Annotated in this window: 105 protein-coding genes, 1 other RNA gene and 3 pseudogenes (1 of these 109 running past the window's edge); 46 read left to right on the plus strand and 63 right to left on the minus strand. The window is 61.2% G+C overall.

The annotated features are described in order from the left end of the window. The 14 genes from tilS to ABSE61_RS06285 form a co-directional block, all read right to left on the minus strand. On the minus strand, window positions 1-284 hold the start of the coding sequence (gene tilS / locus ABSE61_RS06220; RefSeq protein WP_423870212.1) for a tRNA lysidine(34) synthetase TilS. It extends 784 nt beyond the left edge of the window; 284 of the gene's 1,068 nt are visible here — the first part of the coding sequence; the start codon lies at window positions 282-284; the stop codon falls past the left edge of the window. 66 nt (window positions 285-350) lie between these two features. Next, a complete protein-coding gene (gene ybgF, locus ABSE61_RS06225; RefSeq protein WP_423870213.1) occupies window positions 351-1,343 on the minus strand; it encodes a tol-pal system protein YbgF in 993 nt (330 codons plus the stop codon). A gap of 168 nt (window positions 1,344-1,511) precedes the next feature. Then, window positions 1,512-2,000: a peptidoglycan-associated lipoprotein Pal gene (pal, locus tag ABSE61_RS06230; protein ID WP_423870214.1), complete on the minus strand. Its 489-nt coding sequence runs from the start codon at window positions 1,998-2,000 to the stop codon at window positions 1,512-1,514. Between the two features lie 346 nt (window positions 2,001-2,346). Continuing rightward, window positions 2,347-3,090: an N-acyl amino acid synthase FeeM domain-containing protein gene (locus tag ABSE61_RS06235; RefSeq protein WP_423870215.1), complete on the minus strand. Its 744-nt coding sequence runs from the start codon at window positions 3,088-3,090 to the stop codon at window positions 2,347-2,349. Window positions 3,091-3,283: 193 nt separating this feature from the next. After that, window positions 3,284-5,611 carry a putative bifunctional diguanylate cyclase/phosphodiesterase gene (locus ABSE61_RS06240; protein ID WP_423870216.1) on the minus strand — a complete coding sequence of 776 codons (2,328 nt, stop codon included), beginning with the start codon at window positions 5,609-5,611 and terminating at the stop codon, window positions 3,284-3,286. Between the two features lie 193 nt (window positions 5,612-5,804). After that, the gene (tolB, locus tag ABSE61_RS06245; RefSeq protein WP_423870311.1) at window positions 5,805-7,097 is read right to left on the minus strand and encodes a Tol-Pal system beta propeller repeat protein TolB; all 1,293 of its coding nucleotides are present in this window, start codon (window positions 7,095-7,097) and stop codon (window positions 5,805-5,807) included. Window positions 7,098-7,159: 62 nt separating this feature from the next. Continuing rightward, complete coding sequence (locus ABSE61_RS06250) at window positions 7,160-8,107, minus strand: cell envelope integrity TolA family protein (protein WP_423870217.1); 948 nt, start codon at window positions 8,105-8,107, stop codon at window positions 7,160-7,162. 52 nt (window positions 8,108-8,159) lie between these two features. After that, on the minus strand, window positions 8,160-8,633 hold the full coding sequence (locus tag ABSE61_RS06255) for a biopolymer transporter ExbD (protein WP_423870218.1): 474 nt from the start codon (window positions 8,631-8,633) through the stop codon (window positions 8,160-8,162). A gap of 50 nt (window positions 8,634-8,683) precedes the next feature. Next, window positions 8,684-9,397 (minus strand): protein TolQ, encoded by a 714-nt coding sequence (tolQ, locus tag ABSE61_RS06260; protein WP_423870219.1) that lies wholly within the window; start codon window positions 9,395-9,397, stop codon window positions 8,684-8,686. 576 nt (window positions 9,398-9,973) lie between these two features. Continuing rightward, window positions 9,974-10,450 (minus strand): DUF2852 domain-containing protein, encoded by a 477-nt coding sequence (locus ABSE61_RS06265; RefSeq protein ID WP_423870220.1) that lies wholly within the window; start codon window positions 10,448-10,450, stop codon window positions 9,974-9,976. A 106-nt stretch (window positions 10,451-10,556) separates the two neighbouring features. After that, window positions 10,557-11,273: a TetR/AcrR family transcriptional regulator gene (locus ABSE61_RS06270; protein ID WP_423870221.1), complete on the minus strand. Its 717-nt coding sequence runs from the start codon at window positions 11,271-11,273 to the stop codon at window positions 10,557-10,559. Between the two features lie 101 nt (window positions 11,274-11,374). Continuing rightward, window positions 11,375-11,740 carry a hypothetical protein gene (locus ABSE61_RS06275; RefSeq protein WP_423870222.1) on the minus strand — a complete coding sequence of 122 codons (366 nt, stop codon included), beginning with the start codon at window positions 11,738-11,740 and terminating at the stop codon, window positions 11,375-11,377. Window positions 11,741-11,778: 38 nt separating this feature from the next. Then, window positions 11,779-12,189, minus strand: a complete 411-nt coding sequence (locus ABSE61_RS06280) for a YciI family protein (protein WP_423870223.1) — start codon at window positions 12,187-12,189, stop codon at window positions 11,779-11,781. Between the two features lie 138 nt (window positions 12,190-12,327). After that, window positions 12,328-13,527, minus strand: coding sequence for a serine hydrolase domain-containing protein (locus ABSE61_RS06285; RefSeq protein WP_423870224.1), 1,200 nt, complete (start codon window positions 13,525-13,527; stop codon window positions 12,328-12,330). 145 nt (window positions 13,528-13,672) lie between these two features. On the opposite strand from ABSE61_RS06285, the gene ABSE61_RS06290 reads away from it, so the two are divergent. The 3 genes and pseudogenes from ABSE61_RS06290 to ABSE61_RS06300 all read left to right on the plus strand — a co-directional run bounded on the left by ABSE61_RS06290 (window position 13,673) and on the right by ABSE61_RS06300 (window position 15,622). Further along, window positions 13,673-14,461, plus strand: a complete 789-nt coding sequence (locus ABSE61_RS06290) for an SDR family NAD(P)-dependent oxidoreductase (protein WP_423870225.1) — start codon at window positions 13,673-13,675, stop codon at window positions 14,459-14,461. A gap of 161 nt (window positions 14,462-14,622) precedes the next feature. Next, a pseudogene (locus tag ABSE61_RS06295) lies at window positions 14,623-14,912 on the plus strand (hypothetical protein). Window positions 14,913-15,217: 305 nt separating this feature from the next. Beyond that, on the plus strand, window positions 15,218-15,622 hold the full coding sequence (locus ABSE61_RS06300; RefSeq protein WP_423870312.1) for a hypothetical protein: 405 nt from the start codon (window positions 15,218-15,220) through the stop codon (window positions 15,620-15,622). Window positions 15,623-15,639: 17 nt separating this feature from the next. On the opposite strand, the gene ABSE61_RS06305 is transcribed toward ABSE61_RS06300, so the two are convergent. The 5 genes from ABSE61_RS06305 to ABSE61_RS06325 all read right to left on the minus strand — a co-directional run bounded on the left by ABSE61_RS06305 (window position 15,640) and on the right by ABSE61_RS06325 (window position 18,508). Then, the gene (locus tag ABSE61_RS06305; protein ID WP_423870226.1) at window positions 15,640-16,053 is read right to left on the minus strand and encodes a VOC family protein; all 414 of its coding nucleotides are present in this window, start codon (window positions 16,051-16,053) and stop codon (window positions 15,640-15,642) included. Between the two features lie 36 nt (window positions 16,054-16,089). Further along, on the minus strand, window positions 16,090-16,632 hold the full coding sequence (locus ABSE61_RS06310; protein WP_423870227.1) for an SRPBCC family protein: 543 nt from the start codon (window positions 16,630-16,632) through the stop codon (window positions 16,090-16,092). A 27-nt stretch (window positions 16,633-16,659) separates the two neighbouring features. Then, on the minus strand, window positions 16,660-16,791 hold the full coding sequence (locus tag ABSE61_RS06315; protein WP_423870228.1) for a hypothetical protein: 132 nt from the start codon (window positions 16,789-16,791) through the stop codon (window positions 16,660-16,662). A 77-nt stretch (window positions 16,792-16,868) separates the two neighbouring features. Continuing rightward, window positions 16,869-18,143, minus strand: a complete 1,275-nt coding sequence (locus ABSE61_RS06320) for an RNA polymerase sigma factor (RefSeq protein WP_423870229.1) — start codon at window positions 18,141-18,143, stop codon at window positions 16,869-16,871. Continuing rightward, window positions 18,140-18,508, minus strand: coding sequence for a YciI family protein (locus ABSE61_RS06325; protein ID WP_423870230.1), 369 nt, complete (start codon window positions 18,506-18,508; stop codon window positions 18,140-18,142). The genes ABSE61_RS06320 and ABSE61_RS06325 overlap by 4 nt, the downstream gene beginning before the upstream one ends. Window positions 18,509-18,651: 143 nt before the next feature. Between ABSE61_RS06325 and ABSE61_RS06330 the strand changes: the two genes are divergently transcribed. After that, window positions 18,652-19,617 carry a 2-hydroxyacid dehydrogenase gene (locus ABSE61_RS06330; protein ID WP_423870231.1) on the plus strand — a complete coding sequence of 322 codons (966 nt, stop codon included), beginning with the start codon at window positions 18,652-18,654 and terminating at the stop codon, window positions 19,615-19,617. A 20-nt stretch (window positions 19,618-19,637) separates the two neighbouring features. On the opposite strand, the gene ABSE61_RS06335 is transcribed toward ABSE61_RS06330, so the two are convergent. From ABSE61_RS06335 to ABSE61_RS06380, 10 genes are all read right to left on the minus strand, one after another. Further along, window positions 19,638-20,105, minus strand: coding sequence for a nuclear transport factor 2 family protein (locus ABSE61_RS06335; protein ID WP_423870232.1), 468 nt, complete (start codon window positions 20,103-20,105; stop codon window positions 19,638-19,640). A gap of 132 nt (window positions 20,106-20,237) precedes the next feature. Beyond that, window positions 20,238-20,711, minus strand: a complete 474-nt coding sequence (gene ybgC, locus ABSE61_RS06340) for a tol-pal system-associated acyl-CoA thioesterase (protein ID WP_423870233.1) — start codon at window positions 20,709-20,711, stop codon at window positions 20,238-20,240. A 58-nt stretch (window positions 20,712-20,769) separates the two neighbouring features. After that, window positions 20,770-21,681, minus strand: coding sequence for a metallophosphoesterase (locus tag ABSE61_RS06345; RefSeq protein ID WP_423870234.1), 912 nt, complete (start codon window positions 21,679-21,681; stop codon window positions 20,770-20,772). A gap of 86 nt (window positions 21,682-21,767) precedes the next feature. Continuing rightward, window positions 21,768-22,145 (minus strand): NUDIX hydrolase, encoded by a 378-nt coding sequence (locus tag ABSE61_RS06350; protein ID WP_423870235.1) that lies wholly within the window; start codon window positions 22,143-22,145, stop codon window positions 21,768-21,770. Window positions 22,146-22,168: 23 nt separating this feature from the next. After that, a complete protein-coding gene (gene ruvB, locus ABSE61_RS06355; RefSeq protein WP_423870236.1) occupies window positions 22,169-23,218 on the minus strand; it encodes a Holliday junction branch migration DNA helicase RuvB in 1,050 nt (349 codons plus the stop codon). Beyond that, window positions 23,215-23,634 (minus strand): cytidine deaminase, encoded by a 420-nt coding sequence (locus tag ABSE61_RS06360; protein ID WP_423870237.1) that lies wholly within the window; start codon window positions 23,632-23,634, stop codon window positions 23,215-23,217. Before ABSE61_RS06360 ends, ruvB begins: the two co-directional genes overlap by 4 nt. A gap of 18 nt (window positions 23,635-23,652) precedes the next feature. Further along, a complete protein-coding gene (locus ABSE61_RS06365) occupies window positions 23,653-24,081 on the minus strand; it encodes a hypothetical protein (RefSeq protein ID WP_423870238.1) in 429 nt (142 codons plus the stop codon). Beyond that, complete coding sequence (gene ruvA, locus ABSE61_RS06370) at window positions 24,078-24,695, minus strand: Holliday junction branch migration protein RuvA (protein WP_423870239.1); 618 nt, start codon at window positions 24,693-24,695, stop codon at window positions 24,078-24,080. The genes ABSE61_RS06365 and ruvA overlap by 4 nt, the downstream gene beginning before the upstream one ends. Next, window positions 24,692-25,219 (minus strand): crossover junction endodeoxyribonuclease RuvC, encoded by a 528-nt coding sequence (gene ruvC / locus ABSE61_RS06375; RefSeq protein ID WP_423870313.1) that lies wholly within the window; start codon window positions 25,217-25,219, stop codon window positions 24,692-24,694. Before ruvC ends, ruvA begins: the two co-directional genes overlap by 4 nt. Window positions 25,220-25,412: 193 nt before the next feature. Next, complete coding sequence (locus tag ABSE61_RS06380; protein WP_423870240.1) at window positions 25,413-26,159, minus strand: YebC/PmpR family DNA-binding transcriptional regulator; 747 nt, start codon at window positions 26,157-26,159, stop codon at window positions 25,413-25,415. Window positions 26,160-26,356: 197 nt separating this feature from the next. Here ABSE61_RS06380 and ABSE61_RS06385 point away from each other — a divergent pair, with 197 nt between their 5' ends. The 4 genes from ABSE61_RS06385 to ABSE61_RS06400 all read left to right on the plus strand — a co-directional run bounded on the left by ABSE61_RS06385 (window position 26,357) and on the right by ABSE61_RS06400 (window position 30,608). Then, window positions 26,357-28,114, plus strand: coding sequence for a methyl-accepting chemotaxis protein (locus ABSE61_RS06385; protein ID WP_423870241.1), 1,758 nt, complete (start codon window positions 26,357-26,359; stop codon window positions 28,112-28,114). A 12-nt stretch (window positions 28,115-28,126) separates the two neighbouring features. Then, window positions 28,127-29,554, plus strand: a complete 1,428-nt coding sequence (locus ABSE61_RS06390) for a methyl-accepting chemotaxis protein (RefSeq protein WP_423870242.1) — start codon at window positions 28,127-28,129, stop codon at window positions 29,552-29,554. 108 nt (window positions 29,555-29,662) lie between these two features. Next, window positions 29,663-30,232 carry an inner membrane-spanning protein YciB gene (locus ABSE61_RS06395; RefSeq protein WP_423870243.1) on the plus strand — a complete coding sequence of 190 codons (570 nt, stop codon included), beginning with the start codon at window positions 29,663-29,665 and terminating at the stop codon, window positions 30,230-30,232. A gap of 142 nt (window positions 30,233-30,374) precedes the next feature. Beyond that, a complete protein-coding gene (locus tag ABSE61_RS06400) occupies window positions 30,375-30,608 on the plus strand; it encodes a hypothetical protein (protein ID WP_423870244.1) in 234 nt (77 codons plus the stop codon). An 816-nt stretch (window positions 30,609-31,424) separates the two neighbouring features. Here the strand turns inward: ABSE61_RS06400 and ABSE61_RS06405 are convergent. From ABSE61_RS06405 to ABSE61_RS06430, 6 genes are all read right to left on the minus strand, one after another. Continuing rightward, a complete protein-coding gene (locus tag ABSE61_RS06405) occupies window positions 31,425-31,745 on the minus strand; it encodes a BrnA antitoxin family protein (protein WP_423870245.1) in 321 nt (106 codons plus the stop codon). Continuing rightward, window positions 31,673-31,993, minus strand: coding sequence for a BrnT family toxin (locus ABSE61_RS06410; protein ID WP_423870246.1), 321 nt, complete (start codon window positions 31,991-31,993; stop codon window positions 31,673-31,675). The genes ABSE61_RS06405 and ABSE61_RS06410 overlap by 73 nt, the downstream gene beginning before the upstream one ends. Window positions 31,994-32,055: 62 nt before the next feature. Continuing rightward, window positions 32,056-32,880, minus strand: coding sequence for a TIGR00282 family metallophosphoesterase (locus ABSE61_RS06415; protein ID WP_423870247.1), 825 nt, complete (start codon window positions 32,878-32,880; stop codon window positions 32,056-32,058). Next, a complete protein-coding gene (locus ABSE61_RS06420) occupies window positions 32,881-33,459 on the minus strand; it encodes a 5-formyltetrahydrofolate cyclo-ligase (RefSeq protein ID WP_423870248.1) in 579 nt (192 codons plus the stop codon). It abuts the gene before it with no gap. 78 nt (window positions 33,460-33,537) lie between these two features. Beyond that, window positions 33,538-33,698, minus strand: a non-coding RNA gene (ssrS, locus tag ABSE61_RS06425) — 6S RNA. Window positions 33,699-33,835: 137 nt separating this feature from the next. Continuing rightward, entirely contained in the window at window positions 33,836-34,855 is a 1,020-nt protein-coding gene (locus ABSE61_RS06430) for a 1-aminocyclopropane-1-carboxylate deaminase (RefSeq protein ID WP_423870249.1), read from the minus strand. Window positions 34,856-34,997: 142 nt separating this feature from the next. Here ABSE61_RS06430 and ABSE61_RS06435 point away from each other — a divergent pair, with 142 nt between their 5' ends. Next, window positions 34,998-35,477 (plus strand): Lrp/AsnC family transcriptional regulator, encoded by a 480-nt coding sequence (locus ABSE61_RS06435; RefSeq protein ID WP_423870250.1) that lies wholly within the window; start codon window positions 34,998-35,000, stop codon window positions 35,475-35,477. 67 nt (window positions 35,478-35,544) lie between these two features. On the opposite strand, the gene ABSE61_RS06440 is transcribed toward ABSE61_RS06435, so the two are convergent. Continuing rightward, window positions 35,545-36,174: a DUF1989 domain-containing protein gene (locus ABSE61_RS06440; protein WP_423870251.1), complete on the minus strand. Its 630-nt coding sequence runs from the start codon at window positions 36,172-36,174 to the stop codon at window positions 35,545-35,547. Window positions 36,175-36,284: 110 nt separating this feature from the next. Between ABSE61_RS06440 and ABSE61_RS06445 the strand changes: the two are divergent. Beyond that, window positions 36,285-37,255 (plus strand): annotated as a pseudogene (locus tag ABSE61_RS06445) (LysR family transcriptional regulator). Between the two features lie 31 nt (window positions 37,256-37,286). Here ABSE61_RS06445 and ABSE61_RS06450 read toward each other — a convergent pair. Both ABSE61_RS06450 and ABSE61_RS06455 read right to left on the minus strand, forming a co-directional pair. Further along, window positions 37,287-37,670, minus strand: coding sequence for a cell division protein ZapA (locus ABSE61_RS06450; protein ID WP_423870252.1), 384 nt, complete (start codon window positions 37,668-37,670; stop codon window positions 37,287-37,289). Next, the gene (locus ABSE61_RS06455) at window positions 37,667-37,987 is read right to left on the minus strand and encodes a DUF4164 domain-containing protein (protein ID WP_423870253.1); all 321 of its coding nucleotides are present in this window, start codon (window positions 37,985-37,987) and stop codon (window positions 37,667-37,669) included. Before ABSE61_RS06455 ends, ABSE61_RS06450 begins: the two co-directional genes overlap by 4 nt. Window positions 37,988-38,260: 273 nt before the next feature. Here ABSE61_RS06455 and tkt point away from each other — a divergent pair, with 273 nt between their 5' ends. From tkt to ABSE61_RS06505, 10 genes are all read left to right on the plus strand, one after another. Continuing rightward, window positions 38,261-40,246, plus strand: a complete 1,986-nt coding sequence (gene tkt, locus ABSE61_RS06460; RefSeq protein ID WP_423870254.1) for a transketolase — start codon at window positions 38,261-38,263, stop codon at window positions 40,244-40,246. A gap of 161 nt (window positions 40,247-40,407) precedes the next feature. Next, the gene (gene gap, locus ABSE61_RS06465) at window positions 40,408-41,415 is read left to right on the plus strand and encodes a type I glyceraldehyde-3-phosphate dehydrogenase (RefSeq protein WP_423870255.1); all 1,008 of its coding nucleotides are present in this window, start codon (window positions 40,408-40,410) and stop codon (window positions 41,413-41,415) included. A gap of 136 nt (window positions 41,416-41,551) precedes the next feature. After that, window positions 41,552-42,748 carry a phosphoglycerate kinase gene (locus ABSE61_RS06470; protein ID WP_423870256.1) on the plus strand — a complete coding sequence of 399 codons (1,197 nt, stop codon included), beginning with the start codon at window positions 41,552-41,554 and terminating at the stop codon, window positions 42,746-42,748. Between the two features lie 41 nt (window positions 42,749-42,789). After that, complete coding sequence (fba, locus tag ABSE61_RS06475) at window positions 42,790-43,857, plus strand: class II fructose-bisphosphate aldolase (protein ID WP_423870257.1); 1,068 nt, start codon at window positions 42,790-42,792, stop codon at window positions 43,855-43,857. A 483-nt stretch (window positions 43,858-44,340) separates the two neighbouring features. Further along, window positions 44,341-45,366: a class I fructose-bisphosphate aldolase gene (locus ABSE61_RS06480; protein ID WP_423870258.1), complete on the plus strand. Its 1,026-nt coding sequence runs from the start codon at window positions 44,341-44,343 to the stop codon at window positions 45,364-45,366. 39 nt (window positions 45,367-45,405) lie between these two features. After that, complete coding sequence (locus ABSE61_RS06485; RefSeq protein ID WP_423870259.1) at window positions 45,406-46,056, plus strand: thiamine phosphate synthase; 651 nt, start codon at window positions 45,406-45,408, stop codon at window positions 46,054-46,056. Between the two features lie 9 nt (window positions 46,057-46,065). After that, complete coding sequence (locus ABSE61_RS06490; protein ID WP_423870260.1) at window positions 46,066-47,139, plus strand: tetratricopeptide repeat protein; 1,074 nt, start codon at window positions 46,066-46,068, stop codon at window positions 47,137-47,139. Window positions 47,140-47,237: 98 nt separating this feature from the next. Further along, window positions 47,238-48,029, plus strand: a complete 792-nt coding sequence (locus tag ABSE61_RS06495) for an inositol monophosphatase family protein (RefSeq protein WP_423870261.1) — start codon at window positions 47,238-47,240, stop codon at window positions 48,027-48,029. Window positions 48,030-48,223: 194 nt separating this feature from the next. Beyond that, complete coding sequence (locus tag ABSE61_RS06500; RefSeq protein WP_423870262.1) at window positions 48,224-49,030, plus strand: FkbM family methyltransferase; 807 nt, start codon at window positions 48,224-48,226, stop codon at window positions 49,028-49,030. Window positions 49,031-49,132: 102 nt separating this feature from the next. Continuing rightward, window positions 49,133-49,909: a class I SAM-dependent methyltransferase gene (locus ABSE61_RS06505; protein ID WP_423870263.1), complete on the plus strand. Its 777-nt coding sequence runs from the start codon at window positions 49,133-49,135 to the stop codon at window positions 49,907-49,909. 76 nt (window positions 49,910-49,985) lie between these two features. On the opposite strand, the gene ABSE61_RS06510 is transcribed toward ABSE61_RS06505, so the two are convergent. After that, window positions 49,986-50,573: a septal ring lytic transglycosylase RlpA family protein gene (locus tag ABSE61_RS06510; RefSeq protein WP_423870314.1), complete on the minus strand. Its 588-nt coding sequence runs from the start codon at window positions 50,571-50,573 to the stop codon at window positions 49,986-49,988. A gap of 347 nt (window positions 50,574-50,920) precedes the next feature. On the opposite strand from ABSE61_RS06510, the gene ABSE61_RS06515 reads away from it, so the two are divergent. Both ABSE61_RS06515 and ABSE61_RS06520 read left to right on the plus strand, forming a co-directional pair. Then, the gene (locus tag ABSE61_RS06515; protein ID WP_423870264.1) at window positions 50,921-51,970 is read left to right on the plus strand and encodes a zinc-binding dehydrogenase; all 1,050 of its coding nucleotides are present in this window, start codon (window positions 50,921-50,923) and stop codon (window positions 51,968-51,970) included. 147 nt (window positions 51,971-52,117) lie between these two features. Further along, on the plus strand, window positions 52,118-52,498 hold the full coding sequence (locus ABSE61_RS06520) for a cupin domain-containing protein (protein ID WP_423870265.1): 381 nt from the start codon (window positions 52,118-52,120) through the stop codon (window positions 52,496-52,498). A 21-nt stretch (window positions 52,499-52,519) separates the two neighbouring features. Here ABSE61_RS06520 and ABSE61_RS06525 read toward each other — a convergent pair whose 3' ends face one another. Continuing rightward, a complete protein-coding gene (locus ABSE61_RS06525; RefSeq protein ID WP_423870266.1) occupies window positions 52,520-52,999 on the minus strand; it encodes a hypothetical protein in 480 nt (159 codons plus the stop codon). Window positions 53,000-53,352: 353 nt separating this feature from the next. Between ABSE61_RS06525 and ABSE61_RS06530 the strand changes: the two genes are divergently transcribed. Then, a complete protein-coding gene (locus ABSE61_RS06530; RefSeq protein ID WP_423870267.1) occupies window positions 53,353-53,811 on the plus strand; it encodes a cupin domain-containing protein in 459 nt (152 codons plus the stop codon). Between the two features lie 88 nt (window positions 53,812-53,899). Here the strand turns inward: ABSE61_RS06530 and ABSE61_RS06535 are convergent, their stop codons facing one another. Both ABSE61_RS06535 and ABSE61_RS06540 read right to left on the minus strand, forming a co-directional pair. Then, window positions 53,900-54,925, minus strand: coding sequence for an SAM-dependent methyltransferase (locus ABSE61_RS06535; RefSeq protein ID WP_423870268.1), 1,026 nt, complete (start codon window positions 54,923-54,925; stop codon window positions 53,900-53,902). 174 nt (window positions 54,926-55,099) lie between these two features. Further along, the gene (locus ABSE61_RS06540) at window positions 55,100-55,894 is read right to left on the minus strand and encodes a DUF1295 domain-containing protein (protein WP_423870269.1); all 795 of its coding nucleotides are present in this window, start codon (window positions 55,892-55,894) and stop codon (window positions 55,100-55,102) included. Between the two features lie 181 nt (window positions 55,895-56,075). Between ABSE61_RS06540 and ABSE61_RS06545 the strand changes: the two genes are divergently transcribed. The 4 genes from ABSE61_RS06545 to ABSE61_RS06560 all read left to right on the plus strand — a co-directional run bounded on the left by ABSE61_RS06545 (window position 56,076) and on the right by ABSE61_RS06560 (window position 59,051). Then, complete coding sequence (locus ABSE61_RS06545) at window positions 56,076-57,062, plus strand: flagellar motor protein MotA (protein WP_423870270.1); 987 nt, start codon at window positions 56,076-56,078, stop codon at window positions 57,060-57,062. A gap of 13 nt (window positions 57,063-57,075) precedes the next feature. After that, on the plus strand, window positions 57,076-57,444 hold the full coding sequence (locus ABSE61_RS06550; RefSeq protein ID WP_423870271.1) for a VOC family protein: 369 nt from the start codon (window positions 57,076-57,078) through the stop codon (window positions 57,442-57,444). A gap of 76 nt (window positions 57,445-57,520) precedes the next feature. Beyond that, the gene (locus tag ABSE61_RS06555; RefSeq protein WP_423870272.1) at window positions 57,521-58,552 is read left to right on the plus strand and encodes a peptidoglycan -binding protein; all 1,032 of its coding nucleotides are present in this window, start codon (window positions 57,521-57,523) and stop codon (window positions 58,550-58,552) included. Window positions 58,553-58,601: 49 nt separating this feature from the next. Continuing rightward, window positions 58,602-59,051 carry a GNAT family N-acetyltransferase gene (locus ABSE61_RS06560; protein WP_423870273.1) on the plus strand — a complete coding sequence of 150 codons (450 nt, stop codon included), beginning with the start codon at window positions 58,602-58,604 and terminating at the stop codon, window positions 59,049-59,051. A 102-nt stretch (window positions 59,052-59,153) separates the two neighbouring features. Here the strand turns inward: ABSE61_RS06560 and ABSE61_RS06565 are convergent, their stop codons facing one another. Further along, window positions 59,154-61,031 carry an ABC transporter ATP-binding protein/permease gene (locus tag ABSE61_RS06565; protein ID WP_423870274.1) on the minus strand — a complete coding sequence of 626 codons (1,878 nt, stop codon included), beginning with the start codon at window positions 61,029-61,031 and terminating at the stop codon, window positions 59,154-59,156. Between the two features lie 214 nt (window positions 61,032-61,245). On the opposite strand from ABSE61_RS06565, the gene rpmE reads away from it, so the two are divergent. Continuing rightward, a complete protein-coding gene (rpmE, locus tag ABSE61_RS06570) occupies window positions 61,246-61,473 on the plus strand; it encodes a 50S ribosomal protein L31 (RefSeq protein WP_325018311.1) in 228 nt (75 codons plus the stop codon). Window positions 61,474-61,564: 91 nt separating this feature from the next. Here the strand turns inward: rpmE and rcdA are convergent, their stop codons facing one another. Both rcdA and ABSE61_RS06580 read right to left on the minus strand, forming a co-directional pair. After that, window positions 61,565-62,077 (minus strand): protease adaptor protein RcdA, encoded by a 513-nt coding sequence (rcdA, locus tag ABSE61_RS06575; protein ID WP_423870275.1) that lies wholly within the window; start codon window positions 62,075-62,077, stop codon window positions 61,565-61,567. Window positions 62,078-62,706: 629 nt separating this feature from the next. Next, entirely contained in the window at window positions 62,707-62,898 is a 192-nt protein-coding gene (locus tag ABSE61_RS06580; protein WP_423870276.1) for a DUF1192 domain-containing protein, read from the minus strand. Window positions 62,899-63,157: 259 nt separating this feature from the next. On the opposite strand from ABSE61_RS06580, the gene ABSE61_RS06585 reads away from it, so the two are divergent. Both ABSE61_RS06585 and ABSE61_RS06590 read left to right on the plus strand, forming a co-directional pair. Continuing rightward, entirely contained in the window at window positions 63,158-64,156 is a 999-nt protein-coding gene (locus tag ABSE61_RS06585; RefSeq protein ID WP_423870277.1) for an NAD(P)H-quinone oxidoreductase, read from the plus strand. A 119-nt stretch (window positions 64,157-64,275) separates the two neighbouring features. Further along, window positions 64,276-67,149 (plus strand): EAL domain-containing protein, encoded by a 2,874-nt coding sequence (locus ABSE61_RS06590; protein WP_423870278.1) that lies wholly within the window; start codon window positions 64,276-64,278, stop codon window positions 67,147-67,149. Between the two features lie 49 nt (window positions 67,150-67,198). Here the strand turns inward: ABSE61_RS06590 and ABSE61_RS06595 are convergent, their stop codons facing one another. Further along, window positions 67,199-67,432: a UTRA domain-containing protein gene (locus ABSE61_RS06595; RefSeq protein WP_423870279.1), complete on the minus strand. Its 234-nt coding sequence runs from the start codon at window positions 67,430-67,432 to the stop codon at window positions 67,199-67,201. On the opposite strand from ABSE61_RS06595, the gene ABSE61_RS06600 reads away from it, so the two are divergent. Further along, a complete protein-coding gene (locus ABSE61_RS06600; RefSeq protein WP_423870280.1) occupies window positions 67,424-68,797 on the plus strand; it encodes a class-II fumarase/aspartase family protein in 1,374 nt (457 codons plus the stop codon). The two genes, ABSE61_RS06595 and ABSE61_RS06600, sit on opposite strands and share 9 nt — an antisense overlap. A gap of 98 nt (window positions 68,798-68,895) precedes the next feature. Here the strand turns inward: ABSE61_RS06600 and ABSE61_RS06605 are convergent, their stop codons facing one another. Further along, the gene (locus tag ABSE61_RS06605; RefSeq protein WP_423870281.1) at window positions 68,896-69,144 is read right to left on the minus strand and encodes a DUF7662 domain-containing protein; all 249 of its coding nucleotides are present in this window, start codon (window positions 69,142-69,144) and stop codon (window positions 68,896-68,898) included. Window positions 69,145-69,357: 213 nt separating this feature from the next. On the opposite strand from ABSE61_RS06605, the gene ABSE61_RS06610 reads away from it, so the two are divergent. Continuing rightward, window positions 69,358-70,854, plus strand: coding sequence for a sensor domain-containing diguanylate cyclase (locus tag ABSE61_RS06610; RefSeq protein WP_423870282.1), 1,497 nt, complete (start codon window positions 69,358-69,360; stop codon window positions 70,852-70,854). A 7-nt stretch (window positions 70,855-70,861) separates the two neighbouring features. Here ABSE61_RS06610 and galU read toward each other — a convergent pair whose 3' ends face one another. After that, the gene (gene galU / locus ABSE61_RS06615; protein ID WP_423870283.1) at window positions 70,862-71,737 is read right to left on the minus strand and encodes a UTP--glucose-1-phosphate uridylyltransferase GalU; all 876 of its coding nucleotides are present in this window, start codon (window positions 71,735-71,737) and stop codon (window positions 70,862-70,864) included. Window positions 71,738-72,100: 363 nt separating this feature from the next. Here galU and ABSE61_RS06620 point away from each other — a divergent pair, with 363 nt between their 5' ends. From ABSE61_RS06620 to ABSE61_RS06630, 3 genes are all read left to right on the plus strand, one after another. After that, on the plus strand, window positions 72,101-73,477 hold the full coding sequence (locus tag ABSE61_RS06620; protein WP_423870284.1) for a lytic murein transglycosylase: 1,377 nt from the start codon (window positions 72,101-72,103) through the stop codon (window positions 73,475-73,477). A gap of 222 nt (window positions 73,478-73,699) precedes the next feature. After that, window positions 73,700-75,418, plus strand: coding sequence for an SGNH/GDSL hydrolase family protein (locus tag ABSE61_RS06625; protein WP_423870285.1), 1,719 nt, complete (start codon window positions 73,700-73,702; stop codon window positions 75,416-75,418). A gap of 289 nt (window positions 75,419-75,707) precedes the next feature. Further along, entirely contained in the window at window positions 75,708-76,595 is an 888-nt protein-coding gene (locus tag ABSE61_RS06630; RefSeq protein ID WP_423870286.1) for a TauD/TfdA dioxygenase family protein, read from the plus strand. Window positions 76,596-76,652: 57 nt separating this feature from the next. On the opposite strand, the gene ABSE61_RS06635 is transcribed toward ABSE61_RS06630, so the two are convergent. Further along, window positions 76,653-77,300, minus strand: coding sequence for a YqgE/AlgH family protein (locus tag ABSE61_RS06635; RefSeq protein WP_423870287.1), 648 nt, complete (start codon window positions 77,298-77,300; stop codon window positions 76,653-76,655). A 296-nt stretch (window positions 77,301-77,596) separates the two neighbouring features. On the opposite strand from ABSE61_RS06635, the gene ABSE61_RS06640 reads away from it, so the two are divergent. Then, entirely contained in the window at window positions 77,597-78,481 is an 885-nt protein-coding gene (locus ABSE61_RS06640) for a protein-disulfide reductase DsbD domain-containing protein (protein WP_423870288.1), read from the plus strand. 79 nt (window positions 78,482-78,560) lie between these two features. Beyond that, window positions 78,561-79,940, plus strand: a complete 1,380-nt coding sequence (locus tag ABSE61_RS06645; RefSeq protein WP_423870289.1) for a lipopolysaccharide biosynthesis protein — start codon at window positions 78,561-78,563, stop codon at window positions 79,938-79,940. A 65-nt stretch (window positions 79,941-80,005) separates the two neighbouring features. Here the strand turns inward: ABSE61_RS06645 and ABSE61_RS06650 are convergent, their stop codons facing one another. The 8 genes from ABSE61_RS06650 to cysG all read right to left on the minus strand — a co-directional run bounded on the left by ABSE61_RS06650 (window position 80,006) and on the right by cysG (window position 87,485). Continuing rightward, window positions 80,006-80,794 (minus strand): 3-hydroxybutyrate dehydrogenase, encoded by a 789-nt coding sequence (locus ABSE61_RS06650; RefSeq protein WP_423870290.1) that lies wholly within the window; start codon window positions 80,792-80,794, stop codon window positions 80,006-80,008. Between the two features lie 5 nt (window positions 80,795-80,799). Continuing rightward, window positions 80,800-81,972, minus strand: coding sequence for a DUF3734 domain-containing protein (locus tag ABSE61_RS06655; RefSeq protein ID WP_423870315.1), 1,173 nt, complete (start codon window positions 81,970-81,972; stop codon window positions 80,800-80,802). 177 nt (window positions 81,973-82,149) lie between these two features. Next, complete coding sequence (locus tag ABSE61_RS06660; protein ID WP_423870291.1) at window positions 82,150-82,683, minus strand: CAP domain-containing protein; 534 nt, start codon at window positions 82,681-82,683, stop codon at window positions 82,150-82,152. A 165-nt stretch (window positions 82,684-82,848) separates the two neighbouring features. Beyond that, window positions 82,849-83,547 carry a phosphoadenylyl-sulfate reductase gene (locus ABSE61_RS06665; RefSeq protein ID WP_423870316.1) on the minus strand — a complete coding sequence of 233 codons (699 nt, stop codon included), beginning with the start codon at window positions 83,545-83,547 and terminating at the stop codon, window positions 82,849-82,851. A gap of 20 nt (window positions 83,548-83,567) precedes the next feature. Further along, window positions 83,568-84,080, minus strand: a complete 513-nt coding sequence (locus ABSE61_RS06670) for a DUF934 domain-containing protein (RefSeq protein WP_423870292.1) — start codon at window positions 84,078-84,080, stop codon at window positions 83,568-83,570. After that, window positions 84,067-85,722 (minus strand): nitrite/sulfite reductase, encoded by a 1,656-nt coding sequence (locus ABSE61_RS06675; RefSeq protein ID WP_423870293.1) that lies wholly within the window; start codon window positions 85,720-85,722, stop codon window positions 84,067-84,069. Before ABSE61_RS06675 ends, ABSE61_RS06670 begins: the two co-directional genes overlap by 14 nt. A gap of 12 nt (window positions 85,723-85,734) precedes the next feature. Next, window positions 85,735-86,052 carry a DUF2849 domain-containing protein gene (locus ABSE61_RS06680; protein ID WP_423870294.1) on the minus strand — a complete coding sequence of 106 codons (318 nt, stop codon included), beginning with the start codon at window positions 86,050-86,052 and terminating at the stop codon, window positions 85,735-85,737. After that, a complete protein-coding gene (gene cysG / locus ABSE61_RS06685) occupies window positions 86,049-87,485 on the minus strand; it encodes a siroheme synthase CysG (protein WP_423870295.1) in 1,437 nt (478 codons plus the stop codon). The genes ABSE61_RS06680 and cysG overlap by 4 nt, the downstream gene beginning before the upstream one ends. 254 nt (window positions 87,486-87,739) lie before the next feature. On the opposite strand from cysG, the gene cysD reads away from it, so the two are divergent. The 5 genes and pseudogenes from cysD to ABSE61_RS06710 all read left to right on the plus strand — a co-directional run bounded on the left by cysD (window position 87,740) and on the right by ABSE61_RS06710 (window position 93,259). Next, window positions 87,740-88,534: a sulfate adenylyltransferase subunit CysD gene (gene cysD, locus ABSE61_RS06690; protein ID WP_423870317.1), complete on the plus strand. Its 795-nt coding sequence runs from the start codon at window positions 87,740-87,742 to the stop codon at window positions 88,532-88,534. A 23-nt stretch (window positions 88,535-88,557) separates the two neighbouring features. After that, the gene (cysC, locus tag ABSE61_RS06695; RefSeq protein WP_423870296.1) at window positions 88,558-90,474 is read left to right on the plus strand and encodes an adenylyl-sulfate kinase; all 1,917 of its coding nucleotides are present in this window, start codon (window positions 88,558-88,560) and stop codon (window positions 90,472-90,474) included. Between the two features lie 161 nt (window positions 90,475-90,635). Continuing rightward, the gene (locus ABSE61_RS06700; protein WP_423870297.1) at window positions 90,636-92,798 is read left to right on the plus strand and encodes a malate synthase G; all 2,163 of its coding nucleotides are present in this window, start codon (window positions 90,636-90,638) and stop codon (window positions 92,796-92,798) included. A 96-nt stretch (window positions 92,799-92,894) separates the two neighbouring features. Further along, window positions 92,895-93,050: pseudogene (locus ABSE61_RS06705) on the plus strand (CsbD family protein); the annotation flags it as partial. Window positions 93,051-93,121: 71 nt separating this feature from the next. Beyond that, the gene (locus ABSE61_RS06710; protein WP_423870298.1) at window positions 93,122-93,259 is read left to right on the plus strand and encodes a hypothetical protein; all 138 of its coding nucleotides are present in this window, start codon (window positions 93,122-93,124) and stop codon (window positions 93,257-93,259) included. A 101-nt stretch (window positions 93,260-93,360) separates the two neighbouring features. Here ABSE61_RS06710 and ABSE61_RS06715 read toward each other — a convergent pair whose 3' ends face one another. Further along, complete coding sequence (locus tag ABSE61_RS06715; protein ID WP_423870299.1) at window positions 93,361-93,516, minus strand: Thivi_2564 family membrane protein; 156 nt, start codon at window positions 93,514-93,516, stop codon at window positions 93,361-93,363. Between the two features lie 193 nt (window positions 93,517-93,709). Between ABSE61_RS06715 and ABSE61_RS06720 the strand changes: the two genes are divergently transcribed. Next, the gene (locus tag ABSE61_RS06720; RefSeq protein WP_423870300.1) at window positions 93,710-95,803 is read left to right on the plus strand and encodes a methyl-accepting chemotaxis protein; all 2,094 of its coding nucleotides are present in this window, start codon (window positions 93,710-93,712) and stop codon (window positions 95,801-95,803) included. Window positions 95,804-95,819: 16 nt separating this feature from the next. Here the strand turns inward: ABSE61_RS06720 and ABSE61_RS06725 are convergent, their stop codons facing one another. Together ABSE61_RS06725 and ABSE61_RS06730 are read right to left on the minus strand one after the other, a co-directional pair. Then, complete coding sequence (locus ABSE61_RS06725) at window positions 95,820-96,476, minus strand: DUF2865 domain-containing protein (RefSeq protein ID WP_423870301.1); 657 nt, start codon at window positions 96,474-96,476, stop codon at window positions 95,820-95,822. A 42-nt stretch (window positions 96,477-96,518) separates the two neighbouring features. Next, window positions 96,519-97,331 carry a L,D-transpeptidase gene (locus ABSE61_RS06730; protein WP_423870302.1) on the minus strand — a complete coding sequence of 271 codons (813 nt, stop codon included), beginning with the start codon at window positions 97,329-97,331 and terminating at the stop codon, window positions 96,519-96,521. A gap of 218 nt (window positions 97,332-97,549) precedes the next feature. Here ABSE61_RS06730 and ABSE61_RS06735 point away from each other — a divergent pair, with 218 nt between their 5' ends. The 3 genes from ABSE61_RS06735 (at window position 97,550) to ABSE61_RS06745 (ending at window position 99,620) form a co-directional block, all read left to right on the plus strand. Beyond that, window positions 97,550-98,662 carry an AI-2E family transporter gene (locus ABSE61_RS06735; protein WP_423870303.1) on the plus strand — a complete coding sequence of 371 codons (1,113 nt, stop codon included), beginning with the start codon at window positions 97,550-97,552 and terminating at the stop codon, window positions 98,660-98,662. A 90-nt stretch (window positions 98,663-98,752) separates the two neighbouring features. Further along, the gene (locus ABSE61_RS06740) at window positions 98,753-99,124 is read left to right on the plus strand and encodes an ElaB/YgaM/YqjD family protein (RefSeq protein ID WP_423870304.1); all 372 of its coding nucleotides are present in this window, start codon (window positions 98,753-98,755) and stop codon (window positions 99,122-99,124) included. A 64-nt stretch (window positions 99,125-99,188) separates the two neighbouring features. Then, window positions 99,189-99,620, plus strand: a complete 432-nt coding sequence (locus ABSE61_RS06745; RefSeq protein ID WP_423870305.1) for a hypothetical protein — start codon at window positions 99,189-99,191, stop codon at window positions 99,618-99,620. A gap of 28 nt (window positions 99,621-99,648) precedes the next feature. On the opposite strand, the gene ABSE61_RS06750 is transcribed toward ABSE61_RS06745, so the two are convergent. The 3 genes from ABSE61_RS06750 to ABSE61_RS06760 all read right to left on the minus strand — a co-directional run bounded on the left by ABSE61_RS06750 (window position 99,649) and on the right by ABSE61_RS06760 (window position 103,332). Further along, window positions 99,649-100,050 carry a hypothetical protein gene (locus tag ABSE61_RS06750; RefSeq protein ID WP_423870306.1) on the minus strand — a complete coding sequence of 134 codons (402 nt, stop codon included), beginning with the start codon at window positions 100,048-100,050 and terminating at the stop codon, window positions 99,649-99,651. A gap of 1,156 nt (window positions 100,051-101,206) precedes the next feature. Further along, window positions 101,207-102,019 carry a hypothetical protein gene (locus ABSE61_RS06755; RefSeq protein ID WP_423870307.1) on the minus strand — a complete coding sequence of 271 codons (813 nt, stop codon included), beginning with the start codon at window positions 102,017-102,019 and terminating at the stop codon, window positions 101,207-101,209. Window positions 102,020-102,369: 350 nt separating this feature from the next. Next, window positions 102,370-103,332: an ABC transporter substrate-binding protein gene (locus ABSE61_RS06760; protein WP_423870308.1), complete on the minus strand. Its 963-nt coding sequence runs from the start codon at window positions 103,330-103,332 to the stop codon at window positions 102,370-102,372. Between the last annotated feature and the right edge of the window lie 376 nt (window positions 103,333-103,708).

A 103,708-nucleotide genomic window follows, 5' to 3' on the forward strand; every position in this document is an offset into this window, starting at 1 on the left:
CCGCTCCAGCGCATCGTGCGATGGGGCACATCAAGCGCGCGCGCCAGCCGCTTGACGTCACGCGCTTCACGCGCGGACTCAGGCCTGAGGCCGTGATCGACCGTCACCGCCAGGAGATGAGGACCGCGCGAAAGCGCTTTCCGCCAACGCGCCGCGAGCCACATCAGGGCGACCGAATCCGGGCCCCCCGAAACGGCAAGGACAAGCCCGTTCGCATGCTTCCAGTCCGCAAACAGGCCTTTTGCCTGCTGCACCGAGATCGGGGATTTGTCGTCCTCAGGCATGACATAGCCCGCTGGTGGGAAGGCTTTTACGCGACCTTAGCCCATGTGCCGCAAGCTAGCACGCCACTAGCACTTTACCCGCTTCTGCTCGCGGTCGACGGCCTGCTTGATGCTACCGGCGGCGTGCGGATATTTCCGCGTCACCTCGCCGAATGCGGCGCAGGCTGCTTCCTTTTCCTTCAAAGCAGCGAGTGACTGGCCGAGCCGCAGCAGGGCATCAGGGGCTTTCGTCGACCGATCGAATTTGGTCGTCACCGCCAGAAAGGCTTCGGCCGCTTCGCGATATTGTTGGCGCTGGAAAAAGCTCTCGCCCAGCCAGAAATGCGCCTCCGGCGTCAGCGGATCGCTGGGATATTTCCGTTGAAAGTTGCGCATGGTTTCTTCCGCCAGCGCGTAATCCTTGCGCTGGATATAGCCGACGCCGAGATCGAACTCGTCCCTGGGCGTTGCCGAAGGCGGCAAGGTGGTGAGCGCGCCGGTGGCGTTGGTGTTACGCGGCGGCGGGGGTGGCAGCGCCCCAGCAGGGGCCCCGCCGCTATTAGCGAAATCAGGCGGCTCGGCGGGCACCGGCAGTTGGCCGCCGCCGAGCGCCCGTGGCGCGCCAGGCGCGTTGGGATTCTGGTTGGGGTCAAAGGCATCGCCACGCCGGCGGCCCGTCGGCGGCACGCCCGTGGGCTCCTGAACGATGGGCGCGGGAGCGGCGACCTGCGGCTGATAGCCTCCAGGCGGCTGCTGATAGACGGGCGCAAGCTGAACGGGCGGCAGCGCGGCCGTATTGGGTGAGGGAGTGCCGGGCTGGCCCGGGGGTGCTCCTTGAGGACCTGCCTGGGCAGTGCCCTGAAGCATCTTCAGGCGCTCTTCCAACTGCCGGTTGCGATATTGCAATTCCTCGTTCTGCCCGGTGAGCTGCCGCAACTGGCTTTCGAGCTGCTGGATCCGCACCTCCGGATCGACGTCGTCGGATTGCGCCAGCGCCGTGGAATGCGACGCGAGCGGGCACAAAACGACCACCGCAGCCAAAGCCGCGGCACGGGTAACTTTATGTAATCTGGACGACATTTTGGCCTTGCGGACGGAACCGGCGTGAGCGCGAAGACGGATCAGCTTGAGGCAGGGACTACGCCAAAAATGTGACTGAGACAAATGGCGCCCGTATTACACGATCTTCCAAACGAGAACCGGCGCCCTCGAGGCGCCGGTGAAATTGCTCGTTAAAGTTCGACCGTCTCAGGAACTGGCGTTCAGCACCGTGACCGCGCGTCGATTTTGCGACCAGCAGGAGATGTCGTTGCAAACCGCGACGGGACGTTCCTTGCCGTAGGAGATGGTCCGCATCCGCGAAGCATCGATGCCACGCGAGGCGAGGAACGTGCGCACCGACTGGGCGCGCCGGGCGCCGAGCGCAATGTTGTACTCGCGGGTGCCGCGTTCGTCGGCGTGACCTTCAATCGTGAAGCTGTAGCGGTTGTAGGTTTGCAGCCACTGTGCCTGCTTCTCCAGGGTCGCGATCGCCTGCGGCGACAGTTCGGTCTGGTCGCTCTCAAAGAAGACGCGATCGCCGACATTGACCACGAAGTCCTGCTGGCTGCCCGGCGTCGCCGCACTGGCCATCGCTCCGTCGGTCAGCGGGTTCTTCGCACAGGCGCCCATCGACAGCGCGACCGCAAGCGCGGCAGCGAGCTTCAAACCCTGGAGGATACGCATAGGGTGTTTCATTCGGGAGCCTCCACGCTCACGTTTTCGACTTCTGTCCGGTCTACAGGGCGATAGTTAAGCGAACGTTCCGTCAACCTTGATGGGATGTTGCCGAACCCGTTCAAATGCCCCCAGTCGGCGAAAAGGAACCGGCATGGTTAATGGGTTGTAAATGTGGCACGAGGGTGAAGGCAAGGCCAGTCACCCAAATATATCGGTTTTTCAAGGTGATCGGCAGGTTTTACCCCGCAAAACCCTGGAACTTGGGCCGCTCAGATGGTTGGGGATAGTCTTATCCGAATCGGAAAAGCGCGGATTATAGGGGAGCCGGCTTGGCCTTGCCGGCAGCCGCGTCCGGAACGCCGCTTCAGCGGTTCGGCGCGATGGATGCCTGTCCGAGCGGGAACTGCGGCAGATCGACCAGCTGGGACAAGCGATCGCCCTGACGTTCGAACAAGATCTGCCGCTCCATCTCGGTCGAGCGGAATAGCGGATAACGCTGGAAAACCTTCTCGCGCAGTTTCGGATAGTCGACAGCCATCAGGCAAAGCGGCTTCGTCAGCGTCGGGTATGGACGCGGCAGGCACAAAGGCTGGTGCAGGAACACCCGACGGTAAAATGCCTGATGCTCCTTGCGGACGGTCGCGGTGCCGATATCGGCGTGGAAATGCTCGCATGCAACATAGGCCAGCCGCAGCGTGATGTAGGGAAGCTGCGGATATTTGGTTCTGCGAACGGGGTCGGCGACGAAGCGATTGGGGTCGACGATAACCTTGCCCTTGGCCAATTCGGGCTCGAGCAGGTCCGGAAAGGCATCGACCGCCGGCGTGTCGCTGCGCTCGGGTGTCGCGACGCTGATACGAACCGAACTGGTCAACTCGCCACCGAGGTAAATGCCGAAAATCCAGGAATTCGGCAGATCGTCGAAACGATCGCTCAGGCGTTGATCGGCCCGCGCTTCGATGGCTCCTTCGTTCAGATAGGCCCGATATCGTAAGTTGTAGATTTCTTCCTTTTCAACTTCCGTTTCTACGAGCCGGTATTCGACTTGATCGAGCAGATCGTTCTTTGGCTGGGAGGGCCCACTTCTGGTTTCTTGCACTAAACTCAATCGGGCCTCCTTGCCGCGGCCAACTAGCCACGTACAACCGAAGGTTAATTGTTTCTTACCGCAAGTGCAAACGAATCGGCCCGTTAGGGTTAACCTCGGAGCAAAGAAAAGTTTTCGGCAAGCGGGAATAAATCCAGTGGAAATCGGGGGTTAAGCCGCGGGGACCAGGCCTCGGGCGCCCGGCCGTGAGGGGTCAGGCCGTCGAGCGGGAGGGGAAAGGTTCTTCGTCGGGCCGCCGGCCGTGGGATGCATTCAAGAGCTGGCGCACCCGCACCGCCGGCACCGGCCGGCTGAAAAGATAGCCCTGGGCCTCGCTGACGGTGCCATCGGCATTGACGAGTTCGAGCTGCTCGTTGGTCTCGATGCCCTCGACCACGACCGACATACCGAGATCGGCGCTCAGCCGCGCCACACCGCGCAACAGCCGCAACGGACGATCGGTGTCGATGCCTTCCAGGAACGAACGGTCGATCTTGACCTTCTGCAGCGGGAAATTGTGCAGATAGCTGAGGCTCGAATAGCCGGTGCCGAAATCGTCGAGCGAAATGCGCACGCCGAGTTCGCGCAACTGTGCAAGCAGCTCGTGAGTATGCTGGGTATTGCGCAGCAGGGAAGACTCGGTGATTTCGATTTCAAGGCGCTGCGGCGGCAAGCCGGAAACGTCGAGCGCGTAGCGAACCTCGCTCAAGAGATCGCGCTGATGAAACTGCTGTGGCGAGAAATTGACCGCGACACTGACCGCCTCGGGCCATTGCATGCATTCCAGGCACGCCTTGCGCAGGATCCAGCGACCGAGATCGACGATCATGCCCATGTCTTCGGCGACCGGAATGATGTCGATCGGCGAGACCGTGCCGCGAAGCGGATGATTCCACCGCAGCAACGCCTCGCAGGTCGATATCTTGCCACTCTGCAGATTGACGAGCGGCTGATAAAATAGTTCGAACTCCTCGTTGGCCAGCGCCCGGCGCAGATCGAGTTCGAGGATACGGCGCGCTTCGACGATTTGCGCCATTTCTTCGCGGAAGAAACAGAAGGTGCCGCGGCCGTCCGCCTTGGCGCGGTAGAGCGCCATGTCCGCGTTCTTCAAAAGCGTATCGGCGCTGACGCCTGAGGTCATCGCAATGCCGATGCTGGCTCCGATCTCGACCAGGTGATTGTCGATCTTGTAGCGCTCGCTCAGGTGATCGACGATACGGCGGGCGAGTGCTGCGGCCTCGTCCGGCGACCTGATGTTCTGCTGGAACACAACGAACTCGTCGCCGCCGAACCGCGCCACGAAATCCTCAGGGCGCAACATCGCGCGCAGCCGATCGGCAACCGCGCACAACAGCTGATCGCCGCAGGGATGGCCGAGCGTGTCGTTGACTTGCTTGAACTGGTCGAGGTCGATGAACAACAACGCCGACATTTGGTCGATACCGTACGGGATCGCCAAAAGATGCTCGATCTCGTCCCGGAAATTGACCCGGTTCGGCAATCCCGTCAGTTCGTCATAACGCGCCAGATGCGTGATCCTGGCCTCGGCGTTGCGCCGTTCGGTGACGTCTTCCAGGAGGACGACGGCGCCCCCATCGGCCATCGGCTGGAACGCCCAAGACAACGAGCGGCCTCGCGCCACGTCGGGATCGGTGGTGATGATGCCCTTCGCCTGCGGATTTTCAATTTCGGCGAGGATCATTTTTCCGCTCGCTTCCGAGAGCGAGCCGGCATCGACGCAGGCCGAGAGAATACCGGAAGCACTGGGGCGCAAATGCGCCAGATCAGGCGGCAGCTTCATCATTTCGCTGAAGCGGTGGTTCATGACCGCCAGATAGCCGTCGCTGGTGAACATGCACAGGCCATGCGGCATGTTGTTCAACGCGGTGTCGAACCGCGTGGCCAGAGCCGCTTCCCTCATGCTGGAGGTCAGCGCATCGACAAAAATGGCATTGAGGCTGAGGTTGATGTACTTCAATCCGACGAAGAACAATGCCAGCAGCAGCCCGAGCCCGCTGTAATAAGCGTCGCCGTGCAGGATCAGCGCCAGCGCCAGCGGCGCACAGGAAAACACGATGTGACGCTGAATGATCCACGGACGGGCATAGTTGCGCCCGGCGCTCGCGGCCGTGTACCCGATGGTGACGGAGGCGCACAGCATGTGAGCGACGGCGTCGTCGCTGCCGAGCACCACCACGAAGCACCACAGGCCGAGCGAACTGGCGTAAAGGTCCGCCAGATTCTTGTAACTGTTCTCCCACCACGGAGCGCGCTCCGGAGTGAGCGGGGAAACACGCCGCTCGAGTTCGTAGCTGCGCATCTGCATGGCGCGCGCGACGCCGACGATCGAGATCCAGATCGCGCACGGCCAGACCATGTGATTGCCGGTCTTCAGCGCCGTCATGACCGCGACAATGGTCGTACAAAACGTGCCGGCCAATGTCGGGACGAAATTCTGAAACAGCGAATCGACGAGCGCCGCATAAATCGACGGCGGCAGCTCCTCTCGATTGCTTCGCTTTTTCTGGTCGAACAACTGCATGCTGGGGCGCGGACCGCGGACGTGGTTTTGCCCGCGAAGTCTTACCTGCCGCGGATGAAGTCTTTCTGAGGGAATATCGTTACCGGGGCGTTGTTTTTTACCCCGCCGGCAGGAATCTGCTCACTGAATCAGCAGGCTAGGCAAGGTTTGCCGATCGCCCTGCCCGCCGTCCCGGTAATTCCCGCGTTAACCATCAGGACAGCAGCGGCGACCAGGCGGGATCGGAGGCAAATCCCGGCGTGGGCACGCGCAGTTCGTTGCGGCCGGAAATATCCACCGTGAACAAGGATGGCCCGCCATTGCCGCCGGGGTCGCGGAAAAACATCACGACCCGCCCGTTCGGCGCAAAGGTCGGCCCTTCGTTGTGGAAGCCGGAGGTGAGAAGCCGTTCGCCTGATCCATCGGGCTTCATGATGCCGATCGAGAACTGCCCTCCGCCCTGCTTGGTGAATGCGATGTAGTCACCCCGCGGCGACCACACGGGCGTCGAGTAACTGCCGTCGCCGAAAGAGATTCGCTGGGCCTGGCCGCCGGCCGCGGGCATCACATAAATCTGCGGCTTTCCACCACGGTCGGACTCGAAACAGATCTGACCGCCGTCGGGCGCGTAGGACGGTGAGGTATCGATCGCCGGCGTATCGGTGAGGCGCGTGGTCGATTTCGACCGCAGGTCCATCACAAACAGGTTTGAATTGCCGCCCTGCTGCAAGCTCATGATCACGCGCTGACCGTCCGGCGAAAACCGCGGCGAAAAACTCATGCCCGGAAAATTGCCGACGATCTCACGCTGCCCGGTTTCGATATTGAGGAGATAGACGCGCGGGTCGCCCTGGCCGAACTCCATATAGGTGATTTCCTGCGTCGAGGGCGAAAAGCGCGGCGTCAGGACGAGGTCCTTGCCGGGGGTCAGATAACGGACATTGGCGCCGTCCTGGTCCATCAGCGCCAGCCGCTTGACGCGCCGCTCCTTGGCGCCGCTCTCGTCGACAAATACCACGCGACTGTCGAAATACCCCTTTTCACCGGTCAGACGCTCGTAGATCTGATCGGAAATGATGTGGGCGATGCGCCGCCAGGATTCCGGGGACGTGAAATATTGCTGGCCTGTCAGTTGCTGGCCGGTCGCGACATCCCAAAGGCGGAATTCGGCCTTCAGCCGTCCGTCCCCCTGCCGCGTCATGCGGCCGGTCACCAAGGCCTGGGCGTTGATGCTCTTCCAGTTGTTGAATTGTGGCTGCACGTCGATGTTGACGATCTTTTCGAGGTAAGCCGCTTGATCGATCGGCGCGAACAACCCGCTGCGCTTGAGGTTATTGGTGATGACCTGAGTCACCCCGACACCGACCTCGCCGTCGGACGGCGTGCCGGCCACGAAGTTCGGAATGGCGATCGGCAACGGCTGAAATTCGTTGGGGTCGATGCGCAGCCGCTGCGCAAAGGCCGGGCCGGCGCCGAGTGCCGCGAGCGTCGAACCGGTCACCGTCATGAAGCGGCGGCGTGTTAAAAATCGAACCTTATTCATCGCGAATACTGCCTTCGTGCTCTCATTCACAGCATGTCCTTCAATCCGAAGGTCATCGGAATGTACTTCCAGGTCTGGTACTGATCCTTGGGCAGAGCGTAAGGCTGACATTGTTCGACGGCCCGCCGCGCGCTTTCACCCAGCGCATCGGCGATCGACTTCGACGGTCCACGCACGCCGACGACCACAGGCTGCGAGGCGACTTTTCCATCGGGCTGCATCTGGATGTCGATATCGACCTCGAATTGATCTGCGTTCATGCCATTATAGGGAAAATTGAAACAGCGTCTGACGGCTGCGGCGAATGCGCCTTTCCAGGTTGCGACGATGGCGTCGGCTTTGCCCTTCGAGGTGCCTAACGCCGCGTTGGAATTGAGCGTATCTCCGGTCGCGGCCTGGTGCGACGGATCGCGCTTGTCGAGGAGCGCTGCGATCTTGCTCTGATCGAAGGTACGCTCCTTCGGCTTCGGCGGTTGCGGCGGAGGCGTCGCGGCCTGGACCTGAGGTTTCGGCGGCGGCTTCTTCTCCTCTTTCTTCAAGGCTTCCGCAATCGGATCGGGCGCGTCCGGCTTTTTCTCGACCGGCTTCTGCTCTTCCTTCGGTTTTTCCTCGGCCACCGGCTTCGGTGGATCCGGTTTCTTCTCGACGGGCTTTTCGACCGGTTTGGGCGGCGGCGGCGGCGGGGGTGTTGTGTCGGTAACGACCGGCGCCTTCTCGGTGATCTTGCCCATCGCATCATCGATGGGCTTGGCTTCCGCGACCTTTTCGACCAGCGGCTTGGGATTTTCTTTCTTGCCCGATTTCATGCCGGCCGTGACCTTTGCAAGCTGGTCAGCGGAGATCATATCGACCGGGATCGAATCCTCTTCCGGCATGACAAAGGCTCTGGTCGAAAACGAAACCAGTCCCCACCCGATCACGAGGACGTGCAGGACAATCGACGCCGCCAGTGTCTTGTCGACTTTGACCTTCAAGTCAGGCCTTCCGTTTCGATCCCGAGGTCGTTTCGCGTTCGACCGGCATTTGTCAGGAACCCTGCTCGGGAATGATGACAATATTAGCCTTGAATCCGGCGGTCCGGATCTGCCCAAGCAATTTCATCATATCCGTGTAGCAGACATCCTTGTCGCCACGCAGGTAAACCACGCTTTCCGCCTCCGACCGCGTCTCGCGGATAGCCTTGATTTTAGGCAACAAATCGGCGGCCGCAACCGGCGCATCCCCAAGATAAAGCTCGACATTCGAGTTGCAGCTGCCGTTGGTGCGTTTGACCGACAACGTCAGCGGGGGCGAGTTTGACGAGATCGATCTGCCGCCGCTAGCGATCGGCAGATCGATGTCGATGTTCGAGGTCATCAGCGGGGCTGCCACCATGAAGATGATCAACAGCACGAGCATCACGTCGACCATCGGCGTGACGTTGATCTCCGCCATCACGGCGGCACGGCGGCCGCCACGGCGCCCGCCGCCGCCCGACGAACGAGCCATGTTCATCGCCATGTTTCGGTGCTCACATTAGGCTCAAGACTCATCAATCTCGGCATCGATCTTCACCCACGCTCGTCAATCTGGCGTGACAGGATGGCGGAGAACTCGTCCGCGAACCCTTCCAGCCGCTGGGCCTGCCGGTTCACCTCGGAAGTAAACTTGTTGTAGAAAATCGTCGCCGGGATGGCGGCGATAAGGCCGATGGCCGTGGCAAAAAGCGCTTCCGCAATGCCTGGGGCGACCACCGCCAGCGAGGTGTTCTTTGAAGCGGCGATCGACTGGAAGCTCGACATGATGCCCCAGACGGTGCCGAACAAGCCGACAAACGGTCCCGCAGAGCCGACGGTGGCCAGCACCAGGAGCCGGCGTTCCAGCCGTTCGATTTCACGCGCGATCGAGACATTCATGACCTTTTCGATCCGCATCTGAAGACCGGCAAACGATCGCGCCTGGCTTTCAAACGAGCGTTTCCACTCGCGCATCGCGGCCACAAAACAGGCCGCCATCGATTGCGTCGGTTTGGCCGCCAGCGTGCGGTAGAGTTCCTCGATCGATTGGCCTGACCAGAATGCCTGTTCGAAACGATCCATCGCCCGGCGGGTGCGCGAATAGAGAATGATCTTGTCGATCGCGATCGCCCAAACCCAGACCGAGCAGGACAACAGCCCCAGCATGACGCATTTCACGATCCAGTGAGCCTGAAAGAACAGGGCAATCAGCGAGACGTCAGCGGATGGCAACGGCAAGGCGGACTGTGCCACGTCGGCCGGATTCATAAGCGATGTCCTCTCAACGCGAGTGGAGTGGATTCGACATTCGCTACCCTGTAGCCGCAGCTTCGCAATGCGAATGTCAAATCCAAAACTCCACTAGAAACCCACATCTGCCAGTGTCCCTTTGGTTCCGACATTCGCAAACGAACCCGCCGCGACGGGGTACGAATGTCAGAACCGGGACGCTAGTGACCCAATCTTTCGATCGCCGCCTGCTTAAGGATGGCGATCGGTCCTACGGCCGCGCAAAAAACGCGGGCGATCAACACCGGCGCGAAAAGCCGTGATGTGTCACATGGGAGGCCCGTCCAAAGCCGGGGCTGGCTTCCCCTGCCAACGTGTCAAAACAAGGGCTTTCCGCGCGTCCTTTCGCCTCTCACCAGACGACAATCGTGGTTAACGTCTGGTTACCAAAGGGGATTTTGGTCAGGGGAAATACCGCCCGCCCAAGGGCTTAAAACCGCCTGCAAACCGCTGTCTTACGGGCTGAAACGCAAACCGCCCGCCTGCTTTGGGCAGACGGGCGGCTCGAAGGCCAAAAGGTCGTAGGGGCGTACGCTTTAAGGCCTGGTTCCGATCTCAGCTTTGCGGGTGATCGTCGGACGGCTGTGCCGGACGGGTGCGGTGTTGCGCCATGAAGAGATCGAACTCTTCCTTGTCCTTGGCGTGGCGCAACCGATCGAGGAATTCGCGGAATTCCTTCTGCTCGTCCTCAAGCCGCCGCAACGTCTCCATGCGGTAGTCGTCGAAGGCGCGGTTGCCGCTCGATGGCGACCCGAAGGGAAAGCCGTGGCGCTCCATGCGATTGCGCATCCGCTCCATTTTGTACTGCATCCGCTCCATCTTGTTCGACCAGCGATCTTGATGACTCCAGCAACCCATTTTTCTGCTCCCGAGTGTGAAAAAGAGAAGGCCAAGACCGATCGGCCACCAGATGAGGAAGCCGAGGATCGTCACGGCAATCCAACCGGGATGCCAGGGCGAATGCAGCATGCGGGGGTGGTCATACTCTTCGGTGGGGCCGCGCCATCGATTGACATCTGCGGTGTAGGCCATCTGCCTCTCTCCATCACGGCAATATGCCGTTGTGAATGTAAATAACATTTACATACGTAAACCCTTCCGGATTTTTGTCAAGCTGGGCACAAGCCGGCCCAATTAATTATTTTGGGCTGCCCCAGGGACCGGAAGGCCGGCCCGACGGCTTCGGATCGGCCGAATCGGAAGCCGCCGCCTTGCGGTCGGCCAGAAAACCGAGGCCGCGCAGGTAAATCAGCACTTCGGCTTCCAGAAGCTCCTCCGCCGACATCGGCAACTTGCGCCGTGCCGCGTCGCCACGCGCAAACAAGGACGCCACGCCGTGCGACATCGACCAGATATGCAGCGCCATCATCAAGGCCGGCGGCCGCGGTGAGCCTTGCGGCGCCAGCGCAGCAAGCCGCTCGGCCGCCGCACGGATCACAGCAAAGGCGCGCTCTGCAGCAGCGTGCAAGCCGGCGCTGATATCGGCCGCCAGACCGGATTCAAACATCGCGGAATAAAACGCCGGCTTCTCGCGCGCGAAGGCGAGATAGGCCTTGCCGACCCGCTCGAACGCCGAGACCGTATCGGGCCGTCCATCATCCCAGGCTTCCGACAATGCGGACTCGAACTGTTCGAAACCACGCTGCGCGATGTTCGACAGCAACTCGTCACGGTCGCGAAAATGCCGGTAGGGAGCGGCCGGGCTGACGCCGGCAATGCGCGCGGCATCGGCAAAGGTGAAGCCAGCCGCGCCTTTCTTGGCGATCAGATCGAGGGCTGCCTGCAACAGCGCCTCTTTCAGATTGCCGTGGTGATAGCCGCGTTCGGTGCGACCCTGTTCCTTGCGCCAGCTCATGTTAAAGGCTTTTACATGAAGCCGGCGCCGATTAGAAGTCCGTATGCGGCCGCCAGGGCTGCTCACGGACTTCCAACCAGAAACGCGGTTACCAGCAGGGCCTAGCCGCCGGGGATCGGAAGAACCGGCATGATCTCGACCGACTCCCCCGGAAAGATCGAGAAGTGCGGATGATCTTCGAACATCTTCGCGGCCGCCTCATGCGAAGCGGCGCGAACCACCGTGAAGGCGCCCATTGCATTGCTGACGTCGGCAATACCGTGCGCATCGACTTTCTTGGTCTTGCCCAGCGGCCCGCCAATGGCGACAAGCGCGGCTTGGTGCTTTTCGACCCATGCCTTCCAGGCCGCGATACCGCGGACCTCTCTTGCTTTGCGCTCGGGTTCTGAAAGCGCATTCCAGTGCGCCCATTTCGTGCTGTTTTTGCTGCCAAGGAAGACAGCGAGATAAGTATCATTCGTGCTCATCCGATTTCTCCTGGTTGGTCGTTGGCTGGTAGAACGGTTCAGCGCCTGGCCTGCATTTCGGTGAACCCCGCCGCCGCCTTCTGAACGTCAGACGGGAAGTCCGCCATTTCGAAGACCTGACGGATCTCGATGGTTTCGTTGTTGGCGGCCGGGCAACGTTTGGCCCAGGCGATCGCCTCGTCGCGCGACTTCACGTCGATCATCCAGTAGCCGCCGATCACTTCCTTCGATTCAGTGAAGGGGCCGTCGGTCACGACCGGCTTGCCGCTTTCAAACGAGACCCGAACGCCCGTCGACGGCGGGTGCAGGCCATCCAGTGTGATCAGGACGCCGGCTTCCTTTAGTTCATTGTTGTATTTCATCATCGCAGCGACGGCCTCGGCCGGCGGTGTGGCGCCCGGTGCCGCGGCCTCATAACCCCGCGGAATCATCAGCATCATGAATCGCATCGTACTCCCCGTTTTGCTTCGAAAGGCTCCGGCCAGGCCGGCGCTCTTCGATAAGACGATTGGCCGCGGACGATCCCGACATGGCGGGTGCAATTATTTTGGACGCGATGGTGATCGGGCGAAACGGCCGTTCGCAGCTCAATCCGCCGCAACCTCGTTGAGCGTGGTCCAGAAGTCCGTGAATACCGGCGGCGGTTTCGGAGAATCCATCACCCGCTGGGTCAGTAGAATGCCGGTGAGTTGCGCCTGCGGATCCGAATACCAGGATGTTCCATAGCCGCCATCCCAGCCGAACCGGCCAAGCTTGGCATCCGGATCATCGACCCCGGTAAAAACGGACAGGCCAAATCCCCAGCCCCTGGTGCTGCCTAAGAATAATTGCGACTCGCGCTTTTCGTCCGCGACAATCTGATTCGTCGTCATCAACGCCACGGATTCCGGCAACAGCACGCGCGCGCTTCCCAGGCTGCCACCATTGAGCATCATCTGGGCGAAGGCGTTGAAATCGTCCGCAGTGGAAACCAGACCCGCAGCGCCGTTTTCGAATACGGGCGGGTTGGAAAACCGGCCCGTGACCGGAGGATCGAACACCTTCAACTGTCGCGCGGCGGAATCGTTCATATAGGCTGTCGCGAAACGATGATGCTTGTCTTTGGGAGCAAAGAACGCGGTGTCTTTCATTCCGAGCGGCATAAAAATGCGTTCGTTCAGGAATTCTCCGAACGTTGTTCCGGCCACCCGTGCGATCAGCACGCCGAGGATTTCGCTGCCTGCGTTGTAGAGCCATCGCTCGCCCGGCTGGAACACCAGCGGCAGGCTGCCATATCGCCGCATCAATTCGTCCGGTTGAAAGGACGGAAATACCGGCCCGGGCGCAAGGCCTGCTTCGGCATAGGCGCGCTGGATCGGATGACGTTCGGGAAAAATCGGAATGATGCCGTAGCCGCAGCGGAACGTCAGCAGATCGCGCAAGCTGATCGGACGCCGCGCCGGCACGGTTTGATGGACCATCGCATCCATCGTGAGCAGCACCTTGCGGTTGGCGAGTTCCGGCAGCCATCGGTCGACGGGATCATCGAGCTGCAACCGGCCCTCCTCGACCAACACCATCGCGGCCAAAGCCGTAACCGGCTTGGTCATCGAGGTGATGCGGAAAATCGTATCGCGCGTCATCGACGAGCCTTCGAAGGCGAGCCGCCCGATCGCATCGACCTGGGCTTCGCCGTGGCGGCTCACCAGCATCACCAGGCCCGGCAGATCGCCGCGCTCGACATGGCCGGCCATTACACCGCGAAGGCGATCAAACCCGGCTTTCGAAAACCTGCCCTCACCTGTCATTCCGTCGTTTCCTCGGCTTCAAGATTCACTGGCTGCTTACACCGGAAGTCATCGGAGTACCATGCCGGCGATACGCCGGCGAAACAAAGCAGCGGTCCGGCTTCCGTGCTAGAGACGACGCCGGGAAAATCAGGATGAAATAGGCATGACCGCCTCCTCGCAAAAAGTCGCTTTGGTCACGGGTGCCGCGCGCGGCATCGGACTTGCGGTAGCCAAACGCTTCCTCGCCGACGGCTGGCACGTGGCGCTTCTCGATATAGAGGCTGGACTTCTGGAGAAAAGCGTGACGGCGCTGGCGCGGCGCGATGCCACGCTGGCCGTGACCTGCGACGTCTCCGACGCGAATGCGGTTGCTGCGGCCTTCGCTCGACTAGAACATCACTTCGGAAGACTTGACGCGCTGGTCAACAACGCCGGGGTCGCCGTGTTTGCCCCTTTGATGGAAACATCCGACGCCGACTGGAACCGTGTGCTCGCGGTCAACCTGACCGGGCCGTTTTTGTGCGTGAAGGCCGCGGTGCCGTTGATGCGCAATCATGGCGGCGGCGCCATCGTCAACATCACCTCGATTTCGGGGTTGCGTGCTTCGACGTTGCGCTCGGCCTATGGCACCAGCAAGGCTGGACTTGCACACCTGACCAAGCAGCTCGCGGTCGAACTCGCCGAGCTTGGTATCCGCGTCAACGGCGTCGCCCCTGGACCGGTCGACACCGCGATGGCGAAGGCCGTTCACAGCGCGGAAATCCGCGCCGATTATCACGATGCGATTCCGCTCAACCGCTACGGGCTCGAGGAAGAACTGGCGGAAGCGGTATTTTTCCTGTGTAGCGACCGGGCAAGCTACATCACCGGCCAGGTTCTCGCCGTCGATGGCGGCTTCGATGCGGCCGGCGTCGGATTGCCGACGTTGCGCGGCTTCAGGCGTAACGGATAACGCTCCGCCTCTTCTGCGAGAGCCCCTCGCTATTTTTCCATTTCCTTCGCTGGCGCAGCGTGACCTTCATGGCCCGACCACCTAAGGTTGGAAGGCGCAGCGATGGTCCGGCGCCGTCGACAATGCTGAAACTGAACACCGGATCGGGGGAGTTTCGCATCATGTCGGGTATGCTTATCAACCTTATCATTCAGATCATCGCAGGCGCCGTCGGAGAAACGTAGCCGCAGGCGCCGCCAAGAACATCGATCTCGGAACAATCGGAAACACCATCGCGGGAGCGATCGGCGGCGGCGCCGGCGGCCAGCTTCTCGGCATGTTGATTCCGCTGCTGGCCAATTCTGCATCCACGCCGGATATCGGCGCCATCATCGGCCAGGCGGCTGGTGGCGGCGTTGCAGGCGCTGTCCTCACCGCGATCGTCGGCGCGCTCAAGAACCGCACCGCTTGATCAACTGACTACATGATCGACTAACCGGGTTCAATCGCGAGGGAACGCGCGCCTCAGCCGGGGCGCGCAGACGATGTTGGTTGAATCGGATTGCCAACGCGCACGGTGCCAGACGCAATGGATCGTGTGGCGCTCTTCCAGTCGCATCTCCAAAGAATACGGTCGCGGGCGCCGGAACCTTGGCGCAGGTTTTGCAGTTGCCTCCGAATTGCCTCCGTATCAGGCTTCTGATCTCGGAGATAGAGCTGCCTCGGCAGAGGATTGGAAACATGCGGACATCTTTCGCCGGAATTTGCGCGGTCGCGATGATGTTGTGCGCGCTTGTCTCGCCGGCGGCGCAAGCCGAAGTCCGGATTTTGGGAAGCCGGGGCGGACAGGTCGGCCCGTTTCTCGACCTGTTCGAAAAGGTTCGCGCTTCCGGCGAACGCGTCGTCATCGATGGCCCCTGTCTTTCCGCCTGTACGCTGGTGCTGAGCATGGTGCCGCGCGAGCGCATCTGCGTGACGAGACGCGCCGTGCTTGGGTTTCACGCCGCGCGGTCGAAGGACCGGCGCGGCCGGATGTATGCCGAGCCCGAGGCCTCCGCGTTGGTTCTGCAAACCTATCCGTCAGGCGTGCGTAGCTGGATTAAGCAACGCGGCGGATTGACCTCGCACCTGCTGCTGTTGCGCGGTCGCGAACTTGCCGCATTCTATCCGACCTGCCGCTGAGCGACCCGCCGGAAGCGCTACATCCCTTCCAGCGGAGAGTTCACCATCCAGGGGATGCCGAACCGATCGACGCACATGCCGAAGCCCTTGGAGAAGAAGGTCTTGCCGAAGGGCATGTTGAGGCTGCCGCCTTCGGCCAGCGCGTTGAACTTGCGCTCGGCCTCGGCAGTATCGGCGATCGTCAGCGAGACCGCGAAACCCCGCGGCTTGTTAAAATGTTCCGGTGGCGAATCCGACGCCATCAAGACGTGGCTGCCGATCGACATGCGTGCATGCATGATCAGCTTCTCCCGGCCGGGCCCCGGCTTCATATCCGCGGGCGCCTCCTCAGCGCGCAGCATCATCTCGATTTTGCCGCCCAGCACCTTTTCGTAAAACTTGAAGGCGGCTTCGCAATTGTCGTTGTAGAACAGATAGGGATTGAGCTGCATCACACGTCCTCCTTGATTGGTGAATGTCTCGTCGGTCTATTTTTCGGTCAACGTCTTCAGATTGGCGAGGCCGGCCTCGAAATCCCTGGCGATCATCTTGTCGAGGTCCATGAAGACCTGCATCACCTTCGACATAAAAGACGACGGCCCCTGCATCACCCAGATGACGTTGGTTGCGGCAGCCTCGCGCTCGGGCAAGAAAGTGAACTCGGCGGTATTGTGACCTTCGAACGGCTTGAAGAAATCGAGCTTGATCGTAATTCTTGACGGCGATGAGGCATCGAGAATTTCCATGCGGCCGGAACCGATATTCTTGTTGCCGTCCCATGCGCAGACTGCCCCCTTGCCGCTTTCGGCACCGCTATAGTCGCGCTTCATCGCGGGATCCTTGTTCTCCCACGGCGACCATTTCGCCCATTGATGAAAATTATTGATCAGCGGAAAAATCGCCTCCGCCGGCGCCTGCATTACCGCCGACCGCTGGACACTGAACGTGGCCGGCTTGGTCGAAGCCAGGATCAGAACGATCACAATGGCGATTGCCAGCGCGATCGCAACGATAGTGATGAGCTCAAGCATGGAACTTCCCCCTCCGTTTCCTGACGTCTATCCGGCAAACCGGCCCGATAGTCGCAATAATGTTCGCAATTTACGGTCGCGTAACCAGAGCCCGCTCCATACCATCACCAGCTTGATAAAGCTGTCCAGCAACAGGATCATGATTTGGATAGTTTGCATGTTCATCTCACGCGTCCCTCTTCGATAGCTCTCTGCCCTAAAGACGAACGCAGGAGACGCGGACCGACAGGTGCCGGTTATTTTTTTGTCGCCGTGGCTCCGGGCGGCTGGCTGTCGTGGATCAACCTATCCAGATGCATGCGGATGTGAGCCGCTTCCGCCGATGTGTTGGCGAGCGCGATGGCGTGATCGAACGCCACGCGTGCTTCTTCGTTGCGGCCGAGCTGCATCAGGAAGGCGCCGCGCACGCCGAAATAATGAAAGTAATTCGACAGCCGTTCGGCGAGCGGCTCGATCATCTGCAAGGCGGCCTCGGGCCCGCGCACCTTGGATACCGCGACCGCACGGTTGAGTGTGACCACCGGCGACGGCTGCATGACTTCGAGCGCGCCGTAGAGAAGATCGATCTGCGCCCAGTCGGTGTCTTCGGGCTTCTCCGCACGGGAATGCAATGCCGCGATCGCCGCCTGCACCTGATACGGGCCAGAGCGGTGATGCCGCATCGCCTTGTCGATCAACGCCGCACCTTCGGCAATCAGTTTCTGATTCCACAGCGTGCGGTCCTGATCGTCGAGCAATATCAGTTCACCGTTGGCATCGAACCGCGCCGCCGCGCGTGCATGCTGCAACAGCAACAATGCCGCAAGACCCATGATCTCCGGCTCGCTCTGGAACAACCGGAGCAACAGCCGCGCCAGCCGGATCGCCTCCTCGCACAACGGTTTGCGGATTTCGAACGTTTCGCCGCTGGCCGAATAGCCCTCGTTGAAGATCAAATAGATCATCGCGGCGACGGCGGCGAGCCGTTCTGAGCGCTCGACCGCGCCCGGCGTCTCGAACGGCACCCCGGCATTGGCGACCTTAGCCTTGGCGCGGGTGATGCGCTGCTCCATCGCCGGCTCCGAGACCAGGAAGGCTCGCGCGATTTGCTTCACGGACAGACCAGAGACGATGCGAAGCGCCAGCGCAATCTGCTGCGTCGCCGGCAGATCCGGATGGCAGCAGATGAACAATAGCCGCAGGATGTCGTCGCGGTAATGCGAACCGTCGAGCCGATCGGCAAGCTCTTCCTCGGCATCATCCAGATCAGAAATAACGGCGTCGTCGGGTAACGCCTCCTGCTTATGGGACCGGCGCACCTCGTCGATGGCGGCGTTGCGACCGACCATGATCAGCCACGCCGCCGCATCGCGCGGCGGACCGTTTTGCGGCCAGCTCTTCAAGGCACGCAGACAGGCGTTCTGGAATGCTTCTTCCGCGGTATCGAGATTGCGAAAATAGCGCAGCAAGGCACCGACAGCCTGGGGACGCGCCGAAGTCAGGGCCGCATCGATCCAGGCGGTGTCGGTCATTTTGCGTTTCCTCCAGCCTCGAACAGACCGACGGGGCGAATCTCATAGGCCCCGCCGGGATTGGCCGCGCCGAGCTCGCGCGCGACGTCGACCGCGGCGTCGAGATTCTCGCAGTCGATGATATAGAAGCCGAGCAATTGCTCCTTGGTTTCAGCATAGGGACCGTCCAGCACCAGCGGCGGATCGTCCTTGCGCAGCGTCGTCGCCGCGGTGGTCGGCAACAGCCGCGCGACCGGGCCGAGCCGGCCCTCCTTTTTCAGCCTGTCCTGGACCACCGAGAGTTTCGACATGACGGCGGCGTCCTGTTCCTTACTCCAGGAGCCGACCAAATCCTCATCGTGATAGCAAAGTATGGCATAGAGCATGGGCTAAGGTTCCTTTGTGGGCTTAGTCGGCGATACAAGGACGAACCGGAAAGCGACGTCCCGACACTGCTTATGAAAAAATATTTGTACTCAAGACAACCCCCGGTAAGGTCGCACCCCGGACTTCGAAAGACGGAATACCGATGAAAAAAGGAACGTTGGCGCTGCTGATTCATAGCGGCACCGAAAACTGGTCGCCGGACCGCTGGAAGCGCCGGTTTAACGACGTGTGCGCCGACCGCCCGGTCTGGGTGGCGTCGGAACAAGGCGGTAATCCAGCCGACGTTCACTACGCCGCGGTCTGGAAGCCCGCACCGGGCGAGTTGGCGTCTTTTCCGAATCTTCGGGTAATTTTCAACCTCGGGGCTGGTGTCGATGCACTGATGGCGGACAAAACCCTGCCGAAAGTGCCGGTGGTGCGCGTCTCCGTCGGCGATCTCACCGGCCGGATGACGGAATATGTCGTGCTGCATGTCTTGATGCATCACCGCCAGGAACTCTACTTGCGCGACAGCCAGCTCGAAACGCGATGGCAACCGAAATTCCAGTGGTCGGCCGACGCCCTGACGGTCGGGGTCATGGGGCTTGGCACGCTGGGATCGGATGCGGTGGAAGTTTTGGTGCGGCTCGGCTTTCAGGTGGTAGGCTGGAGCAACAGCCCCAAGACCATCAAAGGCGTCGAATGCTTTTACGGCAAGGCACAGCTCGACGCGTTTTCGCGGCGCGCCGACATTCTGGTCTGCCTCTTGCCGCTCACACCCGAGACGCGCGGTATCCTCAACCGCGAGCTATTCGCCAAATTGAACCGCTCAAGCCCGATGGGCGCGCCGGTTCTGATCAATGCCGGCCGCGGCGGCTTGCAGAACGAAACCGACATTCTCTCTTGTCTTGACGACGGCACACTCGGTGCTGTCTCGCTCGATGTCTTTGCAACCGAGCCGCTGCCGCCGGACAGTCCGTTCTGGACCCATCCGAAGGTCGTGCTGACCCCGCATAACGCCGCCGACACCGATGCCGACGAGATCTCGAAATATGTCGCGCGCCAGATTGAGCGGTTCGAGGCCGGAGAGCGGCTTGAGAACCTCGTCGATCCGGCGCGGGGATATTGACACCCCGCGCAGCGCGACCCTCAGAACGGGCTTTCGCTCAAGCCCGGGACATCGGCCGGCCGAGGTCCGGGCGCGGCCCAATGAAAGCGGCGGTCCTTTTCCGCAATCGCGATGTCGTTGAGGCTCGCCTCGCGCCGGCGCATCAGCCCCTGCTCGTCGAACTCCCACTGCTCGTTGCCGTACGAACGATGCCATTGGCCGGACGCATCGTGCCATTCATATTGAAAGCGCACCGCGATGCGATTGCCGTCGAATCCCCAGAGATCCTTGATCAGGCGATATTCGAGTTCTTTCTGCCATTTGCGCGTCAGAAACGCGACGATCGCTGGACGTCCCTCAAAAAACTCGGAGCGGTTACGCCATCGGCTGTCTTCGGTATAAGCGAGCGCCACGCGTTCGGGGTCGCGCGAATTCCAGGCGTCTTCCGCCATGCGCGCCTTCTGCGCGGCGGTGTCTCTCGTGAACGGCGGTAACGGCGGACGTGACATGATGAGCTCCCGGATGCTATGCGCCGGCGACATTATCGTGACGATCGGGGAAGTCGATGGCCATCATTCTATCGGGTGATTGCTATAATCAATTGATGGAGAGCCCATCAACGATGACCGTGATCAAGACTTCTATTCGAAATCGGCCTTCATCAACTGCCGCAGTGATTTCGGGATTGGCTGCGCCCGCCCCTCGCTGATAAAGGCGACGCGCACCTCGGCGGTGATCAGCACATCGGCGCCGCGCCGCACTTCCTGCGCCAGCGTGATCGAGGCCCCCTTCACCGCGACCGGCCAGGTCACGATGTCAAGCACGTCGTCCATCCGCGCCGGTTTGAGGAAATCGAGCTTCATCGAACGCACCACAAAGGCAAAGCCGGGCGTCTCGGTCTGCGCTTCAGCAAACAGTGCGTGCTGCTCGGCGCCCATCAACCGCAAATGATTGGTGCGGCCGCGCTCCATGAAGCGCAGATAATTGGCGTGATAGACGATGCCGGAGAAATCCGTGTCCTCGTAGTAGACACGGATCTGCATGTGATGGCGGCCGTCGCGGATTTCGCCATCGAGATGAGAGAAAGTCACGTGCGGCCCTCGATCGTCTTCCATACGATCGTTTTGCGCAGAATCGGCGCGCCGTGCAAGCGGCCGCTACTATGATTAGTGGCTACGAAACGATCGGACCGGTCTCGCCCACCGTCACCAACACGATCTCCGGAGGAACACCGAGCCGGAACGGCACGAAGCTGCAACCAAGGCCTCCGGACACAACGACATCGCAGTTCATCCGGACGTGACCATAGGTTAGAAGCTGCCCCGAGGGCGCAATCGGCGACCAGCCGAGCACGCGCACCTGCCCCCCATGCGTATGGCCTGAGAGCTGAAGCGCAACGCGTGAGGGCACGCGACGGGCCACATCCGGCTCATGCGCGAGCAGGATCACCGGCGCATCGTCCGTCACCTTGCCGAGCGTGGCGCCGAGATCGTCGACGCCAACCCGCTTGATGGCACGGTATCGCCGCGCCGGAGCGTATGCCAATTGATCGCCAAGACCGGCGAGCCAGAACGGCTGGCCAGCCTTGTTCAGGCGCTGGACATCATTCTCATAGACCGGAATGCCGGCCGCTTCGAGCGCGCGGCGGGCGACTGTGGCGCCAACGCCCTCGCGTTGCACCGTCCGGTCATCCCAGTAATCGTGATTGCCGAGGATCGCGTGCACCCCGAGCGGCGCCTTGAGACCCGATAGCACCGAGGCCCATTCATCGGCCGGAATAAATCGCGTAACGTTCCGGTGACCGGCGACATAATCGCCAAGCAGGACAGTGGTGTCCGCGTCGAGCGCGTTGGTGTGTTCGACAATCGTCTGGATACGTTGCAGCGGCATCCAGGGATCGCAGGCATGAACATCGGCGATGACGGCGATCTTGAGTTTCAAATCGGCCGGCCATTGCGGCGGCGAAACCTGATAGCGCGTGACGCGAAGCTGCAGTTCGGGTTCGCTGAAGCCATAGGCAACCGTCGAAACGCCGGCAACGCCGAGGCCGGAAAATGTACGCAGGAAATGACGGCGCGAGAGCATGGCAACTCAGTTGTGATGCAGTTTCCTTACTGGCCAGCAAATAGAACTGAATTGGGGAGCATTCTTGCAGATATCCAGCAGTAACCTTAACCCTGTGACGCCAACGGTAGCACATGGTCGCGCGTCAGGGGCGCCATATGAATGTCGGGTGGCGAAGCCGGATCGACCCAGATCGCTTCGTCAATCTCCCGGCTCGGCGAAATCTCCCCGGTCACATCGACGCGATAGAGATTGGCCTCAACGCGAAAGCCGGGCTCATTCGCGGCTACCGCATCGAACGCCCCGAGAGGCAGAACCGAGGCGGGATCGAGAACGCAGCCGAGTTCTTCCGATATTTCACGGGCGAGCGCGGTGATGTCGTCTTCACCGGCGTCGAGCTTGCCGCCCGGCTGCATGAAGGCTTTTGTGCCGCGCTTGCGTACGAGCAACACACGCCCGGAATGGTCGCGTATCAAAGCAGCCACGATTCTGATCGTGCCAACATCCATCATTCGTCCTCGCTGTCGTTACCGAACAAGCCAAACTGCGATGGGTCGCGCGTCGGCTCAGCAAGGCCCAGATGGCGGAAGGCGTGCGAAGTCAACAACCGCCCGCGTGGGGTGCGTTGCAGGTAGCCGCATTGAATCAGAAACGGCTCGATGATGTCCTCGATCGCGTCACGCGGCTCCGACAGGGCGGCGGCCAATGTCTCCACGCCAACCGGGCCACCGCCATAGTTCATCGCAATCGTCATGAGATAGCGGCGATCCATCGCATCGAGACCGGCCGCGTCGACTTCCAACGCGCTGAGCGCGTGGTCGGCAATCTTCCGATCGATCGAATCCGCATCCGCCGCGGAAGCAAAATCCCGTACCCGCCGCAACAGCCGCCCCGCGATGCGCGGCGTGCCGCGGGCCCGGCGGGCGATTTCGTTCGCGCCATCGCTCGTCATGCCGATCTGGAGCACACGGGCACCACGGGTGACGATCTTTTCCAGTTCGTCTTCGGTGTAGAAATTCAGCCGCACCGGAATGCCGAAACGATCGCGCAACGGATTGGTCAAAAGACCCGCGCGCGTCGTCGCGCCAACCAACGTGAACTTCGCAAGCTCGATCTTCACTGAGCGCGCCGCCGGTCCCTCGCCGATCATCAGGTCAAGCTGAAAATCCTCCATCGCGGGATAGAGCACTTCCTCGACCGCCGGGCTCAGGCGGTGGATTTCGTCAATGAACAACACATCGCGCTCTTCGAGATTGGTCAGAAGGGCTGCGAGATCGCCGGCCTTGGCGATCACGGGACCGGAAGTGGCACGAAAGCCGACGCCGAGTTCGCGCGAGACGATCTGCGCCAACGTGGTCTTGCCGAGCCCAGGCGGGCCGACGAACAGTACATGGTCAAGCGCCTCGCCGCGCTTGCGCGCGGCTTCGATGAAAATCGAAAGGTTCTTGCGTGCCTGCGCCTGGCCGACGAATTCGGACAGCAGTTGCGGACGCAACGCAGTATCGCCGACGTCGTCGCTGCGGCGCTCCGGCGTCACGATGCGGGAGGGCGGGTTCATTCGTTGCCCCGGCGGTATTTGTTGGGCAACAACTCGCCGATCTTCACCACCTTCGGCGCGCGGCCGTTATCGGGCACGATGACGCGCGCTTTGGCGTCGTAGTCGTGGATCAGTTCGCGGCAAATGCCGCAGGGCGAGACCACCGCGATCTTGCCCGGCTCGTCCGGTTTCGGATGACGCACCGCCACCATGGTCTCGATGCCGTGGTCGCCGCTCTCGGTGATGGCGCGCCCAATTGCAATGGCTTCGGCACAGACCGCGATCCGCCCGATATAGGCGTCGATATTCACGCCCGTGATGATGCGGCCGTCGCGGGTGCGCATCGCAGCCCCCACTTCCTGCCAGTCGTTGCGATAACGCTTGCTGATCGCCTTGGTAGCGGCTTCGATCAGTTCCTTGTCTTTTTTGCTCAGCATGGTCGACCCGTCACCCACTCACCGATAATCAGATTTGCTTGCCACAATCCTCGCGCAAAGCAACTGGCCGGGACTCGTCACCAGCAACCAGTACATCAGTTTCCAGCGGTCGCTTTTGTTGATCAAATAGCGGCTATCAGAAATATTTTGATAAGTAGCGAACAATCCGCACACCGGAATCAACGCGAGCAGAACCAACCAAAGCGGAATACGTTTGAAAAACGAAAAGTATAGCGCGGCCAAAGTTGCGGCCAATAGCAGACCCGGAAAAGCCCAAACCAATGTCAGAACCGGTGCACCAAACCATGGAAAAAGCACGTCTTCATACGGGATCGGCGGATCTTGAACGAGAAACAGGACGCGCATAGTCATCCACATCACTAAACAAGTGGTGCCAGTTCCTCCGACCAAAAAAATCGCAGAGACGCGCCCCGTCGCCAGTTTCACTTCGCCAATTCCTTCAGGCCCAGCCGGATGAGTTGCGCCGTCTCGGCTTTTTCGCCGGCACTCCGCGAGGCCGCGGCGATCGCGGCCGCCGCCTGCGGCTGACCGTAGCCGAGATTGACCAGTGCCGAGATCGCATCCGTCACGGGACGGGGGCTGCGGGAATCGTCGATTGCGCCCGAAAGACTGACCACCGCGGGATCGACATTGGCGAAGGCAGGCACCTTGTCCTTCAATTCGGTGACGATGCGCTCGGCGACCTTGGGACCGACGCCCGGCGTGCGCGCCACGGCCGCCTTGTCGCGCAGCGCGATGGCATTGGCCAGATCCGATGGCGTCAGCGTGCCAAGCACGGCGAGTGCGACCTTGGCGCCGACGCCTTGCACGGTCTGTAACAGGCGAAACCACTCGCGCTCGATATCGCTCTTGAAGCCGAACAGCTTGATCTGGTCTTCGCGAACATAGGTCTCGATCGACAACACCGCCGCCTCGCCTGCCGCCGGCAACGATTGCAGCGTTCGCGAGGAACAATGCACCTGATAGCCGACGCCGCCGACGTCGAGGATGGCGAAGTCCTCGCCATAGGAATCGATTAGGCCCTTGAGCTTGCCGATCATAGACCGACCACCTTGAGCCGCATTGTCGCAGCGCCGCGATGATGCGCATGCGTAATCGCGATGGCGAGCGCATCGGCGGCGTCAGCAGATTTCGGCTCGGCCTTGGGCAAAAGCACCTTCAGCATCACCAGGATCTGGTTCTTGTCGGCGTGGCCGGCACCGACCACGGTCTTCTTCACTTGATTCGGCGCATATTCCGAAACCGAAATTCCAAACATTGCCGGCGCCAGCATCGCCACGCCGCGGGCCTGCCCGAGCTTGAGGGTGGCAACACCGTCCTTGTTGACGAAGGTCTGTTCGACCGCGGCCTCGGCAGGGCGGAAATCGCCGAGCACGGCGGCGAGCCCCTCGTGAATGGCGAGCAGGCGGCTTGCCAGCGGTAGCGTGTCCGGCGGCTCGACCGAACCGCAGCCAAGATAAATGAGGCGGTTGCCCTCGATCTCGATCACGCCCCAGCCGGTGCGGCGCAGACCGGGGTCGATGCCGAGAATGCGGATGGGTGTGCGAATCGGCGGCGAAGACATGGGCATTTTATACCCCATGCCACAGATTCGCGCCTAGCGGCGCCAAGACACAATCAACGGCGGAAGCTCTTCCAATTCGTCATTGCGATCGCTGGCGAAGCAATCCAGTCTAAAAGCGAGCGGCGGATTGCTTCGTCGCTAACGCTCCTGTGCGCAAACGCTCCGCGTTTGTCGCGGGCAATGACAGCTAGAGCTAACCACCCATCTTGGCGACCAGCGCGTCGGAGACCTCGAAATTGGCATAGACGTTCTGGACGTCGTCATGTTCGTTGAGAAGGTCCATCAGCTTCAACAGCTTCTCGCCGGTTTCGTCGTCCACCGCGACGGTATTTTGCGGCTTCCAGATCACGGCCGCTTTCCGCGCCTCGCCGAATTTCGCTTCCAGCGCCTTGGCAACATCGCGAAAGGTTTCCTGCGAGGCGTAGATTTCATGGCCGCTTTCGCTCGAAACCACATCGTCGGCGCCGGCGTCGATGGCGGCTTCCAGCATTGCATCGTCGGACGCCGCCTTGGCGTCATATTCGATCACCCCGGTGCGATCGAAGATGAACGAAACTGCGCCGGTTTCGCCGAGATTGCCGCCGGATTTGGTAAAATAGGAACGGATATCGGAGGCGGTGCGGTTGCGGTTATCGGTGAGCACTTCGAGGATGACGGCCACGCCGCCCGGACCGTAGCCTTCATAACGGATCTCGTCGTAGTTCTCGCTCTCGCCGCCAAGCGCTTTCTTGATAGCGCGCTCGATATTGTCCTTCGGCATGTTTTCCTGCCGCGCGGCGATCACAGCCGCGCGCAGCCGGGGATTCATCGCCGGATCGGGCGTACCCAACTTCGCAGCCACCGTGATTTCCCGCGCCAACTTGCCGAACAGCTTCGACTTCTGGGCGTCCTGGCGGCCCTTGCGGTGCATGATGTTCTTGAACTGGGAATGTCCGGCCATGCGTCTTTTCGGGTCCGTGCGGGGTGATTTGGATGGGAACGGCGGCCTTATAGGCCTGACATCCGTCAAAATCAAAGATTTGGCAGCACTTTCGGTATGCAGGTAGAGGAGACTGCCGCTAAATCAGGCATTTGTTAACCATGAGTTCATGGCGGGGTGGGAGGATGACACCATCATACCCGCGGCCGAGAAACCGAATGGCCTTTGGATTGTTCCGGAAATCCGTGCCCAAACTGACCGCGCCTGGCCTTGAGGCCCAGGCGAAGCCGGCTGTTGCGGCCGCGGTTGCGGATAACTCGGAAGCCGAATCGAGCCGGCAGATTCTTGAACTGCTCGAAATCGAACTCGGCGGCATGATTCGGCAGCTGGAGCGCGCAGCAAGCTCCGTTGCCGGCGGCGCGGAGGCCACGGCCGCCACGCTGTCGGCCGTCCGCCAGCGCACCGACGCGCTGAGCCTGCGCTCGAACGAAGCCCAGAGCACCGCGGCCACCTTCTCGCAGGCCGCCGGCAAATTCGCCGATTCCGCCGAAGGCATCGGATCGCAGGTCCGCGACGCCGGCAAGCTCGCGGATGAAGCGGGCGCCGCCGCCCATGATGCGAGCCTCAATGTCGACCGGCTCAAGGAATCTTCCGCCGCCATCGGCAATGTCGTCAACCTGATCTCGCAGATCGCCAGGCAAACGACGCTGCTGGCGCTCAACTCGACCATCGAGGCGGCACGCGCAGGCGCTGCCGGACGCGGCTTCGCGGTGGTCGCCTCCGAGGTCAAGGCGCTTGCGGTGCAAACCCAGGATGCGACCGAAGAGATCAAGAAGAAAATCGACGCGCTGCAACGCGACGCCGCCGGATCGGTCGAGGCGGTGCACCGGATTTCGGTAGCGATCCAGGCGATCCGCCCGGTGTTCGAAAACGTCAACGGCGCGGTGGCCGAGCAGAACCAGACCACCAGTGAGATGACCGGGAACGTCGCTACCGCCTCGAACTTCATCGCGTCGGTCGGCGACAGTGCGGCGGAGATCGACCACGCGGCAAAAGAAGCCGAGGCGCATCGCGAGCATGTCGCCAAGGCCGGCAAGGATGTCACGCTCTTCGCGCAGAAGCTCAAATCCCGTTGCGCGGTCCTGCTCGGCAAGGACATGGGCTCCAACCAACGCAAGCGCGAGCGGCTGCCGTGCAATCTGAAGATCGACGTCGAGACCGCGCAAGGCCGCATCACCGCGCAGGTCTACGAAATTTCCATCGAGAACATCCTGATCAGCGGACCGGAAGCCGCCAAGCTGCCGCTCGGCCAGATGCTCAACGTCACGCTGGAAGGCGTCGGAGAATGCAAGATCCGCAGCGGCGAGCGCTCGAATGCGGGTGTTCAGGCGAGCTTTATTTCCAATGATGCCACCTTCGTCGAGAAGATCGAAGACCAGCTCTGGTCGATCCACGACGAGAACACCGATCTCGTGACGCGCGCGATGGAGGCCGGAGTTCAACTCCGCCGGATGTTCGAACAGGCTGTCTCCAGTGGTGCGGTTTCGATCGATGCGCTCTTCGATAGTGACTACGTCGAGATGGCCGGCACCAATCCGCTTCAGCACCGCACCCGCATTCTCGACTGGGCGGATCGCGCGTTGCCGCCGTTCCAGGAAGCCTTCCTCGCCAAGGATCCGCGCATGGTGTTCTGCGTCGCGATCGACCGCAACGGCTATCTGCCGGTGCACAACAAGATCTATTCCCATCCGCAGCGCCCCGGTGACGTCGCCTGGAACACGGCCCACAGCCGCAACCGGCGGATTTTCAACGACACCGCCGGACTTGCCGCGGGCCGCAACCAGCGCACTTATTTGATCCAGAGCTACGCCCGCGACATGGGTAACGGCGTCACGGTGATGATGCGCGAGATCGACGTGCCGATCCGCGTCCAGGCGCGGCACTGGGGTGGATTCCGCACCGCCTACAAACTGTGACGCGAAGCAGCGATGTCGACTACCGCAACCATTAGACAAGATGACAGCGCGGCGGGCCGGTCGGGCCACGACCACCTGGTCGACCAGCTTGCCGGCCGGATCGGCGGCCTCGGGGTCGAGCTTGCGGATGTTGCGGGCAATCTCAAGGAAGTTGCTGGCCGCGTCTCCACGCAGGCCGATCGTTTCAATCGTCTGGAAAAGACCGCCGAGACGATGGTTTCCGCCAACCGCGACATCGCGACCGCCTCGGGCGCGGTGCAAACGGCGACCTCGGCTGCCGTGGCAGAAATCAGCCAGTCGCGCGCGGTTGTCGAGACGGCGGTGCAGCACATCACCGAGTTGATCTCCGCCGTGGGTCAGATGGAAAGCCGCCTTGGCGCCGTCGGCGCTGCACTGGCGCAGGTCGCCAAGGTGTCGGGCTCCATCGAGGCGATCGCCAAGCAAACAAACCTGCTGGCGCTCAACGCCACGATCGAGGCGGCCCGAGCTGGAGAGGCAGGAAGGGGCTTTGCCATCGTTGCCAGCGAAGTCAAGAACCTTGCGGAAGCAACCCGCCAGGCAACGCTTCAGATTGGCAATACGGTGCGCGACCTTGACGGTCAGGTTGGCAACTTGATCGGCGAGAGCAGTGAGGCTTCGCTGCGAGCAAACAATGCCAGTGAAGGCGCAGAGAGGATCAAGGGCATCATCGCTCGCGTTCAGGACGGCTTTGCGTCGGTGAACCAGGAGATTGACGGCGTCGCCAAGGCGACAACTTCCAATCTCGGGCATTGCGATACGGTAATCGAAGAGCTGCGTCATCTCGCAAAGGATGTCGATCTGTCGTCGACCGACCTCAAAAATGCCGATGATCGCGTTGCCAGGCTGCTCGACCTTTCCGAAAATCTGATCACGCTGATCTCCGACAGCGGCGTCGAAACTTCTGATACGCCATTGATCAGCGCCGCGATCGAAACCGCCAGGCAGATTTCGGCGGCATTCGAGGCCGCCATCGAACGCGGCGAAATCCGTCTCGATCAATTGATGGACGAGAACCATCGCGAAATTCCGGGCACCGATCCCAAGCAATACGTCACCGACTACGTCGAATTCACCGACCGCATCCTCCCGCCGATTCAGGACCCGTTGCAGAAGACCGATCCCCGCATCGTCTTCTGTGTGGCTTGGGCCAATAGCGGCTATCTCCCGACCCACAACCCGAATTACCGCCAGCCGCAGGGGCCGGACCCGGTCTGGAACAATGCCAATTGCCGCAACCGGCGTTTGTTCGGGGATCGGGCCGTGAAGAAGGTGGCCGCCAACACCAAGCCGTTTCTTCTGCAAACTTACCGGCGCGATATGGGCGGCGGCAATTTCGTCCTGATGAAGGACGTCTCCTCCCCGATCTACGTGCGCCGCCGCCGTTGGGGGGCTTTCCGGATCGGCTTCCGGCAATCGTGAGGCTTTGATCTGCGATCCGCACTGAAGTGCAATGCGCACGGGAATTTCTCGCCAAGCCACGATCGACGGCGTATGCTGGCTGTGCCTGGAGCGGAGCTTGCGGACCGGATGAAGAATTTATTGCAAGCCGCAAAATTGCTTCTCCTCGATCTGGCCTCGACGTTCGTTTTTCTTGTTCTTTATCTCCTGACGAAAAACATCACGCTTTCGGTTCTGCTCGCAATGGCGCTGGGCGCCGCTCAGATCGGATGGGAGTTCGTACGCAAAAAGCCAATCGACTCCATGCAGTGGATAAGCCTCTTCGTGGTGCTGGCTACCGGAACGACCGCACTGCTCACCGACGATCCGCGCTTTGTCATGATCAAACCGAGCGTGATCTATTGTATCGTCGGCATTGCGATGCTGAAGCCTGGATGGATGAACCGCTACCTGCCGCCGGTCGCGATCGAACTGATACCGGATATCGCCACCATCTTCGGCTACGTTTGGGCGGCCCTGATGTTCTTTTCGGCAGCTCTCAGCCTCATCGTGGCCTTCAACTTCAGCATCACTACCTGGTTGGCATTCATGTCGATCTACGGCATCGCCAGCAAAGTGGCGCTGTTCCTGATCGGCTACGTCACCATGCGAACCATCGCCGTCCACCGCCGCGCCCGGCTGTCGGCGGTCCCGTCCTGACATCACGCACCCGCAATCCTCGCCGCTGTCGTCGTCTGTTCATGTGCGCCTCCTATAAGCCGGGCTTGTTTTGGTTCGGCATGATCTTTTCGGAAAACCGCTGCACACGTTTCCGGATCATGCTCCAGCGGAGGAAATTGCGATGGCCGGAGAGCATCCCGAACTCGACGAACTGCAAGCCACCTACAAGGCCGCGGTGGAAGCCTGGATTGCCGCCATCCGCAAGGAAGAGGCGCTTGTGTCGGTCAACCACTCGGTGGCCGAAGTCGACAGATGGGAGCAGGCGCATTTCGAGGAAGATGAGATGCGCAGCGCCGTGAAGGACGCCAAGGCGAAATACGAAGACGCGCTGCGCGAAGAGTTTTTCGGGTTCTAGCGTTCGCCCGCCCTCTTCTTTCTGATTCAACTGTCAAACAGCCAAGGCGCACGCCCACGAAGCAACCGCTCTTTTCGTCATGGCCGGGCTTCGTCCCGGCCATCCACGTCTTCGTCTCAAGAAAGCAAGACGTGGACCACCGGGCGCTGGCGAGCGGAAGCGACGCCGTTCTTCGAACGGCTATGCCCGGTGATGACAGTCGAGCCATACGTTCCCGCTCTCGCGACGCCACTGCGCCCGAGTTGTGCATGATCTTCCCTCCGAAATAGAGGGCACAGGGAATGCCGGTGCACGAAACGCACCCGCAGCCTCGTATGCAAAAATAGAAAGCATACGAGCGTAGTCACCGCAGGCACGCCGGAAGCGATCCGGCATTTCCTGCACGACGGTGTTACGGCTTATTTCGTGCTCTCCGGCGATCGGGCTTTTTGTCACCGTCCCCGGTGCGATGCGCAAGCATTGTCGCGAGTTGACGCCGGCATCGGGGCGTCAGGACCACACGGCTTCGCGGTCCGCGACGTGCGCTGTTCGTCTCCAGCGCCCACGCGTCCACCGCATCCCGCACCCAACGTCCGTGACGATCGCGATACGCCCCTTTTCGGGTGCAGGATGGCGCGAGGTCTTAAAGATGATTTGCCCGACGGCGAAAGCGAATTATTTTTTCGAAAAGGGCTGTACAGGGCTTTCGCAAAATTGCCCGACGGGCAAATCAGTTATTCACCAGCCGTCATTTGCCCGCGTCCGTGGAAGGCGTAGCCCGCCCCTCAGATGGTGAGATACGCTGATGTTGTCCTACGGGCTTATCGTAGCTAACGGCTAACGGCGAAATGTCCCAACGCTGATCCGCCCGCGCTTGCGCTTCACGGCCTTGCGTAAGGTCTCATCTATCCGCGACTGCCAGCCCACCCCCGTCGATTTGAAGTGCTCAACCACCTCAGCACTGAGACGCAGTGACACCAGCTTCTTTGTAGGGGACTTATTTGGGCCTCGTCCCTTTCGAAGCGAAGCGGAAAGATCCGGAAAGACTTCTGAAAATGGTCTGGCGCGGGCGAAATCGGACTTCGTTAACTCCGGGTTATTGCTGACGTCTTGCAAATCCCTTTTACTGTAGCCACGGGCTTTCTTAGTGTTCGGCATAGAGTTTCCTTTCGTTCCGGCTCGCGGGCCGCATGCTGAATAATGCTGATGCCTTCACGTCCGAGCCGGGCAAATACAACAACGATAACTCCCCTGATATTTACGCCGATTGCGACCCGGCGCTTGCTGGCGTTGTGGGACGGAATGACCAGGGCATCGTCGAAAAATGTTTCGTTCAGGTCCGCGAAATCTAACCCGTGCTTTTCAAGGTTGGCGACGCGCTTTGGTTCGTCCCAAACAATTTTCATAACTAATTTGTAGCTACAATTTAGTTGTTTTAAAGTCATTTACGGCCGAAAGACGCCGTGCTTTACCCCACCCAAAACTCCGGCAGCGCCGGCGCCAATCGCCCACCCACGCGCACCGGCGCAACCTCTACCGCGAGCCCGGTCGCGTCATCCGTCTCGACCGCGACGCCGGACAGCGTCGCTGGCCCCAGTGCCGGCTCGAAGCGCGCCGCCGGAATGCCGGACGTGAACCGCCGCATCGGCTCATCCTTTTGCATGCCTATGATCGAGTCGTAATCGCCGGTCATGCCGGCGTCGGTCATATAGGCGGTGCCGGCGGGAAGAATTTGATGGTCGGCCGTCGGCACATGGGTGTGGGTGCCGACCACAAGGCTGGCGCGGCCGTCGCAGAAATAGCCGACCGCCTGCTTTTCGCTCGAGGCCTCGCCGTGGAAATCGACCACCACCGCATCAGCCGCTTCGCGTAACGGACAGGCCGCAAGTTCGCGGGCCAAAATTGCAAAGGGATCGTCGAACGGCGTCATGAAAACGCGGCCGATGGCGTTGATCACGAGCACACGCTTTCCGCTCTTGGTGTCGATCAAGGCGGCGCCGCGGCCGGGCGTGCCGGGCGGAAAATTCGCCGGACGAATGAGGCGCGGCGCGCGCTCGATGAATACAAGCGCCTCCCGCTGATCCCAGGCGTGATTACCAAGCGTGATCGCGTCGGCGCCGGCATCGAGCAATTCCTGATAGATGCTTTCCGTGATGCCGAAACCGCCGGCCGCATTTTCGCCGTTGACAACGACGAGGTCGAGCGACCAGTTGCGGATCATCCCGGGCAGGTGCTCGGCGACCGCGGTGCGGCCGGACCGGCCGACGACGTCGCCTACAAAAAAGATACGCAATTAAAGACTCCGAAAATCGAACGCTTTCTTTTCCGTTAGCACATAATTGAGCGCGACGTCGTGCGCGAGCGCGGGGACAGCCTTAATTTCCTGCGCGGCAAAGGCCACGCCAATGGCCGTGATCGGTTTCGCTTTGCGCAAATGCGCCAATGTAAAATCATAATGTCCGGCGCCGTAACCGATTCGATGCCCGAGGCGGTCGAAGGCGGCCAGCGGCACCAGCATGACGTCAGGAACGAGTTCAGCCATGGCCGGGGACGGTTCGAGAATGCCGAGCGGACCGAGCGTGAGGCGATCGCCGGGTACCCACGCGCGGAAGACCAACGACTTGCCGCGCGCGGGGACGGCCGGCAGCGCGAGTTTGGCGCCGTGGGCTGCGAGCGCGCGCATCAAGGGTGCGGGATCGAGTTCGCTTCGGATCGGCGAATAGCCGGAGACGATGGTCCCAGTGGCGATTTCGAACGGCAACCCGCGCGCGGCGAGCTTTTCGCTGGCTGTCGTGCGGGCAGCCGCATCCATCGCGTCGCGCGCATCCAGCGCGATTTTGCGCAAGTCACCTTTCGATGGAGTTGCGGTCATGCGGCCGTGCTCTGTCGCTGGTGGAGGCACGCTGGAAATCGAGTACGTAAGAAAAAGCAAGTACGTAAGAAAAAGAAGTGCGAAGCCGCGGTCGCCGTTGAAGCGCTCGATCCCGGAGTTCCCTACGAAAGTAGGTGGGCACCATGTGACCGGATCCACGGACCCGGCCAGGGACAGTTCCCTAAAGGATCGATAAGGCCCCGGGGATATATGGCTCCTGACGAACGACGCAGCCTCGCCGAACCAATGTAACAACGAAGCAGCCGAATAACCAGCGGCGTGAACGGATGGCGTTATTGCCGTCCTTTTAGAGCTACTTCGGCGGACATGACGCTTCCAGTCGCGGCCGGCACGCCCCCAGCGAGATGCGCCAACTCTAGCCGTTCCGGTAGGTGTAGCTGTAGCCGTTGAGCGCCGGAGCCCCGCCGAGATGCGCGTAAAGCACCTTGGCTCCATCTGGAAAGAAGCCCTTTTTGACCAGATCGATCATCCCTTGCATGGACTTGCCTTCATAGACAGGGTCCGTGATCATGGCCTCGGTCCGCGCGGCGAATCGGATGGCGTCGTTGGTTGCGTCACTCGGCACTCCGTAGGCAGGATAGGCGTAGTCTTCCAGAATGACGATCTCGTCATCGCGCACCTTGCGTCCGAGTTCGACCAGTTCCGCGGTGTGATCGACGATTTGGCGGACCTGCGCGCGGGTCTGCGCAAGCGTGCCGGATGCGTCGATGCCGATGACACGGTGGGCGCGATCATCCGCCGCAAAGCCGACGATCATGCCGCCTTGCGTCGAGCCGGTCACGACGCAGACGATGATGTAATCGAAGGTGATGCCCATCTGCTTTTCCTGGGCGCGGACCTCTTCGGCGAAGCCGACATAACCGAGGCCGCCGTATTTATGCACCGACGCGCCGGCCGGGATGCCGTAGGGTTTGCCGCCGGCATCTTTCACCGACTGGATCGCGTCTTCCCAGCTCTTGCGGATGCCGATGTCGAATCCGTCCTCGACAATCCGGCTCTCGGCCCCCATCAGTCGCGTCATCAGAATATTGCCGACACGGTCATAGACCGCGTCTTCGTGCGGCACCCAGCTTTCCTGAATGACCACGCACTTCATGCCAATCTTGGCCGCGGTTGCCGCGACCATGCGCGTGTGGTTCGACTGAACCCCGCCGATCGAGACGAGCGTGTCGGCATTCGACGCGATGGCGTCGGGAACGATGTATTCGAGCTTGCGCAGCTTGTTGCCGCCCATTGCGAGGCCGGAATTGCAGTCGTCGCGCTTGGCATAAATCTTCACCTTGCCGCCAAGCGCGTCCGTCATCCGCGGAAGATATTCGATTGGGGTCGGGCCAAAGGTCAGCGGATAGCGTTCGAACTTGTCGAGCCTGAGCATATCGATCTCCGGGTCATGCGGTCTGGACGCGGATATAGTCAAAATCCCCGGAAAGGTGTTCTCTAATTTGGATCTCTTTTATACTTTAATAACTCATGATATAGCAGTAACTCACAAATAGCTTCGAAGAATATCGATTTATATGAAAGAATCGTCCACACCTTTGGGGCTGGACCGCATCGACCTGCGCATCCTCCGCCGCCTGCAACGAGACGGACGGATGACGAATGCCGATTTGGCCAAGGCTGCCAATATCAGCCCGGCCACCTGCCATCGGCGGACCCAACGGCTGTTCGATGACGGCTATATTCGTTCCGTGCGCGCCGATATTTCGCCGGCCAAGGTCGAGCGCGGGGCGCTGGTCATCGTCGGCGTGGTCCTCGATCGCTCGACACAGGAGAGTTTTTCCGCCTTTGAAGCGGCGATCAGGAAACTGCCGCTGGTGCTCGACTGCCATCTGGTGGCCGGCGACTTCGATTTTTTTCTCAAGATCCGCGTAAAGGACATTGCCGATTTCAATCGGCTGCACGGCGAGCAGTTGATTGCGTTGCCGGGCGTTCGGCAGACCCGCACGTTCTTTGTCATGAAGGAAGTCGTCGACAACGCACCGCTCGACTTCTAGCGGGATTTTACGGCACACCGTGAGCCCGCCATCACGGCGCTTCAACGGTCGAACCACCGTATTCCTCTTACTCCGCCGCGCTGACAACGACCTCTACAGGGGTGGGCGTAAATCCGGCCGCGGGGTTGTTTTCCTGCGGACAGTTGGAGATCACAACGATCAACGGCATCTCCGCCCGCAGCACCACATAATCGCCGGGCTTTGAAATTCCTTCCGATATCGTCAGTTCGCCATCGGCGGCGAACTTCACCCTCATGAAGAAATTGATGTTGGAGACGATTTCCGACGGCGACATCGCCCACTTGGCCAGTTCGGCGATAAAATTTGTCCGGCAGCTTTCCGTCTTGTCGACCCCGTAGCGAACCTTGTCGATCTCGCAACTACAGCAGCCCGCTAACGTGTCGTGATAGCCGCAGGTGTCCTCGAGCACCGACATCATGGCGCGGGCCCGGTCCGAATAGATCTTCGATCCCTTCGTGATGTAGAGCGACTTGTTCAGCCGCACCGTGGTCGGAATGTTGATCCGGTCGAGCGGGAGCTCGGCGCTGTAGCAGAGGAAGTCGATCGCCTGCTGCCCCTTGGTGTCGATCATCTTCAACGTCTGACCGGGCTCCAGACGCACGGACCATCGTCCCTTCGCTTCGATGGTTTCGCGGCGAATGACAGCATTCGACCTGGTCTCTGCGGCTGTTCCCATCACGTTCTCCTTCACGCATTCAATCGGCCCAGGCCGCTATTGCACCATCGCGTTCAGTCCCGGAAAATAGCAATGTATGGGAATTTACATCAACATTACTGATATAATGCATGCAAATCTCGAACCCGGACCTGACGTCGCTCGCGGTCTTTCGCTCTGTCGTCGAACATCGGAGCTTCCTCGGCGCGCAGGTCGCGCTCGGGCTCAGCCAGTCCGCGGTGAGCTTTCACATCAAGGGCCTCGAGCAGCGGCTCGGCTTCCGGCTTTGCCGGCGCGGACGAAGCGGCTTCGAACTGACCGACCGCGGCGCAATCGTCTACGAACAATCGAAGTTGCTGTTCCTGGGCCTGGGAGCATTTGAAGACACCGTCGGGGGCCTGCGAGACCGGCTTGCCGGAACGTTACGGCTGGGCCTGGTCGACAACACCGTGACCGACCCCGACATGCCGATCTACCGCGTCATCGCGGCCGTCAGCCGAAAGGCACCTGAAGTCATCATCAAGATCGAGATCAAACCGCCGGAGCTCTTGATTTCGGAGCTCGGCAATGGCGGACTCGACGTTGCGATCGTGCCGGAGACGCAGACCTATCGGGGCTTACGCTTTTCGCCGCTGAGAGAAGAGCCGCAGTCGCTGTATTGCGGGCCTCTCACCCGTTGTTTCGCGCAAGCCCCTCCAGGATCGATGCGAAGACGGTAGGACAATATCCGTTTGCAGTCAGGCCTTACGCGAAGGGGTTTGAACTACAGCACGTGCCCGGCGCGAGCGCCAAAACCGCCGTCTCAAGCATGGAGGCCCAGGCCATGCTGGTACTCAGCGGGCTCTACCTGAGCTATCTGCCCGAACACTACGCAAAGGCCTGGGCAAAGACCGGCGAAATGCGATCGCTTTCGCCAAAAATCCCCCGCATCTTCTCGAAATTCTTCCTGGCCACGAGAGCCGAAAAGCGATCGTCAGCGATCCTGGATATCTTCATTCAGGAATTGATCTCACTCGGATCGGAAAGCTCGCATCGGCTAAAGGGTCTGCTGACAAAACCGGCGAAACGGCATCCGCGGAAGGATTCTGGATTGCTTCGCTAACGCTCGCTGGCGACACCGGCAGAAATTCCCCTCACCCGATCGCGACACCGCCGCCCACGGTGCGGTTGAGCACCTGCGTGGTTTTTTCGATGCGGTCGGCGGCGGCGTTGAGCGCATTGGCGACCGCAACTTGCGTGGACTTGGCGCGGTCGGCCGCCACCGAGCGCACGTCGCGCAGCGCCACCAGTTCTTCCTCGAGCGCGCGGATGCGGTTGCCGGCATCCTGCAATTCGTCGCAGACGGTGAGCGCTGCCATCACGGTCAGCCGCGCATCGCCAATCTCGCCGAACTTGCCGCGCAGGCTATCGATCCGCGATTCCAGGACCTCGGCGAGCTTGAGCAGCCGCACCTCCTGCCCTTCCTCGCAGGCCATGCGGTATTGCCGGCCGTTGATGGTGACGTTGATGTGGCTCATGGCATCTCTCCGGCCTCCAGCACCTCGCGGATGGTGCCGATCGCCGCATCGAGCCGTTCGGCGATCTCGCGGTTGGAGCGCTCCAGCCGCTTCGACCGCACCAGCGATCCGTCGAGTTCGTCCGCCAGCCTGGCGCGATCGGCGCCCAATGCCTGGATCCGCGCCGCCAACTCATCCTCATCCCGGTCGGCGTCGCGACGGCGCTCGACCGCGCGCTCCAGCGCGTCCAGCGCCGCCATCAGCCGGCGCGTGGCGGCATCGATTTCGGCGAAAGCCTGATCGGGCTGGCCCGAACCGTTGACCGTATGATCGTCCATGGCATCGCTCATGACAGGCGGACGCTTTTTCGCAAAATCAAGCGCTTGCAAGCAGAAGCTAATCAAGCGCTTGGGAGCGGAAACTTACGTAACGAACAAGGCCAGCGCAACGCTGCAACGGAACTATGCACCGCAAAGCAGGTTGAAATGTTCCACTTCCTTTGACTTTGGCAGGTGAGGTGATATCCAGCCCTCGAATTCAGGTTCCATCCGAGGCATTGGCCTCTTGTAGAAGACTCACCCAAGCACCTCATTATCTGACGGAATTTCATCATGACGCAGGTCGATCACGTCCGCATGGCCAACGCGATCCGTGGACTCGCGATGGATGCGGTCGAGAAGGCAAAATCCGGCCATCCGGGCTTGCCGATGGGCGCTGCCGACATGGCGACCGTGTTGTTCACGCAGTTCCTGAAATTCGATGCTGCCAACCTCGCCTGGCCCGACCGCGACCGTTTCGTGCTGTCGGCCGGCCACGGCTCGATGCTGCTTTACGCGCTGCTCTATCTCACCGGCGACAAGGAGATGACGCTCGACCAGATCAAGCGTTTCCGTCAGGTAGATTCGATCACCCCCGGCCATCCGGAAAACTTCCGCACCAAGGGCATCGAGACCACCACCGGTCCGCTCGGCCAGGGTATTGCGACCGCGGTCGGCATGGCGCTGGCAGAGAAGATGCTGGCCGCCGAATTCGGCAAGAAGATCGTCGATCATCATACCTATGTGCTCTGCTCCGACGGCGACCTGATGGAAGGCATCTCGCAGGAAGCGATCGCGCTCGCCGGCGTTTGGCGGCTCAACAAGATGATCGTGCTGTATGACGACAACGGCATCTCGATCGACGGCCCGACCTCGATTTCCGATTCCGTCGATCAGATCAAGCGCTTCAAGTCGGCCGGCTGGGCGGCCGAACTGATCGACGGCCAGGACCAGGCGGCGATTGCAGCGGCGATCGCCCGCGCGCAAAAATCCAACAAGCCCTCGCTGATCGCCTGCAAGACCACCATCGGCTATGGCGCGCCGACCCGGGCCGGCACCGCCAAAGCCCACGGCGAGGCGCTCGGTGCGGAAGAGCTGAAAGGCGCCAAGGAAAATCTCGGCATTTCGCTGGAGCCGTTCTCGGTGCCCGACGACGTGCTCAAGGCCTGGCGCGAAGTGGGCAGCCGCGGCGCGGCGGCGCGGACCGAGTGGGAAGCGCGCTTTGCCGAGTTGGGACCGCGCAAGCGCGCCGAATTCGAACGCCGGTTGCGGCATGAGCGGCCGGCTTCGCTCGCCAAGGCAATCCGCGATTTCAAGAAGAAGCTTTTGGATAGCCCGCTCAACATCGCCACACGCAAATCCTCGGAGGCGGTGATCGATGTGATCGCGGAAGCGATGCCGATGGAGTTTCTGGCAGGCTCCGCCGACCTCACCGGCTCCACCAACAACAAGGCGAAATCGGCGGTGGGCTTCTCCGCCAAAGTACCGAAGGGCCGCTTCATCCATTACGGCATCCGCGAGCACGGCATGTGCGCGGCCATGAACGGCATCTTCCTGCATGGCGGCTTTGCGCCGAACGGCGCCACCTTCCTGGTGTTCACCGACTATGCGCGGCCGGCGATGCGGCTCGCCGCGCTGATGGGAACGGGCGTGGTCTATGTCATGACCCACGATTCGATCGGGCTTGGCGAAGACGGTCCGACGCATCAGCCGGTCGAGCATCTTTCGAGCTTGCGCGCCATTCCGAACATGCGCGTGTTCCGCCCCTGCGACGCGGTCGAAGTCGCCGAGTGCTGGGAACTGGCGCTCAACCGCACCAACGGCCCGACCGTGCTGGCGCTGAGCCGCCAGAACCTGCCGCAACTCCGCACCTCGGTGCCTGCAGATAATCCCTGCAGCCACGGCGCCTATGAACTGGTCGCGGCCCAGGGCGATGCCAAAGTGTCGCTGTTTGCCTCGGGCTCCGAGGTCGAGATCGCGGTCGCCGCCCAAAAGGATCTCGCCGGGCGCGGCATCGCGACGCGGGTGGTCTCGGTGCCCTCGCTGGAATTGCTGCTGTCGCAGCCGGAAGACAAGCAAAAGGCCGTTGTCGGCAACGCACTCGTGAAAGTTGCGATCGAGGCCGCGGTCCGCTGGGGCTGGGATGCCGTGATCGGACACGATGGCGTTTTTATCGGCATGCATAGTTTCGGAGAAAGCGGTCCGGCCAAGGACCTTTACAAGCACTTCGGAATTACCGCCGAGGCCACGGTTAACGCAGTTCTGAAACGCGTCTCCTAACGGCGCTCGGGCGTTGAGATTGTTGGAAAAAAGGACTAGCTAGGGACCATCTGTTCCGTTTTCGCCCGGCAGAACCGGGTGAGCCGCCGTCCAAATCTCCGAAAGGGGTGCGTTATCCGCGCCCTTTTGGGGATGGCACCAGCTTTAGAGGAGAAACGCGCATGGCAGTCCGGGTTGCTATCAACGGGTTTGGCCGCATCGGCCGCAATGTGCTGCGCGCCATCGCCGAGTCCGGCCGCAAGGACATCGAGGTGGTCGGCATCAACGATCTCGGCCCGGTCGAGACCAACGCGCATCTGTTGCGCTTCGACAGCGTGCACGGCCGCTTTCCGGGTACGGTGACGGTTGACGGCGACTCGATCAGCCTCGGCAACGGCAAGATCAAGGTTTCCGCCGAACGCGATCCGGCGAAACTGCCCTGGAAGGCGCTCGGCGTCGACATCGCGCTCGAATGCACCGGTATCTTCACGGCCAAGGAAAAGGCCGCACTTCATCTGACCGCCGGTGCCAAGCGCGTGCTGGTGTCGGCGCCGGCGGAGAACGCCGATGCCACCATCGTTTACGGCGTCAACCACGACAAGCTCACCAAAGAGCACCTCGTGGTTTCAAATGGTTCTTGCACCACCAACTGCCTGGCGCCGGTCGCCAAGGTGCTCAATGATACGGTCGGCATCGAAACCGGCTTCATGACCACGATCCACGCTTACACCGGCGACCAGCCGACGCTCGACACCCTGCACAAGGATCTCTATCGCGGCCGCGCGGCGGCGATGTCGATGATCCCGACCTCAACGGGCGCCGCGAAAGCGATCGGCCTCGTGCTGCCGGAACTCAACGGCAAGCTCGACGGCGTCTCGATCCGCGTGCCGACCCCGAACGTGTCGGTGATCGACTTCAAGATCGTGGCCTCCCGCAAGACCACCAAGGAAGAGATCAACGAGGCGATGAAGCGTGCTTCCGAGCAGCAGCTCAAGGGCATCCTCGGCTATACCAACGCGCCGAACGTCTCGATCGACTTCAACCACGACCCGCATTCCTCCACGTTCCACATGGACCAGACCAAGGTGCAGAACGGCAACTTCGTGCGCGTGATGTCCTGGTACGACAACGAGTGGGGTTTTTCGAACCGCATGGCCGATACCGCCGTGGCGATGGGGAAACTGCTGTAGGTCACGTCTCGTGTCCCGGACGCGATGCCGCGCATTAGCGGTGCGTCGCTGAGCCGGGACCGATTTTCAGCGTAGGTCCCGGTTCTGCGCGGTGCGCACTTCGCGCCGCAGTGCGCCCGGGACAAGAGAGCGCCCGATGACAAAACCATTCCGTACCCTCGATGACGTCGACGTCAAAGGCAAACGCGTACTGCTCCGCGTTGACCTCAACGTTCCCACCGACAACGGCCGCGTCACCGACGCCACCCGCCTCGAGCGCGTCGCGCCGACGATCACGGAAATTTCGGGCAAAGGCGGCAAGGTGATTTTGCTGGCGCATTTCGGCCGACCCAAGGGCCGCGACGGCAAGGATTCGCTCAAGCCGGTCGCGGAAGCCCTGTCGCAGGTGATCAAGAAGTCGGTCGCCTTTGCCGAAGATTGCATCGGCGAGCCGGCGGCGAAAGCCGTTGCCGCCATGAAGAACGGCGACATTCTCTGTCTGGAAAACACCCGTTTCCATAAAGAGGAAGAGAAGAACGATCCGGCGTTCGTCGCTGAATTGGCCAAGCTCGGCGATATCTGGGTAAACGATGCTTTCTCGGCCGCGCACCGCGCGCATGCCTCGACCGAAGGACTCGGGCACAAGTTGCCGGCCTATGCCGGGCGCACCATGCAGGCCGAACTCGATGCGCTCGGAAAGGCGCTGGAAGCCCCGACGCGGCCGGTGATCGCGATCATCGGCGGTGCCAAGGTTTCCACCAAGATCGATCTGCTGGAAAACCTCGTCAGCAAGGTCGACGCGCTCGTCATCGGCGGCGGCATGGCGAACACCTTCCTGCACGCCCAAGGCGTCGGCATCGGCAAGTCGCTCGCGGAAAAAGACCTCGCCGCGACCGCACTTCGGATTATCGAAAAGGCGGACGCTGCCAATTGCGCCATCATCCTGCCGGTGGACGCGGTGGTGGCGTTTCAATTCGCCGCTAACTCGCCGTCCCACGCCTACGGCCTCGATGCCATTCCTTCCGACGGCATGATCCTGGACGTCGGGCCGCAATCGGTGGCGCGGATTCACTCCGCGATCGACGATGCCAAGACACTGGTCTGGAACGGGCCGCTCGGCGCGTTCGAGATGACGCCGTTCGACCGCGGCACCATGGTCGCGGCAAAGCATGCGGCCGAACGGACCAAGGCGAAGAAGCTGGTCTCGGTCGCCGGTGGCGGCGACACGGTAGCGGCGCTTAATCAGGCAGGCGTTGCCGGCGATTTCAGTTATGTTTCGACGGCGGGCGGCGCCTTCCTGGAATGGATGGAAGGGAAACCCTTGCCCGGCGTGGAAGTTTTAAAAGCACGATAATTCATTTCGGGCGATCAGCCCCAAAGCGGAGAACAGGACCGATGGCTCGGATCACGTTGCGCCAATTGCTCGACCACGCCGCGGAGCACGACTACGGCGTGCCGGCCTTCAACATCAACAACATGGAACAGGCGCTCGCGATCATGGACGCGGCCTCGAGCCTGGACGCGCCCGTCATCATCCAGGCCTCGCGCGGCGCGCGCTCCTATGCCAACGACATCATGCTCCGCCACATGATGGATGCAGTCACCGAAATCTATCCCTCAATTCCGGTCTGCGTGCATCTCGACCATGGCAACGAACCGGCGACCTGCATGACCGCAATCCAGGCCGGCTTCACCTCGGTCATGATGGATGGCTCGCTGAAGGCCGACGGCAAAACCCCCGGCGATTGGGATTACAATGTCGGCGTGACCAAGACCGTGACCGACATGGCCCATCTCGGCGGCATTTCCGTGGAAGGCGAATTGGGTGTGCTCGGCTCGCTCGAGACCGGCATGGGCGACAAGGAAGACGGCCACGGCGCGGAAGGCAAGCTGTCGCACGACCAGCTCCTGACCAATCCGGACGAAGCCGTGAAGTTCGTCAAGGAGACCAAGGTCGACGCGCTCGCGATCGCGATGGGCACCTCGCACGGCGCCTACAAATTCACCCGCAAACCCGACGGCGATATTCTCGCCATGAAGGTGATCGAGGAAATTCACCGCAAGCTGCCGAACACGCATCTCGTTATGCACGGCTCGTCCTCGGTGCCGCAGGATTTGCAGGACATCATCAACGCCAACGGCGGCAAGATGAAGCCGACCTGGGGCGTACCGGTGACCGAGATCCAGCGCGGCATCAAGAACGGCGTCCGCAAGATCAACATCGACACCGACAACCGCATGGCGATGACCGGGCAGATCCGAAAAGTTTTCAAGGACAATCCGGAAGAATTCGACCCGCGCAAATATCTCAAGCCCGCGATGGAAGCGATGGCCAAGCTGTGCAAGCAGCGGCTTCAGGAATTCAATACCGCAGGGCAAGCGAGCAAGATCAAGAAGGTACTGACCACGGCCGAAATGGCCAAGCGCTACACCAAGGGCGATCTCGATCCCCGCGTCGCGTAGCGATCGCGAAGGTGGTGTAAGTTCCGATCTTTTCTTCACTTCGCCGCGAACGGCTTCTTATCCCTCCCTCTTGCGGGTAGGGTGGCCGTCGCGGAGCGACGGTCGGGCGGGGGTGCCAGCATCGTCGAAAATATCGAATACACGCATCGGTTTCTGAAACCCCCACCCCGGCTCGCCTCGGAGCGCAAAAGCGCTCCCGAGCTCGCCGACCCTCCCCGCAAGGGGGAGGAATAAGTGCGACCAACGTCAAACTCCTCTTTTGCCCGAGAACGGTCTATTTTGTCGGCAACTAGACCACTAGAGCTCCGATTCCGAAGTTCGCATGGTGTCGCGGCAACCTCTGATACGAACTTCGGAATCAAAGGAGCTCTAGCAACTCATTGTTTCTAGTGCGGCTTTGAATTTGAAGTTCCTATAACGAACTTGCCGCAACACTGATAGGAACTTCAAATTCGCCGCACTAGCTGCCGGAGGACGTTCCCGATGAATCTCGCCGATCTCAACAAGATTGCGCTCGAATTGGTCACGCCGGGCAAGGGCCTGCTCGCCGCCGACGAATCGTCCGGCACCATCAAGAAGCGTTTCGACGCCATCAACGTGGAATCGACCGAGGACAGTCGCCGCGACTATCGCGAGATGCTGTTCCGCTCGCAGGAAGCGATGAGCCAATATATTTCCGGCGTGATCCTCTATGACGAGACCGTCTGGCAGAACGCCAAAGACGGCACGCCGCTGGTCAAACTGATCGAGCAGGCCGGCTCCATTCCCGGGATCAAGGTCGACGAGGGAACGCAGGTGTTACCGAACTGCCCGGGCGAACTCGTCACCGTCGGACTCGACAAACTCGCCGAACGCCTGAAGAAATATTACGAGCGCGGCGCGCGCTTTGCGAAATGGCGCGCGGTGATCGATATCGGTCACGGCATTCCCTCGATGACCGCGATCAGCGTCAACGCCCATGCACTGGCGCGCTACGCCGCATTGTGCCAGGCGGCCCAGATCGTGCCGATCGTCGAGCCGGAGGTGCTGATGGATGGCGACCACGACATCGACCGCTGCTATGAGGTGACGAGCCGCGTGCTCAACAAGACGTTCCAGGAATTGCGCGTCCAGCGCGTCGCGCTCGAAGGCATGATACTGAAACCGAACATGGCGATATCGGGCAAGAAATCGCCGAAGCAGGCTTCGGTGCAGGAAGTGGCCGAAAAAACCATTCGCCTGCTGAAAGCCTGCGTGCCCGCGGCCGTGCCCGGCGTCGCGTTTCTGTCCGGCGGACAATCCGACGAAGAAGCAACCGCACATCTCAACGCCATCAACGCGATCGGCGGCCTGCCGTGGAAGGTGACCTTCTCTTACGGCCGCGCGCTACAGGCCGCGCCCCAGAAGGCATGGTCCGGCAAGTCCGAAAACGTCGTGGCCGGACAACGCGCCTTCAGCCATCGCGCCCATATGAATGGGCTCGCCAGCACCGGCCGATGGACGGCCGACCTCGAAAAGAAGGCGGCTTAAGAGTTGGCCTCAACCTCAAAGCCGGCCCCGCCGCGCCCCATGCCGCGCCTTTATCTTGCGACGCCGCCCGTCGACGATCCGCAAGTTTTGCTCGGCGTGCTTCCGGATATGCTGAAGGCGGCCGATATCGCCGCCGTCCTGCTGCGGCTGAAGCCGTCCGATCCGCGCACGCTGATCTCGCGGATCAAGGCGCTTGCGCCCGCGATCCAGGATCAGGGCGCGGCAATGTTGCTCGACGGCCATGTCGACCTGGTGGCGCGCGCCGGGGCCGATGGCGCGCACCTTCCGGGGTTGGAGGCTTTCGCGGAAGCCTTGCCGACACTCAAGCCCGACCGCATCGCCGGCGTTGGCGGATTGGCGACACGCCACGACTCGATGACGGCGGGCGAACTGGGCGCCGATTACGTGCTGTTCGGCGAGCCGGACGAAAAAGAACAACGCCCGTCGACGCAGGCGATCTGCGATCGTCTGCAATGGTGGGACGAAGTGTTCGAACTGCCTTCGGTCGGCTTTGCGGGCACGTTGGAAGAAGCCGGAGCGTTCACTGCTGCGGGCGCGGATTTTATTTTGGCTGGCGATTTCATCTGGAGCGCCTCTGAAGGCCCGCTGAAATCCCTGCGCGCGACCGTTGAAGCGATCTGCAAAGCCCACGGTGCGATGCCGGCAAATGCCCAAGCACGGCAGGGGTAGAGCCGGACCATGAGGAGCGCGCGTCTATTTTTTCTTCTTGCTGCCGTGATGTTGACGGCTCACGCTTCCGCACAAGTGTCGCTCGCGCCGCCGGGAGCAACATCGGATAAGCCGGCCACGCCGGATAAACCGGCCGCACCGGACACAAAGCCGGCCGCCGCCGCAAAACCGAAGCTCAGGCCCGCGGCCAAGAAGCCGGCCCCGCCCGCCGCGGCCACGGCGACACCTGCCCCGACGCCCGACGACCCCAATGCCGATCTGGTGTACGGCGCCTATCAGCGCGGCCTCTACAAGACCGCGTTTGATCTTGCGACCAAGCGCGCGCAGGAGAACGGCGATCCCAAGGCGATGACCATGCTCGGCGAACTCTATGCCAACGGGTTCGGCCTCAAGCGCGACGACGCCAAGGCAGCCGCCTGGTACAAGCGCGCTGCGGACGCCGGCGACCGCGAGGCGATGTTTGAGCTCGCGATGGTTCGGCTTGCCGGCCGTGGTGGGCCCGTCAATCGGGAGGAAGCGGCCAAACTGCTGGCGTCCTCGGCCAAGCTCGGCAATTCCAAAGCCGCCTACAATCTCGCACTGATGTATGTCGGCGGGGAGACGTTGCCGCAGGACTTGCGACGCGCGGCCGAATTGTTCCGGGTCGCGGCGGATGCCGGCAGCGCGGAGGCCCAATACGCGCTTGCGACCTTCTACAAGGAAGGCACGGGCGTGCCGAAGGACGCCGAAAAGGCCGCGCGCCTGCTCCAGGCGGCCTCACTCGCGGGCAATGTCGATGCCGAGGTTGAATATGCCATCGCGCTGTTCAATGGCACCGGCACCTCAAAGAATGAGGCTGCAGCGGTCACCTTGCTGGGCAAAGCCGCCAAACAGAACAATCCGATTGCGCAAAACCGCCTGGCGCGCGTGCTCGCCGGCGGCCAGGGCGTTCCAGTGGACAAGGTCGAGGCGCTGAAATGGCACACCATCGCCAAGACCGCCGGCAAGGGCGATCCCGATCTCGACCGGGTCCTTTCCGCGATGAGCCCGGAGGACAAGGCCAAGGCGGACGCCGCGGTCCGCAAATGGCTCGGCGCCAAATGAGCTTGACGGCGCTGACGCCACAGGGCACCCACATCTTTACCGATCTCCTCGGAGGGGATGGGCCCTCATTTTCCGCTGCAGAAAAGTTGCCTTGAATCATGCTGCAATCAGCCCTCCTCAACGTCATGATCAAGGCGGCGCGCCGCGCCGGACGCAGCCTCAAGCGCGACCTCGGCGAAATCGAAAATCTTCAGGTGTCGCTGAAGGGACCGGCCAACTTCGTCACCATGGCCGATCGCCGCGCCGAAGAGATGCTGTACGAGGACCTCGCGAAGGCGCGCCCCGGCTACGGTTTTATCGGCGAAGAAGGCGGTTCACGCCCGGGCGACGACAAGACCCACACCTGGATCGTCGATCCGCTCGACGGCACCACCAACTTCCTGCACGGCATTCCGCAATTTGCGATCTCGATCGGGCTTCAGCGCGAAGGAACCATCATTGCCGGCGTGATCTACAATCCCGCCAATGAGGAGCTCTATACCGCCGAACGCGGCAAAGGCGCCTTCCTCAACGATCAGCGCCTGCGCGTCGCCGGCCGGCGCAAGCTAAACGAATGCGTGATCGCCTGTGGGCTGCCGCATATCGGACGTGGCGATCACGAACTGTCACGTGCCGAGATGACCGAAATCCAGAACCGGGTGGCGGGCCTGCGCCGGTTCGGCGCGGCCTCGCTCGACATGGCCTTTGTCGCAGCCGGGCGTCTCGACGGCTATTGGGAACGCAACCTTCAGCCCTGGGACATGGCGGCGGGCCAAATCATTGTGCGCGAGGCCGGCGGCATCGTCAGTGGCATGGCCGGTGACGACGATCCGCTGCTGACGGGTCACGTGATCTGCGGCAACGAGTTCGTGCACGCCGAACTGGTGAAGATCTTGAAGCCGTTGGGGTAGGCTGCACCAATCGGCGCGTTGCGAGCGAGGCCGCGCCTTTCCGCACCTACAAGAATCATCTATCTGTTCGTTCCGTGATCAGGCTGAACGAATTATCCGGAGCGTCAGGCATCTCACAGATTCCTGCCGGCCCGTGTGTTGCGAGCTTTCCCATCAGATAGCCTGACTCAATTCTTGGCCACAGGAGACATAAGATGGCCGGTGCGCGACGCAAATTGGCATTCGTGCTTGCTTCATCCAACCACGGCACGATGATCGTGAACCGTCTCGATTACCGGATGGTCAACGCCGAGAGCGGTTATGGAGTCGGCTTCCAGATTCTGGAGACTGCCTCGTTCGATCCGGCTGAGGTCAAATTGGCCGTTGAGCTGCTTGCGGCGCGCCGACGTCATCAAGGAGACGGCGTGCTGGCGCTCGACTGCGGCGCCAACATCGGCGTGCATACGATCGAGTGGGCGACCGCCATGACCGGTTGGGGGTCGGTGCTGGCGATCGAAGCGCAGGAACGCATTTATTACGCCTTGGCCGGCAACATCGCGATCAACAACTGCTTCAACGCGATGGCCCTGCACGCCGCGGTGTCCTCCGAACCCGGCGTCATGACGATCCCCAACCCGAATTACACGGTCCCTTCGAGCTTTGGCAGTCTGGAGCTTCGCCAGAGGGCCAATAACGAGTTCATCGGCCAGGCGATCAACTACACGGAAAATACCGCTGAAATTCGCAAAGTGGCCATCGATGATTTCAACCTTCCCCGCGTTGACTTTATCAAGCTCGACGTCGAAGGCATGGAACTGGAAGCGCTCGAAGGGGCGGACAAGACGATCAAGAGCAGCCGCCCAATTCTCCTGATCGAAAAGATCAAGAGCAATGCCGAACAACTCCAGCGCTGGTTCGGCGATCGCGGCTATGTTCTGAGAGAAATCGGCATCAATGTTCTGGCCATCCATTCCGACGACAAGACATTGACCGAGCTAAGTCCGACCAAAAATGCGCCGTGAATAGCCGCCCGAACGTGTCAAACTGCAAGTTTGAGTCTCCGAGCCTCGCCCTGATGGAGATCATGCCTCAGCTCTCGGGAGGCACGACGCAGAGGTCGAACCATGTCATTAGTTGAACTTCGTCTCAGGGCAGCAACCACGGCTCCCATCGCTTGCAAGATTTGCGACGGGCCATCGGCGCTCTATGGCGTGACTGACTTGAACAGGCCTTGCGACATCGGCCTTAAGGCCCCCGCCCTTTCGGGCATACCGATCTACTATCGCCGTTGTGCGGCCTGCGGGTTTCTATTCACCGATGCGTTCGACGATTGGGAAATAAGCGAATTCAAGGCCCACATTTATAATGACGAGTACCTGGCTTACGATCCCGAATACGAAACCAAGCGCCCGAGCAACAATGCCACCTGGGTGACCAAGATTTGGTCTGCCCACAAAGCAAACGTAAGGCTGTTGGATTACGGCGGCGGCAACGACCTCTTGTGCACCACCTTGCGTGCCAACGGCTTCAAGGAAGCCATCACCTACGATCCGATGGTACCGGAACACGCGCTTCAGCCGACCGGCAAATTCAATCTGATCACGTGTTTCGAGACGCTGGAGCACTTGCCCGATCCCATCGAGGGAATCGGCAAAATAGTCGAATTTGTCGACGATCCAGGTGCGGTGCTTTATTCGACATTGATCCAACCTGATGATTTCAATCAAAAGGGGATGTCGTGGTGGTATGTCGGACCGCGCAACGGACACATTTCGATCTTCACCAAGGAGGCGCTGGCCGCAGCTTGGGGGAAGTATGGTTTCAGGACGGCATCGTTCAACGACAACCTCCATCTGGCGTTTCGCACATTACCCGAGAGTTGGAGAATGCAGGTTAAATGAGCCGGGCTTGCTGCCGATTTGACACCTGGCGGCAGCTCCAGAGTTCGATCATGCCCGTCAGCCTCGGGTCGCTTCATTATTGAATGACGTCGAGTTTGACCTTTGCGATCCCACTCTGAACCATCCCGAGCGCGTTGGCCGCAGAATGTGAGACATCGACAACCCGTCCGGGAACGTACGGACCGCGGTCATTGACCCGAACTATCACGGACCGCCCGGTCCCGACGTTTGTCACCCGCAACCGGGTGCCAAACGGCAACGTAGGATGAGCGGCAGTCAAATCGTGCGTGTCGAACTTTTCGCCACTCGCGGTCTGTTGGCCCTCTGTGTAGAAGCTGGCAACGCCCTGCGAGGCGATCTGTGTCGGGGTCGCATTGCTGGGCCGCGCGAACGGCGTATGCTTTTTCACGGATGCGAAACGACTGCTGGTGAAGAACAGTGGGGTGAAGAACGATGCCGTTCGATCGCGTTGCAACGACGCGGAATGTCGAACCGCGGAAGATTGGGCGCAGGCCGCAAGCGACGCAGCCCCCAAAACGATGACAAGCAATCGAAAGATCTTCCAGACACGAGCGCCCGGAACCGGGGAAGCATCAGGAATAGAATTTTCTTCAGTAGCGACGCACGAACTCTTGGCATTCCTGGCACAATCGATGGAATACATTTGCATCCCTAACTTGTGCCCCCAGCCTGAACTCGGCCCGCAAAGAGGGCGAAACCGTGGCTGGGCTGTATCGGGCATGGAATTAGCCCGACGATTCCATTGGTGTGTGACCATTGAGCCACAACTCGCCGCAAGCGCGATGCAGCCTGTTAGCGCAAACTGGCGTAACCGCCGATAAGCCGCTTGTCCGCTGGCGAAGAAAAAGCGGACTTCGAACACCTCACCACACCACCGTCCAAACAGGCCGGCCGCCGCAAGAAAGAACTGGCGCCAGCGCAGCATCCACAAGGCGGTCCGCGCACCGTGATGCAAGTGCGCTTACGGTCGAGATGTACTAAGATGCGGCCATGTCATGGCAACGCATTCGCATTGCCAGGTTCGGTGGCCCCGAGGTCCTGGAACTGGCGGAGGAGCCGGTCATCCCTGATCCGGGCGCCGCCGAGGCGCGCATCAAGATTCTGGCAGCCGGGACCGGCTTCACGGACAGCTTCATCCGCCGTGGCGGTTACCCTGATTTCAAAGGACCGCTGCCATTTACACCGGGCTACGAGCTTGTAGGTGTTGTCGAGAAGGCTGGGGCTGACGTTGTCGCTCCGCGCGAAGGGCAGATCGTTGCCGATCTCTGTGTGGTGGGTGGTTACGCGCAATACGCCATTCGTCCCGCGCGTTTTCTTGTGCCTGTTCCAGATGGTATCGATGCGGCAGAGGCCGTCTGTATACCGCTCGCCTACCTTACAGCCTTCCAGATGCTGACGCGCTATCGCCGTCTGTCTGCCGGCGAGACGATCCTCGTTATCGGCGCATCGGGGACGGTCGGCACGGCGCTGCTCGATCTCGCGCGTCATTTTGGCCTCAACGCCATCGGTACGTGCTCAGCGGCGAACCTCACGACGGTTGAGCAATTTGGCGCGGCAGCGATCGACTATCGGGCCGGTGACTTCGTTACGTCAGTGCGTCAGCTCACGGCGGGACGTGTTGGCGGTGCCGGCGTCGACGCGGCATTCGATGCGATCGGCGGATCCCATTTCGATCGTTCGTTTGCCTGTCTCGCGCTGGGGGGAATCCTCATCGGTTACGGCGCCCAAACCATGGCGATGGGGCGCGAAAGCATCATTGCGGCTGGTTTGGGGTTGGCACGGTTGAAGCTATGGGGCGCGTTGAGCTTCCTGTTCGGCGGCCGTCGTGCGATCTGGTACAGCATCACGGACCGACGCGTATCGCACCCTGAAGAGTTCAAGGCGGACATGGCCGCTCTGTTCGAGTTGCTCCGCAATGGAGCCATTCGTCCGGTGGTCATCGGTCGCGAACCACTGGCAGCCGCGAGAAATGTCCACGCACGTATCGACGCCGGCGGCCTCGGCGGCAAGATCGTTCTGCTGCCGTGGCTGACCGTGTGACCTCAGCCCCTTCCGACCTCAAATTCAGAACAGGTCGGCTTGACTCGTCTCGATCGCCCATACGATCATGAAAAAAAGCGGCGGATATAACGCCTCGGTCGGAGAAAGCTATCATGGGCTGGTTGAGGGACCTCGATTGGATGAACCATGACAACAGCAGCAGTGAAAAATCCGCCTGAGCTCATGTCAACTTTCGTGGACGCCGCCACGATGCCCTGGCAACCGACGGCCTTTGACGGCATCGAAATGAAGATGCTGTACAAGGACGATCAGGGGCGCTCGACAATCCTTTTCAAGATGGCCCCGGGCGCCGTCGTTCCCCTTCATGAACACACTGATCTGGAACAGACCTTTATGCTCGAAGGATCGCTTGCCGATCACGAGGGTGAAGTGACGGCAGGAAACTTCGTTTGGCGGCCCGGCGGCAACGTCCACGTCGCGCACGCGCCGCATGGCGCGGTCTTCATTTCGATATTCAATCGCCCCAACCGCTTCTTTGACGGGACGAAGTTCTTTACCGGCAAGTAGGTCGCGGCGTCGCCATCTGCCTCACGCCCGACCTTTTCTCAGGCCCGATGTTTCCAGCAACTTCACCAGCCACCAGCGCCAGCGGGACGCTTGATAGAAAAGCGTCAAACCTGGCGAAGGGTCTCCATCGATCGTCTCGGAGAGCTGCCCATTCGCCATCGACTGCTCGACGATCCCGCCCTTCTTGTCGCTTTTCGTGCAACGCCAATTAAGCGCGTCGCGCACGGCGCAGTTACTCAGCTTCGCGGGCGCGCCGTCGCCTATCCAGACGATGATGCTTTGTTGGTCGGGAAACGCCTTATAAGTCTCGGTGACCGAGGTCAGTTCATCCCGGGGAACGCAAGGACTGTCATCGTTACGACTGGACGTGCAGAACATCCGATAGACCGTCGCCTCGCCTTTGAAGTGCTCAAAGGTGGGCCACATGAGGAAAGCCGCCAGACCCAGCAGCAGGCCGCCAATGAGACATAATACAATTCTTTCCGCGACCGTCTCTGGCACGGCCAGTCACTCCATCCGATCGATCAACAAACCTAGTGCCGCCTATTTGAAGTTCCTGCACCACAAGCGGCGAATTCGATCCAGGAACTTCAAATAGCAAAGCGGCACTAGAATCATGGATTTGCTAGTGCCCTTGACTTTCCGAAGTTCGTGAAAGGTGCGCGCTGAGGTGTAACACGAACTTCGGAAAGTGGGCACTAGATGGGCCTATAGGCTTTGTCGATTTTGTGTCGAGGGGGGAACGGCTATCAGGATCGCTCTTGTCGGTCTAGCTGACCCAAAGCAAACATTTGGCTGTAGCCAGTTTGGCAACGGCATCGTAGCGTCACGACCAAGCCTGCCCCGGAGGAAAAATGAAAGCCGGCATTTTCAGAGTGATGGGATGCATTGTGTCCGTCCTGATCGTTTCGAGTTCTTCCGGACAGACCGAGCCGCTTGCAGCCACACGACTGACGCCTGATGAGATTAAGTGGGAAAGCGAACCATCCGGAGTTCAACGGGCGTCTCTTGTGGGAGATGACAAAAAGCCCGGCATGTACACGTATCGGGTTCGGTTTCCGGCCTACCACAAGGTCCAACCTCACTTCCACCCCGATGAGCGGGTCGTCACGGTGATATCAGGCACCTTGTACGTTGGTTTCGGCGAACAATTCGACGAGAGCGCCATGAAGGCGCTTCCCCCGGGCAGCATTTGGACCGAGCCGGCCAGGCAACCGCATTTTGTCTTTGCCAAAGACGGAGAGGTCGTCTTCCAGGTGGTCGGCAGCAATGGGCCCTCCGGCCTCACACGCGTCGAGCCGAAACAACCGTGAAAGCGCTTGCGGCCACCTGGTGATTGGATAGGACGGGATGCCGCTCTGCCGTATGTCCGCTGTCGACGGAAAAACAGACATCGACTCGCTACACCGCCTTCATCCGGTAGTGGCTGACGCCCCATTCGCTGCCGCCTGAAAAGCCGAACAGGCCTGATGTCGCCAGAAAGAACCAGCGCCAACGCCGCATCCACAGCGCGGTGTCCACACCATAAACGCCGCGCAAAACAGTTTCGATCTCGCTGCGATGGGCATCGAAATTGGCAAGCCAGTCCATCGCGGTGCGCTGGTAATGCGCGCCGCTCCAGCGCCATTCCTTCTCGACCTCGAACAGATCGGCATATTGCCGGATCAACAGATGGCTCGGCATCACCCCGCCGGTGAAGAAGTGCTGCGCGATCCAGTCGGCCTTGTCGTTGCGATCGAACAGATAGGTGCCGGCACGATGGGTGAAGATATGCATGAACAAACGACCCTGCGGCGCCAGCCACGACCGAACCCTTCCCAAAAGCTCGCGCCAGTTCATCATGTGCTCGAACATCTCTACCGACACGATGCGGTCGAATTTCTGCCCGGGATCGAAACCGTTCATGTCGGCGGTCATGACCGAGAGATTAGTCAGCCCGCGCGCGGCGCCTTCGCCCTGGATATGCATCCGCTGCGAATGCGAGTTCGACACCGCCATCACTTTTGAATTTGGAAATTGCCGCGCCATCCACAGCGACAGGGAGCCCCAGCCACAGCCGAGTTCGAGGATCGACTGCCCGTCGGCGAGGTCGGCGTGATCGACGCTCTGGCGCAGCGCCTCTTCCTCCGCTTCCTGCAAGGTCGAGGCAGCCGCGCGATAGAAACAGGAGGAATATTTGCGGTACGGCCCGAGCACGTGGGCAAAGAAGGCCGCCGGTACCTCGTAATGCTGCGCATTGGCCGCGTCGGTATGTTCGGCGACGGCGCGCGCCGCCATTTCCCGCGCGAATTCGGCGTCGCCTGCCGCATCGCCGGCGGCGAGCCGCGCCGCCGTGCGGGAACAAAGCCGGTCGATCGCGGCACGAATCACAAAATCGGGCAGCGGCACCCGCTCGGCGAAGCCGATCACCCCCGAAGTCAGGCTCACCCTGGTTCTCCCTAGTGGTTCGATTCTAACATTCGCATCCCCCCGCAGCAGCCCCTTTTGCGAATGTTGGGATCAGGGACTACTGGCAAAATATAAGTTTCCAGTGGAGTTTTGGATTTGACATTCGCATCGCGAATTCGCGGTTACAGGGTAGCGAATGTCAAATCCACTCCACTAGTGCGGCGGCAGCGGAAAGAACACGCTGGTGCGCAACTGATACTCGCGATAGCGCTCGCCGCGCGAACGCAGCATCTGCGCTTCCAGCGGCGGCACGCCAGTGACGTGGACGAGGATCCAGTACATGAAGGCAGGCGCGAGCAGGCTTGCCCAGCCCCACACATAGTCCGGCGAGATCGCGATGATGGGATAAGCGAGCCAGCCCAGCCACTGGAAGAAATAATTCGGATGCCGCGACCAGCGCCACAAGCCGGCGTCGCAAACCTGGCCATGATGGCCGGGACTTTCCCTGAACTGCTTGAGCTGGCTGTCGGCGATCGCTTCGCCGATAATGGCGGCAAGCAACACGAAGGCGGCAAAACAATCGCGCCAGCGCATCACCTCACTCGGGAAGTGCGCCGCGACAAAGATCGCAAACACCAGCGGGATCGAGCCCAGCGCCTGGTTCTGCAAAAACAGAAACATCCGGCGTGGGGCTCGGGCGCCCCATTCTTGCGCGAACGCCGCATAGCGCGGATCGTCGGAAATCGCAGCCGTTCGCACCGCGATATGCACGCCAAGCCGCAACGACCAGATCACGACCAGAGCGGCGACCAGCCATTGCCTGGCATTGAGCGCGCCATTCGTGAAGGGCCAGAGCGCGCTGGCCGCGCCGACAAGACCGACCGAAAAAGTCCAGATGGTATCGACCCAGCCGGAATTGCCGGTGCGTTGTTGCACGATCCAGGCGCCCGCCATCAGGATCGAGAGCGAGAGCGCGATCGCCGCCAACGCCACCAGGTATGAGACCATCGAAAAATCCTATCTAACCAACTGACCTATCAGGCCTTTGCCTAATTACGGACGAGATACCGCCGGGTTTCACGCGGAAGTTCCCATCCGATCTTTCCCGCCTGCCCCAAGCAGCCTTTTATCTCGGGCTCTCTGTGCCATATTGGGGCCTCGAAAAAAGCCGCAACGAATGAGCCCGGCAATGCCCCCTTCTCCCCGCTCCGCCATGGAACTTGAATTCACGAAGCTTGCTCCCCCGCGAATCTTCCTGGTGCGGATGCTGGTGTTTCTCGTCTTATGTTCGCTGATCATGATCGTGCTCTACAAGCAGATCATCGCCGCTTTCTTTGCCAATCCCGGCCTGAATGCGCTGATCGGCCTCGTGCTCTTGATCGGCATCGTGTTGTCGTTCCGCCAGGTGATCCGACTTTATCCGGAAGTGGCCTGGGTCAATAATTTCCGCATCGCCGATCCGGGCCTGGCGATGGCGCGGCATCCGACGCTGCTGGCCCCGATGGCGGCCATTCTCGGCGGCGAGCGCTCCGGACGCATCACCATTTCGCAGCAGACCATGCGGCATCTGCTTGACTCGATTGCCACCCGCCTCGACGAGGCCCGCGACATTTCCCGCTACATGACCGGCCTCCTGGTGTTTCTGGGCCTGCTCGGCACGTTCTGGGGCTTGATCGAGACTGTGGGCTCGGTCGGCCATGTGATCGACGGCCTGAAGGTCGGCGGCGATGCCGGGGCCCTGTTCGATACCCTGAAGGAAGGCCTCGCCGCGCCGCTCGGCGGCATGGGCATTTCGTTTTCGTCCTCGCTGTTCGGCCTCGCCGGCTCCCTGATCCTGGGTTTTCTCGACCTACAATCGAGCCAGGCGCAAAACCGCTTCTATACCGACCTTGAGGACTGGCTCGCCTCCACGGTGGGCAATTATTCCGGTGAGGCCGGCCCCAGCGGCGACCTTCAGGCCGCCGTCGACCGGCTGCGCGTGGCGCTCGAAGAAGGCGGCAGCAACCGCGGCACGACGACGGCGATGGCCAACCTCGCCGAAGCCATCCAGGGCCTCGTCACACATATGCGCACCGAACAGCAGATGATCCGCGAATGGGCCGACGGCCAGGGCGAGCAGAACCGCGAGATCAAAAAGCTGCTGGAGCGGTTGGCGCGCCAGCCGGAGAAGAGCTAGGGCGAACCAGACTATGCTGGATCACGTCACCATCGGCGTCGAGGATATCGAGCGGTCGCAGCGGTTCTACGATTTGGCGCTACGGCCCTTGGAGGTCGCGCGGCTATATGGCGACGGCACTCGCTTCGCGGGCTATGGGGTCGACCCGAAGGCCTTCTTCTGGATCGGAATTCGCAATATCGCTCAGACCGGCTCACATATCGCATTTGCGGCCGATGACCGCGCCACGGTCGATCGGTTCTACGAGGCGGCGATCGCTGCCGGCGGCAGGGACAACGGACCGCCCGGGATTCGTCCGCACTATGATCCAAACTACTACGGCGCATTCGTGTTCGATCCCGACGGCCACAATATCGAAGCCGTGTGCCGCCGGCCGGAGTAAGATAACCTTGTCCCGGCTCTGCGGAGCAGCGTTGCACGCTGCAGCCGCGTCCGGGACACGAGATCGGAGAAAACGGATGGCCCTTGCCCGAGCACGACGCAGCGAAAGCGCCTTCAACTACTGGCCGGGCTTTGTCGACGCGCTGTCGACGCTCGTGCTGTCGATCGTGTTCCTGCTGTCGGTCTTTCTGGTGGTGCAGTTCTTCCTGTCGCAGGAAGTCACCGGCAAGGACAAGGCGCTGGAGCAGCTCAATGCCAAGATCGCCGAGTTGAACGACCTTCTGTCGCTGGAAAAGCTCGGCAAGATCAGTGCGGAAGACCAGCTATCGCAGGTGCGTGCCGGACTTGTCTCGGCCGAAAACGAGCGCGACCGCGTCAAGGGGCTCTACGAAGGACTTGCCGGCGCCGGCAGCGATGCCGCCAGCCGCACTGGTGAACTCAACAAGGCGCTCGATTCCGAGAGGCAGGTCTCGGCGCGCGCACTCGCGCAGATCGAGGTCTTGAACCAGCAGATCAGCGCCTTGCGCCGCCAACTCGCCGCGCTCGAAGAGGCCTTGCAGACTTCCGAAAAACGCGACCGCGAATCGCAGGGACGGATTGCCGATCTCGGACAACGGCTGAACGTCGCGCTGGCGCAACGGGTCCAGGAATTGTCGCGCTACCGTTCGGAATTTTTCGGACGGCTGCGCGCCATTCTCGGCAACCGGCCGGATGTGCGGATCGTCGGCGACCGGTTCGTGTTCCAGTCCGAGGTGTTCTTCGACACCGGGCAGGCGCTGTTGTTGCCTGAAGGCCGTGCCGAACTCGACAAGGTCGGCGCGGCACTGACCGAACTCGACAAGCAAATCCCGGCAGAAATCGCCTGGGTGTTGCGGGTCGACGGCCACACCGACGTTCGTCCGATCACCAACAGTCCGCTGTTCAAGTCGAACTGGGAACTGTCGTCGGCGCGGGCGATCTCGGTGGTACAATATCTGATTTCGCTCGGTGTTCCGGCGCAGCGGCTGGTGGCTGCGGGCTTTGCCGAATTCCAGCCGCTGGACACCGGCACCACCGAAGACGCCTACAAGCGTAACCGCCGCATCGAACTGAAGCTGACGGAGCGGTAACACTCGTGTCCCGGCCAAGCGAGCACCTGCGAGCGCGAGCCGGGACACGATGAATCCGTCCTTCACCCTCCGCCCCTATCGCGACGGCGACGAAGACGCGACCATCGCGCTGTGGTGCGAGACCTGGCAGCAGGCCTATCCGAACATCGATTTTGCCGCGCGCGTGCCGTGGTGGCGCGAACGCTGGCGCGGCGAGTTGGTGCCGAACGCGGCGATCATCGTCGCGGAACAAACAGGCCAGCTGGTCGGATTCGTGACCATCGACGCCCGCGCCTATCTCGACCAGTTGGTGGTCACGCCTAAGTTTTGGGGTTCAAAGCTTGCGGACGCGCTGGTCGATGAAGCCAAGCGGCTATCGCCCGATTCCATTACGTTATTGGTCAACGAAGACAATCCCCGCGCGATCCGCTTCTATGAGCGCAACGGTTTTGTTCATGCCGGGAAAGACGTCAATCCGACTTCACGCCGGCCGGTATTAAAGATGCAATGGCGGCCCTAATTCACTGTCATTGCGAGCGAAGCGAAGCAATCCAGGACCTTTTCGCTGAGACAATCTGGATTGCTTCGTCGCTTCGCTCCTTGCAATGACGATGCGAAATTCTCACACCCCTTCGAACTGCAACCGCGCCAGCCGCGCATAGAGTCCGCCCTGAGCGACCAGCGAAGCATGGGTGCCTTGCTCGACGATCTTGCCCTGATCCATCACCAGAATGCGGTCGCACGACAAAACGGTCGCCAGGCGATGGGCGATTACCAGCGTCGTGCGGTGCTTCATCAGTTCTTCAAGCGCCGTCTGCACCAGCGTCTCGGATTCGGCATCGAGCGCGGAGGTCGCTTCATCGAGCAACAATAGCGGCGCGTCCCGCAGGATCGCGCGCGCGATCGCGATGCGCTGACGCTGCCCTCCCGAGAGCGTGACACCGCGCTCGCCGAGTGGCGTATCGAGGCCACCGGGCAGCCGGCGGAGAAACTCGGATGCGTGCGCCAGATCGGCCGCGCGTTCGACGTCGGCGTCGCTGGCCTCGGGCCGGCCGAAGCGGATGTTGTCGCGGGCGCTCGCCGCAAACACCACCGGATCCTGCGGCACCAGCGCAATGCGCTGGCGCACTTCAGTTGGATCGGCGGAGGGTATAGGCACGCCATCGACCGAAATCGCGCCGGAGGCCGGATCGTAGAACCGCAACAGCAGATGAAACAGCGTGCTCTTGCCCGCACCCGAGGGACCGACGATGGCGACTTTTTCGCCGGCACGCACCGAAAATGAAACGCCGTCGACGGCCAGCGCCTTGGGGCGCGTCGGATAGGCGAAACGGACGCTGTCAAAACTGATATCACCGCGCGCCGGCTCCGGCAACGCAAGCGGCGACACCGGTGCTGCGATCTCCGACTTCACGCGCAGGATTTCAAACAGCCGTTCAGCGGCACCAGAGGCCGCGGAAACTTCGCCCCAGACCTCGCTGAGCTGACCAAGGCCGGTGGCGGCAAATGCCGTGTAAAGCACGAACTGGCCAAGCCGGCCCGGGCTGATCAGGCCGGCTTCGACATCGTTCGAGCCGATCCAGAGGATGACCACGACGCTGGAGAAGACGATGAAGATCACGATGGCGGTGAGCACGGCGCGGGCCCGGCTCGAGCTGCGGGCGGCATCGTAGGCCTGTTCGACTTCACCACTGAAGCGCGCATTCGCAATCCGCTCGCCGGTATAGGCCTGCACGGTGCGGATCGCACCCACCAGTTCGGAAGCATAGGCGCTGGCGTCGGCGAGCGTATCCTGGGCGTTGCGCGACAGCCGCCGTACCCAGCGCCCAAACGCCATCAGTGGCAACACGATCAGGGGAATGGCGAGCAGCACCAGACCGGAAAGACGGGGACTCGTGATCACCATCATCGCAGTGGCGCCGATGAACAGCATCAAGTTGCGCAGCGCGATCGAAACCGAGGCGCCGACGGCGGATTTGATCTGGGTGGTATCGGCGGTCAGGCGCGAGATCAGTTCGCCGCTATGCGAAGAATCAAAGAACGCCGGCGATAGCGACATCAAATGCGCGAACACGTCGCGGCGGAGATCGGCGACAATACGCTCGCCGATGGTCATGACCAGATAGAAGCGCGAGGCGCTGGCGAGCGCCAAGACGGCGACGACCGCAATCATGACGCTGAAATAGCTGTTGATGCGGGCGATGCCTTCCGGCGTGAAACCGAAATCGATCATGCGCCGCACCGCGATCGGCACGACCAGGGTGGTGATCGCGGCAACCGTCAGCGAAATGAAGGCCAGCGTGACGCGGCCACGGTAGCGCGCCATATAGGGCGCGAGCGCGAGCAGTGGGCGCAATTTTGCGGTGCGCGCCGCAGGCGAGGAATTGACCGCCGTATCGAGCGGCGAGGCCCCCTCGCCTTCGGCGGACGGTCCGGCCAACCCATCGCCGGATGGCGTCGCTGGATCAAGCCGGTCTTCAAGCCGTTCAACTGCGCTCATGAATTTCGAACCACTGGTTTTTGCCATCCCCAGATAGGCGCCATCACCATCGCTGGCAAATCCGCTGGCAAATCGGCGCCCCCGCGGCCGGCCGATGGCAGGGCGCAAATCGGCGCCACAAGCTTGTTTTAGCGGGCGGCTTGCGTTATAGACCCGCCCAAATCCGACACCGCAACAATCGAAACACGGGCGCCGGCGCGCCGAAGGACCTGCTATGAAAGCGGAAATTCACCCGAATTATCATACCATTACCGTCGTAATGACCGACGGCACCGAGTACCAGACCCGTTCCACCTGGGGCAAGGAAGGCGACAAGCTGAACCTTGATATCGACCCCAAGTCGCACCCGGCCTGGACCGGCGGCGCCCAGCAGCTCATGGACCGCGGCGGCCGCGTTTCGCGGTTCCAGAAGAAGTTCTCGGGCTTTCTCAAGAAAGATTGAGGCTTCGCGGCCTCGCAGCCCGCTCAAATACAAAACGCCCCTGCTCTCGCGGGGGCGTTTTTGTTTCGCGATAGGCGCGACCGGTGCGCCGCTATTGTTCGAACGCGGCCTTCAGGCGATTGAGCTGCGGCACCAGAGGATTGCCGATCGGAGCGCGCTCAGCGGGAGCTGAGTGGATCGTGGCATCGAGACGGCGCACCTTGCCTTGCAGTGCCATCGAACGGGCAATCAAATCCTGCAACTGTTGGGGCAGCTTTTCGATCATCTCGTCCGGACCTGGATCGGCGGCCGACAGCTTGACCTTGGTTTTTTCACGATTGGCCTGGGTCAAGGTCATTTCGCCTTCCTTGACCGCGCGGTGCAGCAATAACCAGGAGGCCAACTGCATCAGCCGGGTGGTGAGCCGCATGCTTTCGGTGGCGTAAGTCAGGCTGACGGAACGTTCGAGCGCCTTGGCTTCGGTACGTCCGGCGCCGTCAAGATAGGCGGCGGTCTCCTCGACAAGGTCCATGCCTTCCCGAAACAGAGTGCCGAACGCCGCCGAGTTGGTTAGCCGCTCGCTGAATTGGACAAGCGGGGTTTCGCCTTGCGACCGGTCCGACATATTAACGCCTCACGCCACTGTTCATCACCGGCTGGTGCCGGCCTTTCGAAGTTCGTACTCAATCGCCGCACCCCCTTTACGAACTTCGAAAAGTCGAGGGCACTAGCAAACCTATGATTCCAGCGCCGCTTTCTATTTGAATTTCCTGGACGGAATTCGCCGCTAGCGGCGCAGGAACTTCAAATAGGGGGCACTGGACGGGCCGGAATATGATGAACAAATCATTGCGCGTGCGGAGGCGAGAGTCCAGCCGCAAGCTGATTTATGGTTTCCAACGCCCTCTGCAAAGCTCGCGCGAACACCGAAAGAGCTTCAGACTTGTGCTGAAGGTACGGCGAAAAACGGCAAAAAAAGAGCCGCCGTTTCCGGCGGCTTTAAAGTTGATAACAGGGAGGCGTCAAACAGAGTGACAGGAGCCACTCGGTGTCCAAAGAGGACAGTCATAGTCATACCTGAGAAAGCTTAATCAACCGTAAATGAGCGGATTTTTTTAGGCTTTGTTTGCCATGTCGGTCATTGGCCGAGTAACCGCCGGTCGCCGCTTTTCAAACAAGTCGTTCGCCACCGCACCATGAGTGAGAAGGCCGCGGCGTATGGGTCCCTGCGTTCGCAGGGACGACAAAGCGAGTTCACGACTTGAAGAAATTGTTCGCCGCCTCCTTCGAGGCCCGCTTCTTGGTCGCCGCCGCCTGCAAGCGTTCGATCTCGGACGTCAGCAGCGAAATGCGCTCGTTGAGTTCTTCGAGCGAGAGCAGCGAGAGATCCTGCCCGATCTCGTGGCTGACTTTCCGTCTCGGCTTGTCGTCGTCCTCGATGGCCATGCGCGCTGCTCCGTGATCGACAAAGACATTTCGACTAGCTAATCAATGGGGACTAGTGTCCCGATTCCGAAGTTCGTAGCATTTTGCGGAGCCACGTTTCGAACTTCGGAATTGAAAGGACACTAGCAAACCTATTGATCTAGTGTGGCTTTGGTTCAGAAGTCCGCATGACGAACTAGCGGCGATGATGATGCGGACTTCTGAACCGCCACACTGGCTCATCAGATGTAAAATTCTAGCGTTTGGCCGAGGACAAATCATGGAAAAAATCCCTTCGCAGATGACCGTCATCGGCATCAGCAAGCCCGGCGGCCCGGAGGTACTCCTGCCGGAGACGCGGGCCGTTCCGGTGCCGGGGGCAAATGAAATCCTGATCAAGGTGATGGCCGCCGGCGTCAACCGGCCCGACGTGGCTCAGCGTGCCGGTGTTTATCCGCCGCCGCCTGGAGCGAGCGATCTGCCTGGCCTTGAAATCGCAGGCGAAGTGGTCGCGCTTGGCGAGGGAGCGCACAAACACAAACTTGGCGACAAGGTGATGTCGCTGGTCGCCGGCGGCGGCTATGCCCAATATTGCATCGCGCAAGACGCGCAGGCGATGGCGGTGCCCGCTTCGCTGTCGATCCTTGAAGCCGGCGCTACGCCGGAGACATTGATGACCGTCTGGCACAATGTGTTCGAGCGCGGCCAGTTGAAAGCCGGCGAGACCATCCTGATCCATGGCGGCTCGTCAGGCATCGGCACCATGGCCATCCAGCTTGCCAAGGCTTTCGGCGCCAAGGTGATTGTCACCGTCGGATCGAAGGACAAGGCCGATGCCTGTCTCAAGCTCGGCGCCGATCATGCCATCAATTACAAGACCGACGACTTCGTTGCCGCGGTCAAGCCGATGACGGAGGGCAAAGGCCCCAACGTCATTCTCGATATGGTGGGCGGCGACTATGTCGAACGCAACTACGAGGCCGCCGCTACAGACGGGCGCATCGTGCAGATCGCAACGCTTGGCGGCGCCAAGATATCAGCCAATATCGCAAGGCTCATGGTTAAGCGCCTGCACCACACCGGTTCGACACTAAGGCCCCGTAGTAATGCGGACAAAGCGGCGATGGTCGCCGCGATCGAGGCCAAGGTGATGCCGCTGTTGCGAGAGGGGCGTATCAAACCCCTGATGGACAGTACTTTCCCGCTGGAAAAGGCAGCCGACGCGCACCGGCGCATGGAGACCAGCGAACATATTGGCAAAATTGTGTTGGCGCTTTAACGATCGCGGCCGATCGGAGACCGGAAACCCTTTGATTTACTTCGCATTCATGTCATCTATCCGAACATGCGGGGCTGTGGTCGACGCCCGCGAATACTGCTGATTGCGGAGAACCGACATTGCGTCTGATCAGGTGCCTGGCGGCATTTGCGCTGGGCCTCATGATTGCTGCGGCCACGCCGGCGTGGGCTATCGACGCAGTCAGCGTCCGCAGCGACGTGTCTGCGATCGACCTGACCGCGGTGCTCGAGCATCAGCACAGCGATAGCGACCGCATCCAGGTGTCGACCGCGCCCGGCACCGACGGCATTGTCCGCCGCATTGAAGTCCGCGCCCGCGAGGGCGGCCAGAACTGGGTGGTGTTCGCGCTCGCCAACAACACCGACGACCAGCTCGACCGCCTGATTGTCGCCCCTCACTATCGCATCGTTTCGTCCGGATTGTTGTGGCCCGATCTTGGGCTGTCGCGCATCGCGACCATCACGCCCTCGACCGGCGACCGGCCGGAGCGTCAGGAGAGCGCGACGGCGGATATTTTCCGCATCACGCTCGATCCGGGTTCGGTCGTCACCTACGTCCTGGAGCTGCGTACCGATAAATTGCCGCAGCTCTATCTGTGGGAGCCTGACGCCTACAAGGACAAGGTCAATTCATTCACGCTCTACCAGGGCATCGTGATCGGCATCTCCGGGTTGCTGGCGCTGGTTCTGACCATCCTGTTCGTGGTCAAGGGCAGCATCATGTTTCCGGCGGCAGCCGCCCTCGCCTGGGCGGTGCTGGTCTATATCGGCGTCGACTTCGGCTTCTGGGGCAAGGTGCTCGACATGTCGAACAACGCCGAGCGAGTGTGGCGCGCCGGCGGCGAAGCGATCCTCGCCGCCACGCTTCTGGTGTTTTTGTTCGCCTATCTCAATCTTTCGCGCTGGCATGTGCGTTACTCTCACATCACCGTCGGCTGGCTGGCGTTTCTGGGCTCGCTGGTCGCGCTCGCCCTGTTCGATCCGGCCGTTGCTTCCGGCATTGCGCGAATGTCGCTGGTGTTGATTGCGATCGCCGGCTTTGCGCTGATCGTCTATCTCTCCACGCATGGATTCGACCGCGCGGTGCTGCTGATCCCGACCTGGTTCCTGCTCGTGGTCTGGGTGATCGCCGCCGGAATGACGATTTCGGGCAGCGTCACCAACGACATCGTCGGTCCCGCATTGCTCGGCGGCCTGGTGCTGATCGTGATGCTGATCGGCTTCACCGTGATGCAGCACGCGTTTGCCGGCGGCGGCGCCTCTACCGGTATCGTTTCCGACGTCGAGCGCCGGGCGCTGGCGCTTGCCGGGTCCGGCGACCTGATCTGGGATTGGGATGTCTCCTCCGACAAGGTCTTCACCAGCCCCGAGACGGAATCGCTGCTCGGTCTCAAGCGCGGGACGCTGGAAGGCCCGGCGGCCAAATGGCTGGAAGTGCTGCACCCGCTCGATCAGGATCGTTTCCGTGCCGCGCTCGACAGCGTGCTCGACCAGCGCCGCGGCCGCCTGGTGCAGGACTTCCGCCTGCGCACGCCGGACGGGCACTTCATGTGGTTTGCGCTGAAAGCCCGCCCCGTCGTCGGCTCCGACGGCGAGGTCTCCCGCGTGATCGGCACATTGACCGACGTCACCGAGAGCAAGAACGCCGAGGAGCGCATGCTGCACGACTCGGTGCACGACAACCTCACAGGTCTGCCGAACCGCAAGCTGTTCATCGACCGCCTGGGCGCGGTCGCCAATTTCGCCAAGGCGATGCCGAACCTGCGGCCGACACTGATGGTGATCGACCTCGACCGCTTCAAGCAGGTCAACGACTCCGTCGGCATTGCGGTCGGCGATTCCATCCTGCTGACACTGGCGCGCCGCCTCACCCGCATTCTCAAGCCGCAGGACACGCTGGCGCGGCTGGCGGGCGACCAGTTCGGCCTGATCCTGATGTCGGAACAGGATCCCGCGCGCATCACGGCGTTCGCCGAAACCATTCGCAAGACCATTCGCGCGCCGATCGCCTTCAACGACCGCGAGATTTTCCTGACCGCGTCCATCGGGCTTGCGCTCTCCGACCCGCAGACGCAACTCTCCGACGAGATCATCAAGGACGCCGAGCTTGCGATGTATCACTCCAAGCGGATCGGCGGCGATCGCATCGACGTCTACAAGCCGGCGATGCGGGCGCGAAAGACCGACCGCCTGACGCTGGAGAGCGAGTTACGCCGCGCGATCGAGCGCGAGGAGATCACGATCCTCTATCAGCCGATCGTGCGGCTGGAAGATCGTTCGATCGCGGGCTTCGAGGCGTTGGCGCGCTGGGATCATCCGAAACTTGGGCGGATGTCGCCGGTCGAATTCATTTCCATCGCCGAGGAGATCGGCCTGATCGTCGATCTCGGCACCTTCGTGCTCGACCGCACGGCCAGGCAACTGGCGATCTGGCAGCGCGCGATGCGCTCGCGCGAGCCGATCTTTGCCAGCGTGAACGTCTCCTCGCGCCAATTGCTGCGGCACGATCTCATTCACGACATCCGCACCGTGCTGTCGCGCTCTTCGGTGGCGCGCGGCACGCTGAAGCTCGAATTGACGGAATCGCTGGTGATGGAGAATCCGGAGCACGCGGCCCAGATGCTGACGCGCATCCGCGAACTCGGCACTGGCCTTTCGCTCGACGATTTCGGCACCGGCCACTCGTCGCTGGCTTATTTACAGCGCTTTCCGTTCGACACCATCAAGATCGACCAGTCCTTCGTGCGTACCACCAGCCGCGGCACCCGCCCGGTGATCCTCAAGTCGATCATTGCGCTCGCCCACGACCTCGGCATGGATGTGGTGGCCGAAGGCGCCGAGACGGATTCCGACGCGGTTGAGCTTTATCAATTGGGCTGCGAATATGCCCAGGGCTTCGCCTTCGGCGAACCGATGGACGCGGACGCCGCGATGCGGCTGCTGACCGAGGTCCGCCTCGAGGCCGCGAGCTAGCGGCAAGCCGCCTCTGCACATTCGTTGAATGATCCGCCGAATGTGGACTTCACGCTTCCTGATTTCGCTGCAGGCGCATTGAGAACGTAAACCGGTCGGCCGGATGCACGGTGACGGAAATCTCGAAAGCTTCGCCCGCCTGATCGAGATAGCGTCGCAGGATTCGCAGGGCCGGCAGACCCGGGTCTGTGCCCATTTTCCCCGCGAGCTTTTTCGTCAGCAAGGATATTATGTCCAGACATAATGATTTCGGACCATCCGGAGGAGACTTCTCATGGGCCATGCGGCCATCCCGTCCGCCACCACCGTTTTCGACTCGATCCTTTTCCGCGATGCCTTCGGCACCCCGGCAATGCGCGAAGTGTTCTCGGACTACGCGCTGATCGGCCGTTATGCCGAGGTCGAGATCGCGCTGGCGCACGCCGAGGCGCGGTGCGGCGTTATTCCGGCCGAAGCGGCCGAGGAAATCGCAAAGCGCACCGACATATCCGCGCTCGACTTCGATCTGTTGCGCCAAGAGACCGGCATTGTGGGCTATCCGATCCTGCCGCTGGTCCATCAGCTGGCGAAGCAATGCGGCGACGCTGGGCGCTACGTTCACTGGGGTGCCACCACGCAGGACATCATGGACACCGCCGTCATCCTCCAGGTGCGCGACGGGCTGAAGGTCATCGAAGACGACATCAACGCGCTGCGAGGCATTCTGGCGGATTTATCCCGGCATTATCGCGATACACCGATGGCCGGCCGCACCCACCTGCAGCAGGCCCTGCCCGTGACATTCGGCTACAAGACCGCCATCTGGCTTGCGATGTTCGATCGGCACGCCGAGCGTCTTGAGCAACTGAAGCCGCGCGTGCTCGTCGGCGAGTTTGCCGGTGCGGCGGGCACCCTGGCGTCGCTCGGTTCCAAAGGCCTGGACGTGCAACGAGCTCTCTGCGAGGAGCTGGGCCTCGGCGTACCGGTCTCGACATGGCACGTTGCGCGCGACGGACTGGCCGAAGTCGTCAATTTTTTCGGCCTCGTAACCGGTTCGCTCGGCAAGATCGCGCTCGACATCATGATCATGGCATCGACCGAATTCGCGGAGGTCTACGAACCCTTCGTCAAGGGCCGCGGCGCCTCCTCCACGATGCCCCAGAAGCGAAACCCCATTTCGTCCGAACTCATGCTCGCGGCATCCAAGGGTGTGCGCCAGCACGTCGGCCTCATGCTCGACGCGATGGTGCAGGATTTCGAACGCGCCACGGGACCGTGGCACGCCGAATGGATGGCGATCCCCGAGAGCTTCGTCCTCACCGCAGGCGCGCTCAATCAAGCAAAATTTGCATTATCGGGCTTGATCGTCGACGACAGGAAAATGGCGCAAAACCTCGACATCAGCCGCGGGCTGATCGTCGCCGAAGCGGTCATGATGGGCCTTGCCCCGCAGGTCGGCCGGCAGCAGGCGCATGACATCGTCTACGACGCCTGTCGCATGGCGAACGAAAAAGGCATGACGCTGGCAGACGCATTGTCGGCGGATCCGCAGGTGTCGGCGCGCATCGATCGCGCCACGATCGACCGCCTCACCTCGCCTGGAAATTATTTAGGCCTCGCACCCGAGATGGTCGACCGCGTGCTCGGTTCTGTCCAGCGCACAGGCTAGTGGTCGCCGCCTATGCGAAACTGCTCGCAGGCGACGACCTGGCGGAACCGGCGTAAGCAGCCAAAGCTGACGGGCACGCCGCCTGAAGTCCCGCCTTCTCACTTCATCCGCTTGAACCGTACGCCCTTCCCGTCCGGCAGCCTCGTCGCAATGTAACCGGCCTCGAGGCAGGCTTCGCGCTGCGGCATCTTTTCCTGCGGGCTGCGCAACGTCTCCCACCAGGAGGCGCGCTGCGACGCACGCGGCAACGCGGCGTCGATGATCTCCTCGATCTGGTCGAAGCTCAGCACGAACTCCATCAGCTTTTGCTGTTTCAGATAATCACGCAGCGCGTCGTAATGGGTCACAATAGCCTCAAGGGACAGACAGGTTGGCCGGACAGATTCGGCAACGTCAGACGCCGTTTTAATCGCTTCAAGGCGTCCTTCAAAGCGCCACGCGCGGGTCGCCGTTCATGATCTGGCGACAACGAAACATTAACGTATTACAGCTCTTGACCTGCCCATTTAAGCCAACCGCAACCATTCGCGGCGCATTCCCGTGCTTCCGGGAGCAAAGTGATGGGATTTGGACGGCGCAAGGACAAGGCCAGCCGGCCCTGGCGGCTATCAGCAAAACTGCTGATCGTCTCCTCTGTTGCCACGGTGATCGGCTTCTCGGCGATTTGCGTCAGCGTGATGCTCGACATGCGCCGCAGCGAAGAAGAGCTGGCGCGTCAGACGCTCGAAAATCTTGCCTCCGGCATCGATTCCGACATCGGCCGCAACGTCGAACTGTTCGACCTTTCGCTGCGTTCGGTCGCAAACAATATGGTGGCGCCGGAGATCGACCAGGTCGCCAAGCCGCTGCGGCAACTGATCCTGTTCGACCATGCCGCGACCGCCCGGCATTTTGGCGCGATCCAGGTATTCGATTCCACGGGAAAACTGATCGTCGATGCTTCGACGCTCGATCCACAGCCGGAAGACCGCAGCCGCGAGGAATATTTCACGGCTCACCGCGACCGGCCAGATGTAGGCCTGTTCATCAGCCGACCGATGCTGCATCACGGCGCCTACGCCATCGTGCTCAGCCGCCGCGTGACGAGCGAAGACGGCCGCTTCCTCGGCGTGGTCGCCGGCTCGATCCGCTTCTCCTATTTTCACGACCTGTTCGGCCGGCTACGCCTTGACCCCAACGACGTCATCACGGTGTTTCGGCGCGATGGTACCGTGATCATGCGCACGCCCTTCGACCTCGATATGATCGGCAAGAACCTCGGCGATCTTCCAGGCGTGAGGCGAGCGCTTTCCGAACCGAGCGGCTCTTATTCAGGAGTTCCGTCCGCGAACCACTCACCGCGTCTCTATGTCTGGCGCGACGGCACGCGGCCGCTGGTCGTCCTGGTCGGCAAGCCCTGGGCGGATATCTACAAGCTGTGGCGTATCGAAGCGACGCGGATCGGCGCGATCATGGCAGCGCTCGCCGTATTCGTGCTCGGCGCTACCTTGTTTCTGGCGCGCGAAATCAGCCGCCGTGCCGCAGCCGAAGAAAAGCTCGAGGAGCTTGCCACCACCGACGCCCTCACCGGCTTGCGCAACCGCCGCAAATTCGATGCCGCAATCGAGGTCGAGTGGCGGCGCGCGGCGCGGTTGAAGCGGCCACTCGGACTTCTGATGATCGACGCCGATCACTTCAAGACCTTCAACGATACCTTCGGGCATCAGGCCGGCGACGAAGTGTTGGTCGGCATCGCGATTTGCATTTCGGATTCGGTGAAGCGCGCCGGTGACTGCGCCGCCCGCTATGGCGGCGAGGAATTCGCCGTGCTGCTGCCCGACCTGTCGCCGACCGAGGCGTTCGTCGTGGCCGAGACAATCCGCCTGAAGGTCGAGCAATGGTGCGGTGAAACGGCAACCACCACCGTCAGCATCGGCGTGGCAAGCCTGGTGCCGAAAGCCAATATGGAATGGACGGCCATGATCAGAGCGGCCGACGAAGCGCTCTATGCCGCAAAAGCTAGCGGCCGCAATCGCACCGTGCTTGCCGCGGGCCCGAAGCTGTCGCTGGTTGCATAGCAGACGATCACTTCCCGGAATATTTCTTCATCTCCGCGCGCAGACCCTCGCGCAATTCCGGCCGCGCCATGCCGAAGGCGATGTTGGCGCGCAGAAAACCGGGCTTTGAGCCGCAGTCGTGCCGTTCGCCGGCAAATTCGACGCCGTAGAACTTTTGGGTTTTCGCCAGACCAATCATCGCATCGGTGAGCTGAATCTCGCCGCCGGCGCCGCGTTCCTGGGTTTCCAGGATTTTGAATATTTCCGGCTGAAGGATGTAGCGCCCGGTGATCGAGAGGTTCGACGGCGCCGTTCCCTTCGCCGGTTTTTCGACCATGCCATCGACCTCGAAGACCTTGCCTTGGCGCTTGCCGACGCCGCAAATGCCGTATTGGTGGGTGAGGTGGTCGGGCACCGCTTCCACCGCAATCAAATTCGACTTTTCACCCAGCTTGCTGGCCGCCTCAATCATCTGCGCCAAACAGCCGGGCGTATGAAGCACAAGTTCGTCGGGCAGCACCACGGCGAAAGGCTCGTCGCCGATGATGTCTCGCGCGCACCACACGGCGTGGCCAAGCCCGAGCGGCGCCTGCTGGCGCGTGAAACTGATGGCACCGGCTGCCGGCTGGTCCCGCGCCAGGATGTCCATCTCCGCCTTCTTGCCCCGCGCTTCGAGCGTGGCGTCCAGTTCATACATCCGGTCGAAATGATCCTCGATTACGTGCTTGTTGCGGCCGGTGACAAAGACGAAATGCTCGATGCCGGCTTCCTTGGCTTCGTCGACCACGTACTGGATCAGCGGCTTGTCGACGATGGTCAGCATCTCCTTCGGCATCGCCTTGGTGGCGGGCAACACCCGGGTGCCGAGGCCGGCGACCGGGAAGACGGCTTTGCGGATTTTCATGGGGTGACACTGCCTTGCGGAAGATCGATTGAAAACGATATTTGGTAGCTGGTTTGCCGTCGGGAACAAAGGCCAATTGGGCCTGCAGTTCCAACTGGAGCGGCTCTTTTTCGGCAGATCCCTAACGGTAAAAACCTGCCTTTGTTAAGCTGTTGGCAACCGCGGCTAGTGTCCTGACTCCGAAGTTCGCATGGTTTTGCGGGGCCAGTTTTCGAACTCCGGAATCGAAAGGACACTAGCAAAGTATTGATCTAGTGTGGCTTTGGTTCAGAAGTCCGCATGACGAACTAGCGGCGATGATGATGGGGACTTCTGAACCGCCACACTAGGCTTCCTGAAGGTCTAAACGGGTGGACGTGAGACATGACGCGGCGAACGAAGGGACCAAACAGATGGAGCGGCGCGGTGGTGCTCGCCGCGGCGTTTCTTTGGTCGGCACCGGCGCCGGCCCAGTCGGCCAGTGGCCCACTCGACTTTCTCGGCAACCTCTTCAGCAGCAAGAAAGCGGATCAGACCGGCTCCGCACCTTCGGCCCAGCCGGGCTCGACAGGCTGGAGTGGTGAGGACGGCGCCTCCGGCCATCCCTTGATGACGGCCGGCGCCATCCGCGAAGCAGCCGCAAATTTCGACAGTTGTGTCGCCTCGATGTGGCCGGATGCCGCACGCCGCAACATTTCCCAGGAGAGCTTTCAGCGCTTCACGGCGGGCCTCACCCCCGATCTGCGCATCATGGACCTGCTAGACTCGCAGCCGGAGTTCACCAAATCGATCTGGGATTATCTCGACATTTTGGTGAACGATAACCGCCTCGCCAAAGGCCGCGAGGTGCTTGCCAAGTACAAGACGCAATTCGACGCGACCGAGAAGGCCTACGGCGTCGACCGCTACACCATCACGGCGATCTGGGGCATCGAATCGAATTATTCGACGCAAATGGGCGATCGCAGCGTCCTGCAATCGACCGCAACGCTCGCCTGCATCGGCCGCCGCCAGAAATATTTCCGCGACGAGTTTCTCTCGGCACTCGAAATCCTTCATCACGGCGACCTCAGCCCTGAACAGATGCGCGGCTCATGGGCGGGCGCTTTCGGGCCCACCCAGTTCATGCCGACCGCGTTCAAGCGCTATGCGGTCGATGCCAACGGTGACGGCCGCCGCAACGTCGTCGACGATCCGGCCGATCTGATTGCCTCGACCGCCAACAATCTGAAAAAGGAAGGCTGGCAGAGCGGCCAGAGCTGGGGCTACGAGGTCGTGGTGCCAAAGGACTTCAACTACATGATGGGGGACCGCTCCAAGGTCATGACCTTTGCGCAGTGGGAGCATCTCGGCCTCAAGCGCGCCAACGGCCAGCCATTTCCAGCGACGAGCGACAAGGCCTATCTGCTGGCGCCCGCGGGCGCCGAAGGACCCGGCTTTCTGATGCTGCAGAATTTTCGCGTGATCATGAAATACAACCCGGCCGAAGCCTATGCGCTCGCGATCGGCCATTTCGCCGACCGCTTGCGCGGCGGGGTGCCGTTCGTGCAGGCCTGGCCGCGGCAGGAGCGCGAATTGTCGCGCGCCGAGCGGCTGGAACTGCAGCAACTGCTGGCGCAGCGAGGGTTTTATCGCAGCACCCCGGACGGCCAGCTCGGCGGTGAAACCCGGGAGGCGCTGCGCAGCTTCCAGGCCTCAATCGGGGCGCCCGCCGACGGATTTGCCTCTTCTGAAATGCTCGACCGGCTGCGGGGACAGTGATTGCCATTAGAGTGATTCCCACCGGTAAATAACCCTGTTTGGCCCTTATCCCGGATTGCGGCGGAAAAGCCGGTTCCAAGTCGGTCCAGATCGTGCTCTACGACGGGCTTATAGACTTTAACGGTAACCTATTGTGTTCGCCTGGAACGGGCTTTTATCCGCCCGTTTGCAGCCCGATTTTGTTACTATTGTTGCCTGAGCGACCCATTGCGACCGAGCCGCATGCCAAAGACACGATCCTTTTTGCGCCTGTTCACGGAGACCGGACCGCTGGTCGCCTTTGCGGTCGCGTTGCTGATTGGGATCGCCGCTCCGGCTTCCGCACAGTTCTTCAATTTTGGCGGCCCACCCCGGCCACAACCCCAACCGGGGCCGCAGCGCGGACCCGGCGGCTGGTTCGGTGGCGACCTGTTCGCTCCCTTCCAGCAGCAGGCGCCCCGCGTGATCGAGAATTATTCCAAGGCGCCGCCGCCGCAAAAACACGACACCGTCGCCGAGCGCAATGTGCTGGTGCTGGGCGATGCGATGGCCGACTGGCTCGCTTACGGCCTCGAGGATGCCTACACCGAGCAACCGGATATGGGCGTGATCCGGCGGCACAAAACCGTCTCCGGCCTGATCCGGTATCAGCCCAAGGGCGACCCGGCCGACTGGGCGGCTGCGGCGAAAACCATCCTTCCCGCCGAGAAGCCCGACGTGATCGTCGTCATGCTCGGCCTGAACGATCGCGTCTCGCTGCGCGAGCCGGAAAAATCCGACGCCAAAACCGGCGACAAGACTTCTGACAAAACGGGCGACAAAAAGAGCGACAAGAAGGACGCCCGCGGCAAAACCGATGGCAAGCCGGGCGACGACGCCACGGACGCCGGCAAAGCTCAAGACAAACCCAAAGAGAAGATGCTCGACGCTGAGCTGCCGCCCGACGATGCCGCTGACAACGGCGACGTTCCCCAGGTGATAGCGCCGGAAAGAGGCCGCGCAGCGAACGGCGTGGTCGAATTCCACGACGATCGCTGGGTCGAACTCTACAACAAGAAAATCGACGAGATGGTCACCGTCCTGAAATCGAAGGGCGTGCCGATCATCTGGGTTGGCTTGCCCGCCGTTCGCGGGGCCAAGGCTACCGCCGACATGCTGTTTCTGGATTCGCTTTACCGCGAAGCCTCCGCCAAGGCCGGCATCACCTATGTCGACGTCTGGGACGGCTTCGTCGATGAAGCCGGACGCTTCCTGCAACAGGGGCCGGACTTCGAGGGCCAGATCCGGCGTCTGCGTTCCTATGACGGCGTCTATTTTACCAAGGCCGGCGCGCGCAAGCTTGCGCACTATGCCGAGCGTGAAATCACGCGCCTGTTGGCTTCCCGCTCCGGACCGATCGCGCTGCCGAGCGAACCCGCCACGCCCGACGTTAGCGCGCAGCCCGGTCAGCCGGCGCCGCGGCCGCTGGCCGGACCGATCGTGCCGCTGGTAGCGTCCTCCGTCGGCACCGACCAGTTGCTCGGCGGTCCGGGATCGCGCCCCGCCGCGGTCGATGCACTCGTCGCACGCACCCTGGTGAAAGGCGAACCGCTGACGGCACCTGCCGGGCGCGCGGACGATTTCGCCTGGCCGCGCCGGGAAGTCGGACGCGAACAGGCGAGAGGCGACACGCCAGTAGCTTCGGTTTCTCCGGACGGAACGCCGGCCGCTGCTGCACCTGCGGCATCGCAAAAGCCGAAGCGACCCGTACCCGGACAGCCCAACCCACCGCCGTCTCAGGCAGCCCCAGCCGCTCCGCCCGCGTTCCGGAACCTGTTCGGGTTCGGCGCTCCCCCGCCCCCACCACCGCCTCGACAAATCCAGCCCTCGCCACCGCGACCGGCGCCTGGCCCTAATGCGCCACGGCCTCCAGCCAACGTCGGACGATCGGCGTCGGTACCGCCCGGCAACATCGCGCAATAATCTGACGCGCCTGAATGCCGAGGTCGCGATCGGCGCAGCTAGTGGAGTGGATTTGACATTCGCTCCCCGCCCAGCCGCAAACTCCGAAAGCGAATGTCAAATCCCAAACTCCGCTAGAATTTTTGTATTTGCTAGTGGTCCTTGGATTCTAACATTCGCAAACTTGCTGCTGAGAAGGGAGGCGAATGTAGAATCGGACCGCTAGCAATCCGTTGACTTCGTGCGGACCGGTAGTAGCCTCACCCGAAAAGACAGCGGAGAAACCGCTTACCAGTCAGGGAGGCATGCGATGGCCGTGACGATTCGCCAACTTCATCCGCATTTTTTCGGTGAGGTTTCCGGAGTCGATTTGCGAAAGCCACTCACCGCGGAAGAGGCCAAAGATATCGAAGCCGGCATGGATAAATACGCCGTGCTGCTGTTCCGCAACCAGGACATATCAGACGAACAGCAACTGGTTTTTGCCCGGAATTTCGGTGAGCGAGAGAGCGCCCGTGGCGGTACGGTCACCAAACGGGAAGATTATCGCCTAACCTCCGGACTCAACGACGTCTCCAACCTCGGCAAGGACGGCAAGCCGCTGCCGCGCGACCACCGCACCCATCTGTTCAATCTCGGCAACTGCCTGTGGCATTCCGACAGTTCATTTCGTCCGATCCCGGCCAAGTTCTCGCTGCTCTCGGCGCGGGTGGTGAATCCGAAGGGCGGCAACACCGAATTCGCCGACATGCGCGCGGCCTATGACGCGCTCGACGACGACACCAAGGCCGAGATCGAGGATATGATCTGCGAACACTCGCTGATGTATTCACGGGGATCACTGGGCTTCCTCGAATACACCGAGGAAGAACAGAAGATGTTCAAACCGGTGCGGCAACGGCTGGTCCGCACCCATCCGGTTCATCGCCGCAAATCGCTTTATCTGTCGTCACATGCCGGCGCGATCCTCGGCATGAGCGTTCCGGAAGCGCGGCTGTTGCTGCGCGACCTCACCGAACACGCCACCCAGCGCGAGTTCGTCTACGTCCACAAATGGACGCTGCATGACCTCATCATGTGGGATAACCGCCAGACCATGCATCGCGTGCGCCGTTACGATCAGTCGCAGCCGCGCGACATGCGGCGCGCCACGGTGGCCGGCACCGAACCCACCGTCGCGCAGCAGGCTGCAGAGTAGTCTTGCGGGATTGCGCTTCGGCCCCCCTCTCCCCGCAAGAGCGGGGCGAGGGAGAAGTCAGGCGTGCCCTGCTTCGTTCGAAAGCATACCGACGTCGATCCCGATCTTGCGCAACGCCCGGGAATATTTTTCCTCGATATCGCTGCCGAAGATCAAATCGGAATCGGCGTCACAATGCAGCCAGCCGTTGTCCTGGATTTCGCTTTCGAGCTGGCCTGCGGCCCAGCCGGCATAGCCCAACGCCAGGATCGCATGCTTCGGCCCGGAGCCCTTGGCGATCGCCTTGAGAATATCGACGGTCGCGGTCAGGCATATCTCGTGGTCAATCCGCAATGTCGCATCCTGAATAAAGAAGTCGCTCGAATGCAGCACGAAGCCACGGCCGGTCTCGACCGGCCCGCCCTTGAGCACCTTCAAGGTTTCGGCGTTTTCCGGCAGCTTGATCTGATCGGCCTTCTTGATGATGTCGAGCTGCACCAGCAGGCCCGGAAAATCGATACTACCCGCGGGACGGTTGACAATGATTCCCATGGCGCCTTCGGCCGAATGCGCACAAAGATAAATCACCGAGCGTTCAAAGCGGGGGTCACCCATAACGGGCATGGCGATCAGCAACTGGCCGTCGAGATAGCGATGGCCTTCGGTTTCTCCAACGCCGGCAATTTCGCGGCGGGCCGTTCCCGATCTTTTGCCTTCAGAGCTCATCGCCAAAGACTCGCATAGGTGATCCATCCTGATATTGGGCTTAAGTTCTGTCAATCAAGGTTACTATTACTGATCTGAATTCCCTGCGGTCCAAGCGGCGAGTTCTTCCCAGGGAATTCAGGTCGATTAACGATACCAGATTCATTAACTTACTAGTGCCCCAGGCTTTCCGAAGTTCGCGAAAACGTGTTGCTGAGACAGGACGCGAACTTCGAAAAGGGGCACTGGGCTTTCTTTCGATGTGCATCACAAGCAATTCAATGGCTTGCAATCTTGCTTGGAGTTAAGGACGCATTATGACCGCAATGGTTCCCCTCTCGCACCGGCGCGCGCCAATGTTGCGCGGCGCACGATCGGCAGCTCTGTTTGCCTTGGTTGCACTCTTGGCCGCACTAACGTCGTTTTCACCGATGGAAGCGCGGGCCCAGGATGCCTCGCCATGGCAGAAGGGAACGCACGCAGCTGTGCGGCTGCTTGCGGGATCGCGCAGCGGGCCGGTGCTGCTCGGTGGCGTCGCCGTTCAGCTCGATCCCGGCTGGAAAACTTACTGGCGTACCCCTGGCGATTCCGGCGTCCCGCCGCGCTTTGATTTTTCCAAATCCGATAATGTCGAGGCCGTGACCGTACTGTGGCCGGCGCCGACGAAATTCGATGATGGCGGCGGCGGCTTCTCGCTCGGCTATCACGATCAAGTGGTGCTGCCGCTGCGGATCGTGCCGAAGGTCAACGACAAGCCGGTGACGCTTCGTGCCAATATCAACTACGCGGTATGCGAAAAGATTTGCATTCCGGTCGAAGCGAGCACCGAGCTGACATTCGCAAGCGTCGCGAGCACCGAAGACAGCGTCCTGTTCGCCGCGCTCGATACCGTGCCGAAGCCGGCCTCGGTCGGCGACCCCAATCCGCTTACCATTCGCGACGTCAAGCGCGAGGGCAAGTCCACGGTCTTGATTGATGTGCTCTCGCCCGATGCGAGAACGGTCAACTTGTTTGTCGAAGGTCCAACCCCGGATTGGGCGCTGCCGGTTCCAAAACTTGTCGAGCACGGCCCGCCCGGCATCAAACGCTTTTCATTTGAACTCGACGGTGTTCCGCCGGGCGTGAACCCGGAAGGTGCAGCCCTCAAATTGACGCTGGTCGGCGGCGATCGCTCCTACGAGTTCAACATCAATCTGGAATAAGCGCTTTCCAACCGAATCTTAACGAAGTGTTGATAGCCAAAACCTCGGCCGCGACGCCTGCGGCATGAGGACTTCCTGCTTGGCCGTCATGGACGCTCAATCCACAACCAGTCTGCCCGCCAGCTTGCTCGCACGTCTGCGATCGATGCTGGGCGGTGAGGGCCCCAGCGAAGCCTCGGTCACCCGGAGCCTGGCGGGAACGATCTTCGTCATTCGCGTGTTCAGCGCAGCCCTCGCCTATTTCTCGCAAGTGCTTCTCGCGCGCTGGATGGGCGGCTCGGACTACGGCGTCTATGTCTACGTCTGGACCTGGGTGCTGCTGCTCGGCAGTATGATGGATTTCGGCATTTCCTCATCAGCCCAGAAAATCATTCCGGAGTACCGCATCCGCGAAGAGCACGCGCTGTTGCGCGGCTTTCTCGCCGGCAGCCGCTGGATGACGTTCGTGGTCTCGTCGATCGTCTCGGCGTTGCTGGCCGGTCTTGTGAAATGTTTGTCGCCGTGGATCGGAGCCGGCGAGATCGTTCCGCTCTACATCGGCTGTCTTACGTTGCCGGCTTTCGTCGTCGCCAACACCCAGGATGGTATCGCACGCTCCCATGACTGGATGCGGCTCGGACTGATGCCGCAGTTCGTCATCCGCCAGGCCCTGATCATCGGCGTCACCGCCGGACTTTTCGTCCTCGGCTTTCATCTCGGGGCGACCGCAGCGATGCTGGCGAGTGCAGCCGCGGTCTGGATCGGCATGATCGGTCAGATGATCGCGCTCAATCGCCGCCTCGCCAGTCACATCCCGCCCGGCCCGAAAGCTTACGACGTCGGTTTCTGGCTTTCGATCTCGCTGCCGATCTTGATGGTCGAGGGCTTTTACCTGCTGTTGTCCTACACCGACGTGCTGGTGCTGCAACAATACCGCTCGTCGCAGGAAGTCGGTGTCTACTTTGCGGTCGTGAAGACGCTGGCGCTGGTTTCCTTCATTCACTACGCGATGTCGGCAACGACCGCCCATCGCTTTGCCGAGTACCACGCGCTCGGCGATCAGGCGCGGCTCTCGGCCTATGTCGCGCATGCGATCAAATGGACATTCTGGCCTTCGCTCGCCGCAACCGTCCTGTTGCTCGCCCTTGGCAAGCCATTGCTCTGGCTGTTCGGGCCGCAATTCGTCGTCGGTTACGAGATCATGTTCGTGGCCGCGATCGGCCTTGTGGTGCGCGCGGCCGTTGGCCCGGTCGAGCGGCTCCTCAACATGCTCGGCCATCAATATGTTTGCGCGCTGGCTTACGGATTGTCATTTGCGCTGAACGTGGCGCTCTGCATCGCGCTGGTGCCGCGCTTCGGCGGCCATGGCGCGGCGGCCGCGACCTCGATCTCGCTGGTCTTCGAGACCGTGCTGTTGTTCTACATCGTGCGCCAGCGGCTGGGGCTGCACGTGCTCGCGTTCGGGAAAAGCAACCCATAGAAAAGCCGCGTCACTTGCGATAGTGACGCGGCCCCTCAACGCAACTTAACCTCAGAATTAAAGCGTCACTCCGCCGTCCAGCCGCCGTCGATCGAGAGATTGGCGCCGGTGATCTGCGCGGCATCGTCGCTGCACAGGAATAGCGCCAAAGCCGCAACCTGCTCCGAGGTCACGAATTCCTTGGTCGGCTGCGCGTCCAGCAGCACATCCTTGATGACCTGTTCCTTGGTCATGTTGCGCGCCTTCATGGTCTCCGGAATCTGGTGCTCGACCAGCGGGGTCCAGACATAACCGGGGCTGATGCAGTTGCAGGTGATCTTGAAGGTCGCAAGCTCAAGGGCCGCGGTCTTGGTCAGGCCTGCGATGCCGTGCTTGGCCGAGACATAGGCCGACTTGAACGGCGATGCCACCAGCGAGTGGGCCGAAGCCGTATTGATGATGCGGCCCCAGCCGCGCTTCTTCATGACGGGAATGGCGGCGCGAATGCCGTGGAACGCCGACGACAGGTTGATCGCGATGATCGCATCCCATTTCTCGATCGGAAACTCCTCGATCGGCGAAACGAACTGGATGCCGGCATTGTTGACCAGGATGTCGACCGATCCGAAGGTCTTTTCTCCGAGCGCGATCATGTCGGCGATCTCGGCGGGCTTGGTCATGTCGGCCGCCGAATACGCCGCCTTGACCTTGTAGTCGGCTTCGATGGCGGACCGCTCCTTTTCGATATCGGCCGGCGCGCCGAAACCGTTGATCACGACGTTGGCGCCGGCGCTGGCGAAGGCCCGGGCGTAAGCGAGCCCAATGCCGGAAGTCGAACCGGTCACTACCGCCGTCTTGCCTTTCAGATCAGTCATTTCGGTTACTCCTTTGTGGGGTGATTTTCTTCGCCCGATAGATCGTAGGTCACCATCGTCTCGCCGGATTGCGGCCGCTCCAGCCAATCCTCGTGCTGCATCGAGCGGTGGACGTCGCGGACGCCGGCTTCCCAATGCTCGACCATGGCGACGTGGGAAAAGTCGTAATCCTTCGAGCCCGACTCGTAATTTTTACTTCGGTAAATCAAATGCACCACCGTGACGGTGTTCTCTTTTGCCGCCTCGCTCAAAAACACCGCCGAAGGATCGTTCTTGAGATGGTCAGGCAATTTATCGATCAGATCCCGGACCGCCCTGCGGGCGTTATGGATCTGCCGGTTCTTGTCGGTATTCATGCGCGTGCGGCTGGAGAAGCGAATATCCTTCTCGCGTTCGGCAGCCTCCAACATAGTATGCGGCAGCGGCCCGCGGGCGCTGAATAGATCGACCTGGAAGATCAGAAGGTCTTTGACGGTTTCCATATCCAGCACATAATCGAGCGGCGTATTGGAGGCGATGCCACCATCCCAATAATGCTCGCCGTCGATGACAATTGAAGGAAAACCGGGCGGCAGCGCACCCGACGCCATGATGTGCTCCGGGCCAAGCCGCTTGCCGAGCTTGTTGAATTCGACGTTGTCGAAATATCTAAAATTGCCCGTAGTCACGCCCACCGCCCCCACGCTGAGCCGGCACTTCAGATCGTTGATGCGGTCGAAGTCGACAAGCCGCTCCAGCGTCTTGCGCAACGGAGTGGTGTCATAAAAACTCTGCGCCTCGGGGCTACCCTTCGGCCATAACGGCGCCGGCGGCACCCGCGGCGTGAAGAAGCCGGGCGTGCCGAAGGTCGCAATCAATGCCGCGCTGGTTTCGTTATAGAGCGAGCGCTCCCGATCGCCTTTGGTGATCGGCACCGGGACCCACGGCGCCCCGGAGGAGACCATCCCCCAGAATTCCTTCAGCCGGTCGATACGCTTCGACGGCTCGTTGCCGGCAATGATCGCGGCGTTGATGGCACCGATCGAGATCCCCGCGACCCAGTCAGGCTCGAAATCGAAGTGACCAAGCGCCTGGTATGCGCCGGCCTGATAGGAACCTAACGCGCCGCCGCCCTGAAGGACGAGCACGCGCTGTGCGTTTGCGGGCGTCGTTGCCGGCGCGGGATTGACAGAATTCATCATCGCTCTAGCGTCCAACTCTAACATTCGCATCCCTTCCCGGCGGCCACTTTTCGAGCGCTAAAATCGAAAGGACCGCGGGCGAGGATATGTTTCCAGTTTCTGTTAAGTTTGGGCATTCGCAACTTACGCGACATCATACGAATGTCGGAGCCGTGACGCCAGTTCGAGCCCGCATCACTCGGTGAGGCCGGTAAGCGGTGTACCGATTTGCTCGCGCGGCTCGGTCGATGCAAGTATGAGCGTCCAGAACACCTTATACTTGGTGTTGGGAGCATAGCTTGCCGCAATGCCCATTTTTGTGACACCCATTTGCAGCATATTTGCCCGGTGCGGCGGGGAGTCCCGCCAGCCAGAAAACGCCTCGGCCAGGGTATGGTATCCGGCTGATACGTTTTCGACCGCAATCGTTGCCTTGTATCCAGCCGCCTGCAGGCGCTTGGGCAGCGGTGCCTTCACGTCGTGGTCGAGCTTGTTGCGGCTCGCCATGGCCTGCGACTGGCCCTCCGCGATCTTCATCAATTCGGGATCAATCGCCACGGCCCCGAGGCCGTTATTCTTGCGGTAGAGCGAGATCATCGAAGCCGCGGCCTGGGAATCGAGCTTGGCGCCATCAGCCATGTTCAAATACATGCTGGGTTGCTCGATCGGTGCTTCCGATACGCAGCCGCCCAGCACCAATAGCCCGATCATCGCGATCCACGCGCGCATCAATGGAAGGTCCCCCAACAGATGAGGGGCGGTTGTTGCACGCCAACCGTGGCTGAAAGGTGAACGGAGTGGCTTTTTTCGGGCTGGCTTGCAGGCCTAGGGTGCGGCGGTTCATAGGTTCGAAACATGGTTCCGCAAAATATTACGAACTTCGGAATCGGGACACTAGTCGAGATGGATACCGCATTCGGTCTTGGATCGGCCGCGCCAGCGGCTGTCGCGGGCGTCCTCGCCGGGCTTGGCGCGGCTGCTGCAAGGCATGCAGCCCACCGACAGAAAGCCGGAAACCACAAGCGGGTGCGGCGGCAGCTTCGCCTCTGCATAGATCGCTTCGACGTCGGCCCGCGCGATCTTTGCGAACGGGTTGAATTTCAGCCGGATCCCGTCGGCCTCGACCACCGAAATCTGCGCGCGCAAACCGCCCTGGAAGCGTTTGCGCCCGTTGATCCAGCCGTCAAATGGCGCAAGCGCCTGCTTCAACGGTTCGACCTTGCGTATCCGGCAACACGCGTCGGGATCGGAAAACCACAATTCGCGGTTTGCATCCTCGCGGCGCAGCGTCTCTTCCTGCGGCGTGATCGTGCGCACGTCGCGCAAGCCCAACCTTGCGAACAGCGTATCGCGATAGGCGAGCGTCTCTTCAAACAGAAAGCCGGTGTCGAGAAAGATCACGGGGATCGCCGGATCGACATCGGCCATGACCTTGAGCAGCGCGGCCGATTCCGTGCCAAAGGATGAAACCAGCGCCAACCGCTCGCGACCGACAGCGCGCAGGGCGCCCTCGATCACTTCCGGCGGGGTCGCACGACGAAGCATTTCGTCGAGCGCTTTGGCCTTTTCGATCGCAGACGAATCCTCACGCATCGGCTCGGCGAGAATATCCACTAGCGCGCGCTCTCCGAATGACGTTGCTGCATTCGCCGGTGAAGGGCGGTGATCCGGCCATCGCCAGTCGGCTGATAGAACACCGAATAGCGCTTGGCGGTGAGTGCGAAAGCCTCCGCGTCGCTTTCCTTGTTGACTTCGAGAGCATCAAAGCCCGCGCGCAGCATGAACAGGAACTGGTCGCGCAATACTTGTCCGGTGGCGCGCAATTCGCCGGCATAGCCGTGCCGCTCGCGCAAGAGCCGCGCCTGGCTGTAGGCCCGGCCGTCGCGAAAGCTTGGAAACACTAGCGCGACCGCCGCAAGCCGGTCGAGATATGGCAGGAGATCGTCTAGATCGCGATTGTTCGGCCAGATCACTCCGAGTTCCCCGACCCTCGCCAGCAGGGCTTCCGGGTCTTCGAGAAACCGCGCGGCCGAAACCAGCACTGCGCCGCCCTCCGGCATTTCGGCGCCATCCGGAACGTGAACGAAAATATCGGCGGCAATCTTGCCGTTCTTAACGAGTGGCATAGACCCGCTCCCTGAAAGGTTCGACGCCGAGCCGCTTCACCGTATCGACGAAGAGCTCGTCGGGACGCTCGCGCAGCGCCAGATAGGCTTCAACGATATCCTCGACCACGTCCGCAACCTCGCCGTAAGCCACGGCGGGCCCGATCAGGATACCAAGCTCGGCGTTCTCGTCGGCGCGGCCGCCGATCGTGATCTGGTAGAATTCCTCGCCATTCTTCTCCACGCCTAGAATGCCGATATGTCCGACATGGTGATGTCCGCAGGCGTTGATGCAGCCGGAAATATTGATGTGCAACCGGCCGATCAGTTCGGCAGTATCGTGATTGGCAAAGCGGCGGGTCAACTCCTGCGCAATCGGAATCGAACGCGCATTTGCCAGCGAACAATAGTCCAGTCCCGGACAGGCGATGATGTCGGAGACCAGGTTGACGTTGGGCGTTGCGAGCCCGAGCTTGTCGAGCGCCTTCCACAAGACCGGCAAATCGCGCTTGGCGACATGGGGCAGCGCGAGATTTTGCTCATGGCCGACGCGGATTTCACCAAAGGAATATTTGTCGGCGAGATCGGCGAGCGCATCCATCTGATCGGCGGTGGCATCGCCCGGCGGTCCGCCAACCGGCTTGAGCGACAGCGTCACGATCGCATAGCCCTGCACCTTGTGCGTGAAGACGGAGTTGCGCCGCCAGCGCTCGAACAGCGGGTCGTGCGCCGACTTCTTCAGTTCTTCCGGCATGTGCGGCAGCTTTTCGTAAGCCGGATAGGTGAAGCGGGAGCGGATGTCCTCGATGACGGCATCATCCACAACCAATGCGGTATCGCTCATGGCGCGCCACTCTTCGTCAACCTCGGCGGCGAATTTCTCGATGCCGAGTTCGTGCACCAGGATCTTGATGCGCGCTTTATAAATATTATCGCGGCGGCCATACTGATTATAGACGCGCAAGATCGCCTCGACATAGCTCAGGAGGTCGCGGCCATGGACGAACGGCTTGATGGTCTTGCCGATAAAGGGCGTGCGGCCTAACCCGCCGCCGACCAGGACCTCAAATCCGATCTCGCCTTGCGCATTCCGGTGCAGCCGCAGCCCGATATCGTGAACCTTGATCGCGGCACGGTCGTGCGCGGAAGCCGTGATCGCGAACTTGAACTTGCGCGGCAGGAACGAGAACTCCGGATGCAGCGTGGTATATTGCCGCAACAACTCCGACCAGATGCGGGGATCCTCGACCTCGCCCGGCGCCACACCCGCCCACTGATCGGACGTGACGTTGCGCGTGTTGTTGCCCGACGTCTGCATCGCGTGGATGCCGACTTCGGCAAGATCGCCGAGTGCATCCGGCAGTTCGGCAAGTTTGATCCAGTTGAACTGGATGTTCTGCCGGGTGGTGAAATGCCCGTAGCCGCGGTCGTATTTCCGCGCCACATGCGCCAGGCGCCGCAACTGTGGTGACGACAACGTGCCGTAAGGAATCGCGACGCGGAACATATAGGCATGCAGTTGCAGATAGACGCCGTTCTGCAACCGCAGCATCTTGAATTCGTCTTCGGTGAGTTCGCCGGACAAACGGCGTTTCACCTGGTCACGAAACTCTTCAACGCGTTCGTTGATGAGCGTTCGATCAAGTTCGTCATACGCGTACATGGCGGATTGGCCTTATGCCGAAACTGGAAGAAGATCGATGGTGAGGCCCTGGAGGCGAATATGCTCGCGCAGATTACCGGGAGAGATCTTGCCGTCATCGGATATCTCGACCGGCGCGATATAGGGGCCGACCGCGTTAATATCATCGGCGATCGCCTCTGCCAGAAGCGCGCGCGCCTCCTCGGCGTTACGAACGACCGCGACGTCCGCAAGGTCAGTCGACCAGCCCTGGGCGCTGTTGCGATAAACCACGACGCCGTCGATGGTGCGGTTGGCGGTGACGATCGATGGACCCGTGATCCTGATCTTTTGTTGCAGCGGCGATGTCATTCGGCAGCGACCTGAAAATAAGATGCGAGTTGAGAGAGTTGCTGATGGCGCGAGGGCGCGGCACGCGCAACCACGTCACCGATAATGAGAACGGCGGGACCGCCGGCGATCTTTTCGGCGAGATCGGGCAATTCATCAAGGGTGCCGATCGCGGCCAAAGCATCTTTTCGCGTAACGCGCGCGAACACGCCGACCGGGGTTTGCGGCGAACGCCCTGCCGCGAGCAAGCCGGCGCGCACCGACGGAGCCGCGGTCATTCCCATATAGACCACGATCGTCATCTTGACGTCGGTCAGGGTCGACCAGTCGACGGCTTCGGCATCCCTCGCCTTGTGCGCGGTCAGAAACGTGATGCGCAGCGCCTCGTGGCGGAAGGTGAGCGGCACCTCGAATTGGGCGGCGGCGCCTAACCCTGCGGTGATTCCGGGAATGACCGAATAGGCGACACCCGCCTGGCGCAGCGCCTCGATTTCCTCGCCGCCGCGACCAAAGATAAAGGGATCGCCGCCCTTCAGCCGCACCGCACGTTTGCCCGCTCGCGCGGCTTCAATCAACAGCTCGTTGATGGCGTCCTGACCGATACCGGGCTTGCCGACACGCCGGCCAACCGGAATGCGGGCCGCGTCGCGACGCGCGCGGTCGAGAATTTCGCTTGCCACCAGTTCGTCGTAGAAAATCACATCGGCATCCTGCAATGCGCGCAGCGCCTTGACGGTGAGCAGGTCCGGATCGCCGGGACCGGCACCGACAAGCGTGATCCTGCCCTCCGCTTCACCCGACGGCGTGCTGCCGGCGAAGGCGGATGCATCGCCGATATCCTTCAAGGCGGTTTCGGCCTCGTCGGCGCGTCCGGCCAACACCAGCGCACCGATCGGACCATCGACCACGCGTTCCCAGAAGCGACGGCGCAGCGCGAATTCCGGAATCCGGTCGTGGATCGCCTTGCGCCAGCGGCCGACAAAGCCGGCGAGTTCGCCGATGCGAGCGGGCAGCATCGCTTCGATGCGCTCACGCACCCGGCGCGCCACTACCGGCGAGGCGCCCCCGGTGCCGACCGCGACGACGACATCGCCGCGATCGACGATGGCCGGAAAGATGAAAGTCGAATGTTCGAGATCGTCCATCACATTGACGGGCAGACCGACAACTCTTGCGCGCGACGACATCGCTGGGCCGAGATCGCTGGCGCCTGCGCACAAAACCGCGATCACGCCGCTCAAGTCGGCCGTCAGCGGATCGCCCGCGGCGAATTCGATCCGAGATACCTCTTCGATGCCGAGACCCGCGAGATCGTGGTTGCCGTCGGTCGCATACCAACGCACGCGAGCGCCGGCGGACGCGAGCAGGCGCAGCTTGGCGCGGACGAGTTCGCCCGAACCGACAAGCATCACCACGCCGCGTTGCAGATCGAGGAATATCGGCAGGAACCGCATCCGATCGTCGTCTCCGGAACTTCCGAGTTGACTGGAATTATTTTCTATATATGTGTCACTAAATGTCCGCAAAGAGAAAATAATTTCTTCTCTTGAGGGCGACAAATATAGAATTTTCGCTTCGTAAGGCCAAGGGTCGGTAGATGCATCTTCTTGAACAGGGTTACGCGCATAACAGGGTGCATCACGCAATCTCGGATAACGTCGTCTCGGCCACGCAAAATTCAAGCCAGACAGGGGCGCAAGGCCCCTCGATGGACCACCTCGACGCCCTCGAGGCGCAAAGCATCTACATTTTCCGTGAAGCCTTCGCGAGGCTCAAGAAGCTGGCGCTGCTGTGGTCTCTCGGCAAGGATTCCAACGTTATGATCTGGCTCGCGCGCAAGGCGTTCTTTGGCCGCGTGCCGTTTCCGGCCTTGCATGTCGACACCGGCAAGAAATTTCCGGAGATGTACGCGTTTCGCGACACTTTCGGCAAGGAATGGGGCCTCGACCTCAAGGTCGAGCCCTGCCCGCCGATCGACGCCATCGATCCGACCTTGCCGCCGGCGGCGCGCTCGGCGGCCCGCAAGACCGAAGGCCTCAAACTTGCGCTCGCCAAATACGGCTTCGACGGATTGATCGCCGGCATTCGCCGCGACGAAGAGGCCACGCGCGCCAAGGAGCGGGTGTTCTCGCCGCGCGGCACTGAGGGCGGATGGGACGTTCGCGACCAGCCGCCGGAATTCTGGGACCAGTTCAACGCCTCGCCGCCCCCGGGCGCACATTTGCGTATTCATCCGATCCTGCATTGGACCGAAGCCGACGTCTGGGCCTATACGAAGCGCGAAAATATCCCGATCATTCCGCTTTATCTGGCCAAAGACGGCAAGCGCTATCGTTCGCTCGGCGATTCCGACATCACTTCTCCGGTCGATTCGACCGCCTCAAGCATCGAAGAAATCCTGATCGAGCTCGAGCGCACCCAGGTGCCGGAGCGCTCGGGACGCGCGCTCGACCACGAGACCGAAGACGCCTTCGAGCGACTACGCGTTGCGGGCTATCTGTAAACAGTACTGTTTCGAGACCCCGCATGAATATGACGATCTCAACTGAGCCGTCGGCGACGCCAAACGGAACCACTCGTCCGCAGGTGCGCATCGTCATCGTCGGCCATGTCGATCACGGCAAATCGACACTGGTCGGCCGGCTGCTGCATGAAACCGACAGCTTGCCCGAAGGCAAGCTCGAGATGCTGAAAGCGGTCAGTGCACGGCGAGGCATGCCGTTCGAGTGGTCGTTCCTGCTCGACGCGCTGCAAACCGAGCGCGACCAGGGCATCACCATCGACACGACGCAAATTCGTTTCCGCACCCGTTCGCGCGAGGTGGTGCTGATCGATGCGCCCGGCCACGCCGAATTCCTGCGCAACATGATCACCGGCGCCGCCCAGGCCGACGGCGCGCTTCTGATCGTCGATGCGTTGGAAGGCGTGCGTGACCAGACCCGACGCCACGGCTATCTCCTGCATCTTCTCGGCGTCAAACAGGTCGCGGTCGTCGTCAACAAGATGGACCGGGTCGAATTCAGCGCCGCGCGCTTTGCCGAGATTCGTGACGAGATTTCCACGCATCTGACCGGTCTTGGCGTCACGCCGCTCGCCGTGATTCCGATTTCCGCCCGTGACGGCGACGGCGTCGCCGCGCGATCGCCTCGGACCAGTTGGTACGACGGTCCGACAGTGGTCGATGCGCTCGATCAGCTCGAACCGGCACGGCCACCGGAACAGCTTGCATTGCGCCTGCCGGTGCAGGCGATCTACAAGTTCGACGATCGCCGCATCGTCGCCGGCCGGATCGAATCCGGCCACCTTGCGCGCGGCGATGAGATCGTCATTCTGCCCGCCGGCAAGATTGCGAAGATCAAGAGCGTCGAAAGCTGGCCGGTGACGCCGATCGAAGGGCTCCAGACCGCGGGCCGCTCGGTCGGCATCACGCTCGATCGCGAACTGTTTGTCGAACGCGGCGATGTCATCGCTCACACCGGATCGGCCCCGCGCGAAACACGACGAATCCACGCGCGCATTTTCTGGTTGCACGACAAGCCGCTTGGCAAAGGCGAGCAAATCCTGGTGCGGCTTGGCACGCGCGAGAGCCGCGCCAGCGTTGTTGCGATCGAGAAGGCCGTCGACCCCGGTGACCTCGCAAGCGTCGAGACCCGATCGATCGCCCGCAACCATGTCGGCGAAGTCGATATCGCGTTGGCGCAGCCGGTCGCCGCCGATGCCCATACCGATAATGCCAGGACCGGTCGGCTGGTCATCGAGGTCCAGGGTCGCATCGCGGGCGGCGGCCTGGTGCTGTCGGTGGATGCCGGACAACGCGCGGTGCCGATCGATATCGTGCCGGTGGAATCGGCGTTGCGTCCGGACGAACGCGCGGCGCGCAATCACCATCATGGCGCCGTGGTCTGGCTGACAGGATTGCCCGGCTCCGGCAAATCGACGCTAGCGCGGGCGCTTGAACGCGTCGTGTTCGGCAGGGGCGGCTCGCCGATCCTGCTCGACGGCGACACTTTGCGCGCAGGCCTCAACCGCGACCTTGGCTTCTCGGCGAGCGCCCGCAGCGAGAATATTCGAAGGCTTGCCGAAGTCGCCACCCATCTGGCACGCAACGGACACATCGCCATCGTCGCCGCAGTATCGCCCTCGCGCGAAGACCGCGCCAGCGCCCGCCAGATCGCCGACACCGCATTCCGCGAGATTTACGTCGCTACCCCGGCTGAAATTTGCGAGAGCCGCGATCCGAAGGGGCATTACGCCAAGGCCCGTGCAGGGGGCTTGCCGGCATTCACCGGTATTGGCAACGACTACGAACCGCCGCTCGATAGCGAACTGGTCATCGATACCTCGACAGGCTCGGTCAGCGAGGCCGCCGGGGTGATCGAACACATGCTGGTGACGACCGGCGTCCTGCTCGACGAAGTCATTGATCTCGCAGCCAATATTTAAGCCGCGCATAACGGCGTCATAAGGTATTCAAGGGCTTTCTTGGGGTACGCTTTGGCGCTAAAAGGCCGTCGAACGCTCGCGCCCTGCTGGCGCGTTTTTTGCCTCGAAAATCCCTTAAAGACGGCGCCCTCCGGCGCTGCCTCTCGCGAGAAAAATCCATCATGAAACGTATCGACGCCCACGGATTGAAGATTGCGCCCGTCCTGTTTGATTTCATCGCCAAAGAGGCCGCCCCGAAAACCGGGATTGCGCCCGACGCGTTTTGGGCCGGACTTGCCGGCATTGTGCGCGATCTGGCGCCGAAGAACCGCGAACTACTGACGTACCGCGACACGTTGCAGGCCAAGATCGACGGCTGGCACCGCGCCAATAAAGGCAAGCCGCTGGATCTCGGCGCCTACACGGGCTTTCTGAAGGAGATCGGCTATCTCCTGCCGGAACCTTCGACCCAAAAGGTCGAGACGGTCAATGTCGACGAGGAGATCGGCAAGATTTGCGGACCTCAGCTCGTAGTGCCGCTGACCAATGCGCGTTACGCGCTGAATGCTGCGAACGCGCGCTGGGGCAGTCTTTACGACGCGTTTTACGGCACCGATGCGATCCCGCATGACCCGAGCGAAGCCGGCAAAGGCTTCAACAAGGCACGCGGCGACAAGGTGGTTGCGAAAGCCAAGACCTTCCTCGATTCCGCCGTGCCGCTCGCCACCGGCAGCCATACCGACGTGGTTTCTTACAGTGTCATCAGCGGCAAGCTCGCGGTCAAACTCAAGAGCGGCAACGCCACGGCGCTGAAATCCAACGATCCGTTCGCAGGCTTTAGCGGCGATGCCGCAGCACCCTCGGCCATTCTTCTCGTCAACAACGGACTGCATATCGAGATCAAGATCGACCGCAGCCACATGATCGGCAAGGACGATTCCGCCGGCGTCGCGGATGTGATTCTGGAGGCAGCCGTCAGTACCATCCTCGACATGGAAGACAGCGTCGCAACGGTTGACGCCGAGGACAAGGTGCTCGTCTATCGCAACACGCTCGGCCTGATGAACGGCACGTTGTCGGCCGACTTCGAGAAGGGCGGCAAGACGCTAAAGCGCGCGCTCAATCCGGATCGCGTCTATACGACGCCGGAAGGCAAGGAGCTCAAGCTGCACGGACGCAGCTTATTGTTGATCCGCAATGTCGGCCACCACATGTTTACCGATGCGGTGCTCGATGCTGCCGGCGAAGAGATTCCGGAAGGTCTGCTCGATGCTGCCGTCACCGGCCTGCTCGCGATCCACGACGTCAAGGGCGACACCAAGCTGAAAAACAGCCGCACCGGCTCGGTCTACATCGTGAAGCCGAAGATGCACGGGCCGGATGAAGTGGCGCTGACCTGCGAATTGTTCGCGCGCGTCGAAATGATGCTGTCCTTGCCGGAAAATACTTTGAAGGTCGGCATCATGGACGAGGAACGCCGCACCACCGTCAATCTCAAGGCCTGCATCCAGCAAGCCTTGAAGCGCATTTTCTTCGTCAATACCGGCTTCCTCGATCGTACCGGCGACGAAATCCATACCTCGATCGAAGCGGGCCCCATGATCCGCAAGAACGACATGAGGGCGCAGCCCTGGATCAAGGCATATGAGGACTGGAACGTCGACATGGGCCTGATCGACAGCCTGCCGGGCCATGCGCAGATCGGCAAGGGCATGTGGGCGGCGCCCGACATGATGGCGGATATGCTCACGCAAAAGATTGCGCATCCGCAGGCCGGCGCCACCACGGCGTGGGTGCCGTCGCCGACCGCGGCGACGCTGCATGCGCTGCATTATCATCAGGTCAATGTGCTGGCGCGCCAGCAGGAACTCACCAAGGGCGGCCCCCGCGCCAAACTGTCCGACATCCTCACCATCCCGGTCTCGAAATCGAACTGGGCGCCTGATGATGTGCGTCAGGAGATCGACAACAATTGCCAGGGCATTCTCGGTTACGTGGTGCGCTGGATCGATCAGGGCGTTGGCTGCTCGAAGGTGCCGGATATCCACGATATCGGCCTGATGGAAGACCGCGCGACCCTGCGCATCTCAAGCCAGCATCTGGCGAACTGGCTGCTTCAGGGCGTTGTCTCCGAGGAGCAGGTGATGGATTCGCTCAAGCGCATGGCCGTGGTGGTGGACGGCCAGAACAAGGGCGACAAGCTCTACCGGCCGATGGCGCCGGCCTTCGACGGCACAGCCTTCAAGGCGGCCTGCGATCTCGTCTTCAAGGGACGCGAGCAGCCGAACGGCTACACCGAATACATTCTCACCGCGCGGCGCCGCGAGGCCAAGGCGGCAGGCTGAGCGCGGCTGTTTCCGGAACGATCGGCCATCGCAGTCGTTACGTCGTTTTCTCAACGGAGGAGACGACGATGGATTGTCGAAGGTAACTAGAAACAGATCAAGGGCAAGGCGAAGGAGAAGTGGGGCAAACCCACCGATGACGACCTCAACGTGATCGAAGGCCGCCGCGAACAGCTCGAAGGCAAATTGCAGCAGCGTTATGGTTTCGCCAAGGACCAGATCCACAAGGATGTGGACGACTGGTTCAGGACCCGCGTCGAAGCCCACACCTCATGCGGCAGCGGCGATGCGCCGCTGAACACCCGTTCGGAACCATCAAGCGGATGACGGCTGGCGGCAGGTTCCTCACCCGAGGCCTTACCAACGTCAAGACTGAAGCCGCCTTCAGCGTTCTTGTCTACAACATCATGCGGGTCATTAATCTCATCGGCCCGCAAAGCCTCAAGATCAGGCTCGCCTGACCCTAAAAATGAAAAAAGAGGCCCAGGATCACCGGAGCCTCTCGTTTCCACACAGCCTGCATTGCCGCGTCTTTTTCATGGGAAGCCGAGACGACCAGGCGCTAGAACACCGCGATATATTTGAGCAGCGACAGCACGCCCAGGATGATCACGATGATGCGCACGATCTGTTTGGCGCGGCCGTCGAGCGGCAACAGGTTAACGAGATATAAAATCAGAATGACGACCAGAAAGGTCACAAGCGCACTGATGAGCATGTAATTTCCCCTGATACACGCGAGAACGTTGGCGGTGCAGCCTCAACGCGCAGACCGCCCTGCAGGTTCCTTGTACGGAACTGCCTACAAATACACCAGCCGCATCAACGCTTTCACCCCGATAGCGGCAGTGCCGCTGTCTAAATCTTTACCCTTTTTTGGCTATGTGGGAGGGCTTTGCTTGGGGGTTGTCATGCTCGACCGGTTCACGGTGTCTTCGCTGATCAAGTCGGTCATCGTTTTGATGGCCCTCTGCATGACGGGGCTGCTCAGCGTCAGCGCCTGGAATTCCTGGGGGCGGCTCGCGGTGACCGGCCGGATCCTGCTGGTTTCGGATGCCTCCTCGGGCCTTTTCAAGGCCCTGCACAATCTTCGCAGCGACCGCTCCGCCACCAGCCGCAACCTCAAGGAAGATGCGGTTCTGCCGTCGAGCATGCAGAACTATATGCGCGATGTCCGCGACGCCGAACTGGCTGCAATGCGCTCGGCAAACCAGACGGCCGCGGGGATGGATTTTTCCGATCGCGCGGCGCTGCTTCCCGAGTTGAAACGGCTGATCGATGCGTTCGTCGTGCTGGAGACCGAATCGTGGAGCGCGCTGAACAAACCGAAGGCTTCACGACGGCCTGAACTCGGCAAGGAGTTCATGGACAATACGGCAGCGCTGGTCGAAACCCTCGACAAGATTTCGACCAAGGTCGCTGCGGCCGTGAATCACGACGACCCGGTCATCGACCAAATGCTGATGATCAAGCAGCTCGCGTGGCTGATGAGGAACACCGCCGGCGAAGCGTCGCTCCTGGTATCGAACGGGCTTGCGGCCGGCAGCATGACCCCGGATGTCCGCCAGACCTACACCAAGCTCGTCGGCGGCACCGAAGCCGCCTGGAACGCGCTGCAGACCGTCGCGGCTTCGACCGAAATGCCGCCCGGCTTCATCCAGGCGATGGCGGACGCCAAGTCCGCCTATTTCGACCCGCAATTTCTCGGACAGCGCGATCGGCTGATCAATGCGCTGGTGAACGGCGACAAGCCGGAAATGAAGGCCAACGAGTGGAATCCCTTCTCGGTCCAGCATATGACCAGCATTGTTGCGGTCGCCGAGCGCGCGCTTGATATCGCCAGGGATTATGCCGCTGCTCAGCACGCCAGCGCCCAGCGCCTGCTTGTGCTGCAACTTGTCCTGCTCGCGGCCGCCATCGTCTTGACCTGCGGCACCATGATCGCGGTGACGCGCCGCATCATCCGTCCGCTGCACATCATGCGCGATGCCATGCTGAGCGTGGCATCGGGCGACCTGAGCGTCGATACCGGATACGCGCAGCGCCGCGACGAGATCGGGGCGCTGGCCGGTGCGCTCGAAACCTTCAAGCAGCAGGCCACCGACAAACTCAGGATCGAGCAGCAGGAACGTGAGCGCAACGCCGGCTCGGCCGCACGGCAACGGGCCATCGAAGGTTATGTCGGCGAGTTCGAAAGCCAGGTGCACCAGACGCTGGACCGCTTGAACGACGCCTCCAACGGGATGCGGGGGACGTCCTCGGACCTGTCGAAGGTCTCGGAGCAGACCAATTCGCGGGTAAAGATCGCGGAGAAGGCCTCCGGCGAGGCCTCGATGAACGTCGAGAGCGTCGCCTCGGCGTCGCACGAGTTGAGCGCTTCGATCGGCGACATCAGCCGCCAGGCCTCGCACGCCGCCGGAATCGCCAGTCGCGCCGTCACCAGGGCGCGGGAGACCGACGACACGGTGCAGGGATTGGCAAAGACCGCCGCCGGAATCGGCGAGGTGGTCGGCCTGATCAACTCCATCGCCGCCCAGACCAACCTGCTGGCACTGAATGCGACCATCGAGGCCGCACGTGCCGGCGAAGCCGGCCGGGGCTTTGCCGTGGTGGCCTCCGAGGTCAAATCGCTGGCGAGCCAGACCGCCAAGGCAACGGAAGAAATCTCCGAGCAGATCGCCGACATTCAGAAAGTGGCCGGCGAGGCCATCGAGGCGATCAAGGGAATCGGCGGCATCATCGGCGAGGTCAACGAGGTCGCAACCGCCATTGCCGCCGCGGTCGAAGAACAAGGCGCCGCCACCCAGGAAATCTCGCGCAACACCCAGTACGCCGCGCAAGGCACCCGAAACGTTTCCGAAAACATCGCGGGCGTCAAAGCCGACGCGGATGCCGCGGCCACCGTTGCGCAAAACGTCAAACAGGCCTCGGAAACTCTGGAGACGCAGGGTCTCGATCTGAGCAATCAGGTCACCGAATTCCTGCGGAAAATCCGCGCGGCCTGAAATCGCGCGGCCCGCGCTATTGCGAGGCGACGACCGGCACCCGCCGGTAACGCGACCGTATCGAATCCGGCGCGGGGGAAAGATCGAGCGCCGCGCCGCGCCGATCGACGCTGCGACCGGCCACCATCAACCCGTTCGGCCCGGCGACGATATCGCCCCGGCGCAACGTCGGATCGTCTTCGATTTTCACTTCCGCAAGACCGACCGGGTCTTTGCCGTTGCAGGTACAGCCGGCAACGAGATCGTCGCGATAGCGAAACGCGTTGGGCAACTCGGAATAGGATTTGCCGCTCTCGGTGACGGCGTTGTCGATATTGCCGCCATAGACCACCTTGGTCTCGCTCGCCGGGCAAAAACTGTTGCACGACGCGGCACGGCTTTGATTGCCGGCGCTCGAGATCGGGAAATAGCGCCCGTCGCAGGTACGCACGCAATAGGCTTGTCCTCCGCCGCCATAGGCGCGCGGGCGCGCGGGCTGGCCGTCAGGAGGAAAAGCCGTGGTTTCCTCGCCACCGTAAGGCATCGGCGTCATCGACGGCGGCTGCGGCCGGTGCACGCCGAACGCGCCAAAAAGAGTGGATAGGAAATCCCCGGCCTGCGCCGACGGCGACATCGCCACCGCGACCAAGGCGGCTATGCCGCCCAATGCCATCTTGCCCTTAGCCATGCCCATGCGGCTTCGTCTCCAAGGTCAATCCAAGCCAGGCACTTTTCTTTAGTACAGCGAGGACATTGAAAGGTTTACCGCCCGGCGTCCCGAGGGAGGCGTCGTCACCTCGGCGCGAGGTTGCGGCGTGACTGACGCCACCTCGCCTCCGGCGATGGGCCGCGCCGCGAGATGGGCGGCGTTTTTCGGCAGCACCACTACCTTCGTCCCGACGCTGACGCGGCCGAACAGGTCGGTCACGTCTTCATTGGTCAGCCGGATGCAACCGCTGGAAACGAACTTGCCGATGGTCGTGGGATCGTTGGTGCCGTGAATGCGGTAGTCGCTGGAGCCTAGATACATGGCGCGCGCGCCGAGCGGATTGCCCGGACCACCCGCCATGAAGCGCGGCAGATAGGGCTGGCGGGCGATCATCTGCGCCGGCGGATGCCAATCCGGCCATTCTGCCTTGTTCGTGATGGTTTGCACGCCCGACCAGGTGAAGCCTTCGCGGCCGACGCCGACGCCGTAGCGGATCGCGCGGCCCTGACCGAGCACGTAGTAGAGCGTGGTGTTGCCGGTATCGATGATAACGGTGCCCGGCGCCTCATCCGTATTGAGCGCAACCGTGGTTCGGCGCAGCCGCTCCGGAAGCACGCGGGCGCCGGCCGCACCTTCGGCGGAATCGTCTGGCGTGGCCGCTGCGTCATCCGACGGAAACGCCGACAGCGGCGCCGATGCATAGCCGAGCGCCTGCGCGCTTGCCGGACTTGAAAGAGCCAACGGCGTCAAGGAAAGCATGCCCGTGACGAAGAGCGTATTGACCGTCATCGCCCGTTGCCTGCGCGCCGGTCGCTCCGTTTGTTCGGTTTGCTGTGACATGACTTGCCCCGCTTTTGCTGCGCATCGGGAGATGCGAGTTACGTAAGCACAAACGCCGGGACACGTTCCGGGTTCCTCCGCCGCTCGCGGCCATATTGTCGCTGTCAAGAACGAGAGGATTCACATCTGCGCGTCGGAACTTTTCGTGGCGTAGCGCTTTGGGTCTGCATCAAACTTTTTGGTCGCGATGCCGCGCGGCAAGCCGCGGGGAGAGCCGTTTGCGTGTGGTACCCAACGAGCGTGTGCTGACAAGGGACGACGTTGGTGCCCGACCTCCCGATAGCGGTAGCGAGTCACCGCGAACCATTCGCCGCTCCGAGATCATCGCCTTCGCGCTGATCTCTCTGCTGATCATCACCGTTGTTGCTGTTCTTTGGGCCGCCAAAGCCTTCTTCCTGCCGATCGTGGCGGCGTTCGTGATCGGGACCATGTTGTCGCCGGCGGCCGGATTTCTTGAGCGCCATCGTATCCCTCGCGCGCTTTCGGCCGTGCTGATCGTGAGCGCGGTCGGCGCCGGCGTCACCTTCGTCATCGGTCTGATTTCATCGCCACTGATGGAATGGAGCACGCGGCTGCCCGAACTCGGCGCCCGGCTAAAGGACAAGCTCTATATATTCGACCGGCCGCTAGCGCTGTGGCGGGATCTCCAGGGCATGGTCGGAGGATCCGACGCGCTGCCGCCCGCGCCGTTTCAGGTGCCAAAACTCGAATGGGTGCAACCGACGCTGGAATTCCTGTCGCCGACCTTCACCGAATTCCTGCTTTTTTTCGCAACACTCATTCTGTTCATAGCCAGCTGGCGCGACCTGCGGCGCGCCCTGATCATGACCTTCACCGGCCACGACTCGCGGCTGCGGGTCCTGCGAAGCCTCAATGCGATCGAAGAACATCTCGGCTCTTATTTGCTGACGGTGACACTGATCAACATGGGCGTGGGTACCGCGACCGGGCTGATCTGCTGGGCCGCGGGCATGCCGAATCCGGCCGGGCTCGGCGCGCTTGCGGCGACGCTGAATTATCTGCCCATCATCGGGCCGGTTGCGATGTTTGCGGTCCTGGCACTGGTCGGGCTGGTCGCCTTTTCGACGATTGGGGGAGCGTCGATCGCACCGCTTGCCTTCGTTGGGCTTACGTTTCTCGAAGGTCATTTCATCACGCCGACCATCATTGGACGCCGGCTGGAGTTGAACGCGCTCGCGGTCTTTATCTCTCTGGCATTCTGGACCTGGCTGTGGGGCCCGATGGGCGGCTTTCTGTCGTCGCCACTTTTGATCGTGGCGTTGATCCTTCGCGATCATTTGTCGTCATCGAATGGGCCGCAGCTACCGTAAACCATTTCGGTGGCTGTCGGTTTCACGTCTGGAACTTACCGAAGCCGCAAACGTTTCTCCCGATATCAATCTCACCACCGGGAGTTTTTGATGCCGAGTATCAACGGTGAAATGGGGATGCAGGACATGACAGACAAAGCAACCTATGAACGGCTGGAGAAGGATGTGACCAGCGTGAAAAACGATATCGGCGCCCTCGCCGATCAAATCACCGACGCGCTCAACACGCTCGCGGGCACGGCAAGCAAGCAGGCGCGCCGCGGCTACAAGAATGCCCGCGCCAACGTCGATTCGGTCGTCGACGACCTTTCCGAACGCTCAAGCGCCATGATGGGCGCCGCCCAGGACGCGGCCGCATCGGTGGAAGAAACGCTGGAGAATGTCATAACCGAGCGTCCGCTTGCGACCGTCGGCTTGGCGCTTGGGCTTGGCTTCCTGATCGGCGTGACTTGGCGCAGGTAGGATGGCGCAGTAAGACTTGGCGCAGGTCAGAATTGACGCTGCTAACAACGAGCGAGGCGGGCAGATGTTGAGGCGCATGATCGACGACATCAAGGACTCGACGGGTGTGGCCATCAGAATGACCTCACTCGCCGCCGCGATCGCGTTTGCCTTTTTGGTCACGATCGCTTTCCTCTGCGCGGCCGCCTTTGTCTATGTGCTGCAAAACTACGGCCCGATCCAAGCCTGTCTGACCGGTGCGGGAATTTTCCTTGCCATCGCACTGATCGGAATCGCCGTGTACACCGTGCGGAAGCGGCAGGCCCGGCAAGAGGCAAAGGAAACGGCAAAATCGGCATTGCACACGGCTCTCGCCGATCCGGTCATGATGGCCACTGCCCTTCAGGTGGTTCGCGCGATTGGCATCAAGAAGCTGGTCCCGATTCTGGCCGTCGGCGGATTGGCTTTGGGATTGCTCGCCAACCGTCCCGCCTCACACGAAGCGCCAGCCGAGTAATCGGATTATCGATCAAATAAAGCGTCGATCAGGTGACGCAGCGGCCCGGCTCGAGTTGCTTGGCAACTTCGGTCAACACGCTGACCATGGGCTCGCATGCCACTGCCGGCTTGGGCGCAACTCGCTTGGCCGTCGCCGACACTGCGGTGGGAGTCGCGGATGTCACGGGAACACGAAGCAGGAAGGTGGTGTCCGAGAAACCGCTCAGTTTCAACGAAACCGTTCGCGTGACAGCGGGGGAACCCGCTGGCCCCGTCGCGCGGTCCGTTTTGGCGCCGCGATTGACCGCGGATGCGTCCGCTGCTGGAGAGCCGGACGACAGCTGATCGACAGGCGACATTCCCAAATCCCGGCCCAAGGCAAATTGTGCCGCGCCGGAAATCAGCACGAGGGCGATGGCGCCCGATATCCCCGTTGTGAGCCGTGACATTTCTTGTCCCGCGGTCTGAGACCTATTTGGTCAGACATCAACGCGGTCGAAACCCCAAAGTTTCTAAAAATTAGCCATTTGAGCTACAAAAAGTGGCCGTGAAAAAATCTGAAAAAAGGCCAGACCCGGCTGGAACGATCCAAAGGCCTGCGCGTCTTTTCAGCAGCCGGTTATCCCCCCTGCCCCATTGACCGGCGATGTGGGGGCGTGGCTGTGGTGATGCCAGCCGCGCCCCCAATTTTTATGCGGAAATCGAGCCAAACTTCCCCTTCCGCCCCACCAACCGCCCCACCTTTGAAGATGGAACCAGCACGCCAGTACCTTGCTCGAGGCACTTGAAATTTTCGTGATAGGAGCCGCCTAGGGTGCTTCCGCGACGGACTATGCCTCGGCGTCGCGGGTCCAGGGTGTGCAAAAGCTTCCTCTTGGGACGGGGCTCCGCTGCTTTCGTGTTCGCCCGCATTGATCAGGCGTATGACCCAAGTCCGGCGCCCGTTCGGGAGAATGAGCCGATTGTGAACTAGCTCACATCGGATCGGCGGGGACGCTGCTCGCTTGTTGATGCTGAGGATTTCAGGGGCTCAGTAAACAGGCGCCGGCGGGACACGATATTTCGAGCCCGGCGGCGTATTTTTGAGGCGGCACGAGCGGTCAGCCGATCGATAGTGGTGCCGGACGTGAAGACGCGCAGGCCAAAACCTGGCAGCTCCGGCGGAAGGCCGGCACCTGGGCGCCGCCACACCCCCTTCACACGGGAGAGGTCCAAGGTTCGATCCCTTGTGCGCTCACCATTAGGCCTCGATAATCAACGACTAAATGAACTGCTTCCCCGAGGGTGTGCCCAGGAAAAGCTGGGGCACAACGGGGGCATAGCGTTTCTGGACGGTACAAAAAGTCGCTCCACACAGCGCCAACCGTCACCCACTGCCTCCGTGCTCAGCCAACTCGGTGTTATTTTCACCCGGAAATTCTGTGTTTGAACCGGAGACATACGCGGTCATACGCACTTGGTGTCAGGCAACTAACGCTACCGGGCTGTAAGGTTTTGATGGCCGCATCTCGCGCGAACCTTCGAGATGGAAGCGCGCCCCACCACGTCTAAGGCCGACGGAGGGTACACGCGATACTTGTATTAATTTATGTCGTAATATTCGCCTCAAAAGACGCGCTGATCCACAGGCGGCGTGAAACTGTAGACGATCTTTCCGCCCATTTCCGGGTTCTGGTCTAGCTCGCTTGTCTCGTGCAGCGAAATGCGGTTCAGCCGGTTCTTAATCCGACGGTGCACCTCCGTTTCTGGAAAAACCAACTTCTGGAAGAAGCTTAGGGTCTTGCCGCTCTTGTCCGCGAGGATTCCGGCCGCCTTGACCCAATCACCCTTGACCCGCTTTCGTTCGAGTTTGATTGCGATATCGAGGTCGCCGAGATCGTCGCTGTCGGTGAGATAGGATCCGAACACCCGCACTTCCGTGATGTAGTGGAGTAACTCACCATCTCGGTTGATCTTGGCGACGCGTTCAAGTGCCTCCCGTAACAGAGCTTCCGCGGCAGGCCGAGTCATACGTGGTACAAGGCTTTTCATTCCAGTTGCATGGCCATTGTCAGTAACGCGGTAGACGATCCGGCCATCGGCATCATGACCCCCTTCCTGGATCAGCTTGTGCGCGAGCAATGCCTCGATCAGGCTGCGCGTTTGCGGAGCGAAATCCGGAATTTTGGGCAGACGCGAACCGAAAATCTTGTCGCGCTTCCGAGCGGTCGCCCAGGCCCGGAGCGCATGGCCACGATTCTGCCGGTTGATTTTGCCTGTTTCGATCAGCTCATCAATGGTCTTACGCCACCAAGCTCTCAATAGATGCTCGTCGATAAGGTCGGCATAGAAACTATCGGAGTTCGCCGCGTCGGCCAGAACGTCGCGAACGAGCTTGCCTCGTTGCCCTCCGATCCGCGTCTCGCGATGGATCTTCACTCACGTTCTCGGCTGCTAAGTGGTGAAGGTCATTCCTTACCACGAAGTATGAGCGGACAACCATGGGCCCAGCCTGCCCCGCTTGGCGGAATCTTCTCAATCCGTCGCGAAGTCGATACTTCTTCGTAGGCGTTCGCGTGAAGACATTCCGACAGAGCCGCTGATTAAGAGGCGGATGATCTATTAGGAAAATCAATGGGGGTTCCGACAAAGGAACCGTTCAAGGTTCGTTGAGCCTTCAACCGGAATTCGTTTTGTCGGAATGGCGCCCGCCTCTGATGCGCAAACCCGTACCGGGATTTAATAGGTGAGCGGCGGCAGAAACACTGTTCCGCCGCCCTTCAAAATACTTATCTAAGAAGCGAACTGTCGACGACGCTCTCGGGATTGAGCTTGCTTTCGGGATAGTCTTGCGAAGCTGCCACCCATTTCCAGGTCTCGGTAACCAGCGCCGGATCAAAATTGCCGAAGCCCGTTCGTTTGGAAATCTCGTTGTCGACAAGCGGCCTCATCGCTTCCAGTTCCACGGTATTTGTCGCCGCATCGGTATCGGGTGCCAGCTCGTGGACGTCCTTGCCGGCCTGGTCCGAATGCGCGAGCGCGAATTCGACGCTCTTCTTGAACGCGCGCACAAACTTCTTGGCGACTTCCGGACGCTCCTTGATGATCTTGTCCGAAGCGAGCAGCGACCAGTTGTAGCCAGACAACCCGTAATTAGACCACGGAATCGTCTTCAGTTTGGCGCCGGACTCTTCAGCCAGCTTTGAATATAGCGGCACACTGGTCACCCAAGAGATCACCGCATCGACCTTGCCGGTCGCCAGCATCGGGCCGAGGGCGTTATTATCGACCTTCAGAAATTTCACGTTGTCAGGATTGAGTTGGTTGCGCTTGGCCATCAACGGCCAGACCTGGTTGGACCCCGAGAATGTCGCGGTCGCGAGCGACTTCCGATCGAGATCCTTGATCGATTCGATGCCCGATCCAACGCGGGTTACGATCGCGTCCGGCGACTTGCTGTAGATGGCGAGCACAGCCTTCGCCGGCAGCCCTGGGCTGTTGGCTGCGGCGTTCATCAACGAACTGAGCGATGCCGCCCCGAAATCGTCGGTGCCGGCAGCGACGCGCGCCACCGCGTCCGATCCACCCCGGCCGATCTCAACGGTGACGTCGAGGCCCTCTTCCTTGAAGTAGCCCTGCTTGATGCCGACATACGCAAAGCCGATATAACCGGCCGGGAACCAATCGAGGACATATTTGACCTTCTCGTCCGCCTTCACTGACACGGATGTGAGCGCAAGAAGCACCGCCATCGCGGCAGATTTCCTAAGAATGTGCACCGCCAGCTCCTTTCGATTAAGCCACTGTTGGACATATCCTAGCCAGCCAATCGATCAGAGCGGGAACAGATAATGACGACGTAGGTTCTGGATTCCTGATCCAGCCGGTGCGCCGATCTTGACGGTGTAACGAGCCGCCACCCGGCTCGAATTCGAGCGTCAGTCTCGAAGATATTCGGCTGGCATTGAAGCAAATGCAAAATCCGCCACTGGTTCAGATTTTGTGAAGCTGGAAGGCGGCAAATTTGATTGCAGTCGACCGGCCTCTGGCGGACATTGCGAACATGAATAGTCGTTCTCCTGGCGCCGGCCTTATCGCATCCGCTCCTGAATCGATGCGAATACCACC

The sequence above is a fragment of the Bradyrhizobium sp. genome, assembly GCF_049519115.1.
Taxonomy (GTDB): Bacteria; Pseudomonadota; Alphaproteobacteria; order Rhizobiales; family Xanthobacteraceae; genus Bradyrhizobium.

Bases quoted from the DNA above. Each gene is read 5' to 3' on its own strand.
- ABSE61_RS06600 (WP_423870280.1), top strand. From the start codon at position 67,424: ATGGGCCATGCGGCCATCCCGTCCGCCACCACCGTTTTCGACTCGATC.
- ruvB (WP_423870236.1), bottom strand. From the start codon at position 23,218: ATGAACCCGCCCTCCCGCATCGTGACGCCGGAGCGCCGCAGCGACGAC.
- ABSE61_RS06740 (WP_423870304.1), top strand. From the start codon at position 98,753: ATGCCGAGTATCAACGGTGAAATGGGGATGCAGGACATGACAGACAAA.
- ABSE61_RS06730 (WP_423870302.1), bottom strand. From the start codon at position 97,331: ATGTCACAGCAAACCGAACAAACGGAGCGACCGGCGCGCAGGCAACGG.
- ABSE61_RS06635 (WP_423870287.1), bottom strand. From the start codon at position 77,300: ATGAGCTCTGAAGGCAAAAGATCGGGAACGGCCCGCCGCGAAATTGCC.
- ABSE61_RS06540 (WP_423870269.1), bottom strand. From the start codon at position 55,894: ATGGTCTCATACCTGGTGGCGTTGGCGGCGATCGCGCTCTCGCTCTCG.
- pal (WP_423870214.1), bottom strand. From the start codon at position 2,000: ATGAAACACCCTATGCGTATCCTCCAGGGTTTGAAGCTCGCTGCCGCG.
- ABSE61_RS06275 (WP_423870222.1), bottom strand. From the start codon at position 11,740: ATGAGCACGAATGATACTTATCTCGCTGTCTTCCTTGGCAGCAAAAAC.
- ABSE61_RS06715 (WP_423870299.1), bottom strand. From the start codon at position 93,516: ATGCTCATCAGTGCGCTTGTGACCTTTCTGGTCGTCATTCTGATTTTA.
- ABSE61_RS06710 (WP_423870298.1), top strand. From the start codon at position 93,122: ATGACGGCTGGCGGCAGGTTCCTCACCCGAGGCCTTACCAACGTCAAG.
- cysG (WP_423870295.1), bottom strand. From the start codon at position 87,485: ATGCGGTTCCTGCCGATATTCCTCGATCTGCAACGCGGCGTGGTGATG.
- ABSE61_RS06385 (WP_423870241.1), top strand. From the start codon at position 26,357: ATGGCCTTTGGATTGTTCCGGAAATCCGTGCCCAAACTGACCGCGCCT.
- ruvA (WP_423870239.1), bottom strand. From the start codon at position 24,695: ATGATCGGCAAGCTCAAGGGCCTAATCGATTCCTATGGCGAGGACTTC.
- ABSE61_RS06510 (WP_423870314.1), bottom strand. From the start codon at position 50,573: ATGTATTCCATCGATTGTGCCAGGAATGCCAAGAGTTCGTGCGTCGCT.
- ABSE61_RS06550 (WP_423870271.1), top strand. From the start codon at position 57,076: ATGCTGGATCACGTCACCATCGGCGTCGAGGATATCGAGCGGTCGCAG.
- ABSE61_RS06270 (WP_423870221.1), bottom strand. From the start codon at position 11,273: ATGAGCTGGCGCAAGGAACAGGGTCGCACCGAACGCGGCTATCACCAC.
- ABSE61_RS06285 (WP_423870224.1), bottom strand. From the start codon at position 13,527: ATGACAGGTGAGGGCAGGTTTTCGAAAGCCGGGTTTGATCGCCTTCGC.
- ABSE61_RS06680 (WP_423870294.1), bottom strand. From the start codon at position 86,052: ATGACATCGCCGCTGCAACAAAAGATCAGGATCACGGGTCCATCGATC.
- ABSE61_RS06450 (WP_423870252.1), bottom strand. From the start codon at position 37,670: ATGAGCCACATCAACGTCACCATCAACGGCCGGCAATACCGCATGGCC.
- ABSE61_RS06630 (WP_423870286.1), top strand. From the start codon at position 75,708: ATGGCCGTGACGATTCGCCAACTTCATCCGCATTTTTTCGGTGAGGTT.
- gap (WP_423870255.1), top strand. From the start codon at position 40,408: ATGGCAGTCCGGGTTGCTATCAACGGGTTTGGCCGCATCGGCCGCAAT.
- ABSE61_RS06595 (WP_423870279.1), bottom strand. From the start codon at position 67,432: ATGGCCCATGAGAAGTCTCCTCCGGATGGTCCGAAATCATTATGTCTG.
- ruvC (WP_423870313.1), bottom strand. From the start codon at position 25,219: ATGTCTTCGCCGCCGATTCGCACACCCATCCGCATTCTCGGCATCGAC.
- ABSE61_RS06440 (WP_423870251.1), bottom strand. From the start codon at position 36,174: ATGGGAACAGCCGCAGAGACCAGGTCGAATGCTGTCATTCGCCGCGAA.
- ABSE61_RS06300 (WP_423870312.1), top strand. From the start codon at position 15,218: ATGATGTTGTGCGCGCTTGTCTCGCCGGCGGCGCAAGCCGAAGTCCGG.
- ABSE61_RS06555 (WP_423870272.1), top strand. From the start codon at position 57,521: ATGGCCCTTGCCCGAGCACGACGCAGCGAAAGCGCCTTCAACTACTGG.
- ABSE61_RS06720 (WP_423870300.1), top strand. From the start codon at position 93,710: ATGCTCGACCGGTTCACGGTGTCTTCGCTGATCAAGTCGGTCATCGTT.
- ABSE61_RS06620 (WP_423870284.1), top strand. From the start codon at position 72,101: ATGACGCGGCGAACGAAGGGACCAAACAGATGGAGCGGCGCGGTGGTG.
- ABSE61_RS06330 (WP_423870231.1), top strand. From the start codon at position 18,652: ATGAAAAAAGGAACGTTGGCGCTGCTGATTCATAGCGGCACCGAAAAC.
- ABSE61_RS06610 (WP_423870282.1), top strand. From the start codon at position 69,358: ATGGGATTTGGACGGCGCAAGGACAAGGCCAGCCGGCCCTGGCGGCTA.
- ABSE61_RS06290 (WP_423870225.1), top strand. From the start codon at position 13,673: ATGACCGCCTCCTCGCAAAAAGTCGCTTTGGTCACGGGTGCCGCGCGC.
- ABSE61_RS06390 (WP_423870242.1), top strand. From the start codon at position 28,127: ATGTCGACTACCGCAACCATTAGACAAGATGACAGCGCGGCGGGCCGG.
- ABSE61_RS06410 (WP_423870246.1), bottom strand. From the start codon at position 31,993: ATGAAAATTGTTTGGGACGAACCAAAGCGCGTCGCCAACCTTGAAAAG.
- ABSE61_RS06505 (WP_423870263.1), top strand. From the start codon at position 49,133: ATGTCATTAGTTGAACTTCGTCTCAGGGCAGCAACCACGGCTCCCATC.
- fba (WP_423870257.1), top strand. From the start codon at position 42,790: ATGGCTCGGATCACGTTGCGCCAATTGCTCGACCACGCCGCGGAGCAC.
- ABSE61_RS06530 (WP_423870267.1), top strand. From the start codon at position 53,353: ATGAAAGCCGGCATTTTCAGAGTGATGGGATGCATTGTGTCCGTCCTG.
- ABSE61_RS06580 (WP_423870276.1), bottom strand. From the start codon at position 62,898: ATGGCCATCGAGGACGACGACAAGCCGAGACGGAAAGTCAGCCACGAG.
- ABSE61_RS06395 (WP_423870243.1), top strand. From the start codon at position 29,663: ATGAAGAATTTATTGCAAGCCGCAAAATTGCTTCTCCTCGATCTGGCC.
- ABSE61_RS06320 (WP_423870229.1), bottom strand. From the start codon at position 18,143: ATGACCGACACCGCCTGGATCGATGCGGCCCTGACTTCGGCGCGTCCC.
- ABSE61_RS06670 (WP_423870292.1), bottom strand. From the start codon at position 84,080: ATGCCACTCGTTAAGAACGGCAAGATTGCCGCCGATATTTTCGTTCAC.
- ABSE61_RS06305 (WP_423870226.1), bottom strand. From the start codon at position 16,053: ATGCAGCTCAATCCCTATCTGTTCTACAACGACAATTGCGAAGCCGCC.
- ABSE61_RS06545 (WP_423870270.1), top strand. From the start codon at position 56,076: ATGCCCCCTTCTCCCCGCTCCGCCATGGAACTTGAATTCACGAAGCTT.
- ABSE61_RS06255 (WP_423870218.1), bottom strand. From the start codon at position 8,633: ATGGCGATGAACATGGCTCGTTCGTCGGGCGGCGGCGGGCGCCGTGGC.
- tolQ (WP_423870219.1), bottom strand. From the start codon at position 9,397: ATGAATCCGGCCGACGTGGCACAGTCCGCCTTGCCGTTGCCATCCGCT.
- ABSE61_RS06760 (WP_423870308.1), bottom strand. From the start codon at position 103,332: ATGGCGGTGCTTCTTGCGCTCACATCCGTGTCAGTGAAGGCGGACGAG.
- ABSE61_RS06265 (WP_423870220.1), bottom strand. From the start codon at position 10,450: ATGGCCTACACCGCAGATGTCAATCGATGGCGCGGCCCCACCGAAGAG.
- tkt (WP_423870254.1), top strand. From the start codon at position 38,261: ATGACGCAGGTCGATCACGTCCGCATGGCCAACGCGATCCGTGGACTC.
- tolB (WP_423870311.1), bottom strand. From the start codon at position 7,097: ATGACGGTGACCGGTTCGACGCTCGCGGCACTCGGCGCCGGCCCGGCC.
- ABSE61_RS06665 (WP_423870316.1), bottom strand. From the start codon at position 83,547: ATGCGTGAGGATTCGTCTGCGATCGAAAAGGCCAAAGCGCTCGACGAA.
- ABSE61_RS06490 (WP_423870260.1), top strand. From the start codon at position 46,066: ATGAGGAGCGCGCGTCTATTTTTTCTTCTTGCTGCCGTGATGTTGACG.
- ABSE61_RS06470 (WP_423870256.1), top strand. From the start codon at position 41,552: ATGACAAAACCATTCCGTACCCTCGATGACGTCGACGTCAAAGGCAAA.
- ABSE61_RS06400 (WP_423870244.1), top strand. From the start codon at position 30,375: ATGGCCGGAGAGCATCCCGAACTCGACGAACTGCAAGCCACCTACAAG.
- ABSE61_RS06500 (WP_423870262.1), top strand. From the start codon at position 48,224: ATGGCCGGTGCGCGACGCAAATTGGCATTCGTGCTTGCTTCATCCAAC.
- ybgF (WP_423870213.1), bottom strand. From the start codon at position 1,343: ATGTCGTCCAGATTACATAAAGTTACCCGTGCCGCGGCTTTGGCTGCG.
- galU (WP_423870283.1), bottom strand. From the start codon at position 71,737: ATGAAAATCCGCAAAGCCGTCTTCCCGGTCGCCGGCCTCGGCACCCGG.
- ybgC (WP_423870233.1), bottom strand. From the start codon at position 20,711: ATGGAAGACGATCGAGGGCCGCACGTGACTTTCTCTCATCTCGATGGC.
- cysC (WP_423870296.1), top strand. From the start codon at position 88,558: ATGAATATGACGATCTCAACTGAGCCGTCGGCGACGCCAAACGGAACC.
- ABSE61_RS06430 (WP_423870249.1), bottom strand. From the start codon at position 34,855: ATGCTCAGGCTCGACAAGTTCGAACGCTATCCGCTGACCTTTGGCCCG.
- ABSE61_RS06750 (WP_423870306.1), bottom strand. From the start codon at position 100,050: ATGTCACGGCTCACAACGGGGATATCGGGCGCCATCGCCCTCGTGCTG.
- ABSE61_RS06700 (WP_423870297.1), top strand. From the start codon at position 90,636: ATGAAACGTATCGACGCCCACGGATTGAAGATTGCGCCCGTCCTGTTT.
- ABSE61_RS06310 (WP_423870227.1), bottom strand. From the start codon at position 16,632: ATGCTTGAGCTCATCACTATCGTTGCGATCGCGCTGGCAATCGCCATT.
- ABSE61_RS06435 (WP_423870250.1), top strand. From the start codon at position 34,998: ATGAAAGAATCGTCCACACCTTTGGGGCTGGACCGCATCGACCTGCGC.
- ABSE61_RS06565 (WP_423870274.1), bottom strand. From the start codon at position 61,031: ATGAGCGCAGTTGAACGGCTTGAAGACCGGCTTGATCCAGCGACGCCA.
- ABSE61_RS06655 (WP_423870315.1), bottom strand. From the start codon at position 81,972: ATGAATTCTGTCAATCCCGCGCCGGCAACGACGCCCGCAAACGCACAG.
- ABSE61_RS06650 (WP_423870290.1), bottom strand. From the start codon at position 80,794: ATGACTGATCTGAAAGGCAAGACGGCGGTAGTGACCGGTTCGACTTCC.
- cysD (WP_423870317.1), top strand. From the start codon at position 87,740: ATGGACCACCTCGACGCCCTCGAGGCGCAAAGCATCTACATTTTCCGT.
- ABSE61_RS06360 (WP_423870237.1), bottom strand. From the start codon at position 23,634: ATGCTGAGCAAAAAAGACAAGGAACTGATCGAAGCCGCTACCAAGGCG.
- ABSE61_RS06315 (WP_423870228.1), bottom strand. From the start codon at position 16,791: ATGCAAACTATCCAAATCATGATCCTGTTGCTGGACAGCTTTATCAAG.
- ABSE61_RS06625 (WP_423870285.1), top strand. From the start codon at position 73,700: ATGCCAAAGACACGATCCTTTTTGCGCCTGTTCACGGAGACCGGACCG.
- ABSE61_RS06515 (WP_423870264.1), top strand. From the start codon at position 50,921: ATGTCATGGCAACGCATTCGCATTGCCAGGTTCGGTGGCCCCGAGGTC.
- rpmE (WP_325018311.1), top strand. From the start codon at position 61,246: ATGAAAGCGGAAATTCACCCGAATTATCATACCATTACCGTCGTAATG.
- ABSE61_RS06485 (WP_423870259.1), top strand. From the start codon at position 45,406: ATGCCGCGCCTTTATCTTGCGACGCCGCCCGTCGACGATCCGCAAGTT.
- ABSE61_RS06280 (WP_423870223.1), bottom strand. From the start codon at position 12,189: ATGCGATTCATGATGCTGATGATTCCGCGGGGTTATGAGGCCGCGGCA.
- ABSE61_RS06480 (WP_423870258.1), top strand. From the start codon at position 44,341: ATGAATCTCGCCGATCTCAACAAGATTGCGCTCGAATTGGTCACGCCG.
- ABSE61_RS06585 (WP_423870277.1), top strand. From the start codon at position 63,158: ATGGAAAAAATCCCTTCGCAGATGACCGTCATCGGCATCAGCAAGCCC.
- ABSE61_RS06745 (WP_423870305.1), top strand. From the start codon at position 99,189: ATGTTGAGGCGCATGATCGACGACATCAAGGACTCGACGGGTGTGGCC.
- ABSE61_RS06675 (WP_423870293.1), bottom strand. From the start codon at position 85,722: ATGTACGCGTATGACGAACTTGATCGAACGCTCATCAACGAACGCGTT.
- ABSE61_RS06725 (WP_423870301.1), bottom strand. From the start codon at position 96,476: ATGGGCATGGCTAAGGGCAAGATGGCATTGGGCGGCATAGCCGCCTTG.
- ABSE61_RS06420 (WP_423870248.1), bottom strand. From the start codon at position 33,459: ATGACCGCAACTCCATCGAAAGGTGACTTGCGCAAAATCGCGCTGGAT.
- ABSE61_RS06405 (WP_423870245.1), bottom strand. From the start codon at position 31,745: ATGCCGAACACTAAGAAAGCCCGTGGCTACAGTAAAAGGGATTTGCAA.
- ABSE61_RS06660 (WP_423870291.1), bottom strand. From the start codon at position 82,683: ATGCGCGCGTGGATCGCGATGATCGGGCTATTGGTGCTGGGCGGCTGC.
- ABSE61_RS06380 (WP_423870240.1), bottom strand. From the start codon at position 26,159: ATGGCCGGACATTCCCAGTTCAAGAACATCATGCACCGCAAGGGCCGC.
- ABSE61_RS06520 (WP_423870265.1), top strand. From the start codon at position 52,118: ATGACAACAGCAGCAGTGAAAAATCCGCCTGAGCTCATGTCAACTTTC.
- ABSE61_RS06455 (WP_423870253.1), bottom strand. From the start codon at position 37,987: ATGGACGATCATACGGTCAACGGTTCGGGCCAGCCCGATCAGGCTTTC.
- ABSE61_RS06325 (WP_423870230.1), bottom strand. From the start codon at position 18,508: ATGCTCTATGCCATACTTTGCTATCACGATGAGGATTTGGTCGGCTCC.
- ABSE61_RS06335 (WP_423870232.1), bottom strand. From the start codon at position 20,105: ATGTCACGTCCGCCGTTACCGCCGTTCACGAGAGACACCGCCGCGCAG.
- rcdA (WP_423870275.1), bottom strand. From the start codon at position 62,077: ATGTCGGACCGGTCGCAAGGCGAAACCCCGCTTGTCCAATTCAGCGAG.
- ABSE61_RS06640 (WP_423870288.1), top strand. From the start codon at position 77,597: ATGACCGCAATGGTTCCCCTCTCGCACCGGCGCGCGCCAATGTTGCGC.
- ABSE61_RS06240 (WP_423870216.1), bottom strand. From the start codon at position 5,611: ATGCAGTTGTTCGACCAGAAAAAGCGAAGCAATCGAGAGGAGCTGCCG.
- ABSE61_RS06560 (WP_423870273.1), top strand. From the start codon at position 58,602: ATGAATCCGTCCTTCACCCTCCGCCCCTATCGCGACGGCGACGAAGAC.
- ABSE61_RS06345 (WP_423870234.1), bottom strand. From the start codon at position 21,681: ATGCTCTCGCGCCGTCATTTCCTGCGTACATTTTCCGGCCTCGGCGTT.
- ABSE61_RS06495 (WP_423870261.1), top strand. From the start codon at position 47,238: ATGCTGCAATCAGCCCTCCTCAACGTCATGATCAAGGCGGCGCGCCGC.